The organism is Herbiconiux sp. 320_LB (assembly GCF_059691755.1).
Genome location: NZ_JCAWAD010000003.1, coordinates 1 through 110865, shown reverse-complemented (window position 1 = coordinate 110865; position 110865 = coordinate 1). Strand labels below are relative to the sequence as shown.

Here is a 110865-nt window from a genome sequence, read left to right as displayed (position 1 = left end):
TCGCCCAGGCGACGTCGCGGGTCGAGCTCGCGACCTACGTCACCTGCCCGACCGTGCGCTACCACCCGGCCGTCATCGCCCAGAAGGCGGCCACCCTGCAGCTGCTCTCGGACGGGCGGTTCATCCTGGGCCTCGGCTCGGGCGAGAACCTGAACGAGCACGTCGTGGGGGAGGGCTGGCCGGCCGTCTCGGCGCGGCAGGACATGCTCGAGGAGGCGGTCACGATCATCCGGGCGCTGCACGAGGGCGACCTCGTCACCTGGGAGGGCGACTACTTCCGCGTCGACAGCGCCCGCATCTGGGACCTGCCGGAAGGCGGCGTGCCGATCGGCCTCGCGGTCTCCGGTGAGAAGTCGATCGAGCGCTTCGCCCCGCTCGGCGACCACCTGATCGCGGTGGAGCCGGACGGCGACCTCGTGAAGGGCTGGGCCGAGCACTCGGGCTCCGGGGCGGCCTCCCGGTCGATCGGCCAGATCCCGATCTGCTGGGACCCGTCGTCGAAGGAGGCGGCGATCGAGAAGGCGCACTCGCAGTTCCGCTGGTTCGGCGGCGGCTGGTCGGTGAACGCCGATCTGCCGACACCCGCCGGTTTCGCGGCCGCGAGCCAGTTCGTGCGGCCCGAGGACGTGGCGGACTCGATCGCCTGCGGCCCGGACCTCGACGAGATCGCCGAGAGCTTCCGCCCCTACCTCGACGCTGGGTTCACCGACATCGCCCTGGTGCAGGTCGGCGACGAGGGGCAGGACCGCTTCCTCGCGGAAGCGGCGGAGCCCCTGCTCGAGAAGCTCCGCGCGCTCCGCTGAGAGTCGTCGGTCGGCTACTCCGCGATGCTGCGGAAGTAGTCGACCAGCGGCTGCGTCGGGTGGCCGATCAGTCGGCCGAGGTCTCCCGAGGTCTCCCCGAGCAGGCCGTCGCGGATGTTGGCGTCGAGCGCGACGAGGAATCCGATGGTGCCCTCGTCGAGCCCGGCATCCTGCAGGATCTGCGCGTGCTGCTCGGAGGAGACGGAGTCGAAGACGATCTCGCGGCCGAGCACCTCGGACGCGGTGGCGGCGAACTCCGTGCCATCCCACGCCGTGTCGCCGGAGAGTTCGTAGACCGACCCGGTGTGGCCGGTCTCGGTCAGCACGACGGCGATCGCCTCGGCGTAGTCGCTGCGGGCGGCGCTGGCGACCCGGCCCTCGCCGGTGCTCGCGACGTAATGGCCCGTGGCGGCGGCCTGCGCGAACGACTGGCCGTAGTTCTCGTGGTACCAGCCGTTGCGGAGGATCACCGCGGGGATGCCGGCCTCGGCGATCACCTCCTCGGTGAACTTGTGGTCGGGGGCGAGGATCAGGGCCGAGTCGGTGGCCTTCGGTGCGCTCGTGTACACGAGGAGCCCGACGCCGGCGCGGGCGGCCGCGGCGACGACGTTCGCGTGCTGCGGCTGGCGGCTGCCGACCTCTCTGCTGGAGATGAACGCGATCGCGTCCGCCCCCGCGAAGGCCGCGTCCAGCGTCGCCGGGTCGGCGAAGTCGAGCACCGCGGTGCGGACGCCGGTGGAGTCGAGCTCGGCGAGCCTCTCGGCGTTGCGGCCGGTGGCGAGGATGTCGGAGGCGGCGACCCCGCGCGCGAGCAGGTGATCGACGGTGAGGCGGCCGAGCTGGCCGGTGGCTCCGGTGACGACGAAGGTCATGATGGGTTTCCTTTCACGGGCCCGCGCTCACGGACCGCTGTCATGGATGAACCAGTGCGCTGCCATGATACTTCCCGACGGGAGGTACCCACTTTTTGGTAAGCTAGGGCCATGGCCGATCGCATCTGGGAACTCCTGCCCGATCCCGACCCGTTCGCGGCGAACTGTCTGAGCCGCGTGGTGCTGGATCACGTCACCAGCAAGTGGGGGGTCCTGGTGCTGGTCGCCCTCGCCGAGGAGCCGATGCGCTGGGGGCAGCTGCACCGCTACATCGAGGGCATCAGCGAGAAGATGCTGGCGCAGACGCTGCGCACCTTCGAGGCCGACGGCTTCGTGCTGCGCGACTCGAAGGGCACGGTTCCGCCGCGCGTCGACTACAGCCTGACGCCGCTCGGGCACGAACTCGCCCAGGTGCTGATCCCGCTCGTGCGGTGGGTGGGCGAGAACGTGACGCGCACCGGCGTCGCGATCGGCGCTGCTGGGCAGACCGGTTCAGCGGCCTGACAGGAAGTCGTTGAGCCGTGAGGTCAGCGCACGGTCGACCTCCAGCGGCTCGCCGTCGAGCGCGGTCACCGGCACGGCCTGTCGCACGCTCGAGACCAGCCAGATCGCATCCGCCCGCACCAGCGAGCTCGTGCGCACCCGCACCGCCTCGGTCTCGAAGCCCTCGCCCTGGAAGAACTCGAACGCCCGCTGCGACGTCGTGCCCGGCACGATCCCGAGCTCGGCCGACGGGGTGATGATGTGCCGGCCCTCCCGGATCAGGACGCTCGAGGTGGGCGCCTCGAGCACGAAGCCGTCCGAGCTGGTGAAGACCACCTCCTCGGCGTCTCGGCGGGCGGCCTCGCGCAGCGCCGCCGCGTTGACCTGGTACGAGAGGGTCTTGGCCCCGAGGAGCAGCCACGGCGACGTCGCCGGCGCGTCGTGCCGGTAGCCGCGGTCGAGCACGATCGCCCGGACGCCCTCCGTGCGCAGGGCGGTGAAGTCCGGGGCCTCTCGAGCGGTGACCCAGCCGGTCGGGGTTCCGGTGCCCTCGACACCCCGGGTGAGCACGAGCTTGACCGAGAGCGACCGGGTGGGCGGATGCGCGGCGACGGCCGCGGCGACGGCGTCGCGCCAGACGGCCCGGTCTGGTTCCGGGAGGTCGACCTGGGCGGCCGAACGGGTGAAACGGGAGAGGTGGGCGTCGACGTCGGCCGCACGGCCGCCCTCGACCAGCACGGTCTCGAAGACGCCGTCGCCCCGGGTGACCCCGAGGTCGAAGACGCTCAGCTGCGGGGCGTCGGCATCCGCGATGCGGAACCCGGCGTCACCGTGCGTTCCACCGTGCGTTCCACCGCCGGACACGTCGAGGACCGGGCGGGTGACCAGAATGAGAACGGGAGGGGACACGGCCCCAGTGTCCTCCGAGGACGCTCGGTGCGGAAGCGGAACGCGCCGGGGAGGAGGAGAGTGGACCGATGACCACTACCGATCGGAATCACACGTCGCAGGTCGAGATCGAGCGGAAGTACGCCGTCGACGAGGGGCACGCGGTGCCGGCGCTGACCGGGATCGGGGCGGCGACCGGGACACCGGTGACCGACGCCGTCGCCCTCGACGCCTTCGAGCTCGAGGCGACCTACTACGACACCGAGACGCTCGCGCTCGCCCAGCATCGGATCGCGCTACGCCGTCGGCGGGGCGGGCACGACGAGGGCTGGCACGTCAAACTGCCGGCCGAGGAGGGCCGCACCGAACTCCAGTGGCCGCTCGGCGACAGCGAGGGCGCGGGTGTGCCGGACGAGGTGGCCGACGCGGTGCGGGCGCTGGTGCGCGACCGCGAGCTCACGCCGCTGGCGCGCATCCGCACCACCCGCCGGGTGACCGAACTGCGCAACGCCGAGGGCGCGGTGGTGGTCGAGCTCTCGGACGACACGGTCGAGGGCAGCGACGCCCGGCACGGGCGCGTGACGCTCTGGCGCGAGTGGGAGGCCGAGCTCGGAGCGGGCGCGCCGGGTACGGCCGCCGAGCGGGCGGCTCTGCTCGACGAGGTCGAGCGGCAGCTGCTGGCCGCGGGCGCCACCGTGTCGCCGAGCGTGTCGAAGCTCGCCCAGGCCCTAGGGCGCACCGGGCTGGGCGCGCCGGAGCCGGACGACGAGGGTACGGGGGATGCGGCGCCGGGTGTTGCGGGGTCGGCCGATTCTGCGGGGGATGCGGGGCCGGCCGATGCCGCGGGTGGTGCGGTGTCGGCTGAGCCCTCGGCGGAGGAAGCCGCCGACCTGCCGGCGCCTACCCGCGTCGTCCTCACCGGGATCGCCGCTCTCGTGGAGGACCTGATCGCGATCGACCCGGCCGTGCGCGCCGACGACGAGGATGCGGTGCACCGCGCCCGCACGACCGTGCGCCGCATCAAGAACCTGCTGGCCGTGCACCGGTCCCTGTTCGATCCGGCCACGGTGGCGCGGCTGCGCGACGAGCTGGGCTCGCTCGGCTCGGCGCTGGGGGAGGTGCGCGACCTCGAGGTCCGGGTCGACTGGGCCCGCATCGCTCTTAATGAGTGGGAGGCCGAGCGCGGCCTCGACGACCCCGCCGCCCGACGGCGCCTGATCGAGGAGCCGGGTCGCGAGCACGACGAGGCGCACGCCCGCCTCGTGGGGGTGCTGTCGAGGGCGCCGTACTTCCGGCTGCTGGACGCGCTCGAAGAGTTCGTCGCGCCGGCGGCCGAGGCGTCCCGGTCGACGGCGAGGCGCATCGACGGTGTCAAGGGCGGTGCGAAGGGCGGCGGGAAGTCTGCCGGGAAGGCCCGGGGGAAGGGCGGCGGCAAGGCCGATAGGAAGGCCGCTGAGAAGGCGGCAAGGAAGGCTGCCGAGAAGGCCGCCCGGAAGGCCGAGAAGGCGGTCGAGGAGACGGCCGAGCGGTCGCTGCGGAAGACCGCCCGTCGAGCCGTCGCCCGCACGGTCGCCGCGGGCACGGTCCGCGTGCTCCGCGATCCGGCTGTCGAGGGCGGCGACCTCGTGCAGGAGGCGACCGCACTCGGCGCGCTGCACGAGTCGCGCAAGGCGGTGCGCCGGTTGCGGCACGCGGCCGAGTTCGTCACCGACGGCCCCGCCGCCGTGCTCGGCGGACGCGCGGAGGAGCTCGGCGACACCGCCGAGGAGCTCCAAGACGCGCTCGGCCTGCACCGCGATGCGGCGCTGTTCGCGGAGTACCTGCTGCTCACCGCCCCGCGGGCCGAGGCGGCGGGTGAGAGCGGCTTCACCTACGGCGTGCTCTACCAGCGGGCTCTCGACCAGGCCCGCCGCGCCCTCTCGCTCGCGGACGACTCCCGGCGCGCCCTGAAGAAGCGGGCGAAGAAGACCGTTTGAGGACGACGGCCTTAAGGAAGACGGTCTGAGGCCCAGGAGACCTCGACGCGGCGCTGCTGTTCGGGTACGCGGGGTGGATGCTCGTGACCGGCATCCGGGACGCCCGTCGTCGTCAACGGATGTCGTCTGGGGGCGCTAAGCTCTCCGAGCCATGAACTCGACGGACACCGCTCTCCGACCTGCCCCCCGCGCCGACATCCAGGGTCTCCGGGCCGTCGCGGTGGTCGCCGTCATCCTCAACCACGTGATCGGCTGGCCGTCCGGCGGCTTCGTCGGCGTCGACGTGTTCTTCGTGATCTCGGGCTTCTTGATCACCGGCCTGCTGCTGCGCGACGGGTCGCGGAACGGGCGGCCGTCGCTCCGCGCGTTCTACGGCCGCCGCATCCGCCGGATCGCGCCGGCCTCGATCACCGTGCTGATCGCCGTCGTGGTGGCGGGGTGGTTCGTCTTCAACCAGCCGCGGTTCTGGTCGACCGCGCAGGATGCGATCGCGTCCTTCCTCCTGGTGTCGAACTGGCGGTTCGCCGCCGAGGGCACCGACTACTTCCACGCCGGCGACGCCGTCTCGCCGTTGCAGCACTTCTGGTCGCTCTCGGTCGAGGAGCAGTTCTACCTGGTCTGGCCGGCGCTGATCGTGCTCGTGCTGGTCGCCGTCGGCGGTCTCACCGCGAGCGAACGGCGCCGCCGCACGGCCGTCGCGATCGTGATGGGTGTGGTGGTCGTCGCGTCGTTCGGCTTCGCACTGTGGCAGAGCCAGACCGGGCCGACCGTCGCCTACTTCTCCACGCTGACCCGGGCGTGGGAGCTGGGGCTGGGGGCGCTCCTGGCGACCGCGGTGCCGCTGCTCGCGCGCATCCCGCTGGGGGCCAGGGTGGCGCTCGGTTGGGTGGGGCTCGTCGGCATCCTCGGCTCGTTCTTCCTTATCGACGACACGATGCCGTTCCCCGGCCCTTGGGCGGCGCTTCCCGTGCTCGCGACCGCCCTGGTCGTCGCCGCGGGCGTCGGCGCGCCGCAGCGCTACCTGCTGCCGATCGCCAACCCGGTCACCAGTTTCGTCGGCGACATCTCGTACTCGCTGTACCTCTGGCACTTCCCGATCCTGGTGTTCCTGGCCGTGCTGCTGCCGGGCCAGGGGCTGCAGTCGGTGCTGATCGTGCTGGGGCTGACGCTGGCGTTGTCGCTGGTGTCGTACTTCTTGATCGAGCAGCCGCTCCATCGCACCCCGCGGGTGGCCAGGACGGGCGACGCGGAGGCCGATCGCACGGCGCGTCAGGAGGCCTGGATGAGCTGGCGCGAACGGTTCGGCGCGCAGTTCATGCTCGCGGGGCTGGGACTGGTCGTGCTCGTGGTGGTCTCGGTCGTCACGGTGCAGATCTCGCTGCGCGGCGGCGGGCCGTTGGCGTTGAACGTGCCGGGGGATTCGGCGGCCGTGGCAGCGGGGGTCGGGGTGCCCGGGTCGGGCGGGTCTGACGGCTCGGGGGGTTCTGGCGGCTCGGGCGGCGCCGGTGACGGGTCGGGCTCGTTGGGGGACGGCTCCGGGGGTGCGCCCGTGAATCCCGAGGATCAGCTGCAGGCCGACCTGTGGGCGGCCGCCTCGGCGACGTCGTGGCCGGGCAACCTGTCGCCCTCGATGGACTCCGCGATCTCGGACACGTCGAGCCGCAACCCGGCGAAGGACTGCTTCGCGGTCGGGTCGACCCCCGACTTCGGGCGCTGCACCTGGGGCAGCGGCGACGCGCCCAACCACCTCTACCTGGTCGGCGACTCCACCGCGATGGCGTACGCGCCAGCGTTCAAGGAGCTCGCCGAGTCCAGCGGCGGGCAGTGGAAGGTGACGACCATCGGGCTCTACGGCTGCCGGTTCACCGACACGCTGATCCAGAACGACGGCGACGGCGTGATGGATGCATGCCCGCAGCGGAAGGCCGACATCGCCGCCCGCATCGCGTCGGACTCGCCGCAGCTGGTCGTGGTCTCGAACGCCTTCGCCCTCGGCAACGCCACGAACCGCCAGCCGCTGTCGGCGTCGAGCATCGTCGCCTCGACCTTCGCGGAGACCGCGAAGTACGACGCCCCCGGCCGGATCGTCTACCTGGCTCCGCCGCCCCTCGGAGCCAACCTCGGCGCGTGCTACTCGCCCGTGACCAGCCCGCAGAACTGCAACGCGGCGGTCGACGGCGCCTGGAACGACTTCGCCGGCGCCACGCAGCTCGGCATCCAGAACACGGGCACGGGAGACCACTTCGTGTCGTCGCTCGGGTTCAGCTGCGCCGGCGGCTACTGCCCGGCCTTTGCCGGGACGCTGCCGGTGAAGTACGACCAGGTGCACATGACGCCGGAGTACTCCAAGCACATCGCGCCGGCGTTGCGGTGGGAGCTGGCGGCTCAGGGGTTGATGTAGGCGGGCCCTCGGGCGATCGGCATCCGGCTGCTCGGTGCTCGGTGCTCGGTCGTGCCGGTGCCGGTGCCGGTGCTGGTGCCGGCGCTGGTGCTCGTGCTCGGGCGCGGGTCAGCGGCGGTGGTCGCGGATGCCGCGGGCCTCGTCGCGGCGGAGTCGGCGGCGTTCGCGGCGCGACAGCGCCGCGAGGGCGGCGGCCTCCCGTTCGCGCTGCTCGGCCGCCACCCGGATGCGTTCGGTGCGGCGGTCACGCCAGTTCTCGACCTCGGCGTCGATGTCCCGGGTGGGAGTGACGACCGGGGGTCCGCCCTGCAGCTGGCGGCGGGCCTCGACGACGCGGCGGTTGAAGTCCTCGAGGGTCTGACGCACCTCCTGCTCGGTGTGCAGCCGGTCGAGCCGGTCGTCGAGCTCGACGTGCTCGGTGCGCAGGGTCAGGGCGGGTGGGCCGAGGCCGGTGAGGCGCTCGCGCTCGATCTTCTGGCGGATCCACCAGTTCGGGTCGTGCGTCCGCCCCAGGTCGCGCAGCGGTTTTCCCGCGCCGGGCAGATCGTCGAAGTCGCCGCGGCGGATGGCCTGCTGGATCTGGATCTCGACCATCTGCGCCCGCTGCTCCATCGTGGGGCTGCCGGCATCGCTCCCGGCGGCCTCCGCCTCGGCGGCCGCGGAGTCGCCGCCGGTGACATATCGCGCGGCGGCGAGTCGCGGGTCGTGCTGTTCCTTCTTCGCCACCCTCCCAGCCTAAGTCGGCTCGCCGATCGCGCCACCCCGGCGGGCGGATGCGGTCTCCTGCTCGACCTGGGCCGGTGCCTTCGCGGCGGTGTCCCCGGCGGCGTCGGAGTGGGGACCGGCCGGCCGGCCGTAGGCCGCGACGAGGAGCTCGCCGCGCAGCTCTCCGAGGCGGTCGATCAGCCGTTCGACGAGGCGGTCGGTGACGGCGGTGCCCTCGAGGTCCCAGCGGCCGAGCGGTCGGAGCGGTCTGCACCGGATGCGGATCACCTCCCACCCCGCTTCCCGCAGCAGTCGGTCCTTGGCCCGGTCGGACTCCTCGCGCGGCCCGACGTGCTCGAGGCCGAACCGCCCCACGGTGTCGTACTCGATCGCCACCCGGAACTCGTCGAGCACGAAGTCGGGCCAGACCTCCCGCCGGTCGTGGAACGGCCTCCCCACCGCGACCGCGTTCGGACGCAGGTCGACCTCGAGCCGTGCCCCCAGCTTTTGCCGCAGCAGGGCCTCGGCGGCCGAGGCCGGCTTCGGGGCGACGGCGCTCCAGAACGCCGTGCCCACCGCCCGCCCGCCCGAACTCCGCTCGCCCCCGCGGCCCGACCCCCGATCGCGACCTCCGCGCGACGGCCCCGCTGCGGGGGAGGGAGTCGTGCGGATGGCGGTGTCGCCTGGTGCGCGGGAGGGAGCCTCGCGGGTGGCGGTGGCGGTGGCGGTGTCGGCGGCGGTGGGGGAGGCGGGGGCGATGGGGGCGATGGGCGCCGGGCGGATGCGCGGGGGGTTCGCGAGGTCGCGGCAGACGGGGCACCAGACCGAGCGGCGGCGCCGGCCGGCGGGGCGCGAGCGCTGCTCCTCGGGGGTCGCGACGAAGATGTGCCCGGTGTCGCACTGCCAGACGAGGTACACCTCGGCGGCCGGCGGGATCTGGGTCAGCGTGATGCCCCTGTTGAAGTCGGAATGGTACTGGCGGATCAGCATCGGGAACGGCGCCCAGTCCTCGCGGAAGGTCCCGACCGCATACGGAACCGGCCGGCCCTTCGACCGCTGCCGCCGCTCCCACCACGCGTCGATGTTCTCGGCCACGCGCCACCTCCCTCCGTTCCGATCCCGAACCGCCTCTGCGCACCTCGCGGCCCGCATCGCCGACCACCTCGCGGCAACCGCGTCGGTCACCGCGAGGCAACCTCGTCGATCACCGCGAGGCAACCTCGTCGACCACCTCGCGGCCCGCCGCTCCGGCCCACCTCGTCGACGCCCCGACGCTACCTCCCACCTCCGACACCGTTGCCGTTGGCCCCGGTCCGAAGCCTCTCCGCCAAGCCCTAGGCCGAGGCCGGACGGCGGTGTCGGGGGGGCCGCCTAGCGTGAGGGTTGAGAGTCGGACCACGGACGGGAGGGTGGCGAATGACGGAGAGCACGTCTCCGATGGGATGCGGGGCGCCGGATGCGGGCCCTGAAGCCTCCGGCCCACCCCAATCGTCTGGTTCACCCCGATCGTCTGGTTCACCCCAATCGTCCGTCCCGCCCCAAGCGTCCATCTCACCTCGCCCCGGTCGGTGCGGCCGGCCGATCGAGGAGGCCGCCGGCGTCGGGCTCTGCCGCGAGCACCTCGTCGCCGCCTACGAGTGGATGGTCGGCGAGGTCGGCGTCACCGATCTCCTGCCCTCACCGTGCCTCGCCTGCGGCTCCCGGCTCGGGGTGCGCTACCCGTCGGGATGGCTCTGCGCGGTGTGCGAGTGGCGCTACGGCGAGCATCCGGAACCCGGCGACGGCGCCGGGATCGACGGGGGCGATCAGGGCGCCGAGGTCAGCCGGGCGTCCGGCGACCCCGACGGCCGCGGGAGCGCGCGAACAGGCCGCCAATCGACCGGCATCGCCTCGGGCTACGGCCGCGTCGACGTCGTCTACTACCTGCGCTGGCGCGACCGCATCAAGATCGGCACCTCGTCGAACCCGCGGTCGCGGCTCGCGCAACTGCGGCACGAGGAACTGCTCGCCTTCGAACGCGGCGGCCGTGCGCTCGAGCAGGCCCGCCATGCCGAGTTCGCCGCCCTTCGCCTCGGCGGCGAGTGGTTCTCGGCCGAGGGCGGGCTGCTCGAGCACGTGGCCCGGCTCCAGGCGAGCGGAGACGACCCCTGGCTCCTCCACGCCCGCTGGCGCAGCGCCGCCCTGGCCCTCTCCCGCACCCCCACGGCGGAGTGGTGACCGCGCATCCGATTCGTCACAGCCACGCGACCGTCACGAGCACGAGCACGAGCACGAGCGCGCGCGTGCTGCTACACCTCGAGGTTGGGGGAGTAGAAGGCACCGAGCGCCGCGCACAGCGCCGAAAGGTCGTCGACGTGGGCGAGCTCTCGCGCCGAGTGCATGGAGAGCAGCGGCGCCCCGACGTCGACGGTGCGGATGCCGAGGCGCGTCGCCGTGAGCGGCCCGATCGTCGAGCCGCAGGGCACCGTGTTGTTCGAGACGAACTCCTGGTACGGCACCCCGGCCAGCGCGCTGATCCGGGCCCAGAGCGCGGCGCCGTGCGCATCCGTCGTGTAGCGCTGGTTCGCGTTGATCTTCAACAGCGGCCCGCTGCCGGCGAGGGGCCGGTTCACCGGGTCGTGCCGCTCGGGGTAGTTCGGGTGGACGGAGTGCCCGGCGTCGGAGGAGACGCACCACGAGGCGGCCAGCGCCCGCGCCCGCTCCTCGACGCTCGCGCCCAGGCCCGCGGAGATCCGGGTGAGGATCTCCTCCAGGAACGGCCCGCTCGCCCCGGAGCGCGACTCCGACCCGAGCTCCTCGTGGTCGAAGGCGGCGAAGACGGGGATGTGCGACGTGGTGACCTCGCTGCCGATCAGCGCCAGCAGCCCGGCGTGCACCGAGGTGAGGTTGTCCATCCGGCTCGCCGCGAAGAGGCTCTCGCCCAGTCCGAACCGGGCGGGCGCAGCGGTGTCGGCGGTCAGGATGTCGTAGCCCGCGACCTCGTCCCCGCCGCCCAGACCCGCGAACCCGGCGAGCAGGCCGACGAGATCGTTCTGTGAGACCTCCCCGACGCCGAACACCGGCGCGGTGTGACGCTGCCGGTCGAGGGTGAGCCCGTCGTTGACCTGCCGGTCGAGGTGCACCGCCAGCTGCGGGATGCGCAGGAACGGCCCGGTGCGCACCAGCACCTCGTGGCCCGAGGTGGTCACGATCCGCCCCGCGAGCTCGAGCTCCCGGTCGAGCCAGGAGTTCAGCAACGGCCCGCCGTAGACCTCGACCCCGGCCTGAAGCCAGCCGCTCCCGCCGACGGTCGGCTTCGGCTTCAGCTTGAAACCGGGCGAATCCGTGTGCGCGCCGACGATCCGGAACGGCGTCGTCGCCGTCGCATCGGGCGCGATGGCCCAGGCGATCACCGCTCCGTCGCGCACCACGTGGAAACGTCCGACCTCCGCGGGCCAGGCATCGGTCTCGACAAGCCTCGTCGACCCGGATTCCTCGAGCCGGCGGGCCGCTTCGGCGGCGGCGTGGTACGACGACGGCGACGAGCGGATGAACGCGGCGAGGTCGTCGATGTAGGTCGCGGTGTCGATGCGGGGGCTCGTCATCCCTCCATCCAACCACTCCGCCAGGCTCGAAGCAGACGGTCATTTTCGTGCCTTATCGTCGTTGACGAGGCGTATGCCGCGCCGGCAATCCATCACGAGAGGACCAGATGGGAACGCGTCCAGTTCCGTCACCCCGTCGCGTGGTGCCGGCCGCCCTCGGTCTCGCCGCGGCCGCCGCTGCCGTCGTCCTGCTCTCGGGATGCACGAACGCGCATCCGACGGATGCCCTGTCCAAGCTGGCTCACCTCTCCGGCGGCACCCTGCTCGCCTCGGGGGAGACCCCGCCGATCCTCGAGGGGGTCGACTCCGACCTCATCCCGTCGTCGATGCGGCTGCTCACCGAGTATCAAGGCACCGAGTTCTGGGTAGGAGTGACGCGCGACGACCAGGTCTGCTTCATCGCCGACATGCCCCTGGCGGCATCGGCCGCAAAGGGCAGCCCCACGCCCGCCTCCACTCCGCCCGCGACCTCGTCGCCGACCGTCGAGACCATCTCGAGCGAGGAGGCGCGGTGCCTCGACCCCGACGTCTTCGGCATCCACGGGGCCTATCTCACCCCCGGCGGCGGCTCGCAGCGGTTCTGGCTGCACACCGAGTACATGACGATCCCGCCGCAGTGGACGTCGATCTCGCAGAACATCGCCCTGCAGGACTGACGGTCCACCCGACCCGAACCGGCCCCTTGAGCACCCCGGGGCCGCCGGGCAGACTCGGAGGATGAGTTCCCGCATCCCCGTCGAGGTCGTGTCCGTGTTCACCGATTCCGAGGGCGGCTTCGGCAACCCGCTCGGTCTGATCCGCAGTTCGGCCGCCACACGGGGACAGGAGCAGCGGATCGCCACCGAGCTCGGCTACAGCGAGACCGTGTTCGTCGACGAGATCGTCGAGCCGGGGGGAGGATCGGGCGGCCACGGCGAGCAAGCGCCGCATCCTCGCACCGCCGTCATCCGCATCTTCACGCCCGCGCGCGAACTGCCGTTCGCGGGTCACCCCTCCGTCGGCACGGCCTGGTGGCTCGACGGGCAGGGCAGCCCGGTGACCACTCTGCGCGTGCCCGCGGGCGACGTGGCGGTGCGCTACGCCGGCGACCTGACCTGGATCACGGGCCGCGCCGAGTGGGCGCCGGAATTCACCTGGCACGAGCTCGCCGCACCCGCCGACGTCGACGCGCTCGAGGCCGAGGCCTTCACAGAGGGGCACCACTACGCCTGGGCCTGGGTCGACGAGGAGGCGGGGCACCTGCGCTCCCGGATGTTCGCCCCCGACATGGGCGTGCCCGAGGACGAGGCCACCGGCGCCGCGGCCGTGCGCCTCACCGACCAGCTCGGCCGCGATCTGCTGATCGATCAGGGTCGCGGCTCGCGGATCCTGACCCGCCACCTCGAGGGCGGCCTGGTCGAGGTGGGAGGGCACACGGTGCGTGCCGACTCCGTGGAGGTCGACGCGGCACCGTGACCGGCTGCTGACCCGCACGTGGGCGGGCCTCAGCCGGTGCGCGGCCCGACGCGGCACCCGGGCGTCCTCTGACCCGTCCGTGGGCGGGCCTCAGCCGGTGCCCGGCCGGAGGCGCACCGGGGGCGGCGTCTGACCGACCCGGTGCGCGCCTCCGCTCAGTGAGCGACGACGGGCGCCGCATCCTCCGTCGGAGCCGCCCCGGAGGCTTCTCCTTCTCCTGCCGGCGAATTGTGCGCCAGGGACAGGCCCTGGCCGCGACGCCGGAACAGCAGCGCCGAGAGCACCGCGCCGAAGGCGAAGAATCCGGCGGCCCACCAGTACGCGGTCGCGTAGCTGTGCACGGCGGCCTCGGCCAGCACCTCGCCGGTCGGCGGCAGGTGCGAGGCGACGTAGTCGGTCGCGGCCGTGGCGGCGAGCGTGTTCAGCAGCGCCGTGCCGATCGACCCCCCGACCTGCTGGCTGGTGTTGACCATCGCCGAGGCGACCCCCGCGAACTCGCGGTCGACACCGAGAGTGGCGGTCTGGATCGAGGCCGGCATCATCGTGCCCATCGCGGCGCCCAGGATCATCAGCGGGGCGAGCACGTCGGCGGCGTAGCTGCTGCCGACGTCGAGGTGGGTGAGGATGACCATCCCGATCGCGGCAAGCGTCATGCCGATCGGCACCATGACCTTCGGCCCGAACCGCGGCACGAAGATGTTGGTCGACAGCTGGGCCATCAGCACGAGCATCCCGATCATCGGCAGGAAGGACAGGCCGGTCTGGATCGGCGTGTAGTGCAGGGTCGTCTGCAGGTAGTAGGTGACGAACAGGAAGATCGCGAACATCCCGACACCGGCGATCAGCACCGAGCTGTAGGCGGCCCCGCGGTTGCGGTCGAGCACGATCTTCAGGGGGAGCAGCGGATGCGCGGCGCGGCGCTGCCAGACGACGAACGCCGCGAGCAGCACGGCGCTGGCCACGAGCATGCCCCAGGCCAGCGGCGAGTCCCACCCGTTGGTCTCGGCGTTGGAGAAGCCGTAGACCAGGGCGAACAGACCTCCAGAGACCAGGATCGTGCCGGGCAGGTCGAGCTTCGGCCGCGGGCCGGTACGGGCGACCGACCGCACGAACACGCTCGCGCCGATGACCGCCACGACGGCGATCACGACGTTGATGTACAGGTTCCAGCGCCAGTCGAAGCTCTGGGTGAGCACTCCGCCGAGCAGCAGGCCGATCGCTCCGCCGGCTCCGGCGATGGCGCCGAAGACGCCGAAGGCGCGGGCGCGCTCCTTGGGGATGGTGAAGGTCGTGGTGAGCACGGCCAGCGCGGTCGGGGCCAGCAGAGCACCAAATGCGCCCTGAAGGGCCCGGGCGGCGACCAGCGTGCCAAAGCTGTCGGCGGCACCGCCCAGCGCGGAGGCGGCGGCGAAGCCGATCAGGCCGATGATGAAGGCGCGCTTGCGCCCGATGAGGTCGGAGAGGCGGCCGCCGAGCAGCAGCAGGCTTCCGAAGGCGAGGGAGTAGGCCGTGACGATCCACTGGCGATCACCGTCGGAGAAGCCGAGGTCGGCCTGGGCGGAAGGAAGGGCGATGTTCACGACGGTGGCGTCGAGGACGACCATGAGTTGGGCGAGGGCGACTGTGGTCAGCGTCCACCAGCGATGCGGTGCGACGGCAACCGGTGAGGGGTTCAACGAGGACATGACAAGAACCATATACGGAACTCGACAGTTTCGGATACACCCGGTTCCGTTAAAGCCACTTACACTGGAGGCATGAACACTCCGATCGAGGAAACCGCCGCGACGATGCGGCCCGACCTCACCACCCTCTCAGGGGCCACCGACGACGATGACGTCGCCGAGGCTCCGGAGCCGCGCAAGCTCGGCCGCAAGCGCGACCACTCCCGTGATCCCGAGATCCTCGACGCCGCTCTCGACGTGCTGGCCGAAGAAGGCTACGACGGCATGACGATCGACATGGTCGCCGCCCGTGCCAAGGCCGGGAAGGCGACCCTGTACCGCCGCTGGCCCTCGAAGGGCGAGCTGGTGGTCGACGCGGTCGCCTGCATGAAGCGGGGCGACATCGATCTCGACAACCTGCCGGACACCGGGACCCTGCGGGGCGACCTCATCGCGATGGTCAAGCCGCGCACGATCGTCGACGCCGGGCGCAAGCTGCAGATCATGGCCGGGCTGATGTCGGTGCTGAGCCGCTCGCCCGAGCTCGCCAGCACCATCGATGCGGCGATCGTCGAACCGCGCTCCCAGGTCAACCGCATCCTGCTCCGTCGGGCGATCGATCGCGGCGAGATCGCCCCGACGATCGACGTCGACGCCGTCGCCCTGATCGCGCCGTCGATGGCGGCGTACCGCTCGCTCGTGCAGCAGCTCCCGGTCGATCGCGACTACCTGATCTCCATCATCGACGGGATCGTGCTGCCGACCGTGGGGCTGAAGGGCGAGGCTTCGGCAGACGACTGAGCGGGCCGGGCCTGCCGGGCTCGCGCCGTCCAGCTCGACTGAGCGAGCCATTGCCAGCGGGCTCGGGTGCCCGTTGCCTTGGTAGGTCGACTCAGCGGAGGAGCGCCTCGCTCCGCTCCCAGAGCCCCTCGGCGAGGGCCGGGTCGTCGGCCCCCTTCTTCAGGGCGGCCGGCTTGCGCTTGGCGTAGTAGCCGCCGCTCTGCCAGCCCCCTGCATCCTGACCGGACCCGTCGTCGGGCGGCGTGCTCGCGAGCCAGACCAGCGTGTCCGCTCCCTGCTCGGGAGTGCGGATGAGGTGCTTGAGCGGGGTGCGGTACAGCAGCCGGAGCCCGCTGCGGGAGCCCTGGGAGAACCCGGTCGCGACGACTCCGGGATGGAAGGCCGCCGCGGAGACGCCCTGGTCGTGGAAGCGCCGGTGCAGCTCGCGGGTGAACAGGATGTTCTCCAGCTTCGCGTTGCCGTAGGCCAGCTCGGCGCTGTACCGGTTGCGCAGCTCGAGGTCGTCGAGATCCAGGTCGCTGTAGAGCCGGTGGGCGACGCTCGAGGTCTGGATGACCGTGGCGCGGCCGGCGATCAGCCGATCCATCAGCAGGGTGGTGAGCAGGAACGGTGCGAGGTGGTTCACCTGGAAGGTGAGCTCGTGGTCGTCGACGGTCTCGCTGCGGGCGCCCATGAGCCCGCCCGCGTTGTTCGCGAGCACGTGGATGCGCGGGTATCGGTCACGAAGCAGGTCGGCGAGGTCGCGCACGTCCTCCAGCCGCGAGAAGTCGGCGGTGAACCAGTCGGCGTCGCCGCCGTCGAGCCGGAGGCCGGCGGCCACGGCGGCCGTCTTCTCCTTCGACCGCCCGACCACGACCACCTCGTCGCCCCGCGCCGCGAGGGTGCGCGCGGCGGAAGCGCCGATGCCGTCGCTCGCCCCCGTGATGACCACCGTCCGTGCTGCCATGGCCCGCCCCGATCCCGTTCGAATGCCTGAAGAGTGCTCGCTGCGGATCGTACTCCGGCAGGCTGGGGTCGGGGCCCGGGCTGGACTCCCGGGTCGGGCTCAGGGTCGGGCGCCCGGGTCGGACTCCCGGGCCGTGGTGCTCGGGCGGGCGATGTCGGGGGCGGCCGTTAGTCTGGCGGCGGCCCGAAGGATCCGTGTCCCGACCGGCCCCGAGCGCGAGGAGAACGGATGATCGTCGTCGTCGATGCGGGTGCCCCCACGTCGGTGCTCTACAGCGCCACCGACCTGACGGCGGCCGCCGTGTGCGAGTTCGCGCTGGTGCGCCGGCTCGACGCCAAGCTGGGCCGCATCGCGCCGCTGCCCGAGGTCACCGACGACATGCTCGAACGCGCCGCACGCCTCGGCGATGCGCACGAGCTCCGCACGCTGGAGGCCTACCGGCTCCGCTACGGCCCCTTCGATCCCGAACGCGGCCGTGGCGTGGCCGAGATCGAGCGGCCGGAGCGTACGGCACCGGCCGAGCTCGCGCGGGCCGAGGAGCTGACGGTGGCGGCGCTCCGTGCCGGGGCCGACGTGGTGTTCCAGGCGACGTTCTTCGACGGGCGCTTCCTCGGCTTCGCCGACTTCATCGTGCGGGCGTCCGACGACTCGGCCGACGGGGTGCCCGTCTACGAGGTGTACGACACGAAGCTCGCCCGTCACGCCAAGATCACGGCGCTCCTGCAGGTCGCGGCCTACTCCGAGCAGCTCGCCCGGCTCGGGGTGCCCCTCGGCGAGGAGGTGCATCTGCTGCTCGGCGACGGCACCCGGTCGACCCATCTGCTGCGCGACATCCTGCCGGTGTACCTCGACCGGCGACGGCGGCTCGAAGAACTGCTCGACGCGCGGATCGGCGCGGCGACAGGCGAAGGTGCGAGCGCCGAAGCGGGCGCGGGTGCGGGCGCCAACGCGGGTGTGAGCCCAAATCCGGGCGTGAGCGCACGTGCGGGCGTGACCGGGGGCGCGATCGCCTCGGCCGACGTCGAGCCGGTGCGCTGGGGCGACGACCGGTTCACCGCCTGCGGGCGGTGCGACGTCTGCGCGCCGGAGGTGGCGGCCCATCGCGACCTCCTCCTGGTCGCCGGGATGCGGCTGACCCAGCGGTCGCGCCTGCGGGCGGTGGGCATCACGACCCTCGACGAGCTGGCCGAATCCTCGGGCGAGGTGCCGGGGGTGGGGTCGGCGACCCTCGAGGCGCTGCGCGACCAGGCCCGGCTGCAGCGCGACGGCCGTCGTGCCCTCACTTATCGCGTCTTCGATCCGGCGGCGCTCGACGCGCTCCCCGCCCCCGATCCGGGCGACATCTTCTTCGACTTCGAGGGCGATCCGCTCTACTCCGAACCCGGCCCCGACGGCACGCGGGCGGATTGGGGTCTCGATTACCTCTTCGGTCTGGTGGAGCACGATCCCTCGACTCCCGGGCAGACCGTGTTCCTCCCGTTCTGGGCGCACTCCTACGCCGAGGAGGCGGTGGCGCTCGAGCGCTTCCTCGACCACGCGACCACGCGCCTGCGCGAGCATCCCGACATGCACATCTACCACTACGCCGACTACGAGCGGGCGCACCTCCAGTCGCTCTGCGCCCGGCACGGGGTGGGGGAGGAGCAGCTCGACGAGCTGCTGCGGGCGGGTGTGCTGGTCGACCTGTACCCGGTGGTCAAGAAGAGCGTCCGTGTCAGCTCGCCCTCCTACAGTCTCAAGAAGCTCGAGCCGCTCTACATGGGCGACCGGTACCGGGCGAGCGGCGTGACGAATGCCGCCGACTCGATCACGGCCTACGCCGAGTACGTGGCGCTGCGGGATGCGGGGGAGACGGATCCCGTGGCCGCGCAGGCCGCCGAGCGACAGCTGCAGGAGATCGCCGACTACAACGAGTACGACTGCGTCTCGACGCTCGAGCTGCGCGACTGGCTGCTCGGGAGGGCCGTCGAGTTCCACCAGCGGGAGTCGGAGCGCGAGTCGGGGTCGGGCGGGGCGTCTTCTGCGTCGGCCTTGTCCGGCAACGGCACGCCCGGCGAAGGCCTCGGCGGAGACACCGGTGCCGGGGTGGCCGGCGACGCCACGGGGCTGCCCGGGCTAGAGGGCGGCTCGGCCGTGCCTCCGACGGACGAGCGCGACCTCGAGCCGAGTGCGCTGCACCGGTCGCTGGCCGCCTGGGCCGTGCATCCGCGTCTCGTCGAGCGCCCGGCCGACCGGATGGCGGTCGCTCTCGCCGCCGCGGCCATCGACTACCACCGCCGGGAGGACAAGTCGTTCTGGTGGGAGCACTACGCCCGGCTGGAGCAGCCCCTCGAGGAGTGGGCCGACACCCGGGACGTGCTGACCGTCGAGGCCTCGGTCGTCGACCGCGACTGGTACCGCGACGCCGGCCAGCGCGCTCTGCGGCGCCGCATTCGGGTCAGGGGCGTCCTGGCGCCGGGCAGCCGGCTCGAGGAGGGGGCGAGGGGCCGGTTCTTCGTCTACGACCCGCCGCATCCGTGGCCCGCGCCCCGCTCGCGGCCCACGGACCGGGTCGCCCACGACCGCACGGTCCTCCGCGAGGTCGTGCAGCTGACGAACGGCATCACGCAGTACGAGTTCGAGGAGTCGCTGCCGATGGCGGGGGAGCCGTACACGGCGGTGCCCATCGCCGTCGCGCCGTCGGCGCCGCCGAAGACGGCGTCGCTCCAGGTGGCGATCGCCGAGTGGGGGCAGCAGCTCGCCGACGAGCTGCCCGCGTTCCCGGCCGACCCCGCCGTCGACATCCTGCGCCGGGCGGTGCCGCGTCGTCGCGACGGCCGGGCGCTCGAACCGGTCGCCGAGGGGTCACGCGGAGCGATCGACGCCATCCGCGACTCGCTGCTCGCGCTGGACGACTCGTACCTCGCGGTGCAGGGCCCGCCGGGAACCGGGAAGACCTATACGGGTGCCCGGGTCGTCGCCGATCTGGTCAACCGTCACGGCTGGACGGTCGGGGTCGTCGCCCAGTCGCACGCAGTGGTCGAGAACATGCTCGACGCGATCGTCGGCGCGGGCGTCGATCCGTCGCGGGTGGGCAAGGTGACCTCCGATCCGGAGGCGGGGTACACCGCGCTCGGCACCAACGGCCTGGCCCGCTTCCTGGCCGGGGCCGCGGCGAACGGCCACGGGGCCGTGGTCGGAGGCACGGCGTGGGACGCGACGAACCTCGGTCGGATCGGCCGCAAGCAGCTCGATCTGCTGGTGATCGACGAGGCGGGCCAGTACTCGCTCGCGAACACGATCGCGGTGAGCGTCGCGGCCCGCAACCTGCTGCTGCTCGGCGACCCGCAGCAGCTGCCGCAGGTGACGCAGGGCACGCATCCCGAACCCGTCGACGCGTCGGCGCTCGGCTGGCTCACCGAGGGGCACGATGTGCTGCCGCACGAGCTCGGCTACTTCCTCGACGTCAGCTGGCGGATGCATCCCGCCGTCTGCGCCCCGGTCAGCGCGCTCTCCTACGAGGGCGAGTTGCACTCCGAGCCGGTGGCGACGACCGCCCGTCGGCTGGACGGGGTCGAGCCCGGGCTGGTGCTGCATCCGGTCGCGCACCAGGGCAACGCGACCGAATCGCCCGAGGAGGCCGAGCGGGTGGTGGCGATCGTGCGGGATGCGGTGGGCCGGCTCTGGACCGACCCGGCCGACGAGAACGGCCCCCGGCCCCTCGAGGCGCAGGACGTCATCGTCGTCGCGGCCTACAACGCGCAGGTCGAGCGGCTCAGGGCCCACCTGTCGGCGGCGGGGTTCGAGGGCGTCGCCGTCGGCACGGTCGACACCTTCCAGGGTCGGGAGGCTCCGGTGGCGATCGTGTCGCTCGCGGCGTCGTCGGCCGTCGAAGTGCCTCGCGGCATCGCCTTCCTGCTCATGAAGAACCGGTTGAACGTGGCGATCTCGCGGGCGAAGTGGGTGGCGCACCTGGTGTACTCACCGGCGCTGACCGATCACCTGCCGGCGAACACCGCCGAGCTCGCGACGCTGTCGGCGTTCCTGCGGCTCACGGCAGGGGCTCCCACTGCCCCTTCACCCGGCGGGTGACCGCCCAGGCGATGGGGTCCATCGACACGCGGGTGCCGTCGATGCCCTGCTCGGCGATCAGGAAGGCCGCCCGGTCGTCGTCGGCGGTGAAGCGCACGGTCACCTGCGGGGCGCCGGCCGAGATCGCGATGTCCGAGGCCTCGACGGTGGTGTAGTCGGCGATCGCCTGGGTGAGGGTCGGCAGCACCTCCTCGGGCCGCACTCCCATCTCGAGGGGGCCGACGATCATGGTCACGCGGTAGGAGGGCATGGCACCAGCGTAGGGGAGGAGCTCGGCGGCGCCGGTCTGACGGCGCCCGCGCTACGGTGTGGGGATGGAATTCGTGGAGTTCTCGGTCATCGGCGACACCGCGGTCGACGCGCAGACGGCGTTCGACCGGGTCGTGCCGCGCGACGACAGCACGCTGTTCCACCGCTTCCTCGTCATCCCCGCCGTCACGGGCGTCTCCGAGCAGACCGGCCCGTGGAGCAGACCGGGCGAGCAGCGCACCGTGCACCTCTCCGACGGCAGCCGCTTCCGGGAGCACCTGGTGCGGTACGACCGGCCGGCGGCTCCGGATGAACGGGGCCGCTTCGATTACGACGTCACCGACTACACCAAGGCGCTCGGGCACCTCGTCTCGGACGCTGCGGCGCGCTGGGAGTTCGCGCCCGCGCCGGGGGGCTCGACGATCCGCTGGAGCTACGGCTTCGGTCCGCTGCCGCGTCGCCGGCTGCTGGTCTCCGGGGTGATCGGGCCGATCTGGATGGCGTACATGCGTCGGGGCCTCGCCGAGTGCATCCGCGTCGCCGAGGGCGGGGAGTGACGGCGGTCCTGCTGACGGGCTCGCGGGCACCCGCGACCCTGGAGCTCGCCCGGCACTTCGCGGCGGCGGGAGTGTTCGTCGTCGTTGCCGATTCGCAGCCGGCCCTCGCCTCGCGGTCGCGGGCGGTGGGGAAGGCCTACCGCGTGCCCTCGGCCCGCTTCCGGCCGCGCGAGTTCGCCGAGGCGATCGCCGGCATCGCGCGCCGGCACGAGGTCGACCTCGTGATCCCCTGCAACGAGGAGATCTTCTGGCTCGCCGCGGCGCGGGCCGAGGCAGCGGGTGCGCGTGGGTCGTCCGACGTGCAGGCGTCCGCGGCTCATCCTGCTGCTGCTGCTGCTGCTGCTGATGCTGATGCCGATGCCGATGCTGATGCTGATGCTGATGCTGATGCCGACGGCGACGGCGATACCGGCGCCGATGCAGACGCCGATGCCGACGCCGACGTCGTCGTCGATGCCGATGCCGGCGCATTCGACCGGTTCGGCGCGCGGACGGCGGACGATCCGGTCGCCGCGATGCCGCTGTTCGCGCCGCCTCTCGATGTCCTCCGGCGGCTCCACGACAAGGCTGCCTTCGTCGAGCTGCTCGGCGCCCTCGGCATCCCGCACCCGCAGACCACGGTCGTCGACTCCCGCATCCGCTGGCGCCGTCTCGACGCGGCCCGGGATCGAGCCACCGCGGCCACCGCGACTGCAGGGGATGCGGCGGCCGGGGTGGTGGTCAAGCCGGCGTTCTCGCGGTTCGGGTCGAGAACGCTGTTCGCGGCGTCGGGCGAACCGCTTCCGGAGCCCGGGCGCGTGACCCGTGACGAGCGCTGGCTCGTGCAGGAGTGGGTGGTCGGCGACGAGTTCAGCTGCCACGCGGTGGCTGTCGAAGGCCGGATCACCGCGTTCGTCGCCTACCGATCGGTGGCGCGCGCGGGCGCCGGGGCAGGAGTCGCGTTCGAACGGGTCGATCCATCCTCCGTCGAGGCGGTCGAGGCACTCCGGATCTCCTTCGTGCTGGCCGCCGAACTCACCCTCACCGGCCAGTTCGGCCTCGACCTCATCCGCCGCGCCGGCTCGCGCTCCGAACCGCAGGCCGGCGAGGTCGTGGTGCTGGAGTGCAATCCCCGGGCCACGAGCGGCCTCCACCTCTTCACCCCCGCGGACGACCTGACCTCCGCCTTCCTCCTGGCCCCTTCCGCAGGCATCGCCGCCACTCCCCAAGAGATGGTCGTGCCTCCCAGCGAGGCAGTCGCCTCTGCCGCCGAGGTCGTTGCTGCGGCCGCGGGGCTCGTCGCAGGCGGGCGGGTCGGCGCTCGACTCGGTCTGCCGCACCTGCTGTACGCCGCGCCGGCCGTCCGCTCGATCGGCGGGCTGCGGAGGTTCACGCGGCAGCTCCGGTCGCCCGACGTGCTCCGGTCCCGCGGCGACGCGGTTCCCGTCGAGGTGCTCGTGCGGTCACTCGCGGTGCAGCTGGCGACGGCACGTCGGCTCCGCATCCCGCTTCTCGCCGCTGCCACCGCCGACATCGAGTGGAACGGTGAGCCACTGCCGCCCCGAAGGGCTCCCGCGGCGCCCTGGGTACCCGACTTCGTCGCAGGCTTCCGCGCATCCGTCCCGCCTCCCGTCGCCCACGACGACCCGGCCGACGACCCAGGCCACCCGACCAGCCACGCACGACCCCGCCTGCTCGCGAACGCCGACGTGCGCCTCGAGGCGATCGATGTCGACGGCGCACTCATGCCTGTCACCCTCCCGCCGCTCACGCGCGGGGAGCACGATCGCCCGAGCTACGTCGCGTCTCCGATCAGCCACTACGTGCACTACGCCCGGGAGGAGCTGCGGCTGGTCGACTCGCGGGCGGCTCGGGTGGCCGGGCGGGCCGCGCTGGCGGTGCTCGAGCGCGTGCTCCGGGCCGGGCGCGCCGACGATGTTGCGATCGTCGGCAACGCACTGGTGTCGACCAATCTGCTGCCCGACCTCGGTGAGGCCGCCGTCGCCGACGTGACCCGGAGGCTCGTCGCCGCGCATCCGCAGCTCGCCGTCGGGTGGCGCAGCGTGCACGGCCGTTCGACGCGACTCCCCGAGGCCCTCCGGCGCGCCGGCTACCGCCTCATCCCGTCGCGGAGCGTGCTCTTCGCGCCCACCCGCGACGACGAGTGGGCGGGCCTCCGCGACGTCGGTCGCGACCGCGCGCTCCTCGAGTCCTCCGGCTACACCGTGCGGCCCGCACCGATCGATCCGGCCACCCGCAGCTCCGACCGGGCGACCCTCGAGCGGATCGCCCAGCTCTACGGTCTGCTCTACCTCGACAAGTACTCCCGGTTGAACCCTGACTACACGCCCGAGTTCATCGCCCTGGCGCAACGCTCCGGATTCCTCCGCTTCCTCCTCCTCGAACGCGACGGGCGAGCGGATGCGGTGGTCGGCTACACGGTCGCCCACGGCCTGCTCGCCGCCCCCGTCGTCGGCTACGACACCGCACTGCCCCGCGAGACGGGGCTGTACCGGATGCTGAGCTATCTGATCGCGCAGACCGCGCACGAGCACGGTGCCGACCTGCACGCCTCCAGCGGGGTCGCCGACTTCAAGCGCCACCGGGGCGGCGAGCCCGAGCTGGAGTACTTCGCCGTGAACGCGCAGCACCTCGGGCTCCGTCAGCGCACGGCCTGGGCGGTCTTGGATCTGCTGGTCTCCCGGGTGGCGGCGCCGGCGGTGCAGCGGGCCGGTCTCTGACCAGGACCAGCCGGACAGCGGCGGCAGCGTAGACGATATAGGTTCAAACACATGTATTCCGTGCGCTCTGGCTGCACGGACATGCGGCAGGTAGGCATAACGGGTGACCACCGTCCACTCCGATGCCGCCCGCCTGCTCGGCTCGCGCATCCGTGAGGAGCGGCAGCGCTTCTCGATCAACCAGATGGAGCTGGCCGAACTCGCCGGACTCCACTTCACCAACCTCGGGAAGATCGAACGGGGCCAGGCCAACCCGTCGCTGCACACGATTCTGCGCATCGCCGGCGCGCTCAACATGAACCCGGGCCGGCTGCTCGAGGGCATGACCGCCGACCTGCTGCCGGACCGCCCGCACAAGGTGACCGTGGCCGACCTGATCCGCGCCCGCGAAGAGGCCGAGAAGCGCTGAGGCCCGGACGCTCTTGAGGCCCGCACGCTCCTGAGGCCCGGACGCTCCTGAGGCCCGCACGCTCAGAAGCTCACTCGCCACAGGTACTCGTCGCCGTTCGGCCGGAACCACCGGACGACCAGGATGGCCGACACCTCGAGCGACGACCCGTGGATGCGTAGCCGCACCTGCTGTCCGGGGTGCAGCAGCAGTGGCGGGGTGGCCTTCATCAGGCCCGACCCGTGGAGCGTGAATGCCAGACCCCGCAGGGGCTCGCGACTGATGTTGGTGAGCCGATAGCTGTGCGGAGCGTCGCGACGATCGAGCTGCAGCGGCACGGCGTAGGCGGCGGACGGGGTGTCGAGGGGTGTGAGGTGAGTGCGTGCCATGGGGACATCCAAGTGTGGGCTACCGACGATCGGGGCGGTGGACGCGGTGCCGTCGGGCGGATGTGGACAACTCGGTGGGCGCGGGCGGCTGTGGTGGAGAGGTGGATGCGCCCGGGTCTGTATCGATTCTGTTTCGTGATGCGTCGACAGCCCCTCGGAGGTGTCAGACTAGGAGCTTCGTGAACGCACGACGAGGCCTCGTGCGTGTCCGGATCGGGATTGATAGGTTGGTGCGGTGAGTTCAGAGTCAGACACGCCGGACGCCGGGGGAGCATCGGGCGGTGCCGGTGCCCCGCGCCGGGCGCCCGCGAAGTCGGCGGCGTCCGCAGCGGTGACGGGCCGCGCCCCGGCGACCCGGGCGCCCGCGAAGAAGCCCGCAGCGCAGAAGCCGACGACGGCGAAACCGGCGACTCCGACGAAATCGGGCACGCCGGCGAAGCCCGCGGCGGCCCGTCGACCCGCGACGGCCCGGACCACGGCCGCCAAGGCGACTCCGGCGAAGACCGCTCCCGCCCGGACGACGGCGGCAACGAAGACCGCGGCCGCCAAGGCCGCCGCCGCCCGCACCCTCGCCGAGCAGCCGGACGCCGAGCAGACGGACGCAGAGCAGACGACTCCTGAGCAGGCGACGGCAGAGCAGACGGCCGCATCGACCCCAGAGGTCGTGGCGTCCGAGTCCCTGACGAACGAGACCGTCCCCGCGCCGGACCAGCCGCAGGCTCAGCAGTCCACCTCAGCCGCCGACGTCGAGCAGGACACCGACTCCCTCGCCGACCTCGAGGCCCTGATCGTCGAGGCCGAGATCGACGAGACCGAGGCCGTGATCGTGATCGAGACCGAGGCCGGGGCCAACGAGACCGAGGCAGCGGCCGCCGACGCCCCCGCGCAGCCCAAGACCGCCCCCAGGCGCCCGGCCGCTCCCCGCAAGCCCGTCTCCCGCGCCGAGGGCTCGAAGGCCCCGACCGCCCGCACCCCCCGTACCCCGGCCCGCCCCCGCATCACGGCGAAGTCGATCCCCTCCGTGGTCCGCGACATCGACCCGACGAACATCGTGCTCTCGATCTCGGGCCTGGTGAAGAAGTTCGGCAGCACCACCGCCGTCGCCGGCATCGACATCGACGTGCCCCAGGGCTCGTTCTACGGCATCGTCGGGCCGAACGGCGCCGGCAAGACCACGACCCTGTCGATGGTCACCGGTCTCCTCCGGCCCGACGGCGGCTCGATCACGGTGCAGGGCAACGACGTCTGGCGCGACCCGGTGGCGGCGAAGCGCCTGATCGGCGTGCTGCCGGACAGACTGCGCCTGTTCGACCGTCTCACCGGCCGTCAGCTCCTGTACTACTCCGGCACCCTCCGCGGCCTCGACTCGGCCACGGTGGCCCAGCGCAGCGACGACCTCGCCGCCGCGTTCGGGCTCGAGGAGGCGCTGGGGCGTCTGGTCACCGACTACTCCGCCGGCATGACGAAGAAGATCGCGCTGGCCTGCTCGATGATCCACTCGCCGCGCATCCTGGTGCTCGACGAGCCGTTCGAGTCGGTCGACCCGGTGTCGGCCGCGAACGTCGTCGACATCCTGCAGAAGTACGTGGAGGGCGGCGGCACCGTCGTGCTCTCCAGTCACAGCATGGACATGATCCAGCGCGTCTGCGATCGCGTCGCCATCATCGTCGAAGGGCGGGTGCTCGCCAAGGGCACCGTCGACGAGGTGCGCGAGGGCGGCTCGCTCGAGCGTCGTTTCGTCGAGCTCGCGGGCGGCCGCAAGAGTGCAGAAGGCATGGAATGGTTGCTGAGCTCCTCCGACTGAAGTTCCGGCTGATCGGCAACGTGTTCGCGCGCCGGCCGTCCCAGCTGGTGGGCATCCTGATCGGGGTGCTGTACGGGATCGCGATGGCGATCGCGCTCGTGATCTCCCTGGTGTCCCTCCGCGACGCCGAGCCCGTGCTGGCGCGCACCGTCGTCGTCATCGGCGGCTCGCTCCTGGTGCTGGGCTTCTTCTTCCTGCCCCTGGTCTTCGGGGTGCGCGACTCGATGGATCCGAGATCGTTCTCGCTGTTCGGGGTCTCGGATGCGAAGATCGCGCGCGGCGTGGCCGTCGCCTCCCTGATCAGCGTGCCCTCGATCGTCGTGACCGTCGTCTCGCTCGCCACGATCGTGACCTGGTCGCGTTCTCCCGGATCCACGCTGCTGGCCGTGCTCGCGGCGATCGTCGCCCCGGTGACCTGCATCCTCGGTGCACGCCTGGCCGTCTCGATCGCCGGGTTCGCCCTGAACACCCGCCGGGCGCGGGAGATCGGCGCCACGATCGGGGTGCTCGCCATCCTGATCGTCGTGCCCGGCATCGCCCTGGTGATGATCGTCGGCGGCTCCACCGGCAACGGCTTCTTCGCCTCGCTCGAGAGCGTGCTCAGCTGGACCCCGTTCGGCGCCGTCTGGGCCGTGCCCGCCGACGCCGCGAACGGCCAGTGGGTGTTCGCAGTGCTCAAGCTGCTGATCGCCGTGGCGACCGTGGCCCTGCTCTGGCTCGCCTGGCGCGGGCTGGTCTCCCTGATGCTCGTGACCCCCGGGCGCGAGCAGCCCGAACGCGACCACATCGGCCTCGGCTGGTTCGGCCGCACCCCGACCACACCGACCGGTGCCGTGGCGGCCCGCTCGCTCACCTACTGGGCTCGGGATGCGCGCTACTACGCCCAGCTGCTGATCGTGCCGGTCGTGCCGATCGTCGCCGTCGCCGTGCTCGCCTTCGTGGGCGTGCCGATCGAGTACACCGCCCTGCTGCCGGTGCCGATCATGTGCGTGTTCATCGGCTGGGTCGTGCACAACGACGTGGCCTTCGACAACACCGCCATCTGGCTGCACGTGGTCGCCGGCCGGGTGGGGCTCGCCGACCGGATCGGCCGGATGTTCCCGGCCGTGTTCATCGCCATCCCGCTGATCGGCATCGGCTCCTTCCTCAGCGTGCTGTTCGCGAACGACTTCGACGCCCTCCCCGCGGTGCTCGGCGCGAGCACCTGCCTCGTGCTCACCGGCCTCGGGCTCGGCAGCATCTTCTCGGCCCGGTTCCCCTACGCGGCGGCGCGGCCCGGTGACAGTGCGTTCAGCCAGCCCCAGTCCACGGGCGCCACCTCCGTCATCGCCCCGGCGTTCTCGTTCGTCGGCACGGTGCTGCTCTCGTTGCCCTCGATCGTGTACGGCGTGCTCGGCGTCTTCGTCGACCCGGAGTACTTCTGGATGTCGCTGTGGACCGGTCTCGGCGTCGGCGTCGTGGTGCTCGTCGGCGGCGTCGCGGCGGGAGCGGCGATCTTCAACCGCCGTGGGCCCGAGATCCTCGCCGCCGCCCAGCGCAACTGAAACCCGATCTAGAATCGACTCCATGAACACTGCGGCATTCGCACGGGTCGACGAACCCGGCGGTCTCCCGGACGGCGGAGGCGGCACCACCACCCTCGATCGCGAGCTCGAGGAGCTCCTCAACACCGAGAACATCGATCCCGGTGACCATGAGCGCTTCTCGCACTACGTGGAGAAGGACAAGATCCTCGAGTCGGCGATGACCGGCAAGCCCGTCAAGGCCCTGTGCGGCAAGAAGTGGACCCCGGGGCGCGACCCCGAGAAGTTCCCGATCTGCCCCACCTGCAAGGAGATCTACGAGCGCCTGCTCGACGAGTAGGGTCCGGGTGAGCGGCTAGACCTGCCGGTACACCGTCGGGATGACCGGATCGCCGGCCGCGAGCCGGAACGCCTGGTCCGGCAGCTCGGCCAGCGCCGAACGGCAGTGCTCGCGCGCGGCCTCGACACCCGCCGCCCCGAGGTGCTCAGGCAGGGCGACCCCCTCGACGACGAGGGGCACGTGGAGGGCCCGGCCCCGTGCATCCTGAGGCGCCGCCTCACCGACGAAGACGGTCTCGGAGACCGCACGGCCCGAGGAGTCCTGCAGGCGGATCGGATGCTTGCGCCCGCCGTGCGTCGCCTTGTCGGCCGACTTCTTGGCCACCGACACCCAGGCGCCGTCGGAGCCCTGACGGGCGACGAGCTTGTAGACCATGCCCGCCGCAGGGGAGCCGGAGCCCGTGACGACCGAGGTGCCGACCCCGTAGGAGTCGACCGGGGTGGCGGCCAGCGCCGCGATCGCGAACTCGTCGAGGTCGTTGGTGACGGTGATCCTCGTGCCGGTGTTGCCGAGGGCGTCGAGCTGCTCGCGCACCGAGCCGACCAGGGTGAGCAGGTCGCCCGAGTCCAGGCGCACGGCGCCGAGCGAGGGCCCGGCCACCCGCACCGCCGTCTCGACGCCGGTCGGCACGTCGTAGGTGTCGACCAGCAGGGTCGTCGACGGGCCGAGGGCGTCGACCTGGGCGCGGAAGGCCTCCTCCTCGCTGTCGTGCAGCATCGTGAAGGCGTGTGCGGCGGTGCCCATCGTGGGCACCCCCCAGCTGCGGCCGGCCTCGAGGTTCGAGGTGGCGCCGAAGCCGGCGATGTAGGCGGCGCGTGCGGCCGCGACGGCCGACCGCTCGCCGGTGCGGCGCGAGCCCATCTCGGCCAGCGGCCGCCCGCGCGCGGCCGAGACCATCCGGGCCGCCGCGCCCGCGACCGAGGAGTCGTAGTTGAGCACGCTCAGGATGAGGGTCTCCAGCAGCACCCCCTCGGCGAAGCTCGACTCGACGACGAGCAGCGGGGAGTTGGGGAAGTAGACCTCGCCCTCCCGATACCCCGAGATCGTGCCGGAGAAGCGGTAGTCGGCGAGCCAGTCGAGGGTGGCGGGGCTCACGATCGCGTTCGCACGCAGGTAGTCGAGCTCGGCCTCGCCGAAGCGGAAGTCGGCGATCAGCTGCAGCAGCCGCCCGGTGCCGGCGACGACCCCGTAGCGGCGACCGCGGGGGAGCGTGCGCCCGAAGGCCTCAAAGACGCTCGGCCGGTCATGGGTCCCGGCCCGGATGGCCGCGTCGATCATGGTGAGCTCGTAGCGATCGGTGAGCAGCGCGGTGGAGCCCGCAGCGTTCGAGGAGGGGGTCGATCCGGTGGAAGGGGTCACAATCCGAGCATAAAGGGCCACCCAGGATGGCGGACTAGGCTTGTCCACCGTGAGTGATGCGCCGATCGGGATCTTCGACTCCGGGGTCGGCGGACTGTCGGTCGCCCGCTCGGTGCGGGACCAGCTGCCCCAGGAGTCCATCCTCTACGTCGGCGACACCGCCCACTCGCCGTACGGCCCCAAGCCGCTCGCCGACGTGAGGCGCTACGCGCTCGAGGTGCTCGACGACCTGGTCGCCCAAGACGTCAAGATGCTCGTCATCGCCTGCAACACGGCCTCCGCGGCGATGCTGCGGGATGCGCGGGAGCGGTACAGCGTGCCCGTCGTCGAGGTCATCCAGCCGGCGGTGCGCACTGCGGTGACGGTCACCCGCAACAACCGCGTCGGCGTGATCGGCACCACGGCGACGATCACCTCCCGGGCCTACAACGACGCCTTCGCCGCCGCTCCGCACCTGGAGCTGTTCACCCAGGCCTGCCCGGAGTTCGTCCGCTTCGTCGAGGCCGGCGACACCACGAGCCGCGAGCTCGTCTCCCTCGCCGAGGGCTATCTCCAGCCACTGGTCGACCAGGGGATCGACACCCTCGTGCTCGGCTGCACGCACTACCCGTTCCTCAAGGGAGCGATCTCCTACGTCGTCGGCGAGGGGGTGCGTCTGGTCTCCAGCGACACCGAGACCGCCAACGACGTCTACCGCACCCTCGTGCGCACCGGGATCGAGCGCACCTCCCCGACACCGCCCACCTACCGATACGAGGCCACCGGCCGCAGCGCCGAGGAGTTCCTGCGCCTGGCCGAGAAGTTCCTCGGCCCCGAGGTCTCGCGCGTCGAACTCGTCGAGACCGGCACCATCACCATCCCCCATCAGAGGAGAACATCGTGACCGACCCCCAGGCATCCGCCCCGCGTAAAGACGGCCGCACCGCCGACCAGCTCCGTCAGGTGACCATCGAGCGCGGCTGGAGCGACCAGGCCGAGGGCTCGGCACTGATCTCGTTCGGCAAGACCCGGGTGCTCTGCACGGCCTCCTTCACGAACGGCGTGCCGCGCTGGAAGTCCGGCTCCGGCAAGGGCTGGGTGACCGCGGAGTACTCGATGCTGCCGCGCTCGACGAACGACCGGATGGACCGCGAGTCGGTCAAGGGCCGCATCGGCGGCCGTACCCACGAGATCTCCCGCCTGATCGGCCGGTCGCTCCGCGCGGTGGTCGACATGAAGGCGCTCGGCGAGAACACGATCGTGATCGACTGCGACGTGCTGCAGGCCGACGGCGGCACGCGCACCGCCGCGATCACCGGCGCCTACGTGGCGATGGCCGACGCGATCGAGTGGGCCCGCACCAAGAAGTTCATCGGCCAGAAGTCCAAGCCCCTGCTCGACAGCGTCGCGGCGGTGTCGGTCGGGATCATCGACGGCGCCCCCATGCTCGACCTCGCCTACGTCGAGGACGTGCGGGCCGAGACCGACATGAACGTCGTCGTCACCGGGCGCGGCCTCTTCGTCGAGGTGCAGGGCACCGCCGAGGGCGCGCCCTTCGACCGCCGCGAGCTCGACTCCCTGCTGGACCTGGCTCTCGTCGGCACCACCGAGCTCACGGCGCTGCAGGCGTCGGTGCTCGCCTCGACCACCGACGCCGAGTAGGGGAGGGGATCCGGATGCGCGTCGTCCTGGCCACCCACAACGCCCACAAGGTCGCCGAGTTCCAGGCCATCCTCGGCACAGAGCTGCCCGAGCTCGAGATCGTCGCCTACGACGGCCCGGAGCCGGTGGAGGACGGCACGACCTTCGCCGAGAACGCGCTGATCAAGGCGCGCACGGCCGCAGCCCACACCGGCCTGCCCGCCCTCGCCGACGACTCGGGGATCTGCGTCGACGTGATGGGCGGGGCCCCCGGCATCTTCTCGGCCCGCTGGGCCGGTCACGGCCGGGGATCCGACGCGAACCTCGCCCTCCTGGTCGACCAGCTCGCCGACGTGCACGAGGCCGACCGCGGGGCGGAGTTCGCCTGCCACATCGCGATCGTCGTCCCCGCGACCGGATTCGAGACGGTCGTCGCCGGAACCTGGCGAGGCCGGCTCGCGGAGACTCCGCACGGCGGCGGGGGATTCGGTTACGACCCCCTGTTCATCCCGGACGGCTCGGAGGTCACCGCGGCCGAGCTGACCCCCGACGAGAAGAACGCGGTCAGCCACCGGGCCCGCGCCTTCGCCGAGGCGATCCCGGTGCTGAGAACGACCCTCATTCCCGACTAGCGCCAGACCCGCCCGACCGCGCTCCGCGGCGGTTATCGTTGTCGTGATGAGCGACGAGGGCACCGGGCACGAGCACCGCGAACCGTCGGGCTGCGGCCCGGCGAGCGGGCATGTGGCGCGCCCGCACGGCGCGGACACCGCTCACGACACCTCGCCTGCCGCCTCGCACGCGGCCGGCGAGACGCAGGGAACCGTCGGCGACACGGCATCCGCCGGCGCCGCACGCGGGGGCCACTCGCACTCCCACGGCGCCGGCGCGAACCGCTCCCGACTGACGATCGCCATCGCGATCGTGGCGACCGTGCTCGTCGTCGAAGCCGTCGGCGCCGTGCTCACCGGCTCGCTGTCGCTGTTCGCCGACGCCGGTCACATGCTCTCCGACCTGATCGGCCTCGTCGTGGCGCTGATCGCCACGATCGTCGCGGCCCGCCCGGCGAACGAGCGGCACAGCTACGGCTACCAGCGGGCCGAGGTCTTCGGCGCGCTGATCAACAGCCTCATCCTGATCGTCGTCGCGGTCTTCGTGACCTTCGAGGCGGTCGGGCGGCTGATCGCCTCGGATCCCGGGGAGGTGCGGGGCGGGCTGATGCTGATCGTGGCGGGGATCGGTCTCGTCGCGAACTTCGTCTCGTTGATGATCCTCCGCGGCGGCGCGAAGAGCTCGATCAACATGCGCGGGGCCTACCTCGAGGTGCTCGGCGACCTGATCGGGTCGATCGCCGTGATCATCGCGGCCGTCGTCATCCTGACCACCGGCTTCGAGCGGGCGGATGCGATCGCCTCCCTCGCGATCGCCGCCATGATCGTCCCGCGCGCCGTCTCGCTGCTGCGCGACGTGGTGTCGGTGCTCAATCAGTCGACCCCCTCGGACATGGATGTGCAGGGCATCCGCGCTCACATCCTCGACGAGCCCGGCGTGGTCGACGTGCACGACGTGCACGTCTGGGCCATCACCTCGGGCCGGTACGTCTTCTCGGCCCACGTGGTCGTCGAACGCGAGGTGTTCGAGCGCGGTGAGACCGGGCCGCTGCTGGACTCGCTCGGCGCCTGCCTGTCGTCGCACTTCGACGTCGAGCACTCGACCTTCCAGATCGAGCCGGCCGAGCACGCCCGGCACGAGGAGTCGCCGCACGTCTGACGCGGCGACCCGGGCCCGATGCCCGTTCAGGCACGATGCCCGTTCAGGCCCGATGCCGGGTCAGGCCCGGTGCCGGCTCAGGGACGCGGGTTCGTGTCGAGGTCGTTGCCGAAGACCTCGGGCTCGAGGGTCAGCTTCTCGGCGGCGCCGGTGACCTCGACCTCTTCGGCGTCGGCGGCCCGGAGGTTCTTCTTCGCCTCGCGCGAGGTGCGCACGTAGTGGAAGACCGTCGGGATGACCGTGAGCACCACGACGGCGATCAGCACGATGTCGAGGTACTTCTCCGCGAACTCGCGCACGAACGGGATCTGGCCGAGACCGAAGCCGAGCAGGGTGATGCCGGAGCCCCAGATGAGCGCGCCGATCCCGTTGTAGAGCGAGTAGCGGCGGTAGTTCATGTGGCCGACGCCGGCGGCGATCGGCGCGAAGGTGCGCACGATCGGTACGAAGCGGGCCACGATCACGGCGAACCCGCCGAAGCGCTCGAAGAAGGCGTTCGTGCGCTCGACGTTCTTGACGCTGAAGAGCCCGGACTCCTTGCGTTCGAACACGCGCGGGCCGAGCTTGTGACCGATGAGGTAGCCGACCTCGCCGCCGAGGAAGGCCGCGAGCGAGATCGCCAGGCACACCCACCAGATGTCGACGCCGAACTTGCCGGTGACGGCGAGCACGCCGGTGAAGAACAGCAGTGTGTCTCCGGGCAGGAGGAAGCCGACGAGCAGGCCGGTCTCGGCGAAGACGATCGCGCAGACGATCAGGAGGGCCACCGGCCCGAACACGCCGCCGAGCAGGGTGTTGGGGTCGAGCCAGGGGATGAGGGCGGCAGGTGCTGCAGCGGCGATCACGGTCGGTTCTCCAGTCGTCGGTGAGTGCGGGAGAAGGGACTTGAACCCTCACGCTCGAAAGCACAGGAACCTAAATCCTGCGTGTCTGCCAATTCCACCACTCCCGCACGCTGGATTCCAGTGTAGAGGCACGGCCTCGGCAGGCTTTCAGCCGACGCGCGGCAGGGTCAGGCGACGCGCTAAAGGGTCAGCCGACGCGCGGCATGTCAGGCGGGCTTCCGGTGCGGCACGTACCGGGGGATGTTGCGGGCGAGGATGCCGGCGCCCGCGATCCCGACGATCCCGACGACCCCGGTCGCCAGCGACAGCGACGCCACGGCGACGATCGCCGACACCGCGAGCGGGGCGAGTGCGGCCCCGGCGTCGGCGGTGAAGCGGAAGGCGCCGAGGAACGGTGCCGGATCCTGCCGCGGGGCGAGATCGGCCGAGAGCGTCATGATGATCCCGCTGCCCACCCCGTTCGCGACGCCCATGACGATCGCGACCACGATGAACCAGTGGACGGCCCCGGGCAGGTCGTGCGTGAAGGAGAGGGTGAGCAGGGCGAGCCCCATCCCGATCATCGACGGCACGACGCTCCACAGCCGGCCGAACCGGTCCATGATCTGACCGCTGGTGTAGAACAGGGCGAAGTCGGCGGCGGCGCCGATGCCCACGACGAGGGCCGTCGTCTGCTCCGAGAGCCCGATGCTCACGGCCCAGAGCGGCAGGATGGCGAGCCGGCTCGCGCGGAGACCGCCGACCACGCCGGCGCCCGAGCCGACCCGAACGAGCACTCCGCGGTTCTGCCAGATGGTGCGGAAGAGCCCGGTCGACTCCTCCTGCACGAACTGCTGCCCGGTGTCGGGCCGCACCATCGTCTCGGTCGGGTCGCTCATCACCAGCAGCACCACGAGCACGATGACGGCGCAGAGGATGTGGAGGAGGAAGGCGGCCTGCACCGACCCCGTCACGCCGATCAGCAGTGCGCCGAGGAACGGCCCGATGAACCAGCCGGCCCGGAACGAGCCGCCTAGGGTCGACAGCGCCCTGGCCCGGATGCGGACCGGCACGAAGGTGGTCATGAAGGCCTGCCGGGCCAGCGCGAAGACCGCGGCGGAGAGCCCCAGGAGGAAGATGCCGACGCCGAACATCGCGGCGTTCACCGCGAACAGGGCGAGTGTGACGGCGCCGATGGAGAGCACGGCGGCGCCGATCATCGAGCGGCGTTCGCCGATCTTGGAGACCACCCAGCCGCTCGGGATGTCGCCCGCGAGCTGCCCGACCACGATCATCGCCGCGATCAGCCCGGCCCCGGCCAGCCCCGCGCCGAGCGAGGAGGCGACGGCCGGGATCACCGGGATGACCGCCCCCTCGCCGATCCCGAACAGCAGCGACGGCAGCAGCGCGGGCAGGGCGATGGACCGGAAGCGGAAGTCGTCGGTCGCGGTGGTCATCTGAACTACTTTACGCCTGTGAAATACCTTCCCGCCGCTAGACTGGGCGCACGATGTTGGACCTTGACCTTTCAGAACAGATCGCACAGCTGCGAAGCACCTTCGACGACATCCGGGCGGTGGTCGACGTCGACGCCCTCACCGCCGAGATCGCCCGGCTGAGCGAGGAGGCCGGCGCACCCGATCTCTGGGACGACACGGCCAAGGCCCAGAAGGTCACCAGCGCCCTCAGCCACCGACAGGGCGAGCTCGCGAAGATCGAGAGCATCCAGAGCCGGCTCGACGACCTCGAGGTGCTGATCGAGCTCGCCAACGAGGCCGGTGACGAGGAGTCGGCCGAGGAGGCCCGCGTCGAGCTCGTCTCGATCCAGAAGGTTCTCGGCGAGCTCGAGGTGCAGACGCTGCTGAACGGCGAGTTCGACCCGCGCCCGGCCGTCATCACCATCCGCTCCGGCGCCGGTGGTGTGGATGCCGCCGACTTCGCCGAGATGCTGATGCGGATGTACCTCCGCTGGGCCGAGAAGCACAACTACCCCACCACGGTGATGGACACGAGCTACGCCGAAGAAGCCGGGATCAAGTCGGCCACCTTCGAGGTCGACGCCCCCTACGCCTTCGGGACCCTGAGCGTGGAGGCGGGCACGCACCGCCTGGTGCGGATGAGTCCGTTCGGTGCGGCCGGGAAGCGGCAGACCAGCTTCGCCGCGGTCGAGGTCATCCCGCTGATGGAGGAGACCGAGGCGATCGAGATCCCGGAGAACGACATCCGCGTCGACGTCTTCCGTTCCTCGGGGCCCGGTGGTCAGTCGGTCAACACCACCGACTCCGCGGTGCGCATCACGCACCTCCCGACCGGCACCGTCGTCTCGATGCAGAACGAGAAGAGCCAGATCCAGAACCGCGCCGCGGCGATGCGGGTGCTGCAGTCGCGACTGCTCCTGATCCAGCGCGAGCAGGAGGCGGCCCAGAAGAAGGAGCTCGCCGGCACGATCACCGCGAGCTGGGGCGACCAGATGCGCAGCTACGTGCTCGCGCCGTACCAGATGGTCAAAGACCTCCGTACGGAGTACGAGGTCAACAACCCCTCCGCGGTCTTCGACGGCGACCTCGACGGGTTCATCGCGGCCGGCATCAAGTGGCGGAAGCGTCCGGACAAGGACTGACGCCCGCGAGGCGTCCCTCGACGGCATCCCCGGGGGGCGTGGCCGGCGCAGCGACCGGCGGCGCGGCCCGCCCGTCGATCGTGTGAATCCTATGAATCGGCGTGTCCAGCGAGTCGCGCGACCGATTCCGCGGGGCCCTGCTTAGAGTCATCACGTCATGATTCGGTTTGATCAGGTAACCAAGACGTACAAGGGCACGAAGCGGCCCGCCCTCAACTCCGTCGACCTCGAGATCCTCCGCGGGGAGTTCGTCTTCCTCGTCGGCGCCTCGGGCTCGGGCAAGTCCAGCTTCCTGCGTCTGATCCTCAAGGAGGACAGGCCGACCGCCGGCAACATCCACGTGCTGGGGCAGGATCTCAACGCGATCTCCAACCGCAAGGTGCCCTACTTCCGGCGCAACCTCGGCGTGGTCTTCCAGGACTTCCGGCTGCTGCCGGGCAAGAACGTCTTCGACAACGTCGCGTTCACGCTGCAGGTCATCGGCAAGTCGCGCGGGTTCATCCAGGAGGCGGTGCCCGACGTGCTGCAGATGGTCGGTCTCGCCGAGAAGGCGAACCGGTTGCCGCACGAGCTCTCCGGTGGTGAGCAGCAGCGCGTGGCCATCGCCCGCGCGGTCGTCAACAAGCCCGCCGTGCTGCTGGCCGACGAGCCCACGGGCAACCTCGACCCCTCGACCAGTGCGGGCATCATGACCGTCCTCGAGCGCATCAACGCCGGTGGCACCACGGTCGTCATGGCCACCCACGACAACGCGATCGTCGACCACATGAAGCGTCGCGTGATCGAGCTGGTCAGCGGGCAGATCGTGCGCGACGAAGACCAGGGCGGGTACGGGATGACCGCGGAGATCGCTCTGCAGGATTCCGGCCTCACCGCGGAGATCGCCCTCTCGGAGGGTCTCGTCCGCCCCGCCGGCCCCGCCCAGCCGCACGTCGCGCCGCCGCGCAGCGCGCCGCCGCTTCCTCCCGTCACCACCTCGACGCCGGTGCAGTACCCGGCCGAACAGGTGCGCGAGCCCGTCACCGTGCCCGCTCAGCAGCAGTACCAGGAGTACCAGCGCGCCTCGCAGCCGGTGCCGCCCGTGCAGCAGTCCCGTCAGCCCGTGCCGCCACAGCAGTCCCAGGCTCCGCAGTACCAGCAGCCGGCGTCCGCCCCGCAGCAGGCACCCACGCAGCATGTCGCGCCGCCGATGCCGCCGCAGCAGCAGCAACCCGATCCGCGCGACCCGGCCACCGAGTCGCTCACCCTGGCCGAGAAGCTCGGCCTGCGCGCGCCCGGCGCCCCGGCCGCCCGCGACAACGACCAGAACGTGGGGCCGACGACGTGAGATTCGCACTGATCCTCGGCGAGGTCGGCACCGGTCTCCGTCGCAACGTGTCGATGGTGATCTCGGTCGTCCTCGTCACCTTCATCTCGCTCACCTTCGTGGGTGCCGCGATCCTGTTGCAGATGCAGATCGGGCAGATGAAGAACTTCTGGTACGACAAGGCCCAGGTCGCCGTCTACATGTGCACCGCGACCTCGGGCGGTGAGAACTGCGCCGGCGGCGAGGCCAACCAGGAGCAGAAGGATGCGGTGCAGGCGCAGCTCGAGGGCTCGACCCTCGCGCCCTTCATCGACCGCTTCTACTTCGAAGACCACGAGCAGGCCTTCGAGAACTTCCAGAAGCAGTTCGCCGGCAACCCGGTCACCGAGTACGTGACCTCCGACCTGCTGAACGAGACCTTCTGGGTCAACCTCAAAGACCCCACGCAGTCCGACGTGCTCGTCGAGAGCCTGTCCGGCCTCCCCGGCGTCGACAGCGTGACCGACCAGCGGAGCTACCTCGAGCAGATCTTCTCGATCCTGAATGCGGCCAGCTACACCGCGATCGGCGTCGCGGCACTCATGCTCGTCGCCGCCGTGCTGCTGATCGCCACCACGATCCGGCTCTCCGCCTTCTCGAGGCGACGGGAGCTCGGGATCATGCGTCTGGTGGGCGCGTCGAACCGGTTCATCCAGACCCCGTTCATCCTCGAAGGGGTCATCGCCTCGCTGATCGGTTCGGTGCTCGCCGGTGCCGCGATGGTCGCGATCGTCAAGTTCTTCGTCCGCGACTTCCTGGTGCAGCAGCTGCCCTTCACGTCGTTCGTCGACATCGGCGACGCCCTGATCGTGGCGCCCATCCTGATCCTACTGGGGGCCGCGCTGGCCGCACTCTCGGCGAAAGTGGCCATCACCCGCTACCTCAAGGTCTAGACGCCGCTACAATGGTGGGCTGCCGTTCGTTCGGCAGCCCATCATCCGTTTCATCGACCCCGACCCCAGGAGTGCACCGTGCCACGCGAACGCGGAGAGAAGGTCGTCGCGACCAACCGCAAGGCGCGACACGACTACACGATCGAGGACACCTACGAGGCCGGCCTCGTCCTCACCGGCACCGAGGTGAAGTCCCTTCGTGAGGGGCGGGCGTCGCTGGTCGACGGCTACGCCTTCATCGACGGCGGCGAGGCGTGGCTGGATGCGGTGCACATCCCCGAGTACAACCAGGGCACCTGGAACAACCACCCGCCACGTCGCAAGCGCAAGCTGCTGCTCCACAAGGAGCAGATCCTCAAGATCCACAACAAGACCAAAGAGGGCGGTTACACCCTCGTGCCGCTGAAGCTCTACTTCAGCGACGGACGCGCGAAGGTCGAACTCGCGGTCGCCAAGGGCAAGCGCGAGTACGACAAGCGGCAGGCGCTGCGCGAGCGGCAGGACAAGCGCGAGGCGGATCGCGCCATCTCGAGCCGCCGCAACCTCGGCGACTAGTCCGGCGTCCGGGCCGGCGGCGGCTCCGACATCCGGCCCGTCCCTGGTGACGCCGAACCGCTCTCAGAGGGCGTAGCCAACCCCTGTCAGGCGCTCGGCCTCGGTCCAGAGCCGTCGGGCGACGGCGGGATCGCGCGCGTACTGCTTGGCCGTGACGACCGCGGGGCGCCCCTTCAGCTGGCGCCAGCCGTTCGGCCCCCAGTACTGGCCACCGGCCGCTCGGTCGTCGGTCGCGGCGGCCACGATCGGCCAGGCCCCCGCATCCTTGCCCTGGGCCATCACCTGGGAGGCGGCCCGCACGAGCGTGCCGGCCGTCTTGGGCGTCGGCAGGATGTCGCGGTGCGGCGCCAACTGGTCGATCGCGAAACCGGGATGCGCGACCAGGCTCGCGAGCGGCGACCCGGCCGCCCGGAGTCGCCGGTCGAGCTCGAAGGCGAAGGTCATCACGGCGAGCTTGGAGCGGCCGTAGCTGCGGAACTGCTTGAAGCGGCCGTGGTCGCTCTGCAGGTCGTCGAGGTCGAGCTGGTTGAACTCGTGGCTGATGCTGCCGAGGCTCACCACCCGTGAACCCGGGTGCGCCTGCAACGCCGGCAGCAGCCGGCCGATCAGGGCGAAGTGGCCCAGCAGGTTGGTGCCCATCATCGTCTCGAAGCCGTCGACCGTCTCGGTGCGGCCGCCGCCGGTCGAAAGGATGCCCGCGTTGGCGATCAGGGCGTCGATCCGGGGGAGTGCGGCGAGCTCGGCCGCGCCCTGCTCGACCGAGGCCAGGTCGGCCAGATCCACCCGCACGAACCGGGCGTCGGCGCCGGGGACGTTCCGTTCCAGCGAGGCGAGCGCGGCTTCGCCCTTCTCCGGGCTCCGGGCAGCGACCACCACGGAGGCGCCGGCGGCGGCGAGCTGTTCGCTCGCCCAGTAGCCGAGGCCGCCGGTGCCCCCGGTCACGACGTAGGTGCGCCCGGAGAGCTCGGGCAGAGCGGGCGCGTTGGAGACGGGGGCCATCAGAGCGCTCCGCTCTCGGCGCGGAAGCGCGCGTGCACGGCCGCCTCGATCTCGATCGCGCTGGGCCGCAGTTCCATCCCGCCGCCGCCCGGAACCGACTTGGCCGAGGCCATCAGGGCCATCGGCCGGCCCCCACCCGCGGCGACCGGGTCGTCGAGCAGCCCCGGATCGGAGAGCGAGAGCGCGGTGAGGCCGCCGAGGCCGAGCGCGTCGGCGTATTCGCGGGCCTTGGTCAGCGCATCCTCGATCGCCTGATGCCGGGCCTCGGTGTGGAGCACGGCCTCGGTCTCGCGGGAGAGCAGCCACTCGATCCCGTCGACGGCGATGCCCTCGCGGATGGCGACGACGTCGATCCACTCGGAGAGCGCCTCGAAGTCGTCGAACTCGGCGTCGACGAAGACGGCGCTGTGGAACTCAACCGGGAGGCGGGTGCCGTCCTGGCTCCAGGGGCGCTGGCCCCAGACCCTGATCTGCTCGGAGTGCCAGCTGACCACGGGCCCGTGATCCTCGTCGAGGATCGAATCGAGCGAGCCGGTGAGCGACTCGTGGGCGGCGCGGGTGGCCGCGAGCACGCTGTCGCGCTTGGACCCCTCGAAGCCGACGCCGATACGCACGCGGGCTCGTTCCGGGTTCCGTCGCAGGCGACCGTGGCCGGCGACGGTGATGATGGTCTCTGACATGCCTCAACGATATTCCATGCGGTATAGTCGAAGGCTGCGCGGGATTCGTCCCGGGCGGTGTTCACAACTCAACAGCGTGCGACAGCGACCCACCGCGGGGATGATCGGTTTCGACATTGCCTGCGAAACTGCGAGAAGCGGGTCGAGGATGCGGGGTTATCTCGTTAACGCCCTCCGCAAAATATAAGTGCCAATTCAAACAGCACTGTTGCGGCCAAGAAGGCCACCTTCGCCCTCGCGGCCTAGGTCTTCCTTCCTAGCTAAATAGCAACTGTCGGTCCGGGAATGCTCTCTACCCGGGTTCCGGCATTATCTAGAGAGATTGCTGCGTGGTCGTGCCTCAGGGCCACGCGGGACTTGCACTGGGACTGGGCTCGTCGACCTAGATGCCTGTAGCAAAGGTCGGAGCCGAGTAGAACGCCTCAACAGGCTACGCCCGTAGAAGGCGCAGAATCACAGCGATGGACGGGGGTTCAATTCCCCCCATCTCCACCACCCGGCCGCTGTCGCACGTTGTTGACACTCTCCCCGTCGGAGGCCTGCGGCCCCGAGCGTCGCTTCGACGACTCTCAGGGGAGGGTGACCGGGAGGTCATAGGGCGGGCGGCGCAGGTTGGGGTCGGCCTCGCGGATGCGGCGGAGGAACGCCGCCACCGCCGGCAGCTCGTCGTCGGCGAGAGGCGCGGCGAACTCTTCGCGCACGACCTCCAGCACGTCGTCGGTCGCGGCCTCGAACGCGGCGCGGCCCTTCGCCGTCATGCGGATCAGGCTCACCCGCCGGTCGCTCGCCGACTGCTCGCGGTCGACCAGGGCGGCCTTCTCCATGCTGCCCACCAGGTTGCTCGCCGATCCGCTGCTGTAGAGCAGGGTGCGCGAGAGCCCGGTGACCGACAAGCCCTCCTCGGGCCCGGTGCTGAGGTTGTAGAGCACGTCGTACTGCGCCCAGGTGAGCCCCGCGGAGGCCCGGAGCCGTTTCTCGATCAGGCGCATCACGCGCGTGTAGCTCAGCACGAAGTCGGCCCAGACCTCGAAATGCGCGGTGTCCAGCGGCGGCGGGGTGGTCATGCTCTGATGTTAGGCCACGGCCTCGCCGGTCGGATCCGGCGCCCCTTCGTCCTCCAGCGCGTCGCCGCCCAGCGGATCCTCGTGCCAATCGACCTCGATCCAGCCGGTCTCGGTGGACTCCAGCGTGACCATGCCGGTGTTCTCCAGGCCGTGGGTGCGGCTGAACTCGGCGTCGACGTTCTCCGACGACCAGGCGGCCCAGGTGCGGATCGCGGCGCCGTGGCTGACGATCGCGACCGTCCCGTTCGGGAACTCCTCGCGGATCGCGGCGACCGCGGCGTCGTAGCGGGCGTAGAACTCGGTGCCGTCCTCGCCCCCGGGGATGCGGGCGGAGAAGTCGGTCCACCACGCGAACAGGGTGGTCAGGTAGGTCTTGACAGCCTCCTTGTCGGAGCGGCCCTCGAGATCGCCGGCCGTGATCTCCTGCAGCCCCTCGAGCACGACGGGCGTGATGCCGCGGGCGGCGGCCAGGGGCGCGGCGGTCTCCTGCGTGCGCACCATCACCGAGGTGAAGATCGCATCGATCGGCACGCCCTCGAGCGCTCCCGGCACCGCGGCGGCCTGGGCCCGGCCCAGGTCGGTCAGCCCGGGGCCCGGGATGGCGGTGCCGAGCTCGCCCCGCACGTTGTCGATCGTCTGGCCATGGCGGATCAGGAGAAGTCTCATCGTCGTCAGTCTAGAACCGGATGCTGCCAGGACGGGAGGTGAGAATCGCTCGACTCCCGCTATGCTGGCTCCGTATCGGAGAAATGCTCATGATCAGGAGTCGCCATGTCCCGCATCCGCACCCACTCTCGCAGCCGTCGTCGCCGCCCCGTCGCGCTGCGCCCCGTGGCGGCCGTCGTCGCCCTCGTCGCCGCGGGGTCACTCGCGGCGTGCTCCGGCGGGGGATCGGCCGGCGGCTTCGACGCCGTGCAGTCCGCGACCGTGCAGATCGAGTCCGAGGGCACCTTCGCGAATCCGGAGGACGGGCAGAGCGCCGAACAGGCGGGCCTCGGCTCTGGCTTCCTGATCTCGGCCGGCGGCCTGATCGTCACGAACAACCACGTCGTCGCGGGTGCCGGCACCACGAAGGTCACGATCGGCGGCGGAGGAGACGTGCACAACGCGCGCCTGCTGGGTTCCTCCGAGTGCCTCGACCTGGCCGTCGTCAAGGTCGAGGGCGGCCGGTTCCCCTTCCTCACCTGGCAGAAAGACGACATCACCACGGGGGAGAAGGTCTACGCGGCCGGCTTCCCGCTCGGCGACCCGGCGTTCACGCTCACCGAGGGCATCGTGTCGAAGAACGACACCGCGGGCCGCACGGCCTGGGCCTCGATCGATCACATCATCGAGCACGACGCCAAGATCCGGCCGGGCAACTCGGGCGGGCCCCTGGTCAACGCGCAGGGGGAGGTCGTCGGGGTCAACTACGCCAGCGTCGGCGAACTCGACTCCAACTTCGCGATCCACCGTGACGAGACCCGGGAGGTGCTCGACAAACTGATCGCTGGCGACGACGTGCAGAGCCTCGGCGTGAACGCGCAGGCACTGCCCACCGACGACGACGGCAGCCCGGTCGGCGTCTGGGTCAGTTCGGTCAAGGCCGGGTCGCCGGCCGACGCGGCGGGCATCCTGCCGGGCGACGTGCTGCTCCGGATGGCCGGCACCACCCTGGCCGCCGACGGCACGCTCGAAGAGTACTGCGACGTCATCCAGACCCAGGGCGACGACGGCACGATCGACGTCGACGTCTACCGCCCGTCTGAGGATGCGTTCTACCGGGGCCAGTTCAACGGCTCCGCGCTGGAGAAGGTCACCGTCCCCGGTGTCGGGGCGTCCTCGGCCGGAGGGGACGACGGTCGCGAGTACACCACGATCACCGACGACACCGGAGTGCTGAGCGTCGACGTGCCGGTCGACTGGGTCGACGTCGACGGCGCCTCCTTCTCCGGCCCGGGCGGCCACGAGTTCCTCGACGTGCGGGCCAGCACCGACCTCCGGGCCTTCGAGGAGACCTGGGGCACTTCGGGTGTCACCCTCTCGGCCGCGGAGGCCGCGCCCGACCTGACGCCGGATGCGATCTTCGACACCTTCGCGGGGCTGACCGCCCAATGCACCCCGGTCAAGGCGGATGCCTATTCGGACGGCGTCTACGAGGGCCAGTACCGCTACTTCAGCTCCTGCGGCGGCCGGAGCGACTACGTGATCGTGGTCGCGCAGCCGAGCGATGCGAGCTACGTGCTCGTCGTCTCGGTGGCGATCGCGGATCCGGCCGACCTCCCCGCCATCGAGCACGTCATGAGCAGCTTCGCGGCGAACATCTGAGCTCGGGGCGGGCCGGGACGACCGGCGCCCGGCGACGCTGTTAGCGTGGTCGGCAGAGGAGGGACCACCATGACCACGCTCCATCGAGGAAGGCGCTCCGGCGGCCGGACGGCGCTGGCGCTCGTCGGCCTCGTCGCCACCCTCTCGCTCTCGGCGTGCTCCCTCTACCCCGAGGATGCGTCGGCCGTGGTCACCGGCACCTGGTCGACCGATCAGCCCGCCGACGCCGAGCTCACGCTGCTGCCCGACGGGAAGGTCACGGGTTCCGACGGCTGCAACAGCCTCACCGCCACCTGGTCGGCCGGGCAGAAGGGCGTCATCACCCTCGCCGAGCTCTCGGCCACGTCGATGTTCTGCGAGGGCGTCGACACCTGGCTCGCGAAGGCCTTCACCCTCACGATCGCCGACGACGTCGCCACGGTCGCCGATCAGTCCGGCGCCGAACTCGGCACCCTGCACCGCTAGCCGTCTGCGTTCACGACGCGCGGATGATCCCGAGCACCGCCTCGTGCAGCAGCCCGTTGCTCGCCACGGCGCTCCCGCCCCACGGGCCAGGCGTGCCCTCGGCCGAGCTGAACCGCCCGCCGGCCTCCTCGACGATCGGGATGAGCGCCGCCATGTCGTACGGCTGCAGGTCGAACTCGGCCGCGACCTCGAGCTGGCCCTCCGCGACCATCATGTACGACCACATCTCGCCGTAGGCCCGCGTGCGCCAGACGGCCCGGGTGAGGGCGGTGAGCTCGGGCAGCCGCCCCTCCTCGTCCCAGCCCTTGAAGCTGTTGTAGCTGATCGAGGCGTCGGCGAGGTCGGCGATCCGGGATGCGCGGATCGCGCGCACCGCATCCGTACCCCCGTCGAGGGCATCGGTGGTGAAGGCGCCGAGGCCCCGTGCACCCCACCAGCGCCGGCCCAGCGCCGGCGAGCTCACGACGCCGACGACCGGCTCTCCGTCGACGACCAGACCGATCAGCGTCGCCCAGACGGGCACACCGCGCACGTAGTTCGCCGTGCCGTCGATCGGGTCGATGATCCACTGCCTCGTCGACTCGCCCTCGGTGCCGAACTCCTCGCCGAAGACGGAGTCGCCGGGGCGCTCGCTCGCGAGCCCGGCGCGGATGGCCTGCTCGACGGCCTTGTCGGCATCCGACACCGGGGTCATGTCGGGCTTGGTCGTGACCTCGAGGTCGTTCGCCCGGAACCGGGCCCGGGAGACCTCGTCGGCCCGATCGGCGAGCCGGAGCGCCAGGGCGAGATCGTCGGCGAGGGACGGCGACGAGGGCGTGGAGCCTGCAGAGGCGGACGAGAGCGGGGAACCGGCAGAGCCGGTCGCGGCAGAGGAGAGCGAGGACGCAGCGGCGGCGGAGGACGAATCGGTCACCCGTCCAGGCTAGAGCAGCGCCCGTCCCGGCTGAAGCAGCACCCGCTCAGGCCGTGTGCGCGATCAGCTTCTGCAGCGATTCGAGCCGTGCACGCCCGCTCTCGCCGAGCTCGCCCGCCTCGACCCGGTCGACGATCTCCCAGTCGTGCGCCTCGGTCAGCGGGATGCCGCCGGGCGGCGGCCCTTCCGGCACCCGGGCGGTCGCCGCGAACGACTTCAGGATGTTCGCCGGGTCGACGTGACCCAGCCCGAACGAGCGCACGCCCGGGGTGTCGATGATCCAGCCGGTCCGCCCGTCAGCCGCCCGCAGGCGCAGACAGATCGTCGAGGAGGAGGTGTGCCGGCCGCGACCGGTGACCGTGTTGACGACGCCGGTCGCGCGATCGGCGCCGGGCACGAGCTGGTTCACCAGGGTCGACTTGCCGACGCCGGAGTGCCCGACCGTCACGGTGGTGTGCCCGACCAGCAGCTCGTTGAGCTCGTCGATCGGCACGTCGTCGCGCGACAGCGTGATCACGCGGATGTCGAGGCACGCGAATTCGGCGAGCAGCTCGGCGGGGTCGGCGAGGTCGGTCTTCGTGATGCAGAGGATCGGGGTGATGCCGGCGTCGAACGCGGCCACCAGATAGCGGTCGATCAGCCGGGCGCGCGGCTCGGGGTTCGCGGCGGCGACCACGATCAGCATCTGGTCGGCGTTGGCCACGATCACCCGCTCGACGGCGTCGGAGTCGTCGGCCGAGCGCCGCAGCAGCGTGCTGCGGTCGTGGACGCGGACCACGCGGGCGAGCGTGCCCACCTCGCCCGAGGCGTCGCCGACGAGATCGACCCAGTCGCCGGTGACGATGGGGGTGCGGCCGAGCTCCCGGGCTCGGGAGGCGGTGATCTCGCGCTCCTCGGGCGTGTCCTCGCCGACGAGCACCGAGAACCGGCCGCGGTCGACCGTCATGATCCGGCCCGGCACCGCGTCGTCGTGGGCCGGGCGGGTCTTCGTGCGCGGCCGGTTGCCCTTCGGGTTGGGGCGCACCCGGATCATCGATTCGTCGAAGGCGTCGAACTCGTCCTCGTCGTCTCCGTCGCCGTCGGTCCACCAGCTCATGCGGGCGCCGGCAGGATACTCTTCCACAGCTCCGGGAACTGGGGCAGGGTCTTCGAGGTGGTGGCGATGTCGTCGATCAGAACCCCGTCGACGGCGAGGCCGATGATCGCGCCGGCCGTCGCCATCCGGTGGTCGGCGTAGCTGGACCAGACCCCGCCGTGCAGCGGCCGCGGGGTGATCGCGAGACCGTCGGGCAGCTCGGTGACCTCGCCGCCGAGGTTGTTGATCTCGGTTGCCAGGGCCGCGAGCCGGTCGGTCTCGTGGTGCCGGATGTGACCGATGCCGGTGATCTCGCTCGGCTCCTCGGCGAGGGCCGCCAGGGCGACGATCGCGGGCGCGAGTTCGCCGCCGGTCGAGAGGTCGATCGAGATGCCGCGGATGACGCCGGTTCCGGTGACCGTCAGGCGATCCCCGTCCTGCGTCACCGTCGCCCCGAGGAGGGGCAGGATCGTGGCCAGGTCGGCGCCGACCTGCGTCGTCTCGGCGGGCCAGCCGCCGATGGTGACGCTGCCGCCGGCGACGAGGGCGGCCGCGAGGAAGGGGGCTGCGTTGGAGAGGTCGGGCTCGATGTCGACCTCGCGGCCCGCGATCTCACCGGGAGCGACGCTCCAGTGGCCGTCGCCGTCCGAGCTCGCGGTCACCCCGCGGGCCTGGAGCGCCGCGAGGGTCATGTCGATGTGGGGCTGGCTGGGCAGGCGGGACCCCTCGTGCCGGAGCTGCAGGCCGTCGTCGAACCGGGCCGCGCTGAGCAGGAGCCCGCTGACGAACTGGCTCGAGGAGGAGGCGTCGATCGTCAGCGCGCCGCCGGCCACCCGGCCGCTGCCGTGCACGGTGAAGGGGAGCGCCGCGCGGCCGTCGTCGCCGATGTCGACGCCGAGCTCGCGGAGCGAACTGATCGTGGTGGACATCGGGCGCCGGCGCGCGCCCTCGTCGCCGTCGAAGGTCGTCGGCCCGAGCGCGAGCGCCGCGACCGGGGGGAGGAAGCGCATGACCGTGCCGGCCAGGCCGCAGTCGATCGTGGTGCTGCCGAGCAGCTCCTCGGCCGGAGTGATGGCGAGGTCGGCTCCGTAGGCGCCCTCGCCGGCGACCGGGGTGATGACCGTGCCGAGCGAGCGGAGCGCCTCGACCATGAGGTCGGAGTCGCGCGAGTGCAGGGGCGCGCGGAGGAGCGACGGGCCGGAGGCCAGCGCCGAGAGGACGAGCTCGCGATTTGTCAGCGATTTCGACCCCGGCAGGGTCAGCACGGCATCGATCGGCCCCCGGGCGCGGGGCGCCGCCCAGTGCTCCTCGGCGACGATCGGACTGTCGTCGCCGTAGGGATTGAACTGCGGCGTGGAATATCTGGAAACGGGCATCGGTTATGAGAATAGTCGGACCGAGGATCACTGGGAGGTGGAGCACGCTGATGGCAACCGCACTGCTGACCGCACCGGTCGTAGACTGGGCGCTGATGAGCACTCCCACGCCAGATCCCGTCACCCCTGACGACGTCGCGCCCGATCCCGTCACGCCGGATCCGCGCGCCCTGTTCGAGGAGCAGGCGATCCCGTTCCTCGACCAGCTCTACGGCGCCGCGCTGCGGATGACGCGCAACCCGAGCGACGCGCAAGACCTGGTGCAGGAGACCTTCGTCAAGGCCTACTCCGCGTTCGCGCAGTTCGAGCAGGGCACCAACCTCAAGGCGTGGCTGTACCGCATCCTGACGAACACGTTCATCAACACCTACCGCAAGAAGCAGCGCGATCCCTACCAGGGGTCGACCAGCGACATGGAGGACTGGCAGCTCGGCACGGCCGAGTCGGTCACCGCCTCGCTGTCCAGCCGCTCCGCCGAAGCCGAGGCGATCGACCACCTGCCGGACAGCGATGTCAAAGAGGCGCTGCAGTCGATCCCCGAAGACTTCCGTCTGGCCGTGTACCTGGCCGACGTCGAAGGCTTCTCCTACCAGGAGATCGCCGACATCATGAAGACCCCGGTCGGAACGGTCATGAGTCGCCTGCACCGAGGCCGGCGACTGCTCCGGGGTCTCCTCACCGATTACGCACGCGAGCGCGGCCTGGCCGTCGCGACGACCGTCAAAGGGAGCAAGAAATGACTGACTGCGGCTGCGACAAGGCCCAAGCCGAACTCGAGGAGTATCTCCGCAACGAGATCTGTCGAACGGATGCGGCGGAGATCCGTGCGCACCTGGAGACCTGCGAGGGGTGTCAGTCCGAGCTCCACATCGGCATCGTGCTCACCCAGACCGTCCAGCGCGCCTGCAAGGAGACAGCCCCCGACGAGCTGCGCGACCAGCTCCTGGCACGGCTCCGTGCGGTCCAGCTGAACTGAGGCCCACTGAGAACGGCCCCGATCCCGCGTGTGCGGGTCGGGGCCGTTCTCGTCTGCGGGGACCCGCTAGCTCAACGCGCGGGCGATCAGGTCGGACTGCTCGACGGCGTGACGCTTCGCGCTTCCGGCGGCGGGGGAGGCCGCAGCCGGGCGGGAGACGACCGAGATGGTGCGGCCGTCCAGTCGCGAGGCGAGCTCGGTGCAGATGAAGGGCCAGGCGCCCTGGTTCTGCGGCTCATCCTGCACCCACACCAGTTCGGCGTTCGGGTACTGCTCGACCACGGCGTTCAGCTCTTCGAGGGGCAGCGGGTAGTACTGCTCCATCCGCACCAGCGCGATCGCGTCGTTCGGGTTCTTCTGCAGCTCGCTGGCGAGGTCGTAGTGCACCTTGCCCGCGTGCAGCAGCACCTTGGTCACCGCGCTCCTGTCGCTGATCCGCGCGTCGTCGAGCACCGGCTCGAAGCGGCCCGAGGTGAGCTCCTCGACCGAGCTCGTCGCACCGCGTAGCCGCAGCATCGCCTTCGGGGTGAAGACGATGAGGGGCTTCCGGGGCCGGGCGTAGGCCTGGCGACGCAGCAGGTGGAAGTACGACGCCGGCGTCGAGGGCCGGGCCACCGTCATGTTGTTCTCGGCGCAGAGCTGCAGGAACCGCTCGATCCGGGCGGAGGAGTGGTCGGGCCCCTGGCCCTCGTAGCCGTGCGGCAGCAGCAGCACGAGCGACGAGCGCTGGCCCCACTTCTGCTCGGCCGAGGAGATGAACTCGTCGATGATCGTCTGGGCGCCGTTCGCGAAATCGCCGAACTGCGCCTCCCAGAGCACCAGCGCATCCGGCCGCTCGACCGAGTAGCCGTACTCGAAGCCCATGGCCGCGTACTCGCTGAGCAGCGAGTCGTAGATCCAGAACCGGGCCTGGTTGTCGGAGAGGTTCGCGAGCGGCAGCCACTCCTGGCCGTTCTCGCGGTCGTGCAGCACGGCGTGACGCTGCACGAAGGTGCCGCGCCGCGCATCCTGACCGGCGAGACGCACCGGGGTGCCCTCGGTCAGCAGCGAGCCCAGCGCCAGCAGCTCGCCGAAGGCCCAGTCGATGCCGCCGCTGCGGCTCATCTCGAGCCGCTTGGCCAGCAGCTGCTGCAGCTTCGGGTGCACCGAGAAGCCCGCGGGCGGGTTGTCGAAGGCGTCGCCGACCAGCCGGATCGTGTTCTCCGACACGGCGGTGTCGAAGGGCGTCTTCTCGCTGTCGTCGCGCTGGGCCTCGGGGCGCTCGAGATCGGCGACCGCGTTGGTGTCCTCGGTGATGACCGGGATGGACGAGGTCTGCGCGGCGTGGGTCTCGGCGAAGGCGCGCTCGAGGCGGTCCTGGAAGTCGCGGTGGGCGGCCTCGTACTCCTCCTCGGTGATGTCGCCGCGGCCGACGAGGGCCTCGGTGTACAGCTTCCGCACCGAGCGCTTGGCCTCGATCAGGTTGTACATCAGCGGCTGGGTCATCGAGGGGTCGTCGCCCTCGTTGTGCCCGCGCCGGCGGTAGCAGATCAGGTCGATGAAGACGTCGCGGTGGAACTGCTGGCGGTACTCGAACGCGAGCTGCGCCACCCGGACGACCGACTCGGGGTCGTCGCCGTTCACGTGGAAGATCGGCGCCTGGATGGTCTTCGCCACGTCGGTCGAGTAGACCGAGGTGCGCGACTCGGACGGGGGAGTCGTGAAGCCGACCTGGTTGTTGATGTTGACGTGGATGGTGCCGCCGGTGCGGTAGCCGCGCAACTGCGACATCTGCAGCGTCTCGACCACGACGCCCTGACCCGCGAGGGCGGCGTCGCCGTGGATGAGGATGGGCAGCGTCGAGAAGGTGCCGATCGGCTTCCTGTCCTGCTTCGCCCGGACGATGCCCTCGAGCACGCCGTCGGCGGCCTCGAGGTGCGAGGGGTTCGCGGCCAGGTAGACCGGGATCTCCTTGCCGTCGGAGGCGGTGAAGGTGCCCTCGGTGCCGAGGTGGTACTTCACGTCGCCCGAGCCCTGCACGGTCCGTGGGTCCTGTGTTCCCTCGAACTCGCGGAAGATCTGACCGTAGGTCTTCCCGGCGATGTTGGTGAGCACGTTGAGGCGACCGCGGTGCGCCATGCCGATGGCGACCTCGTCGAGGCCCTCCTCGGCCGCGCCCTGGATGATCGCATCCAGCAGCGCGATGGTCGACTCGCCGCCCTCGAGCGAGAACCGCTTCTGGCCGACGTACTTGGTCTGCAGGAAGGTCTCGAAGGCCTCGGCCTCGTTGAGCTTCTCGAGGATGCGCATCTGCTCGTCGTGGCCGGGCTTGGCGTAGGGGCGCTCGATCTTCTCCTGGATCCAGCGCCGCTGCGCCGGGTCCTGGATGTGCATGTACTCGATGCCGATCTTGCGGCAGTACGAGTCGCGCAGCACCCCGAGGATGTCGCGGAGGTAGGCCTGGCGGGTCAGCCCGAACTCGCCGGTCACGAACTCGCGGTCCAAGTCCCAGAAAGTCAGACCGTGGTTGGCGATGTCGAGGTCGGGGTGGGTGCGCTGGCGGTACTCGAGCGGGTCGATGTCGGCCATCAGGTGGCCGCGGACACGGAACGCGTTGATCAGCTCCTGCACGCGCGCCGTCTTGTCGATCGCGCTGGCCTCGTCGACGCTGATGTCGGCGGCCCAGTGGATGGGCTCATAGGGGATGCGGAGCTCGGAGAAGATGTTCTCGTAGAAGGAGCGCTCGCCCAGCAGCAGCTCGTGCACCTTCTTCAGGAACTCGCCGGACCCGGCGCCCTGGATGACGCGGTGGTCGTAGGTGCTGGTGAGCGTGATGACCTTGCCGATACCGAGGTCGGAGAGCACCTTGGGCGAGGCGCCCTGGAACTCGGCGGGGTACTCGAGGGCGCCGGCGCCGATGATCGCACCCTGCCCCTTCATCAGGCGGGGCACGGAGTGGACCGTGCCGATGCCGCCCGGGTTGGTCAGGGAGATCGTGGTGCCCTGGAAGTCGGTGGCGGTGAGCTTGTTGGCCCGGGCCCGGCGCACCAGGTCTTCGTAGGCCGCGAGGTACTCGTTGAAGCTCATCGTGTCGGCGCGCTTGATGCCCGGAACGAGCAGGGCCCGCGTGCCGTCCGGCTTCGGGATGTCGATCGCGATGCCGAGCCCGACGTGGGCGGGGGCCACGACGGAGGGCTTGCCGTCGACCTCGTCGTAGTAGACGTTCTGGCTCGGGAACTCCTTGAGCGCCTGCACCAGCGCCCAGCCGATCAGGTGGGTGAAGGAGACCTTGCCGCCACGCGAGCGGCGGAGGTGGTTGTTGATGACGATGCGGTTGTCGATCAGCAGCTTCGCCGGGATCGAGCGGACGCTCGTGGCCGTGGGGACGGTCAGGCTCGCATCCATGTTGGTGGCGAGGGACTTCGCCATGCCGCGGAGCGGGGACACGACGTCCTTCTCCGCCTCCTCGGCGTCCTGCTCCGAGGTCGACCGGGCGGCGGGCGCCTCGGCCGGGATCGGCTGCGGCTTGGCCTCGAGGCTCGTGGTCTTGGCGACCGGCTGCGTCGCCGGGGCCGGAGGGACGTCGCCCTGGGCCGGTGCGGCCGCCGGTGTTGCCGGAGCGGAGGCCGGAGAAGCCGGAGTGGCAGAAGTGGAAGCCGCTGAAGCGGCAGTCGCACCCGCGGTCTCAGCCGGACCTGCCGCATCCGAACCCGCCTGGCCGGACACGTGGGAGCGGTAGCTCTCCAGAACCGGCCACCACGACTTGTCGACCGAATCCTTGTCGGCGAGGTACTGCTCGTACAGCTCGTCGACGAGCCATTCGTTTGCGCCGAATTCTCCTGATGCGCCTTCGTCGGTGCTCGTACCCGTCACTTGGCTAGCCAAAGCCTCTCGCCCACTTCCCGTTACGTCACATGTGGCACGTGTCGGTGTCTGCTGCGCTGCTGTTCACGCGTGGACACGTGCAGCATCAACCCTAAACCTTCCTCGGTGCCCGTCGGGTCACGGGCGGGGAGGATTAGCGTGTTCCCATGGAGTTCTATGGCGGCCCCGGCCGAGACGACCTGACCTATTCCGACGTCTTCCTGATCCCGTCCAGGTCGGCCGTGACCTCGCGCCTGGACGTGTCGCTGGCGCCGGAGGACGGCACGGGGGCGACGCTCCCGATCGTCTCGGCGAACATGAACTCGGTGACCGGCCCCCGGCTGGCCGCGACCCTGGCCCGTCGGGGCGGCCTCGGGGTGCTGCCGCAGGACATGCCGCTGCAGGAGTTGGCGGCTGCGATCCGCTGGGTGAAGGACCAGCCGGTCGAGTTCGACACCCCCTTCGACTTCGGGCCGGGGCAGACGGTCGATGAGGCCCTGCTGCAGGTGCCGGCGGTGGCCGGACAGGGGATCGTGCTGCACGAGGCCGACGGCTCGTACCTCGGCTGCATCGCCGCATCCCGGCTCGCGACGGCCCTGCCGGATGCGCGGCTCGGCGACCTGCTGCAGGCCACCCAGCTGCACGGGGCGCTCACCTCGCTCTCGGCCGACGACATCGACGGACCCCGGGAGGCCTTCGACGCCATGGTGGCCGCCGACATCGAGTTCGCACCGGTGCTCCGGCACGGCGCGGTCATCGGCACGCTCAGCCGCACCAGCGCGTTGCGCGCCACGATCTACCGGCCGGCGCTGGATGCGGGGGGCCGGCTCCGCGTGGCCGCCGCGGTCGGCATCAACGGCGACGTCGTCGGCAAGGCGAAGGCCCTGGTCGCCGCGGGGGTCGACGTGCTCGTCGTCGACACCGCCCACGGCCACCAGGAGGGGATGCTCCGCGCGTTGCGCGCCCTGCGCCACGCCGAGCTGGGCGTGCCGCTCGCCGCCGGGAACGTCGTCACCGCGCGGGCGGTCGACGACCTCGTGGACGCCGGGGCGGACATCCTGAAGGTCGGTGTCGGCCCGGGAGCGATGTGCACGACCCGCATGATGACCGCCGTCGGGCGCCCGCAGTTCTCGGCGGTGCTGGAGACGGCCGCCGCGGCGCACGAGCGCGGTGCGCACGTCTGGGCCGACGGGGGAGTGCGCTACCCCCGCGACGTCGCCCTCGCGCTGGCCGCGGGAGCCTCCTCGGTGATGATCGGCTCGTGGTTCGCCGGCACGATCGAGGCGCCGGGCACGCTGCGGGCGGATGCCGACGGCCGGCTCTACAAGGAGAGCTGGGGCATGGCCTCGACCAAGGCCGTGCAGGAGCGGTTCGGCCGGCTGGACGCCTACGACCTGGCCCGCAAGACGCTGTTCGCCGAGGGCATCTCGTCGAGCCGGATCTACCTCGACCCGCTGCGCCCCTCTGTGGAGGACCTGCTGGACATGATCACCTCGGGCGTGCGCAGCTCGTTCACCTACGCCGGCGCCGCGACCCTGGCCGAGTTCCACGACCGCGCGCTGGTCGGACTGCAGTCGGCGGCGGGGTACGAGGAGGGCAAGGCCCTGCCGGTCAGCTGGTGAGCGCGGCTATACTCGACGGACAATGGACGACCCTCCCTCTGCGCAGTCCCTTCCCGTCCTGACGACGGTCGACGACGGTCGCCCCCGCCGTCCTGCTCCCGGCGTGAGCGAGGTGCGTCATGGTCTTTGAGTGGATCATGCTGGGCGTCGGGCTGCTGCTCACGGTCGGCACGGGCTTCTTCGTCGCCTCCGAGTTCTCGCTGGTCAACCTCGACCGCTCCGACCTCGAGGCGCGCACGGAGCGCGGTGAAAAGGGCCTCCAGCCGGCGATCACCGCCCTCAGGCACACCTCGACGCACCTCTCGAGCGCGCAGCTCGGCATCACGCTGACCACGCTGCTCACCGGGTACACGATGGAGCCGGCGATCTCGAGCCTGCTCCGTGGCCCGTTGATGGGGGTCGGCATCCCCGAGGGTGCGGTCACGCCGATCAGCGCGACCGTCGGCATCGCCTTCGCGACCCTGCTGTCGATGATCATCGGCGAGCTGGTGCCGAAGAACTTCGCGCTGGCGCTGCCGCTGAAGACGGCGAAGATCGTGGTGCCGTTCCAGCTGGTGTTCACCGCGGTCTTCCGGCCCGCGGTCAAGGTGCTGAACGGCAGCGCCAACGGACTGCTGAGGCTCGTCGGCATCGAGCCGAAAGAAGAACTGTCGGGCGCGCGCACCGCCGAGGAGCTCTCCTCCCTGGTCCGCCGCTCGGCGCTGGAGGGCAGCCTCGACGTCGACACCGCGACGCTGCTGAACCGCACGCTGCTGTTCTCCTCGCACGACGCCTCCGACGTGATGACCCCGCGCCCGCGGATCGTGAGCGTGCGGCGCGGCGAGAGCGCCGCCTCCGTGATGGAGCTCGCCCGCTCGACCGGGCACTCCCGCTTCCCCGTGGTCGACGAGGACATCGACGACATCGTCGGGCTCGTGCACGTCAAGCAGGCCGTCGCGATCCCGCGCGAGCGGCGGAGCGACGTGCCGGTCGTCGCGATCATGACCGAGACCATCCGGGTGCCGGAGACGATGACGCTCGACGTGCTACTCGGCGAGCTCCGCGGCCGCGGCTACCAGATGGGCGTCGTGATCGACGAGTACGGCGGAACCGCCGGCGTCGTCACCCTGGAGGACCTGGTCGAGGAGCTCGTGGGCGAGCTGGCCGACGAGCACGATCGCACCCGGGCCGGCGTCGTCCGGTCGCGCGGCGCCACCACCTTCCCGGGCATCCTCCGCCCCGATGAGCTCGCCGACCAGGCCGGCATCAGCGTGCCGGAGGACGGGCCGTACGAGACCGTGGCCGGATTCGTGATGAGCAGACTCGGGCGGCTCCCGGTCGTCGGCGACACCGTCGACCTGCCGGACGGCGCGCTGCGGGTGGAGCGGCTGGACGGCCGGCGCATCGACCGGCTCCGGTTCATCCCGGCCGACGACCGGGCGGATGCGACCCCGGGCGACTCGCCCGACCCCACCCCGACCGGTGCCGTTCCGGCCGACCCGACGCAGACCCCCTCGGAGGCCCGCAATGGCTGATTGGCTCGGCATCCTCTGGCTCGTGGTGCTGCTCGCGGGCAACGCCTTCTTCGTCGCGGCGGAGTTCGCCGTCATCTCCGCCCGCCGGTCGCAGATCGAACCGCTGGCCGAGCAGGGCAAGGCCAGCGCCAAGACCGCGCTGTTCGCCATGGAGCACGCGACGCTCATGCTCGCGACGACCCAGCTCGGCATCACGGTGTGCTCGCTGCTGATCCTCAATGTCTCCGAGCCCGCCATCCACCACCTGCTGGAGGGGCCGCTGCACCTGACCGGCCTGCCCGAGGAGGCGACCGGCACGATCGCCTTCGTCTTCACGCTGCTGCTGGTGTCGTTCCTGCACGTGGTGCTCGGCGAGATGGTGCCGAAGAACATCTCCTTCTCGATGCCCGACAAGGCGGTGCTGCTGCTCGCGCCCCCGCTGGTCGGCGTCGCGCGCGTCTTCCGCGTCGTCATCGTGGCGCTGAACGCGACCGCGAACGGGGTGCTGCGGTTGTTCCGGGTGGAGCCCAAGAGCGAGGCGGCGAGTGCCTTCACCCTCGACGAGGTCGAGACCATCGTCGAGCAGTCGACCCGCGAGGGCGTGCTCTCGGACCGCACCGGCACGCTCTCGGCCGCATTCGAGTTCACCTCGAAGACCGCGGCCGACGTCGCGGTTCCGCTCGAGTCGCTCGTCAGTCTCCCGGCCGACGCGACGCCCGCGGAGGTGGAGCGCGCCGTCGCCAAGTACGGGTTCTCGCGCTACGTGCTGCTCGACGACGAGGGTCTGCCCTCGGGCTACGTGCACCTGAAAGACGTCATCGACCTCGACGACGACGAGTTCGACGACCCGATCCCGGCCAAGCGCATCCGTCAGCTGCCCTCGATCTTCGAGAAGGCCGAGCTGGAGGATGCGCTCGCGTTCCTCCGCCGCTCGGGGGCGCACCTGGCGCGCACCTTCACCGAGTCGGGCGAGACCACGGGCGTTCTCTTCCTGGAGGACATCATCGAGGAGCTCGTCGGCGAGGTGCAGGACGCCACCCGGCGCACCTGACCGGTCGCAGTCTCAGTCGCGCGGCAGCCGCGCCCTGAGGTACGGGGCGGGCCAGTAGTCGATGTCGACGCCCAGCTCGTGGGCGGCGCGCAGCGGGAAGTGCGGGTCGCGGAGCAGCTCGCGGGCGAGCATCACCGCATCGGCCCGGCCCGAGGCCACGACGTCCTCCGCCTCCTGCGGGGTGGTGATCAGCCCGACGGCCGAGACCGGCACCCCGGACTCCCGGCGCACCTCGGCGGCCAGGGGCACCTGGTAGAGCGGCCCGACCGGGATGCGCGCGCCCGGGCTGTTGCCACCGCTGGAGACGTCGGCGAGGTCGGCGCCCTCGGCCGCGGCCCAGGCCGTGACCGTCGCGGTCTGCTCGGCGTCGAAGCCGCCCTCGACCCAGTCGGTGGCCGAGAACCGCACGAAGACCACCCGGTCAGGTCCCGCCTCCTCGCGCACCGCGCGCACGACCTCCAGCAGCAGGCGGGCGCGGTTCTCCAGGCTGCCGCCGTACTGGTCGTCGCGCGTGTTCGACAGCGGTGAGAGGAACTGGTTCAGCAGGTAGCCGTGGGCCGCGTGCACCTCGAGCAGCTCGAAGCCGGCCTCCACCGAGCGCCGGGCCGCGGCCCGGAAGTCGTCGACGACGCCCGCGATCTCGTCGAGGGCGAGTGCGCGGGGCTCGGCGTAGTCGCCGAAGGCCAGGGCCGAGGGCGCGACCGTGGGCCAACCGCCCTGCTCGACCGGCACCGATCCGCGCTCGTCGCTCCAGGGGCGGAAGGTCGAGGCCTTCCGGCCGGCGTGGGCGAGCTGGATGCCGGGGACGGCGCCCTGCGAGCGGATGAACGCGGTGATCCGGGCGAACTCGTCGCGCTGCGCGTCGTTCCAGATCCCCAGATCCTGCGGCGAGATGCGGCCCTCGGGCGAGACCGCCGTGGCCTCGGTGATCACGAGTGCGGAGCCGCCGGAGGCGAAGGAGCCCAGGTGCACCAGGTACCAGTCGTTCGGCATCCCGTCCTGCTCCTCGGCCGAGTACTGGCACATCGGCGCGACCCAGATGCGGTTGCGGAAGGTGGTGGAGCGGATGGTCATGGGGGAGAAGAGAGCGGAGGCCACGCTCCATTATCCCCGGTCGACCGGTACCCCGGCCTATCGTGAGGGGATGAGCGAATCACCCTCCGCCGACTGGCGCGACTGGAACGAACTGGCCGCCTCGGAGTGCATCCGGGTGCCGGCGAAGGACGACGACAAGTACTCCCGCGGGGTGCTCGGGATCGTGACCGGATCGGCCGAGTTCCCGGGCGCCGCCGTGCTCGGGGTGGAGGCCGCGGTGCGGACCGGGCTCGGCATGGTGCGCTACCTCGGCGCCGAGCGGGCGGCGGACTTCGTGCTGCAGGCCCGCCCCGAGGCGGTCACCGCCGAGGGCCGGGTGCAGGCCTGGCTGATCGGTTCCGGGATGAGCGCCGAGACCAGGACCGACCGGGAGACCGAGCTGCTGGAGAAGGCGGTGTCCGGGGGCGAGCCCGTCGTCGTCGACGCCGGCGCCCTCGACCTCGCGGACCGGATCGCCGGACCGGGGGTGCTCACGCCGCACGCCGGCGAGATGGTGACCCTTCTTGCCGCTTTCGGCATCCGGACCGACCGTGCGGCGGTGAGCGCCGCCCCCGAGGAGTTCGCGCAGCGCGCCGCCGACGCCACCGGGCACGTGGTGCTGCTCAAGGGCAGCGTCACGCACGTCTGCGGGCCGGCCGCCCCGGACGGCAGCCGGGCCGCCGCGCGGGTGCTCGCGCCCTCGAGCTGGGCCGCGACGGCCGGGTCGGGCGACGTGCTCGGCGGAATCGTCGGCGCCCTCGTCGCCACGCACGCGGACGAACTCGGCGAGGAATCCGGGCTCTCGGGCCAGGAGCGCACGCAGCGTCTGGTCGCCCTCACGGCGACCGGCGCCTACCTGCACGCCTGGGCGGCGGAACGGGCAGCCGATCGGGGGCCGATCGCCGCGAAGGACATCGCCTTGGCGGTGCCCCGGGTCGTCGCCCGCCTGGTCAGCGGCTCGGACTGACGTCCAGCTGCACGTCGAGATAGGCGGTGTCGTCGACGCTGAGCCCGCCGATCTCCGGCAGCGTCATGCCGAAGGCCGACAGATCGACCGGGATCGAGCCCTGGATCGTGCCGGAGGAGGAGTCGAAACTGAGTCGCCCCGTGGCCGCGACGGGGTTGCTGATGCCGCGGAGGGTCAGCGTGCCGATGATCGGCACCGTCTCGACGGCGGTCTGCCCGTTGTCGGAGGGCGTGTCAGGGAGGGTGATCGGCTCGGTCAGCACGAAGGAGGCCATCGGGTTGCCGCCGGTCGCGAGCACCAGGGCGCCGAGCAGGGCGTCGCGGGAGTCGCCGCGGCCGGCCAGCGTCGAGAGGTCGACCATGAACTCGGCATCCGTCACCCGGTCGCCCGTGATCGCGACGATGCCGGTCAGGTCGGAGGTGCTGCCCGTGACGGTCTCGTCGTCGGTGGTCGAGACCCGGTAGCCGAGGGTCGAGCTCGGCTGCAGCACCCAGGTCTCGCTCCCCGGGTCGGGGGAGAGCCCGGTCTCCGGCGCGTCGAACACCGTCGGCACGACCTGCTGCACGCTGGCCGAGGTCTCCGAGGCGAGCGTGCGCCCGAGGATCGGCAGGGCCACGACGGCGACGGCACCGACCGCAGCGACACCCAGCATGAGGGCGACGCTGTACTTCACGGGATTGTTCACGACGGGGCTTCCGGATCGGAGCGGACGTTCCATCAAAGCAAGCGAAGGTGGTTGGCGCCTGGGAGGCGCCGCAACGACAGCTGGGTCCGCGACGACGTCCGGCTCCTCACCGACACCGCGGAAGGCGATCACCGGCCTTTCAGAGCGTGCCCAATAGGATGACCCTCGTGCTGACACGCGTAGGACGACTCGCTGCCATGCCCGTGGTCCTGTGGCTCGCGTTCCTCGCCACCCACCTCTGGCTCGGCTACGACGGTCTGAACCACCCCAACCTGCCGTTCGGCGACGTCACCAACGTCTACCGCCCCTGGGTCGAGCAGTCGCTCGCCGGGTTCCGGTTGGGCATCGACGGTCCCTGGGTCTACCCGATCCTGGCCTTCATCCCGATGCTGGCCGCCATGATCCTGGGCGCGGCGAACTACGGCATCGGCTGGATGCTGATGGTCACCCTCGCCGACGCCGCCGTCTTCGCGTACCTCGTCGTGCGGGCGCGGTCCGACGCCGAGACCGGCACCCGCCGCATCGTCGCGGCCTGGTGGTGGCTCGGCATGCTGCTCTTGATCGGCCCCGTCGCGGTGGGCCGGATCGACATCTTCACGGTCGACCTCGTGATCGCGGGCCTGCTGCTGGTGCGCACCCGCCCGGCCGTGGCCGGCGTGCTGCTCGCCCTGGCGACCTGGGTGAAGGTGTGGCCGGCGGCCATGGTCGCCGCCGTCGTCATCGCCGTCCGCCGTCGGGTGCGGGTCGCCGTGGCGGCCGGCATCACCCTCGTCGGCGTGGCCGCCGGGGCCCTGGCCTTCGGCGCCGGGATGAACGTGTTCAGCTTCGTCACCGAGCAGACCGGCCGAGGCCTCCAGGTCGAGGCGCCGGTGTCGTCGATCTGGATGTGGATGGCCTACGCGGGCGCCGAGACGCGCGTCGGCTACGACCTCGACATCCTCACCTTCCAGGTCTCCGGCCCGGGCAGCGAGTTCGCCTCCTGGCTGATGACCCCGCTGCTCGTGATCGCGGTCGCCCTGGTGCTCGTGCTCGCCGTGATCGTGGTGCGCCGCGGCACCTCCTCGGTGGTCGTGCTGCCCTGGCTCGCGCTGGCCCTGGTGACGGCGCTGATGACCTTCAACAAGGTCGGTTCGCCGCAGTTCATGGTCTGGCTGTCGGCCCCGGTCATCCTCGGGATCGTCACGCAGGGGCGCCGGTTCTTCGCCCCCGCGATCGTCGCCTTCGTGATGGGCGCACTCACCCAGATCATCTACCCGATCGCCTACGACGAGGTCATCGGGCTCGACCCGGTGATGCTCACCGTGCTCACGCTCCGCAACCTGCTGACCGTCTCGCTGTTCGTGTTCTCGCTCGTCATGCTGTGGCAGAGTAGAAAGACATCGAGAGAGGTGGCTCAGGATGCTGGTGGCGTTTTCGGTCGCACCGTCGGGCGGCCCGTCGGCCGCCTCTGACGCGGGCGTGCACGACGCGGTGGCCGCCGCGGTCGCGGTGGTGCGCGCATCCGGTCTGCCCAACTCGACCGACTCGATGTTCACCACGATCGAGGGCGAGTGGGACGAGGTCTTCGACGTCGTCAAGCGCGCGACCGAGGCCGTGCAGGCCTACGGGTCGCGGGTCTCGCTCGTGCTGAAGGCCGACATCCGGCCGGGGCACACCGGGGAGCTCACCGCGAAGGTCGAGCGGCTCGAAGAGGCGCTGGGGCGCCGCGAGCAGGACTGAGCCGGCGCTGCTGCAGCAGCGTCGCCGTCGCGCAGCGGACAGGCCGAGTCAGGCCGGGAGGACGTCGTCCTCGAAGTCGTCCGCGCTCTGGTTGCCGAGGTACTCGTCGCGGGGCAGCAGGCCGTCCTGGATCGCGCGCTTGCGGAGCGCCACCTTCGTGCCGACGTCGATACCGACCACCCGGTACTTCTCCCGGATGCGCTTGAGGTACGACTTCGCCGTCTCCTCCGAGATGGCCAGCGCCTTCGCGACCTGCTTGACGGGTTCGCCGCCGCCGTAGAGCGCCATCACCCGGCGTTCCTGGGCGCTCAGCCGCGGCGCGGCCTCGAGGTCGTCGGCCGCGAGCGCGAGGTCGAGCTCGGTGGAGATGAAGCTGTCGCCGACCGAGGCGGCGCGGATGGCCTCGACGATCATGTCGGCCTCCTCGCTCTTGACCAGGTAGCCCAGGGCGCCAGCGGCGATCGCCTCGCGCACGACGACAGGCTCCGAGTAGGTGCTCATCAGCACGGTCTTGACGCCGGCCGACTTGAGCGCGCGGAGCTTGACCGAGACCGGCAGGTTGTCCTTGAGGTCGAGGTCGAGCAGCACGACGTCGACGGGGAACTCCGGATGCGTGAGCAGCTCGGGCCAGGTCGTGACGGCCGCGACCATGGTGATGTCGTCGGCGGCGCCGCGGATCCACTCCGTCAGCGCCCCCAGCAGCATCCGATGATCGTCGACGATGGCCAAGCGGATGGGCTCGCGGGCGATGGTCACCTGGTTCCTTCCTCTGGCCGGGATCACCGTGAGGCGTCCGGCACGACAACGTGGGCGTCGACACCGACCCGCAACCTGCCGGTCCGGGCCTCGACCGAGTACTGGCCGACACGCGAGAGAGCCGACCAGACAGCCGGGTCGACGCGACGGCGCGGGAGTCCGCTGATCGAGACGGCTATCGGGAGCACCATCCTACCGTCAGGCGCGGGCCGGCCCCGGGTTCCCGCGCGCCCGATCCCGAGATCGATGGCGGGCGTGTAGCGACCGGATTCGTCGACGATCAGCCAGAGCGCCGAGAGCAGTCCGTCGCGCTGGCCGGGTGCGAGGTAGGCGGCGAGACCGTCGTGGTCCTCGAGCGTCACGACGGGGCCGAGGTACTCGGACTCGGTGATCGCGTGGTGCAGCCAGGTCTCGCGCCGGCCGGCGACGAGCACCCGGCGCAGGTCGGTCGCGAGCGCGGAGGCGGTCGTCGCCAGCGAGCGGTCCAGGGGCAGCGGCGCCTTGCCGGTCGCCACGTCCTGCAGCAGTTCCTCCGCGGCGAGGTCGAGCCGGGCGAGCTCGGTCGAGGCCAGCAGGCCGAGGCCGTAGCGCGGGGCGCTGATGGCGCTCTCGGCCACCGTGCGGTCCAGCTCCCGCTGCACCAGCCCGCCGAAGGATCTCACCACGACGATGCCGGCGATCACCGGCACGATCGTGAGCACGAGCTGCGAGACCCCCACGGCCGGATCGGCGACCCCGAGCACCGCGAGCACGGCGATGCCGACGACGGAGACCGCGGCGAGCCCGACGGTGGCGGCCACCACGATGTGGATCGGCCGCAGGGTCACGCAGGCCAGCAGGGTCGCGCCGATCCCGATGCCGGTCGTGACGTAGTCGGCCGAGGACGGACTGCCGATCAGGGCGGCGTAGTCGAGTGCCAGCGCGACCGCGTCGGCGCCGAGCACCGCGGCGAAGGCCACGGGCGGCAGCATCCCGCGGTTGCGGCGCGCGATCATCACGGCGGCGCCGAAGGCGAGGACGACGATCGCCCAGCCGGCGAGCGAGAGCAGCCGGAGGTCGTTCGAGGGCCAGGTCCAGGCGAAGGAGACCAGGCCCCGCGCGATCAGGATGACGCCGACGATCACCGCGCCGATGCCCAGATAGCCGATGCCGAGCCGGGAGTCGCGCTCGATGTCCTGCCGCACGGCGTCGACGGCCCCGGGGCCGAGGCGACGGGCCCGGACCAGCTGGGTGAGCATCCCGGGCTCGGCGGCACGGTTGCGCGGGCGGAGTCCCGGAGATCGGGGTTCGCCGTGACTCTGGCCGCCCCGGCCGCCCGGCGCGTTCACTTGGGCACCTCGAGCACGACCGTCGTGCCGGAACCGGGGGAGGAGAACAGCCTCACCTTGCCGCCGACGTCACGGATGCGCGCGATCACCGATTCGGCGAGACCGAGGCGCCCGACGTCGACCGCGTCGAGGTCGAAGCCGACGCCCGAGTCGGTGACCATCGCCCGGACGGTCTGGTCGTCCTCGGTGATGGTGACGTCGGCGGAGCCCACCTCGGCGTGCCGGCGCACGTTCTCCAGGCACTCCGAGAGCGAGAGCAGGAAGGCGTCGAGCACGTGACTCGGCAGCAGGATCTGGCCGCTGCCGTGCCAGGCGACCTGGAGGCCCATCCGGCCGAATCGCTGCTTGACCGACTCCAGGGTGTGGCCGAGATCGCTGGTCTCGACCGGTTCGAGGGTGTAGCCGCCCGACGATCGCGGCATCGGCGTGCCGCCGAGCCGCAGCTGACGGAGGAGGCGGGCGTCCTCGCCGGCCTGGTTGCGCATCGCCTCGGGCTGCACGCCGATGCCGGAGTGGGCGAGCAGGGTCAGCGTGGCCAGCACCGTGTCGTGCAGCAGGCGGGCGCCGTGCCGACGCTGGGCCTCCATCTCGCTGGCCTGCCGCTCGACGGCGTGGGCGCGGCCGAGCCGGGCCATCCCGACGAAGGCGCGGCGGAGGCTCGCCGAGAGCCAGGTCGCCGTCACGAACAGCGCCACCCAGCCCACCACGATCGAGGCGATGACAAAGGCCGCGCGGCCGGTCTGCCAGGTCGCCGCGGTCGCCAGGGCGAGCACCGGCAGGTAGCCGGGGATGACCAGCCAGAGCAGCCGCGCCGAGGTGGCGAGGGCGGCGATGAGCGCGGGGATGGCCGTGGAGGCGAAGAAGGTCAGGCCGGTCGCGGTCGCCACATCCATCGGCGCGGTCGAGGGCAGGAGGAAGGAGGCCAGGGCTGCGACGCCGACCAGGTAGGTGACGCCCGGCCAGACGACCGAGCGCGAGTTGCCCAGGAAGTAGTAGCACACGGCGGTCAGCGACATGAGCACGAGGCTGGGGGCGTAGTCGGGAAGCCTGGTCCAGGTCGCCGCGCCCACCGCGACGATCGAGGAGATCGTGAAGGTCAGGCCGAGGTCGCGTGTCGTCCTGCTGAGGAGCTTGCGGCGCTCACGATCGGTGCGGGGCACCCTCGCATGATATATCGCACGTGATCGCCACGCTGTCTGCCCCCTGAACTGGGGCGGGACAATCCTCGACATCTGTCGGTAACTTGGTGGAAGACCAGGGGGGAATTGGCCGGGGGTCGTCGACGAGACGCCCCCGGCCGCATTTGTTTAAAGCCCCGTCACCGGGCTAGGTGCGCGACGGGCTGGCCTGCGAGCAGCCGGGCGATCTCCCGGCCGACCAGGTCGAACTCGATCAGGAATCCGTCGTGGCCGAACTTCGATTCGATCACCACCGGCCGGTCGCCGTCGATGTTGCCGGGCAGGTGCCGGGCGATCAGCTCCTGGTCGTCGACCGGGAACAGGCGGTCGCTGTCGATGCCGACGACGAGCGCCTGGGCGCGGACCCCGGCCAATGCCGCCGCCACCCCGCCCCGGCCGCGACCGAGGTCATGGGAGTTCATCGCCTCGAGGAGGGTGATGTAGCTGTTCGCGTCGAAGCGGCGGGTGAACTTGTTGCCGTGGAAGTCGAGGTACGACTCGACGGCGAAGCGCCCGCCGCCGCCGAGCGGATCGATCCCGCTCTGCCAGCTGCGCTCGAAGCGGTCGTTGAGCTCGGTGGGGCTGCGGTAGTTCAGCAGCGCCATCCGGCGGGCGAGGGCGAGGCCCTGGTGGGGGCCCTCGCCGTCGGGGGCGTCGTAGTAGTCGCCGCCGTGGAACAGCGGATCGGTGCGGATCGCCTGCACCTGCACCGAGTTCAGGGCGATCTGGTCGGCCGAGCTCGCGGCGGGCGCAGCGATCACGGCGATCCGCTCCACCTCGTCCGGGAACTGCACCGCCCACTCGAGCACCTGCATGCCGCCCATCGACCCGCCGATCACGGCGGCCCAGCGGTCGAGCCCGAGCTCGCCGAGCAGGGCGTGCTGGGCGCGCACCTGGTCGGCGATCGTGGTGAACGGGAAGCGGGCGCCCCACTCGGCACCGCTGGGGGCGATGGAGGAGGGGCCGGTGCTGCCCTGGCAGCCGCCCAGCATGTTGGGCGTGACCACGAACCAGCGGTCGGTGTCGATCGGCAGTCCCGGCCCGACCAGCCCCGGCCACCAGCCGTCGGTCGGATGCCCGGGCTCGGCCGGGTGGTTCAGGTTGCTGTCGCCGGTGAGGGCGTGCAGCACGAGGATAGCGTTGTCCCGACGCGGCGAGAGCGTTCCGTAGGTCTGGAACGCCAGCCGCACCTGCGGCAGGCTCTGTCCGCTCTCGAACCGGAACGCCCCCACCTCGGCGAACCGCCGCCGCCCCACGGGATCCCCCTCCCGCCACGCCCCCGACGCCGGCGGCTTCCCCAGCACCGACCGCACCTGCGCCTCGGTGACGAACCCGCTGGGAACCGTGTCCTCGTTGGTCTGCCAATCCATCTCTGTTCCTTTCCGCGCCGGTCCCCGCCCGGCGCGGGCGACATGTGCGCGTGCCGTCGCGAAGCGCGGCCTGCGGTCGTGCTTCGCGGCGACGCGCTCACCCTGGGTCATCGAGTACGGCCCGCAGCATTCCTTTCCGTCCCAGATCTTCTTGAGTGGTGGAATGCTGCGGGCCTTTTTCGTTTACCCAGGGTGAGGGCGAGGCCGCGAGAGCGACCTCACCCGAACATGTCGCGTCGCGCCGGGCAGGGACCGGCGCGACCCGGGAGACGCGCGCGAAGCACGCGCCTCCCGGCAGCTAAACAGCGTTCGCCCGCACGGTCTCGCGCGCCGCCGCCAGGCCCTGCTCGAGGTCGGCCTTGAGGTCGTCGATGTTCTCCAGGCCCACGGAGAGGCGCACGAGGCCGGGGGTGACCCCGGTGGTGAGCTGCTGCTCGGGGGTGAGCTGGGAGTGCGTGGTCGAGGCGGGGTGGATGACCAGGGAGCGCACGTCGCCGATGTTGGCCAGGTGGCTGAACAGCGACAGGCTCTCGACGAAGGTGCGTCCTGCATCCACGCCGCCCTTCAGCTCGAACGAGAGCACGGCGCCGACGCCCTTGGGGGCGTACCTGTTGGCGGCGGCGTACCAGGGGCTGGTCGGCAGCCCGGCGTAGTAGACGGTGGCGATGTCCTCGTGCGCATCCAGCCACTCGGCGATCTCCTGCGCGTTCTGCACGTGACGCTCGATGCGCAGCGACAGGGTCTCGATGCCCTGGATGAGCTGCCAGGCGCTGGCCGGGGCGATCGAGGCGCCGAGGTCGCGGAGCAGCTGAACCCGCGCCTTGATGATGTAGGCGATGCCGTCGCCGAGCACGCCGGTGTAGCTGGCGCCGTGGTACGACGGGTCGGGCTCGGTCAGGCCCGGGAACTTCTCGACGTTCTCGGACCAGGCGAACTTCCCGCCGTCGACGATGATGCCGCCGATCACCGTGCCGTGCCCGCCGAGGAACTTCGTGGCCGAGTGCACGACGATGTCGGCCCCGTGCTCGAGCGGCCGGATCAGGTACGGGGTGGCGATCGTGTTGTCGACGATCAGCGGCACGCCGCTCTCGTGGGCGACGCCGGAGACGAGCGCGATATCGAGGATGTTGATCTTCGGGTTGCCGATGGTCTCGGCGAAGAACAGCTTCGTGTTCGGCCGCACCGCGCGGCGCCACTCGTCCGCGTCGTCCTGGTCCTCGACGAAGGTGGTCTCGATGCCGAGCTTGGCGAGGGTGTACTTGAAGAGGTTGTAGGTGCCGCCGTAGATCGACGACGACGACACGATGTGATCGCCGGCCTGGGCGATGTTGAGCACCGCGAAGGTCTCGGCCGCCTGACCCGAGGCGACCAGGAGCGCCGCCGTGCCGCCCTCGAGCGCGGCGACCCGCTGCTCCACGACGTCCTGCGTGGGGTTCTGGATGCGCGTGTAGATGTTGCCGAACTCGGCGAGCGCGAACAGGTTCTGCGCGTGGTCGGCGCTGTTGAAGACGTACGACGTGGTCTGGTAGATCGGCGTCGCACGAGCGTTGGTGACCGGGTCGGGCTGCGAGCCGGTGTGGATCTGCTTGGTCTCGAACTTCCAGTTCGCGGCGTTGTCGGTCATCATCATCTCCGTCGTCGGTGAATCGGGGCTGGTGGCAGCGTACGAGCGGCCCGGAGGCCGGTCAACGCACCAGGTCTCGCGGCGTAACCTTCGGTCATCCGATGCCCGGATTCCGCACTAGCGTTGACGATACGCAAAGGGGCCGGGGAGGTCCCGGCCCGGGGAATGAGGGACGCGGATGAAGCGCGCGGTTGTCACAGGGGCCAGTTCGGGGATCGGGGCGGCGACGGTGCGCCTGCTCCGGGAGCACGGCTGGGCGGTGGTCGGTGTCGCACGCCGGGAGGACCGGTTGCGCGAGCTCGCCGAGGAGACCGGCGCGGAGTACTTCGTCGCCGATCTCACGAAGCCGGAGGACGTGGAGGCGCTGCGCGCCCACCTCGAGGCGACCGGCGGCGTCAGCACGCTGGTGAACAACGCCGGCGGCGCCCTGGGCCTGGACTCGGTCGAGAACGGCTCCGACGACGACTGGCGCTGGATGTACGAGATCAACGTGCTCGGCGTGCGTCGCGTGACGAGCGCCCTGCTCCCGCTGCTCCGCGCCTCGGTCGAGCCGGGCGGCGCCGCCGACATCCTGACCGTCTCCTCGATCGCCGGGCACATCTCCTACGAGGGCGGCGGCGGGTACAACGCCGCGAAGTTCGCGGTGCACTCGATGCTCGACGTGCTGCGGCTGGAGCTCTCCGGCGAGCCGATCCGGGTGCTCGAGATCGCCCCGGGCATGGTGAAGACCGAGGAGTTCTCGCTCAACCGCTTCCGTGGGGATTCGGACAAGGCCGACTCGGTCTACGACAACGTGCCGAACCCGCTCACCGCGGAGGACATCGCCACCACGATCGTCTCGACCCTCGAGCTGCCCCCGCACGTGAGCCTGGACCTCGTGGTCATCAAGCCGGTCGCGCAGTCCGCGGCCTATAAGGTGGCGCGCGGCGAGCTCCGAGTCAAGGAGTGACGTCGGCCCTAGCCTGGCCCGCCGCAGCGCCGGCGGCCGCCGCCGGCACCACGTCGGCGTCGGCGAAGGCCAGCTTGGGCACGAAGAACAGCAGCACGCCCGCGACCACCGCGCCGCCCGCGCAGATCGACCAGACGATCAGGTAGCCCGAGAGGCTGGATGCGGTGGCCGTGACCGCGGTCGCCGCCCCCTGGAAGAGCACGACGGCGAAGATCGCCGAGGCGAACGAGCCGCCGATGGTCTTGGTGGTGTTCGTGAGCGCGGCCGCGATGCCGGTCTGGCCCGGGGGAGCGGCCGCGGCGGCGGCGGCCGGCATCGCGCCGACCAGCGCGCCCGACCCCAGACCGGCGATGGCCATGTTGAGGACCACCTGCCAGGTCTCGTGGTGGAACGGCAGGAAGAGCCCGTAGCCGAGCGCGACCAGGAACGTCGCCCCGATCAGTGCCACCCGCGGGGTCGTCCAGCGCGAGACGAACGGGAACAGGATCGCACCCACGATCATCGAGACCAGGTACACCCCGACCAGGTTCGAGATCTCCGAGGAGTCGAGCCCCAGCCCGTAGCCGTTGATCGGATCGGTCCCGGCGAAGGTGCTGAGCGGCACCTGGGCCCCGAGGAGGCTGATGCCGATCAGGCCGGCCGTCAGCTGCACCGGCCACATCGTCGGCTGCCGGAGCACCCGGAGGTCGATCGCGGGATCGGGCTGCCTCAGCTCGAACGCCCCGAAGGGCAGGAACATCAGGGCGCCGAGGGCGATCAGGGCCCAGACCCACCAGGTCTCCGGCCCGTTGACCCGGAGGAAGGTCAGGCCGCTCGTGATCAGCAGCAGGGCGAGTGTGAGCAGTGTGAAGCCCACCAGGTCGAGCTTCCGGCCCGGGAGCGGCTTCGATTCGGGCACGCCGAAGAGGATGACGAAGAACACCAGGGTGACCGCGATCGCCGGGACCATGAGGGTCGGCGGCACGTTCTTCCCGAACGCCTCGAAGACCCGGCCGCCGGCGAGCGCCCCGATGATCGCGCCGGCCTCGAGGGCCACGACCAGGAGGCCCGCCGCCCGCCGCGTCTGCGAGGCCGCGCGACCGGTGCGTCGCCCGCGGTCGAAGATCAGGGCGACCTCCAGCGGCAGCCAGACCACGTAGAAGCCCTGCAGCGCCCAGGCGATCAGGAAGCTGGTGAAGTCGCCGGCGGCCACCAGCCACCAGCTCGCCGCCGCGGTCAGCACCGTCGCGACCAGCAGCATCCGCTTGTGGCCGACCATGTCGCCGAGCTTGGCGAGCACCGGCACGACGATCGCCGAGAGCAGCAGCTGGGCCGCCTCGAACCAGTTGAAGTCGGCGTCGCGGATGCCGAGATGCTTCACCAGCTCGGGGATCAGCGGCACGTAGTACCCCTGCAGGATGCCGCTGGTGATCTCGACCAGGAACAGGAAGCCGATGAGCGACGCCGTCACCCCCACGGCACCGCCCCGCAGCGACGAGAGACGACTCGCAGTTGAGCTCATGGGGTGATGCTAGGGCACCGGAACGCGCTCGGTCGTGCGATCGCGTTTCCGGTAGCGTTCCGTGTATGGATTCTGACCTCGAGACCACTGACGACCAGGCGGAGGCCGCGACCGCGCCGGAACGGGAGGTGCTCGGCTGGCTCGAGTTCGGCGACGCCTCGCGCTCGCTCGCCCGCGACATCGTCGAATCGGGCTTCGTGCCCGACTTCGTGATCGCGATCGCCCGCGGCGGCCTGATCCCGGGCGGCGCCCTCGCCTACGCCCTGGGGGTCAAGAGCTGCGGCAGCCTCAACGTCGAGTTCTACTCCGACATCGAGCAGACCCTGCCCGAACCGATCATCCTGCCGCCGCTGCTCGACAACGAGCCCCTGATCGGCAAGAACGTGCTGCTGGTCGACGACGTCGCCGACTCGGGTCGCACGCTCGCCCTCGTGGTCGACCTGCTGCAGAAGCTCGACATCACCGTCAAGTCGGCCACCCTCTTCACCAAGCCCCGCTCGGTGATCGCGCCCGACTTCCACTGGAAGGAGACCGATCGCTGGATCGTCTTCCCGTGGTCGGCACACCCTCCGGTGAGCGCCGAATGAGCATCCATCTCGTCGGAGGCGGCTGGCCCGTCGAGGACGACGGCGCCGTGTACCGGCTGTTCTTCGAGGAGATCACGGCCCGTGCCGAGGCGGCGGGCCGGCTCGAGGGAGCGCACCTGGCGATCGTGCTGGTGCGCGACGGCGACGGCCCGGACAAGTACTCCGAGCTCGTCGCGGCCTTCGAGCAGCTGGGCAAGATCCAGCCCGTGGCCGTGCTCTCACCCGAGAACGCGCCGATCGACCCCGCCGCGTTCGCGGATGCGGACGGCATCGTCGTCTGGGGCGGCCTGACACCGGCCTACCGCGAGTCGCTCGCGCCCGCCTTCCTCGAGCTCCGCCGCCTGGTGGCCTCGGGGGTGCCCTACCTCGGGTTCTCGGCCGGAGCGGCCCTCGCGGCCGAGCGCGCGATCGTCGGCGGCTGGAAGATCGACACCGTCGAGATCGGCATCGAGCACGCGGCGGAGGATCTCGAGCAGCTCACCGTCGCCGAGGGCATCGGCCTGATCGATCTCGCGGTCGACGTGCACGCCGTGCAGTGGGGCTCGATCTCGCGACTGATCGCGGCGACCGAGGCGGGCGTCGTCGACGGCGGTGTCGCGATCGACGAGCACACGGCACTCGTGGTCGGCGAGGGCCCGCTGCAGGTGCTCGGCCGCGGCAGCGTCTGGAAGGTGACACCGGAGAACGGCAGCGTGCGGGTCTCGACGGCGGGAGCCGGCGCCAGTTGACGAGGCCTCGATGACCGGGCTCTCCCTGCCGCAACTGGCCGGGACCGGGCAGCTCGACCCCGGCTGGGCCGAGGCCCTGGCCCCCGTCGGCGAGCGGATCGCGTCGCTCGGCGAGATGCTGCGGGCCGAGAACGCCGCCGGGCGCGGCTACCTGCCCGACGGCCCGAACGTGCTGCGGGCGTTCCGGGCTCCGCTCGCCGGGGTGCGGGTGCTCATCGTCGGTCAGGACCCGTACCCGACCCCCGGGCACCCGATCGGGCTCTCCTTCGCGGTCGAGCGCCACGTCCGGCCGCTCCCGCGGAGCCTGGTGAACATCTACCGCGAGCTCCAGGACGACCTGGGCATCCCGCCGGCCCCGCACGGCGACCTGAGCGCCTGGGGCAACGCCGGTGTCATGCTGCTCAACCGGGTGCTGACCGTGCAGCCGGGTGAGCCCGGCTCCCACCGGGGGCGGGGCTGGGAGGAGGTGACGGATCACGCGATCCGCACCCTCGTCGCCCGCGACCGTCCGCTCGTCGCGATCCTGTGGGGGAAGGATGCGGCGCGACTGGCGCCGCTGCTGGAGAGCACGCCGGTGATCGAGTCCGCGCATCCGAGCCCCCTCTCGGCCCGCCGCGGCTTCTTCGGCTCGAAGCCGTTCAGCCGGGCCAACGCGCTGCTCGAGGAGCAGGGCGCCGAGCCCATCGACTGGACGCCCCGCCTGCCGGCGTCTGGCTAGGCTGGAACCATGTTGGAAGAGGAGTACCAGCCGCGTCGACAGCTGCCCCGCGAGCTCCGGCCCGCGACCGGCGAGAAGCCGCCGCTGGAGGTGCCGTTCGAGTACGTGCTCCGGGATGCGACGGAGACCGACCTCCCGTACATCCGCGAGATCTACAACCACTACGTCGCGAACACCGTCGTCACCTTCGACGAGGACGCGATGACGCTGAAGGAGTGGCGGCACAAGTTCGCCTGGACCCAGAAGCAGAACTATCCCTTCCTGGTCGCGCTCTCGCCGACCGGCACCCTGCTCGGCTTCGCCTACGTCTCGGCCTGGAAGCAGAAGGCGGCCTACAGACGGACCGTGGAGGACTCCATCTACCTGGGCCCGGCGGCGACCGGCAAGGGCCTGGGCAAGGTGCTGCTCGCCGAGCTCATCGACCGGTCGAAGAAGGCCGGCATCAAGGAGATGCTCGCGGTCATCGCCGACCAGGGCGCGGATGCCTCGATCCGGCTGCACGAGGGCTTCGGCTTCAAGGAGGTCGGGCGGCTCGGCCGGGTCGGCTTCAAGTTCGGGCACTGGCTCGGCACCGTGCTGCTGCAGAAGTCGCTGAAGTAGGACCGGGATGGTCGAGATCCACGAGCTGAGCGCGCTCGAGCAGTACCGGCTGATCCAGCGCCGCGAGCTCGGCGTCCGTGAGGCCGCCGAGCACTACCTCGAGCGGATCGAGCGGCTGAACGGCGAGCTCGGAGCGTTCTTCACGGTGACCCCGGATGCGGCGCGCTCCCGCGCCGACGCGCTCGACGCCGCCGACGACCGGTCGGCCCCGCTTTTCGGTCTCGTGACGGGGGAGAAGGACCTGGTGCGGCGCGCCGGTGTGCGCACGACCTTCGGTTCGCGACTGTTCGCCGATTTCGTGCCCGAGGAGTCCGACGAACTGGTGCGGCAGCTGGACGACGCCGGGGTCGTGAGCCTGGGCAAGACGGCGACCCCCGAGTTCGGCCTGCCGAGCTACACGGAGGGCCGGATCGGGCCGCCCACCCGCACCCCCTACGACCTCTCCCGGGGCGCGGGCGGGTCCAGCGGGGGAGCGGCCGCCGCGGTGGCCGCGGGCCTGGTGCCCTTCGCCCCGGCGTCGGACGGCGGCGGGTCCATCCGCATCCCGGCCGCCGCCTGCGGCCTCGTGGGGCTGAAGCCCACCCGCGGGCTCGTGCCGGCCGCCTCGGGCCAGGAGTCGCTCGCCGGCCTCGGCGTCGGCGGCCCGATCGCGCGCTCGGTCACCGACGCGGCCCTGCTGCTCGACGGGATGATCGCCCGGCGCGGCGACCGCATCGTGCACCACTTCGCGCTCCGCGCTCCCGAGTACGACGACGGGCTGTTCCTCGGCGCCGCCATCCGCGGCGAGGGCCGGTTCCAGCTCGGCGTGACGACGAGCACGCCGTGGTCCGACTCCTACGACCTGCCCCTGGACCCGGAGGCGGTCGCCGCCTTCGACCTCGCCCGCGACGGCTTCGCGGCCCTGGGTCACGGAGTGGAGGAGTTCGCGCTCGAGCCGGCCCCGGAGTACGCCGAGGCGTTCCGCGTGATCTGGCAGGTGGGGGCGTCGACGATCCCGGCCGAGGGGGAGGCCGAGGAGCTTCTCGAACCGCTGACCCGCTGGCTGATGAACCGGGGGCGGGCGATCCCGGCCTCCGAGCTCGCGCGCGCCCTCGCGACGCTGACCCGGTACGAGCGCTCGCTCATCCGGCAACTGGACCGGTACGACGCCGTGCTCGTGCCCGGGATGACGATGACCCCGCGCCCGATCGGCTGGTACGACCAGGAGGACGGCGAGGAGAACTTCGCCCAGCAGGTGCGGTACACGCCCTACACGTCGTTCGTGAACGTGAGCGGCCTGCCCGCGATCAGTCTGCCCGTGCACCGCACGCCGGAGGGGCTGCCGATGGCGGTGCAGCTGATCGGGCGCCCCGGCGGGGAGGCCACGCTGCTCGCGCTGGGCCGTCAGCTGGAGCGCCGGCTGCGCTGGGATCTGGTGCACCCGCCTCAGTTCTGAGAGCTTCCGGTCAGGTGTGGCAATCCTAAGTTAGGCATGCCTATACTGATCTCAAATGTATGTGATCGCCCCCGACGCCACCACCGTCTCCCGTGCCACCGGCCGCATCCTCATCGCCGGCACCGAGGCCTCCCTCGACGAGATCCGGGCGATCGTCTCGCTCCTCGGCGACCGGGCCCGTGGCCAGGTGTTCGTCGAGGTGGCCGGTGCCGATCAGATCGACCCGATCGCGACCCCCGAGCGCGTCACCGTCACCTGGCTCACCCGCGACACCCGCAGCGGCGAGATGGGCTCGGGCCTCGCCTGCGCGCCCGGTCAGGCCCTCCGCCGTGCCACCGGCGCCTGGATGGAAGAGATGTCGACCGGCGACGAGGAGATCGACGGCGACGAGATCTGCGTCTGGCTCGCCCGCGAGGTCAACGCGTCGTAGCCGTGCGCGGCAGGTAGTTGCCGTCCTCGAGTCCCGCCTCGATCTCGAAGTGGTTCGTCAGCGGGTTCTGGCCCGCCAGCGCGTACAGCAGCGGGAACATCATCCCGAACTCCTGCCACTGCCGCCGGTGCACCGCCTCGTGGCGGAGGACCGCCGGGGCATCGTTGTCGTCGGTCAGGTAGACCCCGCCGACGCAGGTGCCGCCGCGGCGGAAGGCCCAGCGCGGCAGCCCGGTGCAGACGTAGAGGCCGTCGACCCGGCGGATGCGGCCGGTGCCGAACAGCGTGCCGATGGTGAGCCCGACGGCGGTCGCGTAGAGGTACCCGGCCCGCGCGATCGGCGGGGCGTAGAGGATGCGGCGGATCCGTTCCATCACGCGCTGTCGTCCCGTCCGTAGGTCTCGAGCAGTCGCAGCCAGACCTCGCTGATCGTGGGGTAGGAGGGGACCGCGTGCCACAGCCGGTCCAGCGGCACCTCGCCGACCACCGCGATCGTCGCGGAGTGCAGCAGTTCCTGCACGTCCGGCCCGACGAAGGTCGCGCCGATCAGCACCTTGCGGTCTTCGTCGACGATCGCGCGGGCGGTTCCGGCGTAGCCGTCGCGGTGCACGGCGGCACCCGCGACGTTGCCGATCTCGTAGTCGACGACACGGATGCGGTAGCCCGCATCCTCGGCGGCCGCGGCGGTCAGGCCGATCGAGGCCACCTGCGGCTCGGTGAACGTCACCTGCGGCACCGACCGGTGGTCGGCCGTCGCGACGTGCCGCCCCCAGGGCCGGTCGTCGACCGGCTCGCCCTTGGCGCGCGCCGCGACCACGTCGCCGGCCGCCCGGGCCTGGTACTTGCCCTGGTGGGTCAGCAGCGCGCGGTGGTTCACGTCACCCGTGGCGTAGAGCCAGTCGCCCGGGAGCGGATCGCCGTCCTCGCCCAGCACGAGCAGGGTGTCATCGGTGTCGAGCCACTGGTTCGGCCGGAGCCCGATCGTCTCCAGGCCCAGGTCGCCGGTGCGGGGCAGGCGGCCGGTGGCGACGAGGATCTCCTCCGACTCGAGTTCGGTGCCGTCGGCGAGGCTCGTGCGCACGACGCCGTCGGGGCCGCGGGAGACCGAGGCGGGGGACTGCCCGAGGTGCAGGTCGACGCCGAGTTCCCCGAGCGCCTTCGCGACGGCCTCGCCGGCGAACGGCTCCTGGTTGGCCAGCAGCTCGCCGCGGGAGACCAGGGCGACCTTCGAGCCGAGGGTCGCGTAGGCGGTCGCCATCTCGACCGCGACGACCCCGCCGCCGACGATCGTGAAGCGGGCGGGGATCGCCTTGACGCTCGTGGCCTCCCGGCTGGTCCACGGCTTCGCGTCGGCGAGGCCGGGGATGTCGGGGAGCAGGGCGGTGGAGCCGGTGGAGACGACGACCGCGTGCTTCGCCCTGAGCGTCGTCGTGGTCCCGTCGGCCGCCCGCACCTGGAGCTCCTTGACCCCGGTGAAGGTCGCGTGCCCGCGCACCAGCTCGATGCCCGCGCCCTGCACCCAGTCGACCTGACCCTTGTCGTCCCAGTCGCTCGTGAACGAGTCGCGGCGCTTCAGCACGGCGGCCACGTCGATGTCGCCGGTGACGGCCTGCTCGGCGCCGCCCACCGCGCGGGCGGCCGCGACGACCTCGCCGGCCCGCAGCAGGGCCTTCGAGGGCATGCACGCCCAGTAGGAGCACTCGCCACCGACCAGCTCGGCCTCCACCAGGGCGGTCGTGAGGCCGCCCTGCACGGCGCGGTCGGCCGCGTTCTCGCCCACGGCGCCGGCCCCGATGACGATGACGTCGAATTCCTTGTTCATGTTCGCTCCTTGCGGTCGGCGCCTCTCGGGCCGGCGGTGGGTCGTTCTCGGGGTCGGTGGTGGGGGTGGGTGGGTGTGGTCGGACGGATCAGGGAGTCTCGCGGGGTTCGCGGACCAGGGCGGAGACGATGCGGAGGATGGCGGGGAGGTCGTCCACCGCCGCCTCCGGCGTGGCCGGGGCGAACTCGGTGATGCCGGCGCCGACGAGGGGGAACTCGGCCCGGATCGCCCCGATCGCCGCGGTCAGCGCGCCGACACCGACCCCGAACGGCTCGGGGAAGGCGACGCCCTCGATCTCGGCCGGGTCGAGCACGTCGAGGTCGACGTGCAGGTAGACGGCCTCCGCGCCGGTGGCGCGCACGGCGTCGAGCAGGGTGGCGGGATCGGCCAGCTCCGCGGGCGCCAGCAGGGCGATGCCCGTCGCGGCCACGAACTCGGCCTCCGCGTCGTCGAGCGCGCGGGTGCCGGCCAGCACGACCGACCCGGGTGCGATCACCGCCTCGGCGGCGAGCTGGTCCGGCCCGCCGCCGAGGAGCGTGCGGAGCACCATCCCGTGGAACGCCCCCGAGGGGGAGCTCTCCGGGGTGTTGAGATCCGGATGCGCGTCGAGCCAGACCACGGCGACCTTCTGCGTGCTCCGCGCCACGGCGTGCCGGATCGCGGCGAACTCGACGCCGCAGTCGCCGCCGATGACGACGGGCAGGCCCGCCACCTCGTCGAGGACGGTCGTCAGCGCATCCGCCACCGCCGCGATCGAGGAGAAGCGCTGCACGCCGGTCTCGAGGGACTCCCCGGCGCCGCTCGGCACCACGACCTCGACGGTCGAGGCGCGCGGCAGGTCTCCTCGGATGGCGTCGGCGCCGTCGATCAGGCGCATGGCCCGGGACGACCCGGAGCCCTGCCACTCGGGGACGACGACGAAGGTGGCGCTCACGGCCGGCGGACGCCTACTCGCCTCCGGTGACGGCTTTGGCGCCGCTGCCCGAGCCCGCCTTGAGCGCGGCCAGACGCGCTTCGACCTCGGTCAGCTCGCCCAGGTCCTCCAGGCTCTCGAACTGCGAGTCGAGGCTGGAGGCGTTGAGCTCCTCCTGGCCGCGGACGCGGGCCTCTTCGCGGCGGATCTTGTCCTCGAAGCGGCCGAGGTCGCTCGTCGGGTCCAGCACGTCGATGTTCTTCAGCGCATCCTGCACCTGGCTCTGCGCCTGCGCGGTCTTGGCGCGCGCCACCAGGCTGTCGCGCTTGGTCTTCAGCTGGTTCAGCTTCTCCTTCATCGCGGCGAGGCCGGACTTCAGCTTCTCGACCGACTCGGTCTGCGAGGCGATCGAGGGCTCGGCATCCTTCGCCTCGTTCTCGGACTGGAGCTGGCGGGTCAGCGCGACCTTCGCGAGCGCGTCGAACTTGTCGGCGTCGGCGGCGTTGCCGGCGGCCCGGAACTCGTCGGCCTTCGTGCTGGCGGCGAGGGCCTTGCGACCCCAGTCGGCGGCCGCGGCGACGTCTTCGCGGTGGTCGTCCTCGAGCAGCCGCAGGTTGCCGATGGTCTGCGCGATCGCGCTCTCGGCGTCGGCGATGTTGGAGGTGTAGTCGCGCACCAGCTGGTCGAGCATGAGCTGCGGGTCTTCGGCCTGATCGATCAGGGCGTTGATGTTGGCCTTGGCGAGCTGGGCGATGCGACCGAAGATCGACTGCTTGTTGGTCATCTCTGTCTCCTTAGTTGTGGCTGAATCATGACATCGAAGTTGGGGTGGTGACGAGCGTGGGCCGGTCAGAAGCGGCCGCCGCCGCCGCGGCGACCTCCGCCGCCGAAGCTGCCGCCGCTGGACCGACGGGAACCGCCGCCCCCGCCGCCGAAACCGCCGAAGCCGCCGCCTCGACTGCCGCCGCCCCAGCCGCCGCGGGATCCGCCGCTGTAGCCGCCGTAGCCGCCGGACCGCCCGCCGCCTCCGCCGAGCAGGCCGCCGATGATGCCGCCGAGCAGTGCGCCGCCGAAGTCGCCGCCGGAGGAGGACGAGCTGCCGCCCATCCCGCCGCCGAGGCCGCCGCCCATCCCGCCGCCCTGGGCCCAGCTGACGTCCTGCTGCGCCGAGGAGGTGGCGAGGGAGGCCAGCTGCGACGCCGAGGTCGCCTCGCGCAGCGACGACTCGGGGTCGGTCGTGGCGAGGGTGAGGGCCTGGTCGAGGTGACGCTGGGCCTCGGAGAGCCGGGTGCGTGCATCCGGACCGACCGCGCCCCGCCGGGTCTGCAGGTAGCTCTGGGCGGCCGCGATCTCGCTCTGGGCCGAGGCGATGGCCCGATCGCGCTGGGCGACGAGCCGGGCGACGCGCTCCTGCTCGGTGCGCACCGCCAGGAGCGCCTGGTCCAGCGGGGCGTCGACGCGTTCGAGCGCCAGCCGGGCGTTGAGCGGATCGCGGGCGCCGATGCTCTCGGCGCGCTGGACCTCGACCCGCAGGGCGGCGGCCGCGGCCGTGGCGGAGGGGTCGGGGGCGCGGCCCGCGGTCTGGTCGGCGGCCTGCAGGGCGTCGACGGCGGCGAGGTCCTGGCGCGCATCGGCGAGGGCGGCCTCGAGGCCGGCCCCGGCGTTCTGCAGATCGGTCTCCAGCGTGGCGACGGCGGCGAACAGGGTCGACGTCTGGGCGATCGCCTGGCGGGCGTCGCGGATGCGCAGGGCGGCTGCCCCGGTGTCGCCCGCGGCGATCGCGGTGGCCGCCTCGGCCAGCTCGCTCTCGGCGAAGGTGCGGAGGCGGTCGGCCTGGTCCGCGCTCCCGGCGACGGTGGTCAGGGCCGAGGCGTCGTAGGAGGACGCGAGACGGGTGAGTCGCTCGCGCGGGCCGGTGGCGGGAGGTAGAGCCGCGAGTTCGGCCTGCGCCGCCGCGAGGGCGGCCGCGGGGTCGCGCTCGACCGCGCGGAGGGCCTCGAAGGCCTCGCTCTGGGCGTCGAGCTCGTCGGCGGCCTTGTCGCAGATCGCGATGATCTGCTCCGACCAGGCGCGGCGCTCCTCGTCGGTGTCGGGCACGGCGTCGTCGAGCTTCTGCTTGATCGTGAAGGCCTCGGAGAGCGCCGACTTCACGCTCGTGAGCACGGTCTGGAACGCCGCGGTCTCCTCGGCCCCGAACTGGGCGGTGGCGAAACCGAGCTCCTGCTCGCTCGTGGTGACCGCGTCGTCGAGGTCGACCAGCACGGCGCCGACCTGCTGGTCGAGCTCCTTCTGGGTCGGGCCGGAGGCCTCGGCCGCCGCGGTGACGCGGGCGTCGAGCTTCGAGCGGCGACGGAAGACCAGCACGACGACGATCACGGCCCCCACGACGATGATGCCGCCGGCGATCAGCCAGATGAAGCCGCCGACGCCAAGCCCGCCGGAACCGGAACCGCCCGAGTTCGAGCCCGAACCCGAGCCCTGGCCCGCCGAGCCGCCGCCGAGCGCCGAGGCCAGCCCGTTCGCGGCACCTTCGGCCGCCCCCGCCCAGTCGGAGTCGCGGAGGGCGGGCACGACGTCCTGCTCCTCGATGGTCGCGAGCTGCGCGTCGCTGAGCGGGAAGTCGGAGGCGTAGGAGAGCTGGTAGACCCTGTCCTCCGTGGCGACCGCCAAGAGCACGTCGTTGCGGCCGAACTGGTTGATCTCGGCCACCTGCTGCGCCCACTGCTGGCGGTCGGCGGGATTGGTGAACCGGTCGGTGTAGATCACGAAGAGATTGACGCCGCGCTCGGTGGCGAGGGTGTCGATCGCATCCTGCACCGCGCCCTCCTGGCTGCCGAGCACTCCGGACTCGTCGACGACGTAGCGGCCGCCGAGCTCCACGGGGTCGCCCGCGTACGCCGGGCTCGGGGCGCCGAGCGTGGCGGCGGCGGTGCCCCCGAGCACGGCGGCGGCGAGGGCGAGGACGACGAGGCCGAGGCCCCTCGAGCGATGCGTTCGTGTGCGCTGTCTCATCCCTCCCGAGTCTAGGAGGAGGCCCTCCGGCCCGCCATGGATTCCCGACGACCGACCGGGTCGACCGGTCGACCGGGTCGACCGCTCATGTTGCGCTTCGTTACCGTCCGGATGCGCGGCCGCCACGCGCTCGACAGGATGGACCCATGACCTCCCCCCGCCTCGGCATCGTGATCGTGACCCGGTCACGCCCGCTGGCGCCGGCCTACCAGGCGTACTCGAGTCTGCTGGTGCAGCGCGCGGTGCAGAGCTCCACCCGGGCGGGTTGGCAGGTCGAGGTGACCGCGGCCGACGAGGGCGCCGCGAGCACCCTGGCCCGCACGGGGTCGGCGGATGCGCTGGTCATCCTGGGCGGCGAGGACATCGCCCCCGAGTTCTACGGCGCCGACCGCGGCTACCGGGCCGAGGGCGCCCACGTCGAGCGGGCCGACGAGGCGCAGCTCGCCGTCGCCGCGCGGGCGATCCAGGAGGGCACGCCGCTGCTCGGCGTCTGCCGGGGCCACCAGATCATCAACGTCGCGCTCGGCGGCGACCTCGTGCAGGACCTCGGCGAGGGCTCGGGCCACCGCCACGAGCGCGTCGCCGTCGAGCGCGTCATGGCCGACCACCCGGTGCGGGTCGCCGAGGGCAGCCGTCTGCTGACGGGCCTCGGCACCGTGGCGCCGACCCGCAGCGCTCACCACCAGGCCGTCGCCGCGCTCGGAGCCGGACTCCGGGCCGCCGCCTTCGCCCCCGACGGCCTCGTCGAGGCGATCGAGCACGAGTCGGCTCCGGTGCTCGGCGTGCAGTGGCACCCGGAGGACCCGGGAGCGGCCGCGGGCCAGTTCGCGGCGTTGCTCGCCTCGGTCACCGCCTCGGTGCGCCGCGGCACGGCCCTCGCGACCGCAGCCTGACGCGCCCCGCGCCTCCGGAACCTCATCGCTTGACGCGCCCCGCGCATCCGTCGTCTGCCCCGCCTGAGGGGCGGACTATAACCCCGCCTCGACGCCCTGGGCTGTCGGTTCGCTCGGCGTGTTGCTAATGTGATCGATGTTGTTGCTGTTACTCGTGTGACTGGAGTGATCCAGGATGCACCACATCGATCGTTCGGGGGAGTCATGCGGGTCACCGCACCATCCACTCGCCGCGGCCCGCGTGCCGCCGGCTTCGTCGCCGTCACGAGTGTCGTCGCGCTGGCGACCACCCTGCTCATCGGGTCGCCCGCCGCGGCCGTCGACTACCCGACCTGGGACGACGTGGTCGCCGCGAAGGCGAACACCGCGTCGACGGCGGCCAAGGTCAGCGACATCCAGAACCTGATCGCGGGCCTGCAGAGCGAGGTGGATGCGGCCCAGGCCGCGGCCGACCAGGCCTGGGCGGCCGACCAGACCGCGCAGAACGCCCTCAGCGACGGCACCCGCAAGGCCCAGCAGCTCGCGGATGCCGCGGCGACCGCGCAGACGGCCTCCGACGAGTCGAACAAGCGCGCCGCCGCCCTCGGCGCCCAGTTCGCCCGCAGCGCCGGCAACGACCTGACCTCGCAGCTCATGGTCTCCGGCGACGGCAGCGACGACCTCCTCTACCAGCTCGGCACGATGTCCAAGCTCTCCCAGACCAGCAAGGGCGTCTTCGAGAAGGCGGCGCAGGATGCGAACACCGCCGCCTCCCTCAGCGAGCAGGCGGCCGTGGCCAAGTCCGGCCTGGAGGCACTCGCCGCGCAGGCCGACGCCAGTCTCCAGTCGGCGCTCACCGCGCAGCGGTCGGTGCAGGGTGCGCTGCTCGCCCAGGAGCAGCATCAGGCCGAGCTCACCGTGCAGCTCGCCGCGCTTCAGGACGCCTCGATCTCCACCGAGCAGCAGTACCAGGCCGGTGTCGAGGCCGAGAAGCAGCGTCAGCTCGCGGCCCAGCAGGCGGCCCAGGATGCGGCCAACGCCGCCCGTGCCGCCGCCGAGGCCGCGCAGGGCCCGTCGGCTCCGCCGGCCCCGTCGCAGCCGAGCGCACCCACGGGCGGCTCCTCCTCGGGAGGCTCGTCGTCAGGTGGCGCCTCCGGTGGCGGCTCGAGCGCACCGTCGGCCCCGCCGCAGAGCTTCAACGGCGACGACGTCGTGGCCTACGCCGAGCAGTACGTCGGCGTCGTGCCCTACGGCTGGGGCGCGAACCCCGCCGACAGCTTCGGCTGCGACGGCCTGACCCAGTGGGTCTACGGCCACTTCGGCATCTCGCTGCCGCGGCTGGTCTCGCGTCAGGCCGCCATGGGCGTCCGGGTCTCCTCCCCGCAGGCCGGCGACCTCGTCGTCTGGCCGGGGGAGCACATCGGAATCTACGATGGGCACGGCGGCGTCATCCACTCGCCGGACTGGGGTCGCTTCGTGACCCACGCCAGCGGACTGTGGGGCAGCTACTACTTCGTGCGGATCGTCTGATCGGCAGGCGCGTCCGCGCTCAGGCGTGGGCGTTCGCCTCGTAGGGCGTGACGGACTCCACCGAACCGTCCGCCCTCCGGACGACGTGGTCGGCCTTCCGAGACCGCGCCCAGGTCCGCCCCTCGGCGATCGCCTGGCTGCGGATGACGTGACTGGAGAGGTCGGTCTCCTCGTCGTCCATCTTGTTGTGCCACATGTTGCGGCTGCGGTACGTCTCTACGGCGCTCATCTCTCGGATCCTTCATCATCGACGGATGTCACGGGTGGGTAGCCCGTGTGGCTCAACAGTGTAGAGCCCGAGAGCGGAGAAGGAGAGATGATTTCAGCTGATGTGCCCCCAGTAGGATTTGAACCTACGGCCTTCTGCTCCGGAGGCAGACGCTCTATCCCCTGAGCTATGGGGGCCCGGGGTGCTCGTCAAGGTTAGCAGGATGCACGACGTGCTTCGTGCCATGACAGGATCGGATCCATGCAGCGTTCCGTCTCCGCCGCCATCGACGCCCGTGTCGATCAGGCCACGACCGTGATCTTCTCCATCGCCGCCGCACCCGGCGCCGAGCTCGCCCGCGAGGTCATCGACTACCGCATCGACGGCGAGCCGATCGAGCCCGTCGAGGTGGCGGATGCGAACGGCACGAGACTGCACCGTTTCGACGTGCCGGCGGGGGAGTTCACCGCCCGCTACGAGGCCGTGGTCGACGGTCGTGCCGCCCTCGCGCCGGTCGAGGACATCGACCTCATCCGGTACCTCCGGCCGAGCCGGTACTGCGAGTCGGACACGCTGTTCCCGACCGCCGTGGCCGAGTTCCGCGGCCTCTCGGGCAAGGCGCTGCTGGAGGCGGTGAGCTCGTGGGTGGGCTCCGAGCTGAGCTACGTCCCGGGCTCCAGCGCCCCCACCGACGGCGCGGTGCAGACCCTCCTGCTCCGCCAGGGCGTCTGCCGCGATTACGCGCACCTGGTGATCGCCCTGCTCCGGGCGCTCGACGTTCCCGCGAGGCTGGTCTCGGTCTACGCCCCCGGGCTGTCGCCGATGGACTTCCACGCCGTCGCCGAGGCCTACGTCGAGGGAGCCTGGCACGTGGTCGACGCCACGACGCTCGCGCCGCGGTCGACCCTGTTGCGGATCGCGACCGGACGGGACGCCGCGGACACCGCGTTCCTGACCAACCACGGCGGCAATCTGGTGCTCACCCGGCTCGAGGTCACCGCCGTCGCCGACCGGCTCCCGGACGACGACCTGAGCACGCTCGTCCAGCTCCGCTAGCCGGTAGGATCGACTGCCGTGACTCCTGAAGCCCTCTCCGCCGCCCTGTTCGCCATCGTCGAGGATCGGCTCGCGTCGCGCGAGGACGTCACGATCACCCAGGCCGACGTCGTGCTGGAGCGCCCGCGCAACCGCGACCACGGCGACTGGGCCTCGAACATCGCCATGAAGCTGGCGAAGCGGCTCGGCACCAACCCGCGCGAGTTCGCGCTCGAGCTCACCCAGGGCATCGAGGGGATCGACGGCGTCGCCTCGGTCGAGGTCGCGGGTCCCGGCTTCATCAACATCACGCTCGACGCGGCGGCGGCCGGCGAGATCGCCCGCACGATCGTGGAGGCCGGCGACTCCTACGGCCACAACGAGGTGCTCCGCGGTCACACGATCAACATGGAGTTCGTCTCCGCGAACCCGACCGGCCCCCTGCACATCGGTCACACCCGGTGGGCGGCGCTCGGCGACTCGATCGCCCGAGTGCTCAAGGCATCCGGTGCCGCGGTCACGACCGAGTACTACATCAACGACGCCGGCAGCCAGATGGACACCTTCGGCCGTTCGGTGCTCGCCGCCGCCAAGGGCGAGCCGCGCCCCGAGGGCGGCTACCCCGGTGAGTACATCGGCGAGCTCGCGACCCGGGTCGTCGCCGCCGTTCCGGGCCTCCTCGAGATGCCGGACGATGAGGCCATGGCCGTCGCCCGCGACATCGCCTACGAACTCCAGCTCGCCGAGATCAAGGCCTCGCTGGAGAACTTCCGGGTGCACTTCGACGTCTTCTTCTCCGAGCGCACGCTGCACGCGCCGGATCCGGTCACCGGCCGCACCGCGATCGACGACGCGGAGACCCGGCTCCGCGCCCAGGGCCACGTCTACGAGGCCGACGACGCGGTCTGGGTGCGCACCACCGACTTCGGCGACGACAAGGACCGGGTGCTCACCCGCGGCAACGGCGTCGTCACCTACTTCGCCGCGGACGCGGCCTACTACCTCAGCAAGAAGGATCGCGGGTTCCCCGAGAAGATCTACCTCCTGGGCGCCGACCACCACGGCTACGTCGGCCGGCTGAAGGCCCTCGCGGCCGCCGCGGGCGACGACCCCGACGTGGGGCTCTCGGTGCTGATCGGCCAGCTCGTGAACCTCAACGGCGCGAAGCTCTCCAAGCGCGCGGGCAACATCATCGAGCTCGACGACCTGCTCGCCTGGCTCGGGGCGGATGCGCTGCGCTACTGGCTGGCACGCTACCCGGCCGACTCGCCGCTCGCCCTCGACGGCGAGCAGCTGCGCTCGCGCAGCAACGACAACCCGGTGTTCTACGTGCAGTACGCGCACGCCCGCACCCGCTCGGTGGCCCGGAACGCGGCCGACGCCGGGGTCACGCGGGACGTGTTCGAGCCCGCGCTCCTGGTCCACCCGACCGAGACCGCGCTGATCGGGGCCCTGCAGGAGTTCCCTCGGGTCGTCGCGCACGCGGCCGAGCTGCGGGAGCCGCACCGCATCGCGCGCTACCTCGAAGAGCTCGCCGGCGACTTCCACCGCTGGTACGACGCGACCCGCGTGCTGCCCTTCGGCGACGAAGAGATCGCGCCGATCCACGGCACCCGTCTGTGGCTGAACGACGCGACCAGCCGGGTCATCCGCAACGGCCTCGCCCTGATCGGCGTCGACGCCCCCGAGCGGATGTGACCGTGCGACGACTGCGCTGGCTCTGGTGGCTGATCGGCGTCGTCGTCGTGCTCGGCGTGCTCGTGGTGGTGGCCGACGTCGCGGTGCGCGCCTACGCCCAGGACCGCGCGGCGACCGAGATCCAGCAGCAGCTGCCCGAGAACGTCGACGGCGACGTCGACGTCTCCATCGGCGGCTTCTCGATGCTCTCGCAGCTGATCGCCGGGCGGTTCGACCAGGTCACGCTGGATGCGCCGGCCCTGACGGTCGACGGCATCCCGCTCTCGGCCCACGTCGTCGCCGAGGGCGTGCCGACCGACCTCGCGAAGCCGGTCGGCGACATCCGCGCCGCCGTGACCCTCGATCAGCAGGCGGTCGACGCGGTGGTCACCCTGCCCGGCGACGCGAAGCTGGCGCTCGGCGAGGGCACCGTCTCGTACCAGGGATCGCTCGCGATCCTCGGCCTGACGCTGGACTACACCGTCACGGGCGACGTCTCGGCGTCGGGCACCGACGTCGTCATCCAGCCGAAGGACGCGGCGCTCACACAGGGGTCTAACGCGCTGGACCTGGGTGGCGCGCTGTCGAACCTGGTGAAGGATCCGGTGACCGTCTGCGTCGCCGGACACCTGCCGCAGGGAGCACAGATCGAGTCGCTCGTCGTGCACCCGGACGAGGCGACCGCGACGCTCACCGCCTCGGACTTCGTGCTCAGCGAGGACAGCCTTCGGACCTTCGGCACCTGCGACCGGTAGGATCGACGCAGCATCCGGGTGTTCACGCCCCGGAACCGGCTTCAGGGACCAAGCCAGGTCCGCTCGCCCCTTGTGCCGACCGGCACGCGCCCCGCCCCCGCCCGCCAGGCGGGGCTCGACGACATGCAAAGGGATCCGTTCATGACCGCAAGCCCCCTCGCGCCCTCCTGGCTCCGCCATCCGGAGGACGCCAACGACCTGATCGCGCCGGTCTGGTCGCGCACGGCCGAGCGCGACGACGAGGGCGGGCTGGTGATCGGCGGAGTCCCCGCCCGCACGCTCGCCGCCCGCTTCGGCACGCCGCTCTACGTCGTCGACGAGGCGGATGCGCGCTCCCGCGCCCGCGAGATCCGTGACGCCTTCGTCGGCGAGGCCGAGAAGGCCGGCACGACGGCGACCGTCTACTACGCCGCCAAGGCGTTCCTCAGCATCGCGGTCGCGCAGTGGATGACCGAGGAGGGGCTCTCGATCGACGTCTGCAGCGGCGGCGAGCTCGCCGTGGCCCTGGCGGCAGGCGTCGACCCCGCGCGCCTGGGCCTGCACGGCAACAACAAGTCGCTCGCGGAGATCGACCGGGCGGTCTCCTCCGGCGTCGGCGTCATCGTCATCGACAGCGCGATCGAGATCGAGCGGGTCGCCGAGGCCGCCGCCCGGCACGGCCGGGTGCAGGCCGTGCGCCTGCGGGTGAACAGCGGGGTGCACGCGCACACCCACGACTTCCTCGCGACCGCTCACGAAGACCAGAAGTTCGGGGTGCGGCTCGACCAGGCGGTCGAGTACGTCGCCGCCATCCGCTCGCACGACGGACTCCGCTTCCTCGGTCTGCACTGCCACATCGGCTCGCAGATCTTCGGCTCCGACGGCTTCGCCGAATCGGCCGCGCGCCTGCTCGAGGTGCACGCCGAGCTGCTGGCGGGCGGCGAGGTGCCGGCGCTCAACCTCGGCGGGGGATTCGGGATCGCCTACACCGGCGCCGACGACCCGACCCCGGTCGCCGAGCTGGCCGGGGCGATCGTCTCCTCCGTCGCGCGCGAGTGCGCCCGGCTCGGCATCCCCGTCCCCGCCCTCGCCTTCGAGCCGGGGCGCGCGGTGATCGGCACGGCCGGCACGACCCTCTACGAGGTCGGCACGGTCAAGGACGTGCTGGTCGGCGTGCCCGGCGGGGCCGACGGCACCGAGCCGGGCTCGGTCGACTTCGTGCGCCGCTACGTCAGCATCGACGGCGGGATGAGCGACAACGCCCGCCCCGCGCTCTACGGCGCCGACTACTCGGTGCGGCTCGCCGGGCGCCGGTCGGACGCCGATCCGGCGCTCGTGCGCCTGGCCGGCAAGCACTGCGAGAGCGGGGACATCGTCGTCTACGCCGACTACCTGCCCGGCGACGTGCGGCCGGGCGACCTGGTCGCCGTCCCGGCCACCGGCGCCTACTGCTGGTCGCTCTCGAGCAACTACAACTACCTGGGCCGGCCGGCGGTGGTCGCCGTCGCCGACGGCCTCGCCCGGGTGCTCATCCGGCGTGAGACCGAGGACGACCTGCTCTCACGCGACACCGCCTACTCAGGAGCCGACCGATGATCGAATACCGCAACCTGAGGATCGCGCTGCTCGGCGCCGGTTCCGTCGGCTCGCAGGTGGCCCGGCTGCTGCTCGAGCACGGCGACGAGCTCGCCGCCCGGGTGGGCGCGGGGCTCGAGCTCGTCGGGGTCGCCGTCCGCGACGTCGACGCCCCCCGTGACACGAGCATCCCGCGCGAGCTGCTGACCACCGATGCGCCGGCGCTGATCCGCTCGGCCGACATCGTGATCGAGCTGATGGGCGGCATCGAGCCGGCCCGCGAGTTCATCCTGCTCGCGATCAACTCCGGTGCCGACGTCGTGACCGGCAACAAGGCGCTGCTCGCGACCCACGGCCCCGAGCTCTTCGACGCGGCCGAGCAGGTGGGCGCCCAGCTCTACTACGAGGCGGCCGCCGGGGGAGCCATCCCGATCATCCGCCCGCTCCGCGACAGTCTGGCGGGCGACCGGGTCAAGCGCGTGATGGGCATCGTCAACGGCACCACGAACTTCATCCTCGACCGGATGGACGTCGAGGGCTCGACCTTCGACGACGCGCTGGCGACCGCGACGGCCCTGGGCTACGCCGAGGCCGACCCGACGGCCGACGTCGAGGGTTTCGACGCCGCCCAGAAGGCGGCCATCCTCGCCAGTCTCGCGTTCCACACCGCCGTACCGGTCGAGTCGGTGCACCGCGAGGGGATGACCACGGTCACCGCCGCGCAGGTCGTGTCGGCCGAGAAGGCCGGGTACGTCGTCAAGCTGCTCGCGATCTGCGAGCGGCTGGTCGATCCCGAGACCGGGATCGAGGGGGTCGTGGCGCGCGTGCATCCCGCCCTGATCAGCCGCCGGCATCCGCTCGCCGCCGTGCACGACGCCAAGAACGCGGTCTTCGTGCAGGCCGAGGCCGCGGGCGACCTGATGTTCTACGGCGCCGGCGCGGGCGGCGTGGAGACCGCCTCGGCCGTGCTCGGCGACCTGGTCTCGGCGGCCCGGCGCCACGTGGCCGGGGGCCCGGGCGTGGGGGAGTCCACCAACGCGAACCTCCCGGTGCTCGGCATCGGAGCGGTGACCACCCGGTACCAGCTCACGCTCGTCGTCACCGACAAGCCGGGCGTGCTGGCCGGGATCGCCGGGCTGTTCAGCGAGCACGGCGTCTCGGTCGAGGCCGTTCAGCAGACCGTCGCGAGCGCCGACCCCACCCGTCCGGCGGACGAGCCGCTCACCGCTACCCTTGTGATTGTCACGCACGAAGCCAGCGAGGCCGCTCTGTCGGCCACGGTGGCGGCCGTCTCGGCCGACGACTCCGTCGTCCGGATCGAATCGGTCCTACGAGTTGAAGGAGACACGCCCTAGTGGCCGACAGCACCGACCAGACCCCCGCCCGCCCGATCCCGTCGCGGCAGTGGCGCGGGGTCCTGCGCGAGTACGCCGACCGTCTCGACGTCACCGACGCGACCCCGATCGTGACCCTGGGCGAGGGCGGCACCCCGCTGATCCCGGCGCCGGCCCTCTCGGCCCGCACCGGCGCGACGGTGTACGTCAAGTACGAGGGGATGAACCCGACCGGCTCCTTCAAGGACCGCGGGATGACGATGGCGATCTCGAAGGCCGTCGAGCACGGTGCGAAGGCCGTGATCTGCGCCTCCACCGGCAACACCTCCGCGTCGGCCGCGGCCTACGCCGCTCACGCGGGGATCACCGCCGCGGTGCTCGTGCCCGAGGGCAAGATCGCGATGGGCAAGCTCAGCCAGGCGATCGCGCACAACGCGCAGCTGATCCAGGTGCAGGGCAACTTCGACGACTGCCTCGACCTCGCGCGCGACCTCGCCGCGAACTACCCGGTGCACCTGGTCAACTCGGTGAACCCCGACCGCATCGCCGGCCAGAAGACGGCCGCCTACGAGGTCGTCGAGGTGCTGCAGGATGCGCCGGACTTCCACATCCTCCCCGTCGGCAACGCGGGCAACTACACCGCGTACAGCCGCGGCTACACCGAGGAGCTCGAGCGCGGCGCGACCACCAAGCTGCCGCGGATGTTCGGGTTCCAGGCCGCCGGCAGCGCGCCCATCGTGCTCGGTCACCCGGTGCTGCAGCCGGAGACCATCGCCAGCGCGATCCGGATCGGCAACCCCGCGTCGTGGGAGCTCGCCCTCGCCGCGCGCGAGGCGACCGACGGCTACTTCGGCTCCATCACCGACGAGCACATCCTCGCCGCGCACCGCCTGCTCTCGGCCGAGGTCGGCATCTTCGTCGAGCCGGCCTCCGCGATCAGCGTCGCGGGGCTGCTCGAGCGCTCCGAGGCGGGCGCGATCCCGGCGGGCGCCACCGTCGTCCTCACCGTCACCGGTCACGGCCTGAAAGACCCGCAGTGGGCCCTCCGCACGGAGGACGGCACCGAGGTCACCCCGACGGTCGTCCCCGTCGACGCGGGCGAGATCGCCGGCGTCCTCGGCCTCCGGAAAGCCGACTCGTGACCGGTCCGCTGGCCGGCCGCTCGGTCACCGTCCGGGTCCCGGCGACCACCGCGAACCTCGGACCGGGCTTCGACACGCTCGGCCTCGCGCTCGCGCTCTACGACGAGCTGACCGTGTCGGTGCGTGACGAGCCGGGCGCGTTCGTCGAGGTGAACGGCGTCGGCGCCGGCGAGGTGCCGACGGATGCGTCGAACCTCGTGGTGCGCGCGATCGCCCACACCTTCGCCGCCTACGGCCAGGAGCTCCCCGGGCTCCACCTCGTGGCCCGCAACGTCATCCCGCACGGTCGCGGCCTCGGCTCCTCCGGTGCGGCGATCGTCTCGGGCATCATGGCGGCCAAGGGCCTCCTGACCGGCGTGGTCGAGATCGACTCGCTCGGGCTGCTCGCCCGGGCCACCGAGCTCGAGGGCCACCCGGACAACGTGGCGCCCGCGCTCTTCGGCGGCCTCACCATCGCCTGGACCACGCCCGAGGGCCCGCAGTACAAGAAGCTCATCGTGCACCGCGGCGTCTCGCCGCTCGTGCTCGTGCCGCAGGAGACGATGTCGACCGCGCTGGCGCGGAGCCTGCAGCCCGAGTCGGTGCCGCACGCGGACGCGATCTTCAACGTCTCGCGCTCCACCCTGCTGATCGCGGCGCTGATCCAGAGCCCCGAGCTGCTGCTCGCGGCCACCGAGGACAAGCTGCACCAGAGCTACCGCGCGAGCGCGATGCCGGAGACGGATCGCCTGATCCGCGCCCTCCGGGACGCCGGGTTCCCGGCCGTCGTCTCGGGCGCCGGCCCCAGCATCCTCGTGCTCTGCAGCGACCCCGGTCAGCGGCAGGCGGCTGCGGATCTCGTGGCCCAGAAGGCCGCGACACCCTGGGAGGCACTGGTTCTGGCCGTGGACTTCAAAGGTGCTACAGTGATGGTGCACCCGGACGACGTGGCGTAGCATCCACTTCTCCAGATCCCGTCCCGGTCGCATTTCCTCCAAATCACTATCTGTCTGATGCTGTGGTCCGACCCGCATCGATGATCGATGACCGTTCATCGAACGTCGCCCACGCCGACGACAGTTCTCTGCCTGGCTTTTCGTAGCTGACAGGGGAAGGACACGAATTCCGTGACAGACGTCAACATCCAGCCCGATCTCTCGAGCCTGAAAGTCTCCGAGCTGCAGGCGGTCGCCGCCTCCCTCGGTATGGCCGGGGCCTCCAAGCTCCGCAAGGGCGACCTGATCGAGGCCATCCGCAAGGTGCAGGAGGGCGCGGTCGACGCGCTCCCCGCCGCCATCACCCTCGACTTCGAGGCGGCTGCGGCCGAGGCTCCGGCCGAGACCGCCGCTGCTGAGGCCGAGCCCGCTCCGGCCGCCGAGGCCGCTCCGGCCCCCGAGGCCGCTCCGGTCGACGGCCCGATCGTGCCCGACGAGCTGCTCCGCACGGCTCCCGCGGCGACCTCCGCCCCCAAGGAGCAGATCGTCATCGAGCTGCCCGAGGGCCCGGTCTCGCCCAAGCGCCGTTCGCGCCGCGTCACCACCGAGCGCGTGAGCGCCGGCGGTCACGTGAACACCAGCGACGCCTCCATCGACGAGCTCGTCCCGGCCGCCGCGGCCGAGACCGGCGAGTCGACCGCCACCCCTGACGAGCAGGGCGCCCCGGCGTCCGGCGAGCCGACCGGTGCCGAGAACTCCGCCGACGAGCGCCCCGCGGGCGACGAGCGCCAGGGCCGCGGCCGTGGCCGCAACCGCCGCGACCGCAACCGCAACGGCAACGCCTCGGGCGACGCCGCCGGTCAGGATGCGCAGGGCGGCCAGGCCGCCGGCACCCAGAACGCGGGCAACGGCAACCAGAACAACGGCAACCAGAACAACGGCCGCAACCAGGCCGCCGCCGAGCCCAAGCAGGAGCAGGGCGAGGAGCGCGGGCAGAACCAGCGCGGCCAGCGCGACAACGGTCAGCGCGACAACGGCCAGCGCGACGCTCAGCGCGACAACGGCCAGCGCGAGAACACGCGTGACGCAGCCCAGAACGGCGGGCAGCAGAACAACGGCCCCCAGCGCGACAACCAGAACGCCGGCCCCGAGGGCGACCGCAGCGAGCGGGGTGCGCGCAACCGCTACCGCGACCGCAAGCGCCGTGGCCAGACCGGCGGCGACGAGATCGAGCCCGAGATCTCCGAGGACGACGTGCTCATCCCGGTGGCGGGCATCCTCGACATCCTGGACAACTACGCCTTCGTGCGCACCAGCGGCTACCTGCCCGGCAACAGCGACGTCTACGTCTCGCTCGGCCAGGTCAAGAAGTACAACCTGCGGAAGGGCGACGCGATCGTCGGCTCGATCCGTCAGCCGCGCGAGAACGACGGCAGCGGCCGCCAGAAGTACAACGCGATCGTGCGCATCGAGTCGATCAACGGCCTGCCGGTCGAGGAGGCGCAGAACCGCGTCGAGTTCGGCAAGCTCACCCCCCTCTACCCCCAGGAGCGTCTGCGCCTGGAGACCGAGCCGGGCAAGCTCACGCAGCGGATCATCGACCTGGTCGCCCCCATCGGCAAGGGCCAGCGCGGCCTGATCGTCGCGCCGCCCAAGGCCGGCAAGACCATCGTGCTGCAGCAGATCGCCAATGCGATCTCGACGAACAACCCCGAGGTCCACCTCATGGTCGTGCTCGTCGACGAGCGGCCCGAAGAGGTCACCGACATGCAGCGCACCGTCAAGGGCGAGGTCATCGCCTCGACCTTCGACCGCCCGGCCGAAGACCACACCACGGTCGCCGAGCTCGCGATCGAGCGCGCCAAGCGCCTGGTCGAGCTGGGCCACGACGTCGTCGTGCTGCTGGACTCGATCACCCGTCTGGGCCGCGCGTACAACCTCGCGTCGCCGGCCTCCGGGCGCATCCTCTCCGGTGGTGTCGACGCCTCGGCGCTGTACCCGCCGAAGCGCTTCTTCGGAGCCGCGCGCAACATCGAGAACGGCGGATCGCTCACGATCCTCGCCACCGCGCTGGTCGAGACCGGCTCGAAGATGGACGAGGTGATCTTCGAGGAGTTCAAGGGCACCGGCAACTCCGAGCTGCGCCTCTCGCGTCAGCTCGCCGACAAGCGCATCTTCCCGGCCGTCGACGTCAACGCGTCGAGCACCCGCCGCGAAGAGCTGCTGATGGGCGCCGACGAGACCAAGATCACCTGGAAGCTGCGTCGCGCCCTCGCCGGCGTCGACCAGCAGCAGGCGCTCGAGATCGTGCTCAGCCGTCTCAAGGAGACCTCCTCCAACGTCGAGTTCCTGATGCAGGTTCAGAAGTCGATGCCCACGCCGACCCAGGGCCACTCCGGCAACAACGGGCACGGCCACAAGGGCGAGTGATGTTCGAGTCGGTCGCCGCTCTGCAGGCCGAGCACGACGACCTGCAGCGGCAGCTCTCCGATCCGGAGCTCCACAGCGACCCCTCGCGCTCCAAGCGCGTCAACCGTCGCTACGCCGAGCTCAGCCGGATCGTGGCCGCGCACACCGCGTGGTCGCAGAGCGTCGAGGATCTCGAGGCCGCGCGCGAACTCGCGAAGGACGACGAGAGCTTCGCCGAGGAGATCCCCTCGCTCGAGGCCGGCCTCGCCGAGAACGAGGAGAAGCTCCGGCGTCTGCTCATCCCGCGCGACCCCGACGACGCCCGCGACGTGATCATGGAGATCAAGGCCGGCGAAGGCGGCGCGGAGAGCATGCTCTTCGCGGCCGACCTGCTGCGCATGTACCTCCACTACGCGGAGTCCAAGGGGTGGAAGACGGAGCTGCTCGAGCGCACCGAGAGCGATCTCGGCGGCTACAAAGACGTGCAGATCGCCGTCAAGGGCCGCTCGACCGACCCCGCGGAGGGCGTCTGGGCGCACCTGAAGTACGAGGGCGGGGTGCACCGCGTGCAGCGGGTGCCGGCGACCGAGTCGCAGGGGCGCATCCACACGTCGGCCGCGGGCGTGCTCGTCTTCCCCGAGGTCGACGAGCCCGAAGAGGTCGAGATCAACCCGAACGACCTGAAGATCGATGTCTTCCGCTCCTCGGGCCCCGGTGGGCAGTCCGTCAACACGACCGACTCCGCCGTGCGCATCACCCACCTGCCCACGGGCATCGTGGTCTCGATGCAGAACGAGAAGAGCCAGCTGCAGAACCGCGAGGCCGGGATGCGCGTGCTGCGTGCCCGCATCCTCGCCAAGCAGCAGGAGGAGCTCGACGCCGAGGCGAGCGCGGCGCGCAAGAGCCAGATCCGCACGGTCGACCGCTCGGAGCGCATCCGCACCTACAACTTCCCCGAGAACCGCATCGCCGACCACCGCACCGGGTACAAGGCCTACAACCTCGACCAGGTGATGGACGGCGCGCTCGAGCCGATCATCCAGTCGGCCATCACGGCCGACGAGGAGAGCCGGCTCGCAGCCGTCGGGAGCGAGGCCTGACCCCGTGACCGTCGACACCACCCTCGACCGCCCGGTCACCGTGCGCTCCCTCGCGGAGCGCTCGGTCGCGATCCTGGCCGCGAGCGGCGTGCACGATCCGCAGGTCGACACCGAGCTGCTGATCGGGCACGTGCTCGGGGCCTCGCGCGGGCGGGTGCAGTCGCTGACCGTGACGGATGCTCCGCTCGGCGTCGAGGACGCGATCGCCATCATCGAGGCCGTCGAGCGCCGAGCCGCGCGCGAGCCCCTTCAGCACATCACCGGCTCGGCCTGGTTCCGCTCGCTCGAGCTCGCCGTCGGCCCCGGTGTCTTCGTGCCGCGACCCGAGACGGAGTTCGTCGCGGGCCTCGCGATCGACGCCCTGCGCGCCGTCGTGCCGGCCCCCGGCGCGCATCCGCTCGCCGTCGACCTCGGCACCGGCAGCGGGGCGATCGCGCTCTCGCTCGCGACCGAGGTGCCGCACGCCGAGGTGATCGGCGTCGAGAACTCGACCGAGGCCTTCATCTGGGCGAAGCAGAACCTGCGGAGCACCGGCGCCGAGAACGCCCGCCTCGTCTTCATCGGCCTGGCGGAGGCGCTGCCCGAGCTCGACGGCACGGTCGACGTCGTGGTCTCGAACCCCCCGTACATCCCGTCCGGCGCGATCCCGCGCGACCCCGAGGTGCGCCTGCACGATCCCGAGGCCGCGCTCTACGGCGGCGAGGACGGCTTCGACGTGGTGCGCGAGGTCTCCGCGACCGCGCGCCGACTGCTCCACCCCGGCGGCCACCTCATCATCGAGCACGGCGACCTGCAGGGCCCCGGCGCCCGGGCATTGCTCGAGGCCGACGGCTGGCACGCCGTGGCGACCCACCGCGACCTCACCGGGCGTGACCGCGCCACGACCGCACTACGCTGATCAACCATGGAACCCATCAGCTTCACCTTCGGCATCGTCGGCCTGATCATCTTCATCGTCACGGTCGTGTCCATCGTGCGGAACCCGAACCACGGGGGCCTCGGCAAGTTCGTCTGGATCCTGGTGGCCTTCTTCCTGTCCATCCTCGGCTCGATCCTGTGGCTGATCTTCGGCCGGGGCCGCGTCAACCGCTAGCGCGGCGCACGGGAGCCCGAGGCGTCCCCGCTATCATGGGGGACGAGATGGCTGCCACTTACGACTGCTCTGCACCGACGGAGCTTCTCACCGGAATGCGGCTCGCGAGAACGGCCCTCGGCCGGGGCGAGCTGGTCGTCCTGCCGACCGACACGGTCTACGGGGTCGCCGCCGACGCGTTCAACGCCCGCGCGGTGCAGCGTCTGCTCGACGCCAAGGGCCGCACCCGGCAGTCACCTCCGCCGGTGCTGATCCCGGCGCTGGCCACGCTCGACGCCCTCGCCACCGACATCCCGGATGCGGCGCGCGCCCTGGTCGACGCGTTCTGGCCCGGCGGGCTCACGATCATCCTGCAGGCCACCCCGTCGCTGGTCTGGGATCTGGGGGAGACCGGGGGCACGGTCGCCCTGCGGATGCCCTCGGACCCGATCGCCCTCGAGCTCCTGGCCGAGACCGGCCCGCTCGCGGTCTCGAGCGCCAACCTGACCGGTGAGCCTGCGGCGACCACGGCCGAGGCCGCCGTCGCCATGCTCGGCGACAGCGTCTCGGTCTACCTCGACGGGGGAGAGCGGCAGGATGCGGTGGCCTCGACGATCGTCGACGCGACGGCCGCCGAGGGCACGCTCCGCGTCGTGCGGCAGGGCGCGGTCTCGGAGTGGCGCATCCGCCAGGTGGTCGGCGACCGGCTCGCGGATTCCGGCGCCTGAGGCATGCGGTTCTATCTGCTCGTCGCCGCGGTCTCGGCGGTCGTCACGTTCATCCTGACCTGGGTGATCTACAAGCTCAGCCACCGGTACCGGCTGTACCCGAAGATCCGCGAGCGCGACGTGCACACCCGCCCGACGCCCCGGCTCGGCGGGATCGCGATGTTCCTCGGCGTCGTCATCGCCATCGCGGTGGCCTCCCAGATCAGCTGGTTCCGGCTCGTCTTCGCCGAGCCCGGGAAGGTCTGGGCGATCCTCGGCGCGGCCCTGATCATCGTGCTGATCGGTGTCGCCGACGACATCTGGGATCTCGACTGGCTGACCAAGCTGGCCGGCCAGATCATCGCGGCAGGGCTGCTGGCCTGGCAGGGCGTGCAGATCGTCTCGCTGCCGATCGGCGGCCTCACGATCGGGTCGAGCGGGATGTCGCTGGCGATCACGATCCTCGCGGTCGTGCTGGTGATGAACGCGATCAACTTCATCGACGGGCTCGACGGCCTGGTCGCCGGGGTGGCGCTGATCGCGAACGGCGTGTTCTTCATCTACAGCTACCTGCTCGCGCAGGACACCTCGCCGACCGACTACTTCAACCTCGCCTCGCTCATCACCGCCGTGCTGATCGGCGCCTGCGCCGGGTTCCTGCCGCTGAACTTCCACCCCGCGAAGCTCTTCATGGGCGACGCGGGCGCGCTGCTGGTGGGGCTGCTCATGGCCACCAGCGCGATCGCGGTGACCGGACAGGTCGACCCCGCGCAGCTCGGCCGGTCGCAGCTGCTCCCCGCGTTCATCCCGATCCTGCTGCCCTTCGCGATCCTGGTCATCCCGCTGCTGGACTTCGGCCTCGCCGTCATCCGTCGGCTGCGGGCGGGCAAGAGCCCGTTCAGCGCCGACCGCAAGCACCTGCACCACCGCCTGCTCGACATGGGCCACAGCCACCTCGGCGCCGTGCTCATCTTCTACGCCTGGACCACCGTGATCTCGGTCGGCTGCCTGCTGTTCTTCGTGCTCGACCCGTACTGGCCCGCCTTCATCTTCCTCGCGGTGGGCATCGTGGTCTGCGCGGCCTTCACCCTGGCCCCGCTCAGCCCGCTCAAGCGCCGCGTGATCGAGGCCCAGTCAGCGGATGCGGGTACCCTCGAAGCCGACATCAAAGCCGTGGACGATCCGCTGGATGCGGCCGCCGACGACATCAAGGAGCTCTAGACCGTGACCGATCCCGTCCTCAAGGGGAACTACCCGACCCCGTCCTCGAGCAGGGTCTTCGCCACGATCCTGAAGTGGGACGTGCTGCTCGCCGTGGTCATCGCGGTGGTGGGCGGTGTCATCGGCTACCTCGTCTCCGGCTGGCCGGGAGCGATCAGCGCCCTGATCGGGACGGCCATGGTGCTGGTCTTCGCGGGTGTCACCTCCGGCAGCATCCTGGTCGCCAACCGCTTCACCGCCTCGCCGCTGTACACGACGCTCTTCTTCGTGATCGTGCTGGGGTCGTGGATCGTCAAGTTCGTGCTCTTCATCGTGCTGGTCGTGCTGCTGCGCGGGCAGCCGTGGCTGAACGACATCGTCCTGTTCCTCAGCATCGTCGTCGCGGTGCTCGGCACCCTGGTCGTCGACGTGGTCGTCGTGGCCCGGACTCGGCTTCCGTACGCCTCGGATGTGCGCCTCCCGAACGGCGACTGACAGTTCACCGATTAGTCAGGACACCCTGAGTATTGATAGGGTTAGACCGATCGTTCCGCTGTCCGAATGCGCGTTCCGCGCCCGGAGACAGCACACCCCCACCCGTTCGTCGCTGCGAGAACTGTAAGAGTTCCACGCCCCGAAACAGGAGATAGCGCTGATAGCTAACGCTGTGAACCTGCTAGCCCCAATGGCAACCTCCGACGAAGGCGGTTTCCACGGTCCGTCCATCAACGAGTTCTTCCCGGACGCCATTTTCTTCGCTGGCACGGATTTCGAAATCAATCGAATCGTCCTCATCCGCTTCCTCGCGGTCATCGCTCTCATCCTGATCTTCTGGCTGGGAACCCGTCGCATGAAGGTGGTGCCCGGTCGTTTCCAGAGCATCGTCGAGATGGGTCTGGACTTCGCGCGGGTCAACATCGCCGAAGACCTCCTGGGCAAGAAAGACGGCCGGCGCTTCCTGCCGCTGATCACCACGATCTTCTTCATGGTTCTGTTCATGAACCTGACCGGCATCATCCCCGGCCTGAACATCGCCGGCACGTCGGTGATCGGTGTGCCGCTCGTGCTCGCCGTGGTCGCGTGGCTCGCCTTCATGTACGCGGGTATCCGCAAGCACCCGGGTGCCTTCTTCAAGAACGCGCTCTTCCCGCCCGGCGTGCCGAAGGTGCTCTACATCATCGTGACGCCGATCGAGCTGGTCTCGACCTTCGTGCTCCGTCCGATCACGCTCACGCTGCGACTGCTGATGAACATGGTCGTCGGCCACCTGCTCCTCGTGCTCTTCTTCGCCGCGACGCAGTTCTTCTTCTTCACCGCCGGTGGCCTCTGGTCGCTGTTCGGTGTCGGAACCCTGGCGTTCGGCTTCGTCTTCACCCTGTTCGAGGTGTTGGTCGCAGTCCTGCAGGCCTACGTCTTCGCACTTCTCACCACTGTCTACATCCAGCTCGCGCTGGCTGAGGAACACTAGCGGTCCAGGCGTCCGCCTGAACCACCATCACGGAAGGAAACAAACGTGGCAGATGTATCGATCCTCGCTGAGGTCACCGGCAACGTCGCGACCATGGGCTACGGCCTCGCAGCGATCGGCCCCGCCATCGGCGTGGGAATCGTGGTCGGCAAGACGATCGAGGGTGTGGCTCGCCAGCCCGAGCTCGCCGGCCGACTCCAGGTGCTGATGTACATCGGTATCGCATTCACCGAGGCGCTCGCGTTCATCGGTATCGCGACGTACTTCATCTTCACCAACTAGTAGCCATCTTCGATCGATAAGGAGGCTGGAATGCTTGAAGCTGTTCTGGCTGCGACCGAGGAGACGCCCAATCCGCTCATCCCGGCGCCGTACGACATCCTGTGGTCGGCCGTGTGCTTCGTCGTCATCCTCTTCTTCTTCTGGCGGCTCGTTCTGCCGCGCATGAAGAAGCTCCTCGACGAGCGGTCCGCCGCCATCGAGGGAAACATGGAGAAGGCCGACGTCGCGCAGCGTGAAGCGGAGGCTGCTCTCGAGCAGTACACCGCTCAGCTCGCCGACGCGCGTGCCGAGGCCGGCAAGATCCGCGAGCAGGCCCGCGCCGACGCCCAGCGCATCGGTTCGGAGATCCAGGCTCAGGCCCAGTCCGACGCCGAGCGCGTGAAGGCCAACGCCCAGGTCGCCATCGAGGCGGAGCGCCAGTCGGCGCTCGTCTCGCTGCGGACCGAGGTGGGAAGCCTCGCCATCGACCTCGCGTCCGGCGTCATCGGGGAGTCCCTCTCCGACGACCAGAAGGCCACGGCGCTCGTCGACCGTTTCCTCGCCGACCTCGAGACCGCCGACACCTCGGGAAAGAAGTAACCACATGGGTAGCGCGACCAGAGGAGCCCTTGAGCAGGCCACGACCCGCCTCGCGGGCCTGGGTGCCAAGGTCGATCTGGCCACGGGAGAAGAGCTCTTCGCCGCTGGTCGGATCATCGGTGATTCGTCTCACCTGCTCGGAGCAATCTCCGACCCCGGTGCCGAGGCCTCGGCCAAGTCGGCGCTGATCAAGCAGCTCTTCGGTCCCGCCTACTCGGCGCAGACCGTCGAGCTGCTAGACACCGTGGCGACCAGCCGCTGGTCGAGCCACAGCGACCTGCTGGCCGGCATCGAGGAGCTGGGCATCCGTGCCGTCGCCTCCTCCGCGCCGACCTCGGCCGCGATCGACTCGGAGCTGTTCGAGTTCAGCCGCGCGGTCACGAGCGACGCCGACCTCGAGCTCGCCCTCGGGTCGAAGCTCGGGTCGACGGATCAGAAGCGTGCCCTGGTGGAGCGTCTGCTCGCCGGGCGTGCCTCGGAGCAGACCCTCGCGATCGTGCGTCAGCTGGTCACCCAGCCGCGCGGTCGCCGGATCGGCGAACTGCTGCGCTACGCGTCGGCCATCGTCGCCGACCAGTCGGGCTCGGAGGTCGCGACGGTCGTCGTGGCCTCGCCGCTCAGCTCGGCGCAGCTCCAGCGGCTGGAGCGGGTGCTCGCCACCCGACACGGCCGCACCATCCAGCTGAACCAGGTGATCGACCCCTCCGTCGTCGGCGGGGTGCGCATCCAGGTCGGCGACGACGTCATCGACGGCAGCGTCGCGACGCGGCTCAACGATTTGAGACTTCAGCTCGCTGGCTAATCGGCGGGCACCGGAACACACTGGGGTGATACCCCAAAGAAAAGGGAAAACGATGGCTGAACTTACGATCCGCCCGGATGAGATCCGCGATGCCCTCAAGGACTTCGTCGCGGCGTACGAGCCCGGCAAAGCAGCGACCACCGAGGTCGGCTACGTCATCGACGCCGCCGACGGAATCGCCCACGTGCAGGGCCTGCCCGGTGTGATGGCGAACGAGCTCATCCGTTTCTCGGACGGCACGCTGGGCCTGGCCCAGAACCTGGACGAGGACGAGATTGGTGTCATCGTGCTCGGTGAGTTCACCGGCATCGAGGAGGGCATGGAGGTCACCCGCACCGGCGAGGTGCTCTCCGTCCCCGTGGGCGACGCCTACCTCGGCCGCGTGGTCGACCCCCTGGGCAACCCGATCGACGGCCTCGGCGAGATCGCGTCGGAGGGTCGTCGCGAGCTCGAGCTCCAGGCGCCCGGCGTCATGGCGCGCAAGAGCGTGCACGAGCCCATGCAGACCGGCATCAAGGCGATCGACGCCATGATCCCGATCGGCCGCGGACAGCGTCAGCTGATCATCGGCGACCGCCAGACCGGTAAGACGGCGATCGCGATCGACACGATCATCAACCAGAAGGCGAACTGGGACTCCGGTGACGTCGACAAGCAGGTGCGCTGCATCTACGTCGCGATCGGCCAGAAGGGCTCGACCATCGCCTCGGTGAAGGGTGCCCTCGAAGACGCCGGAGCGATGGAGTACACCACCATCGTCGCCTCGCCCGCCTCCGACCCGGCCGGCTTCAAGTACCTCGCCCCCTACACCGGCTCGGCCATCGGCCAGCACTGGATGTACGGCGGCAAGCACGTCCTGATCATCTTCGACGACCTGTCCAAGCAGGCCGAGGCCTACCGCGCCGTGTCGCTGCTGCTGCGTCGTCCGCCGGGACGCGAGGCGTACCCCGGTGACGTGTTCTACCTGCACTCGCGTCTGCTCGAGCGTTGCGCGAAGCTCTCCGACGAGCTGGGCGCCGGGTCGATGACCGGTCTGCCGATCATCGAGACCAAGGCCAACGACGTCTCGGCGTACATCCCGACCAACGTGATCTCGATCACCGACGGCCAGATCTTCCTCCAGTCCGACCTCTTCAACGCCAACCAGCGTCCCGCGGTCGACGTCGGCATCTCGGTCTCCCGAGTCGGCGGCGACGCGCAGGTGAAGTCGATCAAGAAGGTCTCCGGCACGCTCAAGCTCGAGCTCGCCCAGTACCGCTCGCTCGAGGCGTTCGCCATGTTCGCCTCCGACCTGGATGCGGCGTCGCGCCGTCAGCTCGCCCGAGGCGCCCGTCTCACCGAGCTGCTCAAGCAGCCGCAGTACTCGCCCTTCCCGGTCGAGCAGCAGGTCGTCTCGATCTGGGCCGGCACCAACGGCAAGCTCGACGAGGTCCCGGTCGAGGACATCCTGCGCTTCGAGGCCGAGTTCCTCGACTTCCTGGGTCGCAACACCGAGGTGCTGACGACGCTCCGCGACACGAACGTGCTGAGCGACGACACCGTCCAGGCACTCGAGAAGGCGGTCGACGACTTCAAGCTCGAGTTCCAGACCGGTGAGGGCAAGCCCCTCGCCTCGGTCGGCAAGGAAGAGTTCGTCGCCACGGACAAGGGTGACGTCGGCCAGGAGAAGATCGTCAAGGGTCGCCGCTAAGCATGGGTGCACAGCTCAGGGTCTACCGGTCGAAGATCAAGTCGGCCCAGACGACCAAGAAGATCACGAGGGCGATGGAGTTGATCTCCGCCTCGCGCATCCAGAAGGCCCAGCAGCGGGTCGCCGCCTCGGCGCCCTACTCCAAGGCCATCACGCGTGCGGTCTCCGCGGTCGCCACCTACTCGAACGTCGAGCACCCGCTGACCAGCGAGCGCGAGAAGCTCGACACGGCCGCGATCGTCATCTTCACGTCCGACCGCGGTCTGGCCGGCGCCTTCTCCTCCTCGATCCTGAAGGAGGCGGAGAGCCTGGCCGAGCTGCTGCGCAGCGAAGGCAAGAAGGTCGAGTACTTCCTGGTCGGCCGCAAGGCCGTGGCGTACTTCGGCTTCCGTCGTCGTGCGAGCGTCAAGTCGTGGACCGGTGGCACCGACCAGCCCGAGTTCGCGACCGCCAAGGAGATCGCCGACGCGGTCGTCGAGGCCTACAACCTCGATGACGACGGCGGCGTGGACGAGATCCACCTCGTGTACAACCGCTTCGTCAGCATGGTCACCCAGGTTCCCGAGGTGACCCGTCTGCTCCCGCTCGAGATCGTCGAGGGCGCGGCCCCCGAGGCCCCGACGAACGACGTGTACCCGCTGTACGAGTTCGAGCCCGATGCCGCGACCGTTCTGGATGCACTGCTCCCGATCTACGTCGAGAGCCGCATCTTCAACGCGATGCTGCAGTCGGCGGCCGCCGAGCACGCGGCACGCCAGAAGGCGATGAAGTCGGCCAGCGACAACGCCGACAACCTGATCCGCGACTACACGCGCCTGGCCAACAACGCGCGCCAGTCCGAGATCACGCAGCAGATTTCCGAGATCGTGGGCGGGGCCGACGCACTGGCCTCCGCCAAGAAGTGAACGAGAAAAGAGAAAGCACAATGACTGACACTGCTACCGCGCCAGTCCAGGCGGAGGCCTCGCCCGGCGTCGGCCGGATCGCACGCGTCACCGGGCCGGTCGTGGACATCGAGTTCCCCCACGACTCGATCCCCGAGGTCTACAACGCCCTCAAGACCACGATCACGATCGGCGACACCTCGACCGAGATCACGCTCGAGGTCGCTCAGCACCTCGGCGACGACCTGGTCCGCGCCATCGCCCTGAAGCCGACGGACGGCCTCGTCCGCGGCCAGGAGGTGCGCGACACCGGTGCGGCGATCTCCGTGCCCGTCGGTGACGTCACTAAGGGCAAGGTCTTCAACGTGATCGGCGAGGTGCTCAATGCCGAGCCCGGCGAGACCATCGAGATCACGGAGCGGTGGCCCATCCACCGCAAGCCCCCGGCGTTCGACCAGCTCGAGTCGAAGACCAACCTCTTCGAGACCGGCATCAAGTCGATCGACCTCCTCACCCCGTACGTGCAGGGTGGAAAGATCGGCCTCTTCGGTGGTGCGGGCGTCGGCAAGACGGTCCTCATCCAGGAGATGATCCAGCGCGTCGCGCAGGACCACGGTGGTGTGTCGGTGTTCGCCGGTGTGGGCGAGCGCACCCGTGAGGGCAACGACCTCATCCACGAGATGGAGGAGGCGGGCGTCTTCGACAAGACCGCCCTCGTCTTCGGCCAGATGGACGAGCCGCCGGGAACGCGTCTCCGCGTGGCCCTCTCGGCCCTGACGATGGCGGAGTACTTCCGCGACGTGCAGAACCAGGACGTGCTGCTGTTCATCGACAACATCTTCCGCTTCACCCAGGCCGGTTCGGAGGTGTCGACCCTGCTGGGCCGCATGCCCTCCGCGGTGGGTTACCAGCCGAACCTCGCCGACGAGATGGGTGTGCTCCAGGAGCGCATCACCTCGACGCGTGGTCACTCGATCACCTCGCTGCAGGCGATCTACGTGCCGGCCGACGACTACACCGACCCGGCCCCGGCGACCACGTTCGCGCACCTCGACGCGACGACCGAGCTCTCGCGTGAGATCGCGTCGAAGGGTCTGTACCCGGCCATCGACCCGCTGACCTCCACGTCGCGGATCATGGACCCCCGGTACTTGGGCGCCGACCACTACCGCGTCGCGACCAACGTCAAGCAGATCCTCCAGAAGAACAAGGAGCTGCAGGAGATCATCGCCATCCTCGGTGTCGACGAGCTCTCCGAGGAAGACAAGATCACCGTGTCGCGCGCCCGTCGCATCCAGCAGTTCCTCTCCCAGAACACCTACATGGCGAAGAAGTTCACCGGTGTCGAGGGTTCGACGGTTCCGCTGAAGGACACGATCGAGTCGTTCGACGCGATCACCAAGGGTGAGTTCGACCACGTGGCCGAGCAGGCGTTCTTCAACGTCGGCCCGATCACGGACGTCGAGGAGAAGTGGGCTCAGATCCAGAAGGAGAACGGCTGATCATGGCTGGTTCCCTCACCGTGAGCGTCGTCTCGGCCGATCAGCAGATCTGGGCCGGCGAGGCTTCGATGGTGGTCGCGAAGACCGTGGAAGGCGAGATCGGCATCCTGGCCGGTCACGAGCCGCTGCTCGCGATCCTCGCCGCCGGCGAGGTGCGCGTGAACGCGAGCACCGGGGAGCGCCTGGTCGCTCGCGCCGACGACGGCTTCCTGTCGGTCGAGAACGACACCGTCACGATCGTCGCCCGCGACGCCGAACTGATCAAGTAACACCCGTCGAGACCGCCGTGTCCGCTCCTCGGAGCGGGGCACGGCGGTTTTCGCGTGGAAGGACACCCGCCGTGCTCATCCTGCTGCCCCCGTCCGAGACCAAGCGCGACGGCGGCGACGGCCCTCCGCTGGAACTCGCGCGACTCGCGCATCCCGCCCTCGCCGCCACCCGGCGCGGTCTCGTGCGGCGGGTGGCCGCGTTGGCGAATAACCGCGACGAGGCGATGACCCGGCTCAAGCTCGGGCCGAAGCTGGCCTTCGAGGTCGAGCGCAACCGCTCCCTGCGGACCACGCCGACCATGGCCGCCATGGACCGGTACACCGGGGTGCTCTACGAGGCCTTGGATGCGCCGGGCCTGGACGAGGACGCGCGGGCCTTCGCGGCCGCACACGTGCGCATCCACTCGGCGCTGTTCGGGCTGATCGCGGCCGGCGATCCGATCCCGGCCTACCGTCTCTCGCACGATTCGCGGCTGGAGGCGCCCTCGGTCAGGGCGACCTGGGCGGGCTCGCTGTCGAAGGAGCTGGCGGCGCACGCGAGCGAGCTCGTGCTCGACCTGCGCTCGGAGGCCTACGTGGCCCTCGGGCCGGTGCCGGTCGGCGTGCCCGAGTCGTACTACCTGCGCGTGGTCAGCGTGGGCACCGACGGAGCTCGCCGGGCGCTCAACCACTTCAACAAGAAGGGCAAGGGCGAGCTGGTCCGCGCCATCCTGCAGCACGGCGTCGACTTCGCCTCGGTCGACGAGCTGATCGCCTGGGGCCGCACCGCCGGGCACCGCTTGTCGCTGGACGGCACGGAGCTGGTGCTCGAGGTCTGAGGGCAGCGCGTCGCGCAGGGCGATCGGGCTCGATCAGGGCGATCGACCTTGCTCACGGCGATCGACTCGGCTCACGGCGAGTGGGGTATCCCTTCCAGATCGAGCAGGCGGGCCTTCGTGCTCACGCCCTCGCCCCAGCTCCAGCCCGTGACCGCGCCGGAGGCCGAGAGCACCCGATGGCAGCCCACGAACAGGGGAGTCGGGTTCGAGGCGATGGCGCCGCCCACCGCGCGGCCGGACCCGGCCCGACCGACGGCGGTGGCGATCGACCCGTAGGTGGTCGCCGTGCCCCAGTGCAGTGCCGCCAGGCGATTCCAGACCGAACGCTGGAACGGGGTGCCGCGGTGGGCGATCGGGACGGAGAACGCCTTCCGGGTGCCCTCGAAGTAGTCCAGGAGCTGAGCGACCGCCTCGTCGGCGACCGCGGTCGAGTCGAAGGCCAGGCCGTCGTGGGGGAGGACCCCGTGCCGTTCGATCGCGACGGCCGTGATCGCCTCGCCGTCGCTGGCGACCTCGATCCGCCCGATCGGGGTCGAGCAGCGCTGCAGGTAGGGCGAGGCGGCGCGCAACTGCGTGAGTGTGTCCATGGCCCGAGGCTAGGGATGCGCGCCCCGCCCGGGTTCCGGTCGGCGCCGACTGTGGAGAACTCGGCACCCGAGCGACGCTGTGCAGGAACCGAGAGGGCCGGAGCACCTCGGTACACTCGTTCCGTGCCTATTCGCTTGTCGTCGTACTTCCTCCGAACCCTCCGCGAAGACCCCTCGGACGCCGAGGTCACCAGCCACCGCCTCCTCGTGCGCGCAGGCTACATCCGGCGCCAGGCGCCGGGCATCTTCGCGTGGCTGCCGCTGGGCCTCCGGGTCAAGGCGAAGATCGAGGCGATCGTGCGCCAGGAGATGGCCGCCGCCGGTGCCTTCGAGGTGCACTTCCCGGCGCTGCTGCCCAAGGAGCCCTACGAGGTCACCGGCCGCTACGACGAGTACGGTCCCGGGATGTTCCGGCTCTCCGACCGCAAGGAGGCCGGCTATGTGCTGGCCCCCACGCACGAGGAGGTCTTCACCCTGCTCGTGAAAGACCTGTACTCCAGCTACAAGGACCTGCCGCTGTCGATCTACCAGATCCAGGACAAGTACCGCGACGAGGCGCGCCCGCGCGCCGGGCTCCTGCGCGGCCGCGAGTTCACGATGAAGGACGCGTACTCCTTCGACTACACCGACGCGGGTCTGGATGCCTCCTACCAGGCCCAGCGCGACGCCTACGAGCGCATCTTCACGGCCCTGGGCCTCGAGTACGTCATCGTCAAGGCCGACGCCGGAGCCATGGGCGGGTCCAAGAGCGAGGAGTTCCTGCACCCGACGCCGGTGGGGGAGGACACCTTCGTCCGCTCGGCCGGGGGCTACGCCGCCAACGTCGAGGCCTTCACGACCCTCGTGCCCGAGTCGCGACCCTTCGACGGGCTCACGCCGGCCGAGGTGCTCGACACCCCGGACACGCCGACGATCCAGACGCTGGTCGACCGTGCGAACGAGGCCCACCCCCGTCCCGACGGCCGGTCCTGGACCGCGGCCGACACGCTGAAGAACGTCGTGCTCGCACTGACCCACCTCGACGGCAGCCGCGAGCTGGTCGTGGTCGGGCTCCCCGGCAACCGGGAGGTCGACATGAAGCGCGCCGAGGTGGCCTTCGCGCCCGCCGAGATCGAGCCGGCGACCGAGGCCGACTTCGCCAAGCACCCCGGGCTGGTCAAGGGCTACATCGGCCCGTGGAGCCCCGAGGGCGCTGTTCTCGGCGAGGAGTCGAGCACGGGCATCCGCTACGTCGTCGACCCCCGGGTCGTCGACGGCTCGGGCTGGATCACCGGCGCGAACCTCCACGGCAAGCACGTGTTCGGCCTCGTCGCGGGCCGCGACTTCACCGCCGACGGCACGGTCGAGGCCGCCGAGGTGCTCGCCGGAGACCCCGCGCCCGACGGCTCGGGCCCGGTGGAGCTCGCCCGCGGCATGGAGATCGGCCACGTCTTCCAGCTCGGCCGCAAGTACGCCGAGGCGCTCGGCCTCAAGGTGCTGGACGAGAACGGCAAGCTCGTCACCGTGACCATGGGGTCATACGGGATCGGCGTCACGCGCATCCTGGCCATCATCGCCGAGCTCAACAACGACGACCGCGGACTGATCTGGCCTCCAGCCGTCGCCCCCTTCGACGTGCACGTGATCGCCACCGGCAAGGACCCGGAGATCTACGAGGCCGCCGAGTCGGTTGTGCAGGATCTGGAGGCCGTGGGCCTGGACGTGCTGTTCGACGACCGGCCCAAAGTGTCGCCCGGTGTGAAGTTCGGCGACGCCGAGCTGATCGGCGTTCCGCGCATCGTGATCGTCGGCCGTGGAGTCGCCGACGGGGTCGTCGAACTGTGGGATCGCAGAAGCGGAGAGCGAACGCAGGTCGAACTGGGTGCCGTGGCCGACAGCTTCCGGTAGTCTTTTCGTTTGACTGCCGGAGACATCGGCATCCAGATCTGAACAGAGGAGGCCGGAAGTGGACATCGACCTCAGCGTCTTACGCCTCTTGGAGCGTGAACGAGAGATTCCCTTCGAGGAACTCGTGGCAATCATCGAGCAGGCGATCCTGACCGCCTTCCTCAAGCACACCGACCGTCCCCTCGCGAACGAGGACGGCACGCCCTCGGCGCGCGTGCACCTGGACCGGAAGAGCGGGCACATCTCGATCTTCGTCCCGGAGTACGACGAGGACGGCGTGGTGATCGGTGAGGCCGAGGAGAACCCCAGCGACTTCGGCCGCATCGCGGCGTTCGCGGCGAAGCAGGTCATCAACCAGCGGCTGCGCGACATCGGCGACGACAAGGTGCTCGGCGAGTTCAAGGGCCGGGAGGGCGACATCGTCGCCGGAGTCATCCAGCAGGGTCCGAACCCCAAGATGATCCACGTCGACCTGGGCACGATCGAGGCGATCATGCCCCCCGAGGAGCAGGTGCCGGGCGAGGACTACGCGCACGGATCCCGCATCCGGGTGTACGTCACCAGCGTGGCCAAGGGGCCGAAGGGTCCGCAGATCACGGTCTCGCGCACCCACCCCTCGCTGGTGCGCAAGCTCTTCGCCCTCGAGGTGCCGGAGATCGCGAGCGGCGTCGTGGAGATCGTGTCGCTGGCCCGTGAGGCCGGGCACCGCACCAAGATCGCCGTCCGGGCCACCGAGCCCGGGGTCAACGCAAAGGGTGCGTGCATCGGCGAGCTCGGCCAGCGGGTGCGCGCCGTGACCAGCGAGCTCGGCAACGAGAAGATCGACATCGTCGACTACTCCGAAGACCTGCCGACCTTCGTCGCCAACGCGCTGTCGCCGGCCAAGGTGTCGAGCGCCTTCGTGATCGACTCGGCGCTCAAGGCCGTCCGGGCCCTGGTGCCCGACTACCAGCTCTCGCTGGCGATCGGCAAGGAGGGCCAGAACGCCCGACTCGCCGCCAAGCTCACCGGCGCGAAGATCGACATCCAGCCCGACAGCATCCTCGACGGCGACTGATCGCACGCGCTCCCGGGCGTCGCGCGATCGGCTCCCAGGGAATATGGAGTAGCATGGAACCCGTTAGAACGTGCGTCGGATGTCGCGCGCGCGCCACACGGTCCTCACTTCTGAGGGTCGTCGCCAGGGACATGGTCCCTGAGGGAAAAGTTCTGGTCGTCGACGAGACGGCCTCACTTCCCGGGCGAGGCGCGTGGTTGCATCCCTCACCCGAATGCCTCCGGATCGCGGTCACGCGACGAGCATTCGGGCGTGCGCTCCGTGTCGAGGGAGTCCTCGACACGACGACATTAGAGAACAGGCTGAACGGCACCGTGAACCCATGAGTGACAACTGATGAGCGGCTCGAAATGAGACCCGTCCGCTACTAACGGTCTGCCCTGTCTGGGTAGACCCCAGACAGGAGAATTGTGGCTGCAAAACCACGTGTACATGAAGTCGCCGCCGAGCTCGGCGTCGACAGCAAGGTCGCCCTTGCAACCCTCAAAGAGATGGGTCAGTTCGTCAAGGGCCCGTCCTCGAGCATCGAGCCCCCCGTGGCCCGACGGCTCAAAGAGGCACTGATCAAGGCGGGCGCCGGTTCGGCCGACGCCACGGCCGGCGGTTCGTCCGCCAGCCCCGCGGCCGCCCCCAAGGCGGCACCGCGCCCCGGCGCACGCCCCGGCCC

General features: G+C 71.0%; 104 protein-coding genes, 2 tRNA genes and 1 other RNA gene (1 of these 107 only partly in view). 70 read left to right on the top strand and 37 right to left on the bottom strand.

Translation table 11 applies throughout. The annotated features are described in order from the left end of the window. Window positions 1-803 carry the 3' portion of an LLM class F420-dependent oxidoreductase gene (locus tag AC59HU_RS08505; protein ID WP_497222955.1) on the top strand. 175 nt of this gene lie to the left of the window's left edge, so only the last 803 of its 978 coding nucleotides appear in the window; its start codon lies beyond the left edge, outside the window; its stop codon occupies window positions 801-803. Between the two features lie 14 nt (window positions 804-817). Here the strand turns inward: AC59HU_RS08505 and AC59HU_RS08500 are convergent, their stop codons facing one another. Further along, window positions 818-1675: an NAD(P)H-binding protein gene (locus AC59HU_RS08500; RefSeq protein ID WP_497222954.1), complete on the bottom strand. Its 858-nt coding sequence runs from the start codon at window positions 1673-1675 to the stop codon at window positions 818-820. Window positions 1676-1786: 111 nt separating this feature from the next. Between AC59HU_RS08500 and AC59HU_RS08495 the strand changes: the two genes are divergently transcribed. Beyond that, entirely contained in the window at window positions 1787-2179 is a 393-nt protein-coding gene (locus tag AC59HU_RS08495; RefSeq protein WP_497222953.1) for a winged helix-turn-helix transcriptional regulator, read from the top strand. On the opposite strand, the gene AC59HU_RS08490 is transcribed toward AC59HU_RS08495, so the two are convergent. After that, window positions 2168-3067 (bottom strand): aminotransferase class IV, encoded by a 900-nt coding sequence (locus AC59HU_RS08490; RefSeq protein ID WP_497222952.1) that lies wholly within the window; start codon window positions 3065-3067, stop codon window positions 2168-2170. The two genes, AC59HU_RS08495 and AC59HU_RS08490, sit on opposite strands and share 12 nt — an antisense overlap. 68 nt (window positions 3068-3135) lie before the next feature. On the opposite strand from AC59HU_RS08490, the gene AC59HU_RS08485 reads away from it, so the two are divergent. Beyond that, entirely contained in the window at window positions 3136-5022 is a 1887-nt protein-coding gene (locus tag AC59HU_RS08485; RefSeq protein WP_497222951.1) for a CYTH and CHAD domain-containing protein, read from the top strand. A gap of 151 nt (window positions 5023-5173) precedes the next feature. Then, window positions 5174-7423, top strand: coding sequence for an acyltransferase family protein (locus AC59HU_RS08480; protein WP_497222950.1), 2250 nt, complete (start codon window positions 5174-5176; stop codon window positions 7421-7423). Window positions 7424-7531: 108 nt separating this feature from the next. Here AC59HU_RS08480 and AC59HU_RS08475 read toward each other — a convergent pair whose 3' ends face one another. Both AC59HU_RS08475 and AC59HU_RS08470 read right to left on the bottom strand, forming a co-directional pair. Next, a complete protein-coding gene (locus AC59HU_RS08475) occupies window positions 7532-8149 on the bottom strand; it encodes a DnaJ family domain-containing protein (RefSeq protein WP_497222949.1) in 618 nt (205 codons plus the stop codon). Between the two features lie 9 nt (window positions 8150-8158). Beyond that, window positions 8159-9223, bottom strand: coding sequence for a putative endonuclease domain-containing protein (locus AC59HU_RS08470; protein WP_497222948.1), 1065 nt, complete (start codon window positions 9221-9223; stop codon window positions 8159-8161). A gap of 546 nt (window positions 9224-9769) precedes the next feature. On the opposite strand from AC59HU_RS08470, the gene AC59HU_RS08465 reads away from it, so the two are divergent. After that, window positions 9770-10345, top strand: a complete 576-nt coding sequence (locus tag AC59HU_RS08465) for a GIY-YIG nuclease family protein (RefSeq protein WP_497222947.1) — start codon at window positions 9770-9772, stop codon at window positions 10343-10345. A gap of 71 nt (window positions 10346-10416) precedes the next feature. On the opposite strand, the gene AC59HU_RS08460 is transcribed toward AC59HU_RS08465, so the two are convergent. Next, the gene (locus tag AC59HU_RS08460; protein ID WP_497222946.1) at window positions 10417-11712 is read right to left on the bottom strand and encodes a M18 family aminopeptidase; all 1296 of its coding nucleotides are present in this window, start codon (window positions 11710-11712) and stop codon (window positions 10417-10419) included. 107 nt (window positions 11713-11819) lie between these two features. Here AC59HU_RS08460 and AC59HU_RS08455 point away from each other — a divergent pair, with 107 nt between their 5' ends. Beyond that, on the top strand, window positions 11820-12368 hold the full coding sequence (locus tag AC59HU_RS08455; protein ID WP_497222945.1) for a hypothetical protein: 549 nt from the start codon (window positions 11820-11822) through the stop codon (window positions 12366-12368). A gap of 61 nt (window positions 12369-12429) precedes the next feature. Then, window positions 12430-13167 (top strand): PhzF family phenazine biosynthesis protein, encoded by a 738-nt coding sequence (locus tag AC59HU_RS08450; protein WP_497222944.1) that lies wholly within the window; start codon window positions 12430-12432, stop codon window positions 13165-13167. A gap of 155 nt (window positions 13168-13322) precedes the next feature. On the opposite strand, the gene AC59HU_RS08445 is transcribed toward AC59HU_RS08450, so the two are convergent. Continuing rightward, window positions 13323-14852, bottom strand: coding sequence for an MFS transporter (locus tag AC59HU_RS08445; RefSeq protein WP_497222943.1), 1530 nt, complete (start codon window positions 14850-14852; stop codon window positions 13323-13325). 72 nt (window positions 14853-14924) lie between these two features. Between AC59HU_RS08445 and AC59HU_RS08440 the strand changes: the two genes are divergently transcribed. Continuing rightward, on the top strand, window positions 14925-15632 hold the full coding sequence (locus AC59HU_RS08440) for a TetR/AcrR family transcriptional regulator (protein WP_497222942.1): 708 nt from the start codon (window positions 14925-14927) through the stop codon (window positions 15630-15632). Between the two features lie 91 nt (window positions 15633-15723). On the opposite strand, the gene AC59HU_RS08435 is transcribed toward AC59HU_RS08440, so the two are convergent. Next, entirely contained in the window at window positions 15724-16578 is an 855-nt protein-coding gene (locus tag AC59HU_RS08435) for an SDR family NAD(P)-dependent oxidoreductase (protein ID WP_497222941.1), read from the bottom strand. 228 nt (window positions 16579-16806) lie between these two features. Here AC59HU_RS08435 and AC59HU_RS08430 point away from each other — a divergent pair, with 228 nt between their 5' ends. Further along, a complete protein-coding gene (locus AC59HU_RS08430) occupies window positions 16807-20649 on the top strand; it encodes a TM0106 family RecB-like putative nuclease (RefSeq protein WP_497222940.1) in 3843 nt (1280 codons plus the stop codon). Here AC59HU_RS08430 and AC59HU_RS08425 read toward each other — a convergent pair. Further along, window positions 20609-20899: a hypothetical protein gene (locus AC59HU_RS08425; RefSeq protein ID WP_497222939.1), complete on the bottom strand. Its 291-nt coding sequence runs from the start codon at window positions 20897-20899 to the stop codon at window positions 20609-20611. The genes AC59HU_RS08430 and AC59HU_RS08425 overlap by 41 nt on opposite strands. Window positions 20900-20963: 64 nt before the next feature. Between AC59HU_RS08425 and AC59HU_RS08420 the strand changes: the two genes are divergently transcribed. From AC59HU_RS08420 to AC59HU_RS08410, 3 genes are all read left to right on the top strand, one after another. After that, window positions 20964-21455, top strand: a complete 492-nt coding sequence (locus AC59HU_RS08420) for an SRPBCC family protein (protein WP_497222938.1) — start codon at window positions 20964-20966, stop codon at window positions 21453-21455. Then, window positions 21452-24175: an ATP-grasp domain-containing protein gene (locus tag AC59HU_RS08415; RefSeq protein WP_497222937.1), complete on the top strand. Its 2724-nt coding sequence runs from the start codon at window positions 21452-21454 to the stop codon at window positions 24173-24175. Before AC59HU_RS08420 ends, AC59HU_RS08415 begins: the two co-directional genes overlap by 4 nt. Window positions 24176-24278: 103 nt before the next feature. Then, window positions 24279-24584, top strand: coding sequence for a helix-turn-helix domain-containing protein (locus AC59HU_RS08410; RefSeq protein ID WP_497222936.1), 306 nt, complete (start codon window positions 24279-24281; stop codon window positions 24582-24584). 62 nt (window positions 24585-24646) lie between these two features. On the opposite strand, the gene AC59HU_RS08405 is transcribed toward AC59HU_RS08410, so the two are convergent. Further along, window positions 24647-24952, bottom strand: coding sequence for a hypothetical protein (locus AC59HU_RS08405; RefSeq protein WP_497222935.1), 306 nt, complete (start codon window positions 24950-24952; stop codon window positions 24647-24649). 235 nt (window positions 24953-25187) lie between these two features. On the opposite strand from AC59HU_RS08405, the gene AC59HU_RS08400 reads away from it, so the two are divergent. Genes AC59HU_RS08400 through AC59HU_RS08390 form a run of 3 tightly spaced genes read left to right on the top strand, consistent with a single transcriptional unit; the run spans window position 25188 to window position 28619 of the window. After that, window positions 25188-26756 carry an ABC transporter ATP-binding protein gene (locus AC59HU_RS08400; protein ID WP_497222934.1) on the top strand — a complete coding sequence of 523 codons (1569 nt, stop codon included), beginning with the start codon at window positions 25188-25190 and terminating at the stop codon, window positions 26754-26756. Beyond that, the gene (locus AC59HU_RS08395) at window positions 26732-28300 is read left to right on the top strand and encodes an ABC transporter permease family protein (protein WP_497222933.1); all 1569 of its coding nucleotides are present in this window, start codon (window positions 26732-26734) and stop codon (window positions 28298-28300) included. The genes AC59HU_RS08400 and AC59HU_RS08395 overlap by 25 nt, the downstream gene beginning before the upstream one ends. Before the next feature lie 22 nt (window positions 28301-28322). Then, on the top strand, window positions 28323-28619 hold the full coding sequence (locus AC59HU_RS08390; protein ID WP_497222932.1) for a DUF3039 domain-containing protein: 297 nt from the start codon (window positions 28323-28325) through the stop codon (window positions 28617-28619). Window positions 28620-28634: 15 nt separating this feature from the next. Here AC59HU_RS08390 and AC59HU_RS08385 read toward each other — a convergent pair whose 3' ends face one another. After that, complete coding sequence (locus AC59HU_RS08385) at window positions 28635-29897, bottom strand: nicotinate phosphoribosyltransferase (protein WP_497223489.1); 1263 nt, start codon at window positions 29895-29897, stop codon at window positions 28635-28637. 130 nt (window positions 29898-30027) lie between these two features. Here AC59HU_RS08385 and murI point away from each other — a divergent pair, with 130 nt between their 5' ends. The 4 genes from murI to AC59HU_RS08365 are packed head-to-tail and all read left to right on the top strand — an operon-like array spanning window position 30028 to window position 33368. Beyond that, a complete protein-coding gene (murI, locus tag AC59HU_RS08380; protein WP_497222931.1) occupies window positions 30028-30861 on the top strand; it encodes a glutamate racemase in 834 nt (277 codons plus the stop codon). Beyond that, the gene (rph, locus tag AC59HU_RS08375) at window positions 30858-31619 is read left to right on the top strand and encodes a ribonuclease PH (RefSeq protein WP_497222930.1); all 762 of its coding nucleotides are present in this window, start codon (window positions 30858-30860) and stop codon (window positions 31617-31619) included. Before murI ends, rph begins: the two co-directional genes overlap by 4 nt. 14 nt (window positions 31620-31633) lie before the next feature. After that, complete coding sequence (gene rdgB / locus AC59HU_RS08370) at window positions 31634-32230, top strand: RdgB/HAM1 family non-canonical purine NTP pyrophosphatase (RefSeq protein ID WP_497222929.1); 597 nt, start codon at window positions 31634-31636, stop codon at window positions 32228-32230. A 46-nt stretch (window positions 32231-32276) separates the two neighbouring features. Further along, window positions 32277-33368 carry a cation diffusion facilitator family transporter gene (locus AC59HU_RS08365; protein ID WP_497222928.1) on the top strand — a complete coding sequence of 364 codons (1092 nt, stop codon included), beginning with the start codon at window positions 32277-32279 and terminating at the stop codon, window positions 33366-33368. 77 nt (window positions 33369-33445) lie between these two features. On the opposite strand, the gene AC59HU_RS08360 is transcribed toward AC59HU_RS08365, so the two are convergent. The 3 genes from AC59HU_RS08360 to AC59HU_RS08350 form a co-directional block, all read right to left on the bottom strand. After that, window positions 33446-34213 (bottom strand): DedA family protein, encoded by a 768-nt coding sequence (locus AC59HU_RS08360; RefSeq protein WP_497222927.1) that lies wholly within the window; start codon window positions 34211-34213, stop codon window positions 33446-33448. A gap of 25 nt (window positions 34214-34238) precedes the next feature. Beyond that, window positions 34239-34320: transfer RNA gene (locus AC59HU_RS08355), tRNA-Leu, on the bottom strand. A gap of 99 nt (window positions 34321-34419) precedes the next feature. Then, a complete protein-coding gene (locus tag AC59HU_RS08350; RefSeq protein ID WP_497222926.1) occupies window positions 34420-35649 on the bottom strand; it encodes an MFS transporter in 1230 nt (409 codons plus the stop codon). Between the two features lie 53 nt (window positions 35650-35702). On the opposite strand from AC59HU_RS08350, the gene prfB reads away from it, so the two are divergent. From prfB to smpB, 4 genes are all read left to right on the top strand, one after another. Further along, window positions 35703-36812, top strand: coding sequence for a peptide chain release factor 2 (prfB, locus tag AC59HU_RS08345; RefSeq protein WP_497222925.1), 1110 nt, complete (start codon window positions 35703-35705; stop codon window positions 36810-36812). A 157-nt stretch (window positions 36813-36969) separates the two neighbouring features. Continuing rightward, window positions 36970-38139 carry a cell division ATP-binding protein FtsE gene (ftsE, locus tag AC59HU_RS08340; RefSeq protein ID WP_497222924.1) on the top strand — a complete coding sequence of 390 codons (1170 nt, stop codon included), beginning with the start codon at window positions 36970-36972 and terminating at the stop codon, window positions 38137-38139. Then, complete coding sequence (gene ftsX / locus AC59HU_RS08335; protein ID WP_497222923.1) at window positions 38136-39050, top strand: permease-like cell division protein FtsX; 915 nt, start codon at window positions 38136-38138, stop codon at window positions 39048-39050. Before ftsE ends, ftsX begins: the two co-directional genes overlap by 4 nt. A gap of 78 nt (window positions 39051-39128) precedes the next feature. Beyond that, window positions 39129-39605: an SsrA-binding protein SmpB gene (smpB, locus tag AC59HU_RS08330; protein ID WP_497222922.1), complete on the top strand. Its 477-nt coding sequence runs from the start codon at window positions 39129-39131 to the stop codon at window positions 39603-39605. A 63-nt stretch (window positions 39606-39668) separates the two neighbouring features. Here smpB and AC59HU_RS08325 read toward each other — a convergent pair whose 3' ends face one another. After that, the gene (locus AC59HU_RS08325) at window positions 39669-40604 is read right to left on the bottom strand and encodes an oxidoreductase (protein WP_497222921.1); all 936 of its coding nucleotides are present in this window, start codon (window positions 40602-40604) and stop codon (window positions 39669-39671) included. Continuing rightward, on the bottom strand, window positions 40604-41284 hold the full coding sequence (locus tag AC59HU_RS08320; RefSeq protein WP_497222920.1) for an SIMPL domain-containing protein: 681 nt from the start codon (window positions 41282-41284) through the stop codon (window positions 40604-40606). The genes AC59HU_RS08325 and AC59HU_RS08320 overlap by 1 nt, the downstream gene beginning before the upstream one ends. A 96-nt stretch (window positions 41285-41380) precedes the next feature. On the opposite strand from AC59HU_RS08320, the gene ssrA reads away from it, so the two are divergent. Next, window positions 41381-41779, top strand: a transfer-messenger RNA (tmRNA) gene (gene ssrA, locus AC59HU_RS08315). Between the two features lie 74 nt (window positions 41780-41853). Here the strand turns inward: ssrA and AC59HU_RS08310 are convergent. Together AC59HU_RS08310 and AC59HU_RS08305 are read right to left on the bottom strand one after the other, a co-directional pair. After that, a complete protein-coding gene (locus AC59HU_RS08310) occupies window positions 41854-42348 on the bottom strand; it encodes a MarR family winged helix-turn-helix transcriptional regulator (RefSeq protein ID WP_497222919.1) in 495 nt (164 codons plus the stop codon). 9 nt (window positions 42349-42357) lie between these two features. After that, window positions 42358-43014 carry a histidine phosphatase family protein gene (locus tag AC59HU_RS08305; protein ID WP_497222918.1) on the bottom strand — a complete coding sequence of 219 codons (657 nt, stop codon included), beginning with the start codon at window positions 43012-43014 and terminating at the stop codon, window positions 42358-42360. A 105-nt stretch (window positions 43015-43119) separates the two neighbouring features. Here AC59HU_RS08305 and AC59HU_RS08300 point away from each other — a divergent pair, with 105 nt between their 5' ends. Next, window positions 43120-44655 carry a S1C family serine protease gene (locus AC59HU_RS08300; RefSeq protein WP_497222917.1) on the top strand — a complete coding sequence of 512 codons (1536 nt, stop codon included), beginning with the start codon at window positions 43120-43122 and terminating at the stop codon, window positions 44653-44655. A gap of 69 nt (window positions 44656-44724) precedes the next feature. Then, window positions 44725-45120: an META domain-containing protein gene (locus AC59HU_RS08295; RefSeq protein WP_497222916.1), complete on the top strand. Its 396-nt coding sequence runs from the start codon at window positions 44725-44727 to the stop codon at window positions 45118-45120. 10 nt (window positions 45121-45130) lie between these two features. Here the strand turns inward: AC59HU_RS08295 and AC59HU_RS08290 are convergent, their stop codons facing one another. The 3 genes from AC59HU_RS08290 to aroA all read right to left on the bottom strand — a co-directional run bounded on the left by AC59HU_RS08290 (window position 45131) and on the right by aroA (window position 48484). Beyond that, a complete protein-coding gene (locus tag AC59HU_RS08290; protein WP_497223488.1) occupies window positions 45131-45901 on the bottom strand; it encodes an inositol monophosphatase family protein in 771 nt (256 codons plus the stop codon). Between the two features lie 178 nt (window positions 45902-46079). Continuing rightward, entirely contained in the window at window positions 46080-47129 is a 1050-nt protein-coding gene (rsgA, locus tag AC59HU_RS08285) for a ribosome small subunit-dependent GTPase A (protein ID WP_497222915.1), read from the bottom strand. Continuing rightward, on the bottom strand, window positions 47126-48484 hold the full coding sequence (gene aroA, locus AC59HU_RS08280; protein WP_497222914.1) for a 3-phosphoshikimate 1-carboxyvinyltransferase: 1359 nt from the start codon (window positions 48482-48484) through the stop codon (window positions 47126-47128). The genes rsgA and aroA overlap by 4 nt, the downstream gene beginning before the upstream one ends. Window positions 48485-48534: 50 nt before the next feature. On the opposite strand from aroA, the gene AC59HU_RS08275 reads away from it, so the two are divergent. After that, window positions 48535-49224 (top strand): sigma-70 family RNA polymerase sigma factor, encoded by a 690-nt coding sequence (locus tag AC59HU_RS08275; RefSeq protein ID WP_497222913.1) that lies wholly within the window; start codon window positions 48535-48537, stop codon window positions 49222-49224. Beyond that, window positions 49221-49460: a zf-HC2 domain-containing protein gene (locus AC59HU_RS08270; protein ID WP_497222912.1), complete on the top strand. Its 240-nt coding sequence runs from the start codon at window positions 49221-49223 to the stop codon at window positions 49458-49460. The genes AC59HU_RS08275 and AC59HU_RS08270 overlap by 4 nt, the downstream gene beginning before the upstream one ends. A 66-nt stretch (window positions 49461-49526) precedes the next feature. Here the strand turns inward: AC59HU_RS08270 and AC59HU_RS08265 are convergent, their stop codons facing one another. Further along, complete coding sequence (locus AC59HU_RS08265) at window positions 49527-53324, bottom strand: multifunctional oxoglutarate decarboxylase/oxoglutarate dehydrogenase thiamine pyrophosphate-binding subunit/dihydrolipoyllysine-residue succinyltransferase subunit (RefSeq protein ID WP_497222911.1); 3798 nt, start codon at window positions 53322-53324, stop codon at window positions 49527-49529. 146 nt (window positions 53325-53470) lie between these two features. On the opposite strand from AC59HU_RS08265, the gene guaB1 reads away from it, so the two are divergent. The 3 genes from guaB1 to AC59HU_RS08250 all read left to right on the top strand — a co-directional run bounded on the left by guaB1 (window position 53471) and on the right by AC59HU_RS08250 (window position 57469). Then, entirely contained in the window at window positions 53471-54925 is a 1455-nt protein-coding gene (guaB1, locus tag AC59HU_RS08260) for a GMP reductase (RefSeq protein ID WP_497222910.1), read from the top strand. 119 nt (window positions 54926-55044) lie between these two features. Further along, complete coding sequence (locus AC59HU_RS08255; protein WP_497222909.1) at window positions 55045-56439, top strand: hemolysin family protein; 1395 nt, start codon at window positions 55045-55047, stop codon at window positions 56437-56439. After that, on the top strand, window positions 56432-57469 hold the full coding sequence (locus AC59HU_RS08250) for a hemolysin family protein (protein ID WP_497222908.1): 1038 nt from the start codon (window positions 56432-56434) through the stop codon (window positions 57467-57469). Before AC59HU_RS08255 ends, AC59HU_RS08250 begins: the two co-directional genes overlap by 8 nt. Window positions 57470-57481: 12 nt before the next feature. On the opposite strand, the gene AC59HU_RS08245 is transcribed toward AC59HU_RS08250, so the two are convergent. Continuing rightward, window positions 57482-58543, bottom strand: a complete 1062-nt coding sequence (locus tag AC59HU_RS08245) for an NADH:flavin oxidoreductase/NADH oxidase (protein ID WP_497223487.1) — start codon at window positions 58541-58543, stop codon at window positions 57482-57484. 70 nt (window positions 58544-58613) lie between these two features. Here AC59HU_RS08245 and AC59HU_RS08240 point away from each other — a divergent pair, with 70 nt between their 5' ends. Next, complete coding sequence (locus AC59HU_RS08240; RefSeq protein WP_497222907.1) at window positions 58614-59510, top strand: ADP-dependent NAD(P)H-hydrate dehydratase; 897 nt, start codon at window positions 58614-58616, stop codon at window positions 59508-59510. Here AC59HU_RS08240 and AC59HU_RS08235 read toward each other — a convergent pair. Continuing rightward, the gene (locus tag AC59HU_RS08235) at window positions 59494-60195 is read right to left on the bottom strand and encodes a YceI family protein (RefSeq protein ID WP_497222906.1); all 702 of its coding nucleotides are present in this window, start codon (window positions 60193-60195) and stop codon (window positions 59494-59496) included. The genes AC59HU_RS08240 and AC59HU_RS08235 overlap by 17 nt on opposite strands. Window positions 60196-60392: 197 nt before the next feature. On the opposite strand from AC59HU_RS08235, the gene AC59HU_RS08230 reads away from it, so the two are divergent. Together AC59HU_RS08230 and AC59HU_RS08225 are read left to right on the top strand one after the other, a co-directional pair. After that, window positions 60393-61646, top strand: a complete 1254-nt coding sequence (locus AC59HU_RS08230; protein WP_497222905.1) for a glycosyltransferase family 87 protein — start codon at window positions 60393-60395, stop codon at window positions 61644-61646. Beyond that, window positions 61594-61914, top strand: a complete 321-nt coding sequence (locus tag AC59HU_RS08225) for a thiamine-binding protein (protein ID WP_497222904.1) — start codon at window positions 61594-61596, stop codon at window positions 61912-61914. Before AC59HU_RS08230 ends, AC59HU_RS08225 begins: the two co-directional genes overlap by 53 nt. 48 nt (window positions 61915-61962) lie before the next feature. On the opposite strand, the gene AC59HU_RS08220 is transcribed toward AC59HU_RS08225, so the two are convergent. The 5 genes from AC59HU_RS08220 to AC59HU_RS08200 form a co-directional block, all read right to left on the bottom strand. Next, window positions 61963-62664: a response regulator gene (locus AC59HU_RS08220; RefSeq protein WP_497223486.1), complete on the bottom strand. Its 702-nt coding sequence runs from the start codon at window positions 62662-62664 to the stop codon at window positions 61963-61965. Window positions 62665-62693: 29 nt separating this feature from the next. Further along, a complete protein-coding gene (locus AC59HU_RS08215) occupies window positions 62694-63908 on the bottom strand; it encodes a hypothetical protein (protein WP_497222903.1) in 1215 nt (404 codons plus the stop codon). An 86-nt stretch (window positions 63909-63994) separates the two neighbouring features. After that, a complete protein-coding gene (locus tag AC59HU_RS08210; RefSeq protein ID WP_497222902.1) occupies window positions 63995-65158 on the bottom strand; it encodes a sensor histidine kinase in 1164 nt (387 codons plus the stop codon). 158 nt (window positions 65159-65316) lie between these two features. Beyond that, entirely contained in the window at window positions 65317-66546 is a 1230-nt protein-coding gene (metX, locus tag AC59HU_RS08205) for a homoserine O-acetyltransferase MetX (RefSeq protein WP_497222901.1), read from the bottom strand. A 298-nt stretch (window positions 66547-66844) separates the two neighbouring features. Continuing rightward, window positions 66845-68170, bottom strand: a complete 1326-nt coding sequence (locus AC59HU_RS08200) for a bifunctional o-acetylhomoserine/o-acetylserine sulfhydrylase (RefSeq protein ID WP_497222900.1) — start codon at window positions 68168-68170, stop codon at window positions 66845-66847. Window positions 68171-68348: 178 nt separating this feature from the next. Between AC59HU_RS08200 and AC59HU_RS08195 the strand changes: the two genes are divergently transcribed. Then, entirely contained in the window at window positions 68349-69119 is a 771-nt protein-coding gene (locus AC59HU_RS08195) for an SDR family oxidoreductase (RefSeq protein WP_497222899.1), read from the top strand. On the opposite strand, the gene AC59HU_RS08190 is transcribed toward AC59HU_RS08195, so the two are convergent. Beyond that, complete coding sequence (locus AC59HU_RS08190) at window positions 69109-70620, bottom strand: MFS transporter (protein ID WP_497222898.1); 1512 nt, start codon at window positions 70618-70620, stop codon at window positions 69109-69111. The genes AC59HU_RS08195 and AC59HU_RS08190 overlap by 11 nt on opposite strands. A gap of 65 nt (window positions 70621-70685) precedes the next feature. On the opposite strand from AC59HU_RS08190, the gene AC59HU_RS08185 reads away from it, so the two are divergent. The 6 genes from AC59HU_RS08185 to AC59HU_RS08160 are packed head-to-tail and all read left to right on the top strand — an operon-like array spanning window position 70686 to window position 75118. Further along, window positions 70686-71207: a phosphoribosyltransferase gene (locus tag AC59HU_RS08185; protein WP_497222897.1), complete on the top strand. Its 522-nt coding sequence runs from the start codon at window positions 70686-70688 to the stop codon at window positions 71205-71207. Next, window positions 71204-71935 (top strand): type 1 glutamine amidotransferase family protein, encoded by a 732-nt coding sequence (locus AC59HU_RS08180; RefSeq protein ID WP_497222896.1) that lies wholly within the window; start codon window positions 71204-71206, stop codon window positions 71933-71935. The genes AC59HU_RS08185 and AC59HU_RS08180 overlap by 4 nt, the downstream gene beginning before the upstream one ends. A gap of 10 nt (window positions 71936-71945) precedes the next feature. Next, window positions 71946-72653, top strand: a complete 708-nt coding sequence (locus AC59HU_RS08175) for a uracil-DNA glycosylase (RefSeq protein ID WP_497222895.1) — start codon at window positions 71946-71948, stop codon at window positions 72651-72653. A gap of 9 nt (window positions 72654-72662) precedes the next feature. Further along, on the top strand, window positions 72663-73253 hold the full coding sequence (locus tag AC59HU_RS08170; protein ID WP_497222894.1) for a GNAT family N-acetyltransferase: 591 nt from the start codon (window positions 72663-72665) through the stop codon (window positions 73251-73253). A gap of 7 nt (window positions 73254-73260) precedes the next feature. Then, the gene (locus AC59HU_RS08165; protein ID WP_497222893.1) at window positions 73261-74688 is read left to right on the top strand and encodes an amidase; all 1428 of its coding nucleotides are present in this window, start codon (window positions 73261-73263) and stop codon (window positions 74686-74688) included. Between the two features lie 55 nt (window positions 74689-74743). Beyond that, window positions 74744-75118, top strand: a complete 375-nt coding sequence (locus AC59HU_RS08160; protein ID WP_497222892.1) for an SIP domain-containing protein — start codon at window positions 74744-74746, stop codon at window positions 75116-75118. Here the strand turns inward: AC59HU_RS08160 and AC59HU_RS08155 are convergent. The 5 genes from AC59HU_RS08155 to AC59HU_RS08135 form a co-directional block, all read right to left on the bottom strand. After that, window positions 75105-75491: a Fe-S oxidoreductase gene (locus AC59HU_RS08155; protein ID WP_497222891.1), complete on the bottom strand. Its 387-nt coding sequence runs from the start codon at window positions 75489-75491 to the stop codon at window positions 75105-75107. The two genes, AC59HU_RS08160 and AC59HU_RS08155, sit on opposite strands and share 14 nt — an antisense overlap. Beyond that, window positions 75491-76939: a dihydrolipoyl dehydrogenase family protein gene (locus AC59HU_RS08150; RefSeq protein WP_497222890.1), complete on the bottom strand. Its 1449-nt coding sequence runs from the start codon at window positions 76937-76939 to the stop codon at window positions 75491-75493. The genes AC59HU_RS08155 and AC59HU_RS08150 overlap by 1 nt, the downstream gene beginning before the upstream one ends. Before the next feature lie 88 nt (window positions 76940-77027). Then, window positions 77028-77816, bottom strand: coding sequence for an arginase family protein (locus AC59HU_RS08145; protein ID WP_497223485.1), 789 nt, complete (start codon window positions 77814-77816; stop codon window positions 77028-77030). A 70-nt stretch (window positions 77817-77886) separates the two neighbouring features. Beyond that, window positions 77887-78636: a PspA/IM30 family protein gene (locus AC59HU_RS08140; RefSeq protein WP_497222889.1), complete on the bottom strand. Its 750-nt coding sequence runs from the start codon at window positions 78634-78636 to the stop codon at window positions 77887-77889. Window positions 78637-78701: 65 nt separating this feature from the next. After that, window positions 78702-80864, bottom strand: coding sequence for a TPM domain-containing protein (locus AC59HU_RS08135; RefSeq protein WP_497222888.1), 2163 nt, complete (start codon window positions 80862-80864; stop codon window positions 78702-78704). Window positions 80865-81010: 146 nt separating this feature from the next. Between AC59HU_RS08135 and AC59HU_RS08130 the strand changes: the two genes are divergently transcribed. Both AC59HU_RS08130 and AC59HU_RS08125 read left to right on the top strand, forming a co-directional pair. Next, window positions 81011-81757, top strand: coding sequence for a gamma-glutamyl-gamma-aminobutyrate hydrolase family protein (locus AC59HU_RS08130; protein ID WP_497222887.1), 747 nt, complete (start codon window positions 81011-81013; stop codon window positions 81755-81757). A 204-nt stretch (window positions 81758-81961) separates the two neighbouring features. Beyond that, the gene (locus AC59HU_RS08125) at window positions 81962-83266 is read left to right on the top strand and encodes a C40 family peptidase (protein ID WP_497222886.1); all 1305 of its coding nucleotides are present in this window, start codon (window positions 81962-81964) and stop codon (window positions 83264-83266) included. A 19-nt stretch (window positions 83267-83285) separates the two neighbouring features. Here the strand turns inward: AC59HU_RS08125 and AC59HU_RS08120 are convergent, their stop codons facing one another. Both AC59HU_RS08120 and AC59HU_RS08115 read right to left on the bottom strand, forming a co-directional pair. Next, the gene (locus tag AC59HU_RS08120) at window positions 83286-83495 is read right to left on the bottom strand and encodes a hypothetical protein (protein WP_497222885.1); all 210 of its coding nucleotides are present in this window, start codon (window positions 83493-83495) and stop codon (window positions 83286-83288) included. A 103-nt stretch (window positions 83496-83598) separates the two neighbouring features. Beyond that, window positions 83599-83671 (bottom strand) — tRNA-Arg (locus tag AC59HU_RS08115). A gap of 64 nt (window positions 83672-83735) precedes the next feature. Between AC59HU_RS08115 and AC59HU_RS08110 the strand changes: the two genes are divergently transcribed. From AC59HU_RS08110 to AC59HU_RS08000, 23 genes are all read left to right on the top strand, one after another. After that, window positions 83736-84530: a transglutaminase-like domain-containing protein gene (locus AC59HU_RS08110; RefSeq protein ID WP_497222884.1), complete on the top strand. Its 795-nt coding sequence runs from the start codon at window positions 83736-83738 to the stop codon at window positions 84528-84530. Window positions 84531-84548: 18 nt separating this feature from the next. Continuing rightward, window positions 84549-86207 carry an arginine--tRNA ligase gene (locus tag AC59HU_RS08105; protein WP_497222883.1) on the top strand — a complete coding sequence of 553 codons (1659 nt, stop codon included), beginning with the start codon at window positions 84549-84551 and terminating at the stop codon, window positions 86205-86207. Window positions 86208-86209: 2 nt separating this feature from the next. Then, the gene (locus tag AC59HU_RS08100) at window positions 86210-86941 is read left to right on the top strand and encodes an LmeA family phospholipid-binding protein (RefSeq protein WP_497222882.1); all 732 of its coding nucleotides are present in this window, start codon (window positions 86210-86212) and stop codon (window positions 86939-86941) included. 141 nt (window positions 86942-87082) lie between these two features. Further along, window positions 87083-88516 carry a diaminopimelate decarboxylase gene (gene lysA / locus AC59HU_RS08095; protein WP_497222881.1) on the top strand — a complete coding sequence of 478 codons (1434 nt, stop codon included), beginning with the start codon at window positions 87083-87085 and terminating at the stop codon, window positions 88514-88516. Next, window positions 88513-89850, top strand: coding sequence for a homoserine dehydrogenase (locus AC59HU_RS08090; RefSeq protein ID WP_497222880.1), 1338 nt, complete (start codon window positions 88513-88515; stop codon window positions 89848-89850). Before lysA ends, AC59HU_RS08090 begins: the two co-directional genes overlap by 4 nt. Continuing rightward, complete coding sequence (gene thrC / locus AC59HU_RS08085) at window positions 89850-90971, top strand: threonine synthase (protein ID WP_497222879.1); 1122 nt, start codon at window positions 89850-89852, stop codon at window positions 90969-90971. Before AC59HU_RS08090 ends, thrC begins: the two co-directional genes overlap by 1 nt. Next, window positions 90968-91906 carry a homoserine kinase gene (thrB, locus tag AC59HU_RS08080; RefSeq protein WP_497222878.1) on the top strand — a complete coding sequence of 313 codons (939 nt, stop codon included), beginning with the start codon at window positions 90968-90970 and terminating at the stop codon, window positions 91904-91906. The genes thrC and thrB overlap by 4 nt, the downstream gene beginning before the upstream one ends. 171 nt (window positions 91907-92077) lie before the next feature. Beyond that, window positions 92078-94315, top strand: coding sequence for a transcription termination factor Rho (gene rho, locus AC59HU_RS08075; protein ID WP_497222877.1), 2238 nt, complete (start codon window positions 92078-92080; stop codon window positions 94313-94315). Continuing rightward, on the top strand, window positions 94315-95394 hold the full coding sequence (gene prfA, locus AC59HU_RS08070; protein ID WP_497222876.1) for a peptide chain release factor 1: 1080 nt from the start codon (window positions 94315-94317) through the stop codon (window positions 95392-95394). The genes rho and prfA overlap by 1 nt, the downstream gene beginning before the upstream one ends. Before the next feature lie 4 nt (window positions 95395-95398). Continuing rightward, window positions 95399-96292 carry a peptide chain release factor N(5)-glutamine methyltransferase gene (gene prmC, locus AC59HU_RS08065; protein WP_497222875.1) on the top strand — a complete coding sequence of 298 codons (894 nt, stop codon included), beginning with the start codon at window positions 95399-95401 and terminating at the stop codon, window positions 96290-96292. Window positions 96293-96298: 6 nt separating this feature from the next. Beyond that, window positions 96299-96487, top strand: a complete 189-nt coding sequence (locus AC59HU_RS08060; protein WP_368499540.1) for a PLDc N-terminal domain-containing protein — start codon at window positions 96299-96301, stop codon at window positions 96485-96487. 47 nt (window positions 96488-96534) lie between these two features. Further along, complete coding sequence (locus tag AC59HU_RS08055) at window positions 96535-97194, top strand: L-threonylcarbamoyladenylate synthase (RefSeq protein WP_497222874.1); 660 nt, start codon at window positions 96535-96537, stop codon at window positions 97192-97194. A 3-nt stretch (window positions 97195-97197) separates the two neighbouring features. Beyond that, window positions 97198-98394, top strand: a complete 1197-nt coding sequence (locus AC59HU_RS08050; RefSeq protein ID WP_497222873.1) for an MraY family glycosyltransferase — start codon at window positions 97198-97200, stop codon at window positions 98392-98394. 3 nt (window positions 98395-98397) lie between these two features. Beyond that, the gene (locus AC59HU_RS08045) at window positions 98398-98868 is read left to right on the top strand and encodes a Cg1360 family ATP-synthase-associated protein (protein ID WP_497222872.1); all 471 of its coding nucleotides are present in this window, start codon (window positions 98398-98400) and stop codon (window positions 98866-98868) included. A 190-nt stretch (window positions 98869-99058) separates the two neighbouring features. Further along, window positions 99059-99841: a F0F1 ATP synthase subunit A gene (gene atpB, locus AC59HU_RS08040; protein ID WP_497222871.1), complete on the top strand. Its 783-nt coding sequence runs from the start codon at window positions 99059-99061 to the stop codon at window positions 99839-99841. A gap of 93 nt (window positions 99842-99934) precedes the next feature. Next, window positions 99935-100123 (top strand): ATP synthase F0 subunit C, encoded by a 189-nt coding sequence (atpE, locus tag AC59HU_RS08035; RefSeq protein ID WP_171707255.1) that lies wholly within the window; start codon window positions 99935-99937, stop codon window positions 100121-100123. Window positions 100124-100153: 30 nt separating this feature from the next. After that, the gene (locus tag AC59HU_RS08030; protein WP_497222870.1) at window positions 100154-100702 is read left to right on the top strand and encodes a F0F1 ATP synthase subunit B; all 549 of its coding nucleotides are present in this window, start codon (window positions 100154-100156) and stop codon (window positions 100700-100702) included. A 4-nt stretch (window positions 100703-100706) separates the two neighbouring features. Further along, window positions 100707-101504: a F0F1 ATP synthase subunit delta gene (locus AC59HU_RS08025; RefSeq protein WP_497222869.1), complete on the top strand. Its 798-nt coding sequence runs from the start codon at window positions 100707-100709 to the stop codon at window positions 101502-101504. Between the two features lie 52 nt (window positions 101505-101556). Then, a complete protein-coding gene (gene atpA, locus AC59HU_RS08020) occupies window positions 101557-103194 on the top strand; it encodes a F0F1 ATP synthase subunit alpha (protein WP_497222868.1) in 1638 nt (545 codons plus the stop codon). 2 nt (window positions 103195-103196) lie between these two features. Beyond that, window positions 103197-104099, top strand: a complete 903-nt coding sequence (locus AC59HU_RS08015; RefSeq protein ID WP_497222867.1) for a F0F1 ATP synthase subunit gamma — start codon at window positions 103197-103199, stop codon at window positions 104097-104099. Window positions 104100-104119: 20 nt separating this feature from the next. After that, entirely contained in the window at window positions 104120-105580 is a 1461-nt protein-coding gene (gene atpD / locus AC59HU_RS08010) for a F0F1 ATP synthase subunit beta (RefSeq protein WP_497222866.1), read from the top strand. 2 nt (window positions 105581-105582) lie between these two features. Continuing rightward, window positions 105583-105849, top strand: a complete 267-nt coding sequence (locus AC59HU_RS08005; protein ID WP_497222865.1) for a F0F1 ATP synthase subunit epsilon — start codon at window positions 105583-105585, stop codon at window positions 105847-105849. A 71-nt stretch (window positions 105850-105920) separates the two neighbouring features. Continuing rightward, on the top strand, window positions 105921-106667 hold the full coding sequence (locus AC59HU_RS08000) for a YaaA family protein (RefSeq protein ID WP_497222864.1): 747 nt from the start codon (window positions 105921-105923) through the stop codon (window positions 106665-106667). Window positions 106668-106738: 71 nt separating this feature from the next. Here AC59HU_RS08000 and AC59HU_RS07995 read toward each other — a convergent pair whose 3' ends face one another. Beyond that, entirely contained in the window at window positions 106739-107254 is a 516-nt protein-coding gene (locus tag AC59HU_RS07995; protein ID WP_497222863.1) for a methylated-DNA--[protein]-cysteine S-methyltransferase, read from the bottom strand. A gap of 123 nt (window positions 107255-107377) precedes the next feature. Between AC59HU_RS07995 and AC59HU_RS07990 the strand changes: the two genes are divergently transcribed. The 4 genes from AC59HU_RS07990 to AC59HU_RS07975 form a co-directional block, all read left to right on the top strand. Continuing rightward, complete coding sequence (locus AC59HU_RS07990; RefSeq protein ID WP_497222862.1) at window positions 107378-109141, top strand: proline--tRNA ligase; 1764 nt, start codon at window positions 107378-107380, stop codon at window positions 109139-109141. A 58-nt stretch (window positions 109142-109199) separates the two neighbouring features. After that, on the top strand, window positions 109200-110198 hold the full coding sequence (gene nusA / locus AC59HU_RS07985; protein ID WP_497222861.1) for a transcription termination factor NusA: 999 nt from the start codon (window positions 109200-109202) through the stop codon (window positions 110196-110198). A gap of 53 nt (window positions 110199-110251) precedes the next feature. Next, the gene (locus AC59HU_RS07980) at window positions 110252-110524 is read left to right on the top strand and encodes a YlxR family protein (protein WP_497222860.1); all 273 of its coding nucleotides are present in this window, start codon (window positions 110252-110254) and stop codon (window positions 110522-110524) included. An 84-nt stretch (window positions 110525-110608) separates the two neighbouring features. Then, the coding region (locus AC59HU_RS07975) for a translation initiation factor IF-2 N-terminal domain-containing protein (protein WP_497222859.1) at window positions 110609-110865 on the top strand (257 nt) is incomplete at its 3' end.

What these genes read in the sequence shown, in the direction of transcription:
- AC59HU_RS08500 (WP_497222954.1), bottom strand. Translation starts at nt 1,675, where the DNA reads ATGACCTTCGTCGTCACCGGAGCCACCGGCCAGCTCGGCCGCCTCACC.
- AC59HU_RS08495 (WP_497222953.1), top strand. Translation starts at nt 1,787, where the DNA reads ATGGCCGATCGCATCTGGGAACTCCTGCCCGATCCCGACCCGTTCGCG.
- AC59HU_RS08485 (WP_497222951.1), top strand. Translation starts at nt 3,136, where the DNA reads ATGACCACTACCGATCGGAATCACACGTCGCAGGTCGAGATCGAGCGG.
- AC59HU_RS08480 (WP_497222950.1), top strand. Translation starts at nt 5,174, where the DNA reads ATGAACTCGACGGACACCGCTCTCCGACCTGCCCCCCGCGCCGACATC.
- AC59HU_RS08465 (WP_497222947.1), top strand. Translation starts at nt 9,770, where the DNA reads ATGGTCGGCGAGGTCGGCGTCACCGATCTCCTGCCCTCACCGTGCCTC.
- AC59HU_RS08460 (WP_497222946.1), bottom strand. Translation starts at nt 11,712, where the DNA reads ATGACGAGCCCCCGCATCGACACCGCGACCTACATCGACGACCTCGCC.
- AC59HU_RS08455 (WP_497222945.1), top strand. Translation starts at nt 11,820, where the DNA reads ATGGGAACGCGTCCAGTTCCGTCACCCCGTCGCGTGGTGCCGGCCGCC.
- AC59HU_RS08450 (WP_497222944.1), top strand. Translation starts at nt 12,430, where the DNA reads ATGAGTTCCCGCATCCCCGTCGAGGTCGTGTCCGTGTTCACCGATTCC.
- AC59HU_RS08445 (WP_497222943.1), bottom strand. Translation starts at nt 14,852, where the DNA reads ATGTCCTCGTTGAACCCCTCACCGGTTGCCGTCGCACCGCATCGCTGG.
- AC59HU_RS08440 (WP_497222942.1), top strand. Translation starts at nt 14,925, where the DNA reads ATGAACACTCCGATCGAGGAAACCGCCGCGACGATGCGGCCCGACCTC.
- AC59HU_RS08435 (WP_497222941.1), bottom strand. Translation starts at nt 16,578, where the DNA reads ATGGCAGCACGGACGGTGGTCATCACGGGGGCGAGCGACGGCATCGGC.
- AC59HU_RS08430 (WP_497222940.1), top strand. Translation starts at nt 16,807, where the DNA reads ATGATCGTCGTCGTCGATGCGGGTGCCCCCACGTCGGTGCTCTACAGC.
- AC59HU_RS08425 (WP_497222939.1), bottom strand. Translation starts at nt 20,899, where the DNA reads ATGCCCTCCTACCGCGTGACCATGATCGTCGGCCCCCTCGAGATGGGA.
- AC59HU_RS08420 (WP_497222938.1), top strand. Translation starts at nt 20,964, where the DNA reads ATGGAATTCGTGGAGTTCTCGGTCATCGGCGACACCGCGGTCGACGCG.
- AC59HU_RS08405 (WP_497222935.1), bottom strand. Translation starts at nt 24,952, where the DNA reads ATGGCACGCACTCACCTCACACCCCTCGACACCCCGTCCGCCGCCTAC.
- AC59HU_RS08395 (WP_497222933.1), top strand. Translation starts at nt 26,732, where the DNA reads ATGGTTGCTGAGCTCCTCCGACTGAAGTTCCGGCTGATCGGCAACGTG.
- AC59HU_RS08390 (WP_497222932.1), top strand. Translation starts at nt 28,323, where the DNA reads ATGAACACTGCGGCATTCGCACGGGTCGACGAACCCGGCGGTCTCCCG.
- AC59HU_RS08385 (WP_497223489.1), bottom strand. Translation starts at nt 29,897, where the DNA reads ATGATCGACGCGGCCATCCGGGCCGGGACCCATGACCGGCCGAGCGTC.
- rdgB (WP_497222929.1), top strand. Translation starts at nt 31,634, where the DNA reads ATGCGCGTCGTCCTGGCCACCCACAACGCCCACAAGGTCGCCGAGTTC.
- AC59HU_RS08365 (WP_497222928.1), top strand. Translation starts at nt 32,277, where the DNA reads ATGAGCGACGAGGGCACCGGGCACGAGCACCGCGAACCGTCGGGCTGC.
- AC59HU_RS08350 (WP_497222926.1), bottom strand. Translation starts at nt 35,649, where the DNA reads ATGACCACCGCGACCGACGACTTCCGCTTCCGGTCCATCGCCCTGCCC.
- prfB (WP_497222925.1), top strand. Translation starts at nt 35,703, where the DNA reads ATGTTGGACCTTGACCTTTCAGAACAGATCGCACAGCTGCGAAGCACC.
- ftsE (WP_497222924.1), top strand. Translation starts at nt 36,970, where the DNA reads ATGATTCGGTTTGATCAGGTAACCAAGACGTACAAGGGCACGAAGCGG.
- AC59HU_RS08325 (WP_497222921.1), bottom strand. Translation starts at nt 40,604, where the DNA reads ATGGCCCCCGTCTCCAACGCGCCCGCTCTGCCCGAGCTCTCCGGGCGC.
- AC59HU_RS08320 (WP_497222920.1), bottom strand. Translation starts at nt 41,284, where the DNA reads ATGTCAGAGACCATCATCACCGTCGCCGGCCACGGTCGCCTGCGACGG.
- AC59HU_RS08310 (WP_497222919.1), bottom strand. Translation starts at nt 42,348, where the DNA reads ATGACCACCCCGCCGCCGCTGGACACCGCGCATTTCGAGGTCTGGGCC.
- AC59HU_RS08305 (WP_497222918.1), bottom strand. Translation starts at nt 43,014, where the DNA reads ATGAGACTTCTCCTGATCCGCCATGGCCAGACGATCGACAACGTGCGG.
- AC59HU_RS08300 (WP_497222917.1), top strand. Translation starts at nt 43,120, where the DNA reads ATGTCCCGCATCCGCACCCACTCTCGCAGCCGTCGTCGCCGCCCCGTC.
- AC59HU_RS08295 (WP_497222916.1), top strand. Translation starts at nt 44,725, where the DNA reads ATGACCACGCTCCATCGAGGAAGGCGCTCCGGCGGCCGGACGGCGCTG.
- rsgA (WP_497222915.1), bottom strand. Translation starts at nt 47,129, where the DNA reads ATGAGCTGGTGGACCGACGGCGACGGAGACGACGAGGACGAGTTCGAC.
- aroA (WP_497222914.1), bottom strand. Translation starts at nt 48,484, where the DNA reads ATGCCCGTTTCCAGATATTCCACGCCGCAGTTCAATCCCTACGGCGAC.
- AC59HU_RS08275 (WP_497222913.1), top strand. Translation starts at nt 48,535, where the DNA reads ATGGCAACCGCACTGCTGACCGCACCGGTCGTAGACTGGGCGCTGATG.
- AC59HU_RS08270 (WP_497222912.1), top strand. Translation starts at nt 49,221, where the DNA reads ATGACTGACTGCGGCTGCGACAAGGCCCAAGCCGAACTCGAGGAGTAT.
- guaB1 (WP_497222910.1), top strand. Translation starts at nt 53,471, where the DNA reads ATGGAGTTCTATGGCGGCCCCGGCCGAGACGACCTGACCTATTCCGAC.
- AC59HU_RS08255 (WP_497222909.1), top strand. Translation starts at nt 55,045, where the DNA reads ATGGTCTTTGAGTGGATCATGCTGGGCGTCGGGCTGCTGCTCACGGTC.
- AC59HU_RS08250 (WP_497222908.1), top strand. Translation starts at nt 56,432, where the DNA reads ATGGCTGATTGGCTCGGCATCCTCTGGCTCGTGGTGCTGCTCGCGGGC.
- AC59HU_RS08245 (WP_497223487.1), bottom strand. Translation starts at nt 58,543, where the DNA reads ATGACCATCCGCTCCACCACCTTCCGCAACCGCATCTGGGTCGCGCCG.
- AC59HU_RS08240 (WP_497222907.1), top strand. Translation starts at nt 58,614, where the DNA reads ATGAGCGAATCACCCTCCGCCGACTGGCGCGACTGGAACGAACTGGCC.
- AC59HU_RS08230 (WP_497222905.1), top strand. Translation starts at nt 60,393, where the DNA reads ATGCCCGTGGTCCTGTGGCTCGCGTTCCTCGCCACCCACCTCTGGCTC.
- AC59HU_RS08225 (WP_497222904.1), top strand. Translation starts at nt 61,594, where the DNA reads ATGCTGGTGGCGTTTTCGGTCGCACCGTCGGGCGGCCCGTCGGCCGCC.
- AC59HU_RS08215 (WP_497222903.1), bottom strand. Translation starts at nt 63,908, where the DNA reads ATGCTCACCCAGCTGGTCCGGGCCCGTCGCCTCGGCCCCGGGGCCGTC.
- metX (WP_497222901.1), bottom strand. Translation starts at nt 66,546, where the DNA reads ATGGATTGGCAGACCAACGAGGACACGGTTCCCAGCGGGTTCGTCACC.
- AC59HU_RS08200 (WP_497222900.1), bottom strand. Translation starts at nt 68,170, where the DNA reads ATGACCGACAACGCCGCGAACTGGAAGTTCGAGACCAAGCAGATCCAC.
- AC59HU_RS08195 (WP_497222899.1), top strand. Translation starts at nt 68,349, where the DNA reads ATGAAGCGCGCGGTTGTCACAGGGGCCAGTTCGGGGATCGGGGCGGCG.
- AC59HU_RS08190 (WP_497222898.1), bottom strand. Translation starts at nt 70,620, where the DNA reads ATGAGCTCAACTGCGAGTCGTCTCTCGTCGCTGCGGGGCGGTGCCGTG.
- AC59HU_RS08185 (WP_497222897.1), top strand. Translation starts at nt 70,686, where the DNA reads ATGGATTCTGACCTCGAGACCACTGACGACCAGGCGGAGGCCGCGACC.
- AC59HU_RS08180 (WP_497222896.1), top strand. Translation starts at nt 71,204, where the DNA reads ATGAGCATCCATCTCGTCGGAGGCGGCTGGCCCGTCGAGGACGACGGC.
- AC59HU_RS08175 (WP_497222895.1), top strand. Translation starts at nt 71,946, where the DNA reads ATGACCGGGCTCTCCCTGCCGCAACTGGCCGGGACCGGGCAGCTCGAC.
- AC59HU_RS08170 (WP_497222894.1), top strand. Translation starts at nt 72,663, where the DNA reads ATGTTGGAAGAGGAGTACCAGCCGCGTCGACAGCTGCCCCGCGAGCTC.
- AC59HU_RS08165 (WP_497222893.1), top strand. Translation starts at nt 73,261, where the DNA reads ATGGTCGAGATCCACGAGCTGAGCGCGCTCGAGCAGTACCGGCTGATC.
- AC59HU_RS08160 (WP_497222892.1), top strand. Translation starts at nt 74,744, where the DNA reads ATGTATGTGATCGCCCCCGACGCCACCACCGTCTCCCGTGCCACCGGC.
- AC59HU_RS08155 (WP_497222891.1), bottom strand. Translation starts at nt 75,491, where the DNA reads ATGGAACGGATCCGCCGCATCCTCTACGCCCCGCCGATCGCGCGGGCC.
- AC59HU_RS08150 (WP_497222890.1), bottom strand. Translation starts at nt 76,939, where the DNA reads ATGAACAAGGAATTCGACGTCATCGTCATCGGGGCCGGCGCCGTGGGC.
- AC59HU_RS08145 (WP_497223485.1), bottom strand. Translation starts at nt 77,816, where the DNA reads ATGCGCCTGATCGACGGCGCCGACGCCATCCGAGGAGACCTGCCGCGC.
- AC59HU_RS08140 (WP_497222889.1), bottom strand. Translation starts at nt 78,636, where the DNA reads ATGACCAACAAGCAGTCGATCTTCGGTCGCATCGCCCAGCTCGCCAAG.
- AC59HU_RS08135 (WP_497222888.1), bottom strand. Translation starts at nt 80,864, where the DNA reads ATGAGACAGCGCACACGAACGCATCGCTCGAGGGGCCTCGGCCTCGTC.
- AC59HU_RS08130 (WP_497222887.1), top strand. Translation starts at nt 81,011, where the DNA reads ATGACCTCCCCCCGCCTCGGCATCGTGATCGTGACCCGGTCACGCCCG.
- AC59HU_RS08125 (WP_497222886.1), top strand. Translation starts at nt 81,962, where the DNA reads ATGCGGGTCACCGCACCATCCACTCGCCGCGGCCCGCGTGCCGCCGGC.
- AC59HU_RS08120 (WP_497222885.1), bottom strand. Translation starts at nt 83,495, where the DNA reads ATGAGCGCCGTAGAGACGTACCGCAGCCGCAACATGTGGCACAACAAG.
- AC59HU_RS08110 (WP_497222884.1), top strand. Translation starts at nt 83,736, where the DNA reads ATGCAGCGTTCCGTCTCCGCCGCCATCGACGCCCGTGTCGATCAGGCC.
- lysA (WP_497222881.1), top strand. Translation starts at nt 87,083, where the DNA reads ATGACCGCAAGCCCCCTCGCGCCCTCCTGGCTCCGCCATCCGGAGGAC.
- AC59HU_RS08090 (WP_497222880.1), top strand. Translation starts at nt 88,513, where the DNA reads ATGATCGAATACCGCAACCTGAGGATCGCGCTGCTCGGCGCCGGTTCC.
- prfA (WP_497222876.1), top strand. Translation starts at nt 94,315, where the DNA reads ATGTTCGAGTCGGTCGCCGCTCTGCAGGCCGAGCACGACGACCTGCAG.
- AC59HU_RS08060 (WP_368499540.1), top strand. Translation starts at nt 96,299, where the DNA reads ATGGAACCCATCAGCTTCACCTTCGGCATCGTCGGCCTGATCATCTTC.
- AC59HU_RS08055 (WP_497222874.1), top strand. Translation starts at nt 96,535, where the DNA reads ATGGCTGCCACTTACGACTGCTCTGCACCGACGGAGCTTCTCACCGGA.
- AC59HU_RS08050 (WP_497222873.1), top strand. Translation starts at nt 97,198, where the DNA reads ATGCGGTTCTATCTGCTCGTCGCCGCGGTCTCGGCGGTCGTCACGTTC.
- atpB (WP_497222871.1), top strand. Translation starts at nt 99,059, where the DNA reads ATGGCAACCTCCGACGAAGGCGGTTTCCACGGTCCGTCCATCAACGAG.
- atpE (WP_171707255.1), top strand. Translation starts at nt 99,935, where the DNA reads ATGGGCTACGGCCTCGCAGCGATCGGCCCCGCCATCGGCGTGGGAATC.
- AC59HU_RS08030 (WP_497222870.1), top strand. Translation starts at nt 100,154, where the DNA reads ATGCTTGAAGCTGTTCTGGCTGCGACCGAGGAGACGCCCAATCCGCTC.
- AC59HU_RS08025 (WP_497222869.1), top strand. Translation starts at nt 100,707, where the DNA reads ATGGGTAGCGCGACCAGAGGAGCCCTTGAGCAGGCCACGACCCGCCTC.
- atpA (WP_497222868.1), top strand. Translation starts at nt 101,557, where the DNA reads ATGGCTGAACTTACGATCCGCCCGGATGAGATCCGCGATGCCCTCAAG.
- AC59HU_RS08015 (WP_497222867.1), top strand. Translation starts at nt 103,197, where the DNA reads ATGGGTGCACAGCTCAGGGTCTACCGGTCGAAGATCAAGTCGGCCCAG.
- atpD (WP_497222866.1), top strand. Translation starts at nt 104,120, where the DNA reads ATGACTGACACTGCTACCGCGCCAGTCCAGGCGGAGGCCTCGCCCGGC.
- AC59HU_RS08005 (WP_497222865.1), top strand. Translation starts at nt 105,583, where the DNA reads ATGGCTGGTTCCCTCACCGTGAGCGTCGTCTCGGCCGATCAGCAGATC.
- AC59HU_RS07995 (WP_497222863.1), bottom strand. Translation starts at nt 107,254, where the DNA reads ATGGACACACTCACGCAGTTGCGCGCCGCCTCGCCCTACCTGCAGCGC.
- AC59HU_RS07980 (WP_497222860.1), top strand. Translation starts at nt 110,252, where the DNA reads ATGGAACCCGTTAGAACGTGCGTCGGATGTCGCGCGCGCGCCACACGG.